The 114,586-nt window shown below is 64.7% G+C and carries 104 protein-coding genes and 1 tRNA gene (1 of these 105 cut by a window edge); 61 read left to right on the forward strand and 44 right to left on the reverse strand.

Annotation, left to right across the window (positions count from 1 at the left end):
* From CAL18_RS09225 to flhD, 8 genes are all read right to left on the reverse strand, one after another.
* On the reverse strand, positions 1-877 hold an 877-nt coding region (locus CAL18_RS09225), incomplete at its 3' end, for a Tar ligand binding domain-containing protein (RefSeq protein WP_141217755.1).
* A gap of 69 nt (positions 878-946) precedes the next feature.
* Complete coding sequence (gene cheW / locus CAL18_RS09230) at positions 947-1,447, reverse strand: chemotaxis protein CheW (RefSeq protein ID WP_026639854.1); 501 nt, start codon at positions 1,445-1,447, stop codon at positions 947-949.
* 13 nt (positions 1,448-1,460) lie between these two features.
* On the reverse strand, positions 1,461-3,569 hold the full coding sequence (gene cheA, locus CAL18_RS09235) for a chemotaxis protein CheA (RefSeq protein ID WP_094796771.1): 2,109 nt from the start codon (positions 3,567-3,569) through the stop codon (positions 1,461-1,463).
* A gap of 28 nt (positions 3,570-3,597) precedes the next feature.
* On the reverse strand, positions 3,598-3,978 hold the full coding sequence (locus CAL18_RS09240; protein WP_094817723.1) for a response regulator: 381 nt from the start codon (positions 3,976-3,978) through the stop codon (positions 3,598-3,600).
* A 2-nt stretch (positions 3,979-3,980) separates the two neighbouring features.
* Complete coding sequence (motB, locus tag CAL18_RS09245; protein ID WP_026639857.1) at positions 3,981-4,934, reverse strand: flagellar motor protein MotB; 954 nt, start codon at positions 4,932-4,934, stop codon at positions 3,981-3,983.
* A 12-nt stretch (positions 4,935-4,946) separates the two neighbouring features.
* A complete protein-coding gene (gene motA, locus CAL18_RS09250; RefSeq protein ID WP_026639858.1) occupies positions 4,947-5,822 on the reverse strand; it encodes a flagellar motor stator protein MotA in 876 nt (291 codons plus the stop codon).
* Between the two features lie 117 nt (positions 5,823-5,939).
* Positions 5,940-6,518, reverse strand: a complete 579-nt coding sequence (gene flhC / locus CAL18_RS09255; RefSeq protein WP_026639859.1) for a flagellar transcriptional regulator FlhC — start codon at positions 6,516-6,518, stop codon at positions 5,940-5,942.
* Between the two features lie 13 nt (positions 6,519-6,531).
* Complete coding sequence (gene flhD, locus CAL18_RS09260) at positions 6,532-6,855, reverse strand: flagellar transcriptional regulator FlhD (protein WP_094796772.1); 324 nt, start codon at positions 6,853-6,855, stop codon at positions 6,532-6,534.
* A 331-nt stretch (positions 6,856-7,186) separates the two neighbouring features.
* On the opposite strand from flhD, the gene CAL18_RS09265 reads away from it, so the two are divergent.
* From CAL18_RS09265 to CAL18_RS09295, 7 genes are all read left to right on the forward strand, one after another.
* A complete protein-coding gene (locus CAL18_RS09265) occupies positions 7,187-7,927 on the forward strand; it encodes an RNA polymerase sigma factor FliA (protein ID WP_026639861.1) in 741 nt (246 codons plus the stop codon).
* A gap of 153 nt (positions 7,928-8,080) precedes the next feature.
* Entirely contained in the window at positions 8,081-9,217 is a 1,137-nt protein-coding gene (locus CAL18_RS09270) for a FliC/FljB family flagellin (protein WP_094817830.1), read from the forward strand.
* Positions 9,218-9,403: 186 nt separating this feature from the next.
* Positions 9,404-13,312: a TDP-N-acetylfucosamine:lipid II N-acetylfucosaminyltransferase gene (locus CAL18_RS09275; protein ID WP_094817724.1), complete on the forward strand. Its 3,909-nt coding sequence runs from the start codon at positions 9,404-9,406 to the stop codon at positions 13,310-13,312.
* 4 nt (positions 13,313-13,316) lie between these two features.
* Entirely contained in the window at positions 13,317-14,066 is a 750-nt protein-coding gene (locus tag CAL18_RS09280; RefSeq protein ID WP_170940310.1) for a WbqC family protein, read from the forward strand.
* A complete protein-coding gene (locus CAL18_RS09285) occupies positions 14,066-14,746 on the forward strand; it encodes a formyltransferase family protein (protein WP_094817726.1) in 681 nt (226 codons plus the stop codon). The genes CAL18_RS09280 and CAL18_RS09285 overlap by 1 nt, the downstream gene beginning before the upstream one ends.
* Before the next feature lie 17 nt (positions 14,747-14,763).
* Positions 14,764-15,594, forward strand: a complete 831-nt coding sequence (locus CAL18_RS09290) for a hypothetical protein (RefSeq protein WP_094817727.1) — start codon at positions 14,764-14,766, stop codon at positions 15,592-15,594.
* Between the two features lie 9 nt (positions 15,595-15,603).
* Positions 15,604-16,386, forward strand: a complete 783-nt coding sequence (locus CAL18_RS09295) for a hypothetical protein (RefSeq protein WP_026639866.1) — start codon at positions 15,604-15,606, stop codon at positions 16,384-16,386.
* A gap of 25 nt (positions 16,387-16,411) precedes the next feature.
* Here CAL18_RS09295 and CAL18_RS09300 read toward each other — a convergent pair whose 3' ends face one another.
* Positions 16,412-17,524, reverse strand: coding sequence for a DegT/DnrJ/EryC1/StrS family aminotransferase (locus tag CAL18_RS09300; RefSeq protein WP_094817728.1), 1,113 nt, complete (start codon positions 17,522-17,524; stop codon positions 16,412-16,414).
* 222 nt (positions 17,525-17,746) lie between these two features.
* On the opposite strand from CAL18_RS09300, the gene rfbA reads away from it, so the two are divergent.
* Together rfbA and rfbB are read left to right on the forward strand one after the other, a co-directional pair.
* Entirely contained in the window at positions 17,747-18,640 is an 894-nt protein-coding gene (gene rfbA, locus CAL18_RS09305) for a glucose-1-phosphate thymidylyltransferase RfbA (protein WP_094796777.1), read from the forward strand.
* Positions 18,641-18,655: 15 nt separating this feature from the next.
* Entirely contained in the window at positions 18,656-19,759 is a 1,104-nt protein-coding gene (rfbB, locus tag CAL18_RS09310; RefSeq protein ID WP_094817729.1) for a dTDP-glucose 4,6-dehydratase, read from the forward strand.
* A 79-nt stretch (positions 19,760-19,838) separates the two neighbouring features.
* On the opposite strand, the gene lpdA is transcribed toward rfbB, so the two are convergent.
* Genes lpdA through aceE form a run of 3 tightly spaced genes read right to left on the reverse strand, consistent with a single transcriptional unit; the run spans position 19,839 to position 26,095 of the window.
* Positions 19,839-21,662, reverse strand: coding sequence for a dihydrolipoyl dehydrogenase (gene lpdA / locus CAL18_RS09315; protein WP_094817730.1), 1,824 nt, complete (start codon positions 21,660-21,662; stop codon positions 19,839-19,841).
* 11 nt (positions 21,663-21,673) lie between these two features.
* Positions 21,674-23,374 (reverse strand): dihydrolipoyllysine-residue acetyltransferase, encoded by a 1,701-nt coding sequence (gene aceF, locus CAL18_RS09320; protein ID WP_094817731.1) that lies wholly within the window; start codon positions 23,372-23,374, stop codon positions 21,674-21,676.
* Positions 23,375-23,386: 12 nt separating this feature from the next.
* The gene (gene aceE / locus CAL18_RS09325) at positions 23,387-26,095 is read right to left on the reverse strand and encodes a pyruvate dehydrogenase (acetyl-transferring), homodimeric type (RefSeq protein ID WP_026639694.1); all 2,709 of its coding nucleotides are present in this window, start codon (positions 26,093-26,095) and stop codon (positions 23,387-23,389) included.
* 304 nt (positions 26,096-26,399) lie between these two features.
* Between aceE and CAL18_RS09330 the strand changes: the two genes are divergently transcribed.
* The 6 genes from CAL18_RS09330 (at position 26,400) to CAL18_RS09355 (ending at position 33,300) form a co-directional block, all read left to right on the forward strand.
* The gene (locus CAL18_RS09330) at positions 26,400-28,154 is read left to right on the forward strand and encodes a PAS domain-containing sensor histidine kinase (RefSeq protein WP_026639695.1); all 1,755 of its coding nucleotides are present in this window, start codon (positions 26,400-26,402) and stop codon (positions 28,152-28,154) included.
* Positions 28,151-28,777, forward strand: coding sequence for a response regulator transcription factor (locus CAL18_RS09335; RefSeq protein ID WP_026639696.1), 627 nt, complete (start codon positions 28,151-28,153; stop codon positions 28,775-28,777). The genes CAL18_RS09330 and CAL18_RS09335 overlap by 4 nt, the downstream gene beginning before the upstream one ends.
* Positions 28,774-29,658 (forward strand): bifunctional methylenetetrahydrofolate dehydrogenase/methenyltetrahydrofolate cyclohydrolase FolD, encoded by an 885-nt coding sequence (gene folD, locus CAL18_RS09340; RefSeq protein ID WP_051423761.1) that lies wholly within the window; start codon positions 28,774-28,776, stop codon positions 29,656-29,658. Before CAL18_RS09335 ends, folD begins: the two co-directional genes overlap by 4 nt.
* A 457-nt stretch (positions 29,659-30,115) precedes the next feature.
* On the forward strand, positions 30,116-32,173 hold the full coding sequence (locus tag CAL18_RS09345; protein WP_094817732.1) for a M3 family metallopeptidase: 2,058 nt from the start codon (positions 30,116-30,118) through the stop codon (positions 32,171-32,173).
* A gap of 122 nt (positions 32,174-32,295) precedes the next feature.
* A complete protein-coding gene (locus CAL18_RS09350; protein ID WP_026639699.1) occupies positions 32,296-32,910 on the forward strand; it encodes an SCO family protein in 615 nt (204 codons plus the stop codon).
* Between the two features lie 138 nt (positions 32,911-33,048).
* Positions 33,049-33,300, forward strand: coding sequence for a GlsB/YeaQ/YmgE family stress response membrane protein (locus CAL18_RS09355; protein WP_026639700.1), 252 nt, complete (start codon positions 33,049-33,051; stop codon positions 33,298-33,300).
* A gap of 90 nt (positions 33,301-33,390) precedes the next feature.
* Here the strand turns inward: CAL18_RS09355 and adeC are convergent, their stop codons facing one another.
* Genes adeC through CAL18_RS09370 form a run of 3 tightly spaced genes read right to left on the reverse strand, consistent with a single transcriptional unit; the run spans position 33,391 to position 39,260 of the window.
* Complete coding sequence (gene adeC, locus CAL18_RS09360) at positions 33,391-34,857, reverse strand: AdeC/AdeK/OprM family multidrug efflux complex outer membrane factor (RefSeq protein WP_094817733.1); 1,467 nt, start codon at positions 34,855-34,857, stop codon at positions 33,391-33,393.
* Positions 34,854-38,063, reverse strand: coding sequence for an efflux RND transporter permease subunit (locus CAL18_RS09365; protein ID WP_249278395.1), 3,210 nt, complete (start codon positions 38,061-38,063; stop codon positions 34,854-34,856). Before CAL18_RS09365 ends, adeC begins: the two co-directional genes overlap by 4 nt.
* 9 nt (positions 38,064-38,072) lie before the next feature.
* On the reverse strand, positions 38,073-39,260 hold the full coding sequence (locus CAL18_RS09370) for an efflux RND transporter periplasmic adaptor subunit (RefSeq protein ID WP_094817734.1): 1,188 nt from the start codon (positions 39,258-39,260) through the stop codon (positions 38,073-38,075).
* Positions 39,261-39,478: 218 nt separating this feature from the next.
* Here CAL18_RS09370 and CAL18_RS09375 point away from each other — a divergent pair, with 218 nt between their 5' ends.
* Positions 39,479-40,408 (forward strand): LysR family transcriptional regulator, encoded by a 930-nt coding sequence (locus CAL18_RS09375; RefSeq protein ID WP_026639704.1) that lies wholly within the window; start codon positions 39,479-39,481, stop codon positions 40,406-40,408.
* Between the two features lie 38 nt (positions 40,409-40,446).
* On the opposite strand, the gene CAL18_RS09380 is transcribed toward CAL18_RS09375, so the two are convergent.
* On the reverse strand, positions 40,447-41,178 hold the full coding sequence (locus CAL18_RS09380) for a pseudouridine synthase (RefSeq protein WP_026639705.1): 732 nt from the start codon (positions 41,176-41,178) through the stop codon (positions 40,447-40,449).
* Positions 41,179-41,264: 86 nt separating this feature from the next.
* Here CAL18_RS09380 and CAL18_RS09385 point away from each other — a divergent pair, with 86 nt between their 5' ends.
* A complete protein-coding gene (locus CAL18_RS09385; protein WP_094817735.1) occupies positions 41,265-41,828 on the forward strand; it encodes a chorismate--pyruvate lyase family protein in 564 nt (187 codons plus the stop codon).
* Here CAL18_RS09385 and CAL18_RS09390 read toward each other — a convergent pair.
* The 6 genes from CAL18_RS09390 to ggt form a co-directional block, all read right to left on the reverse strand.
* Positions 41,825-42,361, reverse strand: coding sequence for a YaeQ family protein (locus CAL18_RS09390; protein ID WP_026639707.1), 537 nt, complete (start codon positions 42,359-42,361; stop codon positions 41,825-41,827). The genes CAL18_RS09385 and CAL18_RS09390 overlap by 4 nt on opposite strands.
* Before the next feature lie 74 nt (positions 42,362-42,435).
* Positions 42,436-44,295, reverse strand: coding sequence for a dipeptide ABC transporter ATP-binding protein (locus CAL18_RS09395; RefSeq protein WP_026639708.1), 1,860 nt, complete (start codon positions 44,293-44,295; stop codon positions 42,436-42,438).
* 14 nt (positions 44,296-44,309) lie between these two features.
* Positions 44,310-45,191, reverse strand: a complete 882-nt coding sequence (locus CAL18_RS09400) for an ABC transporter permease (protein WP_026639709.1) — start codon at positions 45,189-45,191, stop codon at positions 44,310-44,312.
* Complete coding sequence (locus CAL18_RS09405; protein ID WP_026639710.1) at positions 45,188-46,132, reverse strand: ABC transporter permease; 945 nt, start codon at positions 46,130-46,132, stop codon at positions 45,188-45,190. The genes CAL18_RS09400 and CAL18_RS09405 overlap by 4 nt, the downstream gene beginning before the upstream one ends.
* Before the next feature lie 97 nt (positions 46,133-46,229).
* Positions 46,230-47,744 carry an ABC transporter substrate-binding protein gene (locus CAL18_RS09410; RefSeq protein WP_026639711.1) on the reverse strand — a complete coding sequence of 505 codons (1,515 nt, stop codon included), beginning with the start codon at positions 47,742-47,744 and terminating at the stop codon, positions 46,230-46,232.
* A 79-nt stretch (positions 47,745-47,823) separates the two neighbouring features.
* On the reverse strand, positions 47,824-49,452 hold the full coding sequence (gene ggt / locus CAL18_RS09415) for a gamma-glutamyltransferase (protein WP_026639712.1): 1,629 nt from the start codon (positions 49,450-49,452) through the stop codon (positions 47,824-47,826).
* A gap of 102 nt (positions 49,453-49,554) precedes the next feature.
* On the opposite strand from ggt, the gene CAL18_RS09420 reads away from it, so the two are divergent.
* Positions 49,555-50,457 (forward strand): LysR family transcriptional regulator, encoded by a 903-nt coding sequence (locus CAL18_RS09420; RefSeq protein WP_026639713.1) that lies wholly within the window; start codon positions 49,555-49,557, stop codon positions 50,455-50,457.
* Positions 50,458-50,490: 33 nt separating this feature from the next.
* On the opposite strand, the gene CAL18_RS09425 is transcribed toward CAL18_RS09420, so the two are convergent.
* Genes CAL18_RS09425 through CAL18_RS09435 form a run of 3 tightly spaced genes read right to left on the reverse strand, consistent with a single transcriptional unit; the run spans position 50,491 to position 53,858 of the window.
* Complete coding sequence (locus tag CAL18_RS09425) at positions 50,491-50,829, reverse strand: P-II family nitrogen regulator (RefSeq protein WP_026639714.1); 339 nt, start codon at positions 50,827-50,829, stop codon at positions 50,491-50,493.
* A gap of 39 nt (positions 50,830-50,868) precedes the next feature.
* Positions 50,869-52,503, reverse strand: coding sequence for an NAD+ synthase (locus tag CAL18_RS09430; RefSeq protein ID WP_094817736.1), 1,635 nt, complete (start codon positions 52,501-52,503; stop codon positions 50,869-50,871).
* Between the two features lie 38 nt (positions 52,504-52,541).
* A complete protein-coding gene (locus CAL18_RS09435) occupies positions 52,542-53,858 on the reverse strand; it encodes a mechanosensitive ion channel family protein (RefSeq protein WP_094796371.1) in 1,317 nt (438 codons plus the stop codon).
* Between the two features lie 124 nt (positions 53,859-53,982).
* Between CAL18_RS09435 and argH the strand changes: the two genes are divergently transcribed.
* A complete protein-coding gene (gene argH / locus CAL18_RS09440) occupies positions 53,983-55,398 on the forward strand; it encodes an argininosuccinate lyase (protein ID WP_026639717.1) in 1,416 nt (471 codons plus the stop codon).
* A gap of 225 nt (positions 55,399-55,623) precedes the next feature.
* Here argH and CAL18_RS09445 read toward each other — a convergent pair whose 3' ends face one another.
* Together CAL18_RS09445 and cadR are read right to left on the reverse strand one after the other, a co-directional pair.
* Positions 55,624-56,202, reverse strand: a complete 579-nt coding sequence (locus CAL18_RS09445; protein ID WP_026638139.1) for a nitroreductase family protein — start codon at positions 56,200-56,202, stop codon at positions 55,624-55,626.
* A 127-nt stretch (positions 56,203-56,329) separates the two neighbouring features.
* Positions 56,330-56,764, reverse strand: a complete 435-nt coding sequence (cadR, locus tag CAL18_RS09450) for a Cd(II)/Pb(II)-responsive transcriptional regulator (RefSeq protein WP_026638140.1) — start codon at positions 56,762-56,764, stop codon at positions 56,330-56,332.
* Between the two features lie 112 nt (positions 56,765-56,876).
* On the opposite strand from cadR, the gene CAL18_RS09455 reads away from it, so the two are divergent.
* From CAL18_RS09455 to CAL18_RS09470, 4 genes are all read left to right on the forward strand, one after another.
* Positions 56,877-59,132, forward strand: coding sequence for a heavy metal translocating P-type ATPase (locus CAL18_RS09455; protein ID WP_094817737.1), 2,256 nt, complete (start codon positions 56,877-56,879; stop codon positions 59,130-59,132).
* A gap of 177 nt (positions 59,133-59,309) precedes the next feature.
* Entirely contained in the window at positions 59,310-60,092 is a 783-nt protein-coding gene (locus CAL18_RS09460; RefSeq protein WP_094796369.1) for an amino acid ABC transporter substrate-binding protein, read from the forward strand.
* Between the two features lie 50 nt (positions 60,093-60,142).
* A complete protein-coding gene (locus tag CAL18_RS09465; RefSeq protein WP_026638143.1) occupies positions 60,143-60,823 on the forward strand; it encodes an amino acid ABC transporter permease in 681 nt (226 codons plus the stop codon).
* On the forward strand, positions 60,820-61,560 hold the full coding sequence (locus CAL18_RS09470; RefSeq protein ID WP_026638144.1) for an amino acid ABC transporter ATP-binding protein: 741 nt from the start codon (positions 60,820-60,822) through the stop codon (positions 61,558-61,560). The genes CAL18_RS09465 and CAL18_RS09470 overlap by 4 nt, the downstream gene beginning before the upstream one ends.
* Positions 61,561-61,724: 164 nt before the next feature.
* On the opposite strand, the gene CAL18_RS09475 is transcribed toward CAL18_RS09470, so the two are convergent.
* From CAL18_RS09475 to CAL18_RS09485, 3 genes are read right to left on the reverse strand one after another with little or no spacing between them, the layout of a single operon-like run.
* Positions 61,725-62,729, reverse strand: coding sequence for a Bug family tripartite tricarboxylate transporter substrate binding protein (locus tag CAL18_RS09475; protein WP_038851886.1), 1,005 nt, complete (start codon positions 62,727-62,729; stop codon positions 61,725-61,727).
* A gap of 48 nt (positions 62,730-62,777) precedes the next feature.
* Positions 62,778-63,587, reverse strand: a complete 810-nt coding sequence (locus tag CAL18_RS09480) for a citryl-CoA lyase (protein ID WP_094817738.1) — start codon at positions 63,585-63,587, stop codon at positions 62,778-62,780.
* 12 nt (positions 63,588-63,599) lie between these two features.
* On the reverse strand, positions 63,600-64,763 hold the full coding sequence (locus CAL18_RS09485; protein WP_094817739.1) for a CaiB/BaiF CoA transferase family protein: 1,164 nt from the start codon (positions 64,761-64,763) through the stop codon (positions 63,600-63,602).
* Positions 64,764-64,876: 113 nt separating this feature from the next.
* Here CAL18_RS09485 and CAL18_RS09490 point away from each other — a divergent pair, with 113 nt between their 5' ends.
* The 12 genes from CAL18_RS09490 to CAL18_RS09545 all read left to right on the forward strand — a co-directional run bounded on the left by CAL18_RS09490 (position 64,877) and on the right by CAL18_RS09545 (position 75,247).
* Positions 64,877-65,827 (forward strand): LysR substrate-binding domain-containing protein, encoded by a 951-nt coding sequence (locus CAL18_RS09490; RefSeq protein WP_094817740.1) that lies wholly within the window; start codon positions 64,877-64,879, stop codon positions 65,825-65,827.
* Positions 65,824-66,609, forward strand: a complete 786-nt coding sequence (gene xth / locus CAL18_RS09495; protein ID WP_026638148.1) for an exodeoxyribonuclease III — start codon at positions 65,824-65,826, stop codon at positions 66,607-66,609. Before CAL18_RS09490 ends, xth begins: the two co-directional genes overlap by 4 nt.
* Positions 66,610-66,694: 85 nt before the next feature.
* Positions 66,695-66,770, forward strand: a tRNA-Ala gene (locus tag CAL18_RS09500).
* 303 nt (positions 66,771-67,073) lie between these two features.
* Entirely contained in the window at positions 67,074-68,255 is a 1,182-nt protein-coding gene (locus CAL18_RS09505) for an ABC transporter substrate-binding protein (protein ID WP_094817741.1), read from the forward strand.
* A 123-nt stretch (positions 68,256-68,378) separates the two neighbouring features.
* On the forward strand, positions 68,379-69,260 hold the full coding sequence (locus tag CAL18_RS09510) for a branched-chain amino acid ABC transporter permease (RefSeq protein ID WP_026638150.1): 882 nt from the start codon (positions 68,379-68,381) through the stop codon (positions 69,258-69,260).
* On the forward strand, positions 69,257-70,210 hold the full coding sequence (locus CAL18_RS09515) for a branched-chain amino acid ABC transporter permease (RefSeq protein WP_094817742.1): 954 nt from the start codon (positions 69,257-69,259) through the stop codon (positions 70,208-70,210). Before CAL18_RS09510 ends, CAL18_RS09515 begins: the two co-directional genes overlap by 4 nt.
* A complete protein-coding gene (locus CAL18_RS09520) occupies positions 70,188-70,904 on the forward strand; it encodes an ABC transporter ATP-binding protein (protein ID WP_026638152.1) in 717 nt (238 codons plus the stop codon). The genes CAL18_RS09515 and CAL18_RS09520 overlap by 23 nt, the downstream gene beginning before the upstream one ends.
* A gap of 6 nt (positions 70,905-70,910) precedes the next feature.
* Complete coding sequence (locus CAL18_RS09525) at positions 70,911-71,633, forward strand: ABC transporter ATP-binding protein (protein WP_026638153.1); 723 nt, start codon at positions 70,911-70,913, stop codon at positions 71,631-71,633.
* 47 nt (positions 71,634-71,680) lie between these two features.
* Complete coding sequence (locus tag CAL18_RS09530) at positions 71,681-73,066, forward strand: amidase (RefSeq protein WP_094796363.1); 1,386 nt, start codon at positions 71,681-71,683, stop codon at positions 73,064-73,066.
* Between the two features lie 182 nt (positions 73,067-73,248).
* Positions 73,249-73,938, forward strand: coding sequence for a DUF3313 domain-containing protein (locus CAL18_RS09535; RefSeq protein WP_094817743.1), 690 nt, complete (start codon positions 73,249-73,251; stop codon positions 73,936-73,938).
* Positions 73,939-73,989: 51 nt separating this feature from the next.
* Positions 73,990-74,469: a VOC family protein gene (locus tag CAL18_RS09540; protein WP_026638155.1), complete on the forward strand. Its 480-nt coding sequence runs from the start codon at positions 73,990-73,992 to the stop codon at positions 74,467-74,469.
* A gap of 46 nt (positions 74,470-74,515) precedes the next feature.
* A complete protein-coding gene (locus CAL18_RS09545; RefSeq protein ID WP_026638156.1) occupies positions 74,516-75,247 on the forward strand; it encodes an endonuclease in 732 nt (243 codons plus the stop codon).
* 45 nt (positions 75,248-75,292) lie between these two features.
* Here CAL18_RS09545 and CAL18_RS19680 read toward each other — a convergent pair whose 3' ends face one another.
* The 3 genes from CAL18_RS19680 to CAL18_RS09555 all read right to left on the reverse strand — a co-directional run bounded on the left by CAL18_RS19680 (position 75,293) and on the right by CAL18_RS09555 (position 77,625).
* Positions 75,293-75,463, reverse strand: coding sequence for a hypothetical protein (locus CAL18_RS19680; protein ID WP_170940311.1), 171 nt, complete (start codon positions 75,461-75,463; stop codon positions 75,293-75,295).
* 14 nt (positions 75,464-75,477) lie between these two features.
* Positions 75,478-76,563: a YeeE/YedE family protein gene (locus CAL18_RS09550; protein ID WP_094817744.1), complete on the reverse strand. Its 1,086-nt coding sequence runs from the start codon at positions 76,561-76,563 to the stop codon at positions 75,478-75,480.
* A 120-nt stretch (positions 76,564-76,683) separates the two neighbouring features.
* Positions 76,684-77,625, reverse strand: coding sequence for a sulfurtransferase (locus CAL18_RS09555; RefSeq protein ID WP_094817745.1), 942 nt, complete (start codon positions 77,623-77,625; stop codon positions 76,684-76,686).
* 250 nt (positions 77,626-77,875) lie between these two features.
* Here CAL18_RS09555 and CAL18_RS09560 point away from each other — a divergent pair, with 250 nt between their 5' ends.
* Together CAL18_RS09560 and pdxK are read left to right on the forward strand one after the other, a co-directional pair.
* Positions 77,876-78,664 carry a YggS family pyridoxal phosphate-dependent enzyme gene (locus tag CAL18_RS09560; RefSeq protein WP_026638159.1) on the forward strand — a complete coding sequence of 263 codons (789 nt, stop codon included), beginning with the start codon at positions 77,876-77,878 and terminating at the stop codon, positions 78,662-78,664.
* Positions 78,661-79,497 (forward strand): pyridoxine/pyridoxal/pyridoxamine kinase, encoded by an 837-nt coding sequence (gene pdxK / locus CAL18_RS09565; protein WP_038851888.1) that lies wholly within the window; start codon positions 78,661-78,663, stop codon positions 79,495-79,497. The genes CAL18_RS09560 and pdxK overlap by 4 nt, the downstream gene beginning before the upstream one ends.
* Positions 79,498-79,533: 36 nt before the next feature.
* Here pdxK and CAL18_RS09570 read toward each other — a convergent pair whose 3' ends face one another.
* Positions 79,534-79,734, reverse strand: coding sequence for a hypothetical protein (locus tag CAL18_RS09570; RefSeq protein WP_026638160.1), 201 nt, complete (start codon positions 79,732-79,734; stop codon positions 79,534-79,536).
* A 509-nt stretch (positions 79,735-80,243) separates the two neighbouring features.
* Here CAL18_RS09570 and CAL18_RS09575 point away from each other — a divergent pair.
* The 3 genes from CAL18_RS09575 (at position 80,244) to CAL18_RS09585 (ending at position 83,020) form a co-directional block, all read left to right on the forward strand.
* Positions 80,244-82,118: an ABC transporter ATP-binding protein gene (locus tag CAL18_RS09575; protein ID WP_038851889.1), complete on the forward strand. Its 1,875-nt coding sequence runs from the start codon at positions 80,244-80,246 to the stop codon at positions 82,116-82,118.
* 74 nt (positions 82,119-82,192) lie between these two features.
* Positions 82,193-82,561, forward strand: a complete 369-nt coding sequence (locus tag CAL18_RS09580) for a VOC family protein (RefSeq protein ID WP_026638161.1) — start codon at positions 82,193-82,195, stop codon at positions 82,559-82,561.
* Positions 82,562-82,687: 126 nt separating this feature from the next.
* Complete coding sequence (locus tag CAL18_RS09585; RefSeq protein WP_026638162.1) at positions 82,688-83,020, forward strand: YegP family protein; 333 nt, start codon at positions 82,688-82,690, stop codon at positions 83,018-83,020.
* Between the two features lie 55 nt (positions 83,021-83,075).
* On the opposite strand, the gene CAL18_RS09590 is transcribed toward CAL18_RS09585, so the two are convergent.
* A complete protein-coding gene (locus CAL18_RS09590) occupies positions 83,076-84,224 on the reverse strand; it encodes a mandelate racemase/muconate lactonizing enzyme family protein (RefSeq protein ID WP_094796356.1) in 1,149 nt (382 codons plus the stop codon).
* 10 nt (positions 84,225-84,234) lie between these two features.
* The gene (locus tag CAL18_RS09595) at positions 84,235-84,960 is read right to left on the reverse strand and encodes a GntR family transcriptional regulator (protein WP_026638164.1); all 726 of its coding nucleotides are present in this window, start codon (positions 84,958-84,960) and stop codon (positions 84,235-84,237) included.
* Between the two features lie 92 nt (positions 84,961-85,052).
* Here CAL18_RS09595 and CAL18_RS09600 point away from each other — a divergent pair, with 92 nt between their 5' ends.
* The 3 genes from CAL18_RS09600 to CAL18_RS09610 are packed head-to-tail and all read left to right on the forward strand — an operon-like array spanning position 85,053 to position 87,680.
* Positions 85,053-85,823 carry an ABC transporter permease gene (locus tag CAL18_RS09600; protein WP_026638165.1) on the forward strand — a complete coding sequence of 257 codons (771 nt, stop codon included), beginning with the start codon at positions 85,053-85,055 and terminating at the stop codon, positions 85,821-85,823.
* Positions 85,823-86,638: an ABC transporter ATP-binding protein gene (locus CAL18_RS09605; RefSeq protein WP_026638166.1), complete on the forward strand. Its 816-nt coding sequence runs from the start codon at positions 85,823-85,825 to the stop codon at positions 86,636-86,638. The genes CAL18_RS09600 and CAL18_RS09605 overlap by 1 nt, the downstream gene beginning before the upstream one ends.
* Before the next feature lie 37 nt (positions 86,639-86,675).
* Entirely contained in the window at positions 86,676-87,680 is a 1,005-nt protein-coding gene (locus CAL18_RS09610) for an ABC transporter substrate-binding protein (RefSeq protein ID WP_026638167.1), read from the forward strand.
* Between the two features lie 81 nt (positions 87,681-87,761).
* Here CAL18_RS09610 and CAL18_RS09615 read toward each other — a convergent pair whose 3' ends face one another.
* The gene (locus CAL18_RS09615) at positions 87,762-88,766 is read right to left on the reverse strand and encodes a Bug family tripartite tricarboxylate transporter substrate binding protein (RefSeq protein ID WP_094817746.1); all 1,005 of its coding nucleotides are present in this window, start codon (positions 88,764-88,766) and stop codon (positions 87,762-87,764) included.
* A 237-nt stretch (positions 88,767-89,003) separates the two neighbouring features.
* Between CAL18_RS09615 and CAL18_RS09620 the strand changes: the two genes are divergently transcribed.
* Positions 89,004-90,758: an IlvD/Edd family dehydratase gene (locus CAL18_RS09620; protein WP_026638169.1), complete on the forward strand. Its 1,755-nt coding sequence runs from the start codon at positions 89,004-89,006 to the stop codon at positions 90,756-90,758.
* A 446-nt stretch (positions 90,759-91,204) separates the two neighbouring features.
* On the opposite strand, the gene CAL18_RS09625 is transcribed toward CAL18_RS09620, so the two are convergent.
* A complete protein-coding gene (locus tag CAL18_RS09625) occupies positions 91,205-92,110 on the reverse strand; it encodes a LysR family transcriptional regulator (protein ID WP_094817747.1) in 906 nt (301 codons plus the stop codon).
* 103 nt (positions 92,111-92,213) lie between these two features.
* Between CAL18_RS09625 and CAL18_RS09630 the strand changes: the two genes are divergently transcribed.
* Positions 92,214-93,179 (forward strand): 3-hydroxyacyl-CoA dehydrogenase family protein, encoded by a 966-nt coding sequence (locus CAL18_RS09630; RefSeq protein ID WP_094817748.1) that lies wholly within the window; start codon positions 92,214-92,216, stop codon positions 93,177-93,179.
* Here the strand turns inward: CAL18_RS09630 and CAL18_RS09635 are convergent.
* The 3 genes from CAL18_RS09635 to CAL18_RS09645 all read right to left on the reverse strand — a co-directional run bounded on the left by CAL18_RS09635 (position 93,170) and on the right by CAL18_RS09645 (position 96,377).
* A complete protein-coding gene (locus CAL18_RS09635) occupies positions 93,170-93,730 on the reverse strand; it encodes a DNA-deoxyinosine glycosylase (protein ID WP_081745597.1) in 561 nt (186 codons plus the stop codon). The genes CAL18_RS09630 and CAL18_RS09635 overlap by 10 nt on opposite strands.
* Positions 93,712-94,341 carry a class I SAM-dependent DNA methyltransferase gene (locus CAL18_RS09640; protein WP_026638173.1) on the reverse strand — a complete coding sequence of 210 codons (630 nt, stop codon included), beginning with the start codon at positions 94,339-94,341 and terminating at the stop codon, positions 93,712-93,714. Before CAL18_RS09640 ends, CAL18_RS09635 begins: the two co-directional genes overlap by 19 nt.
* 179 nt (positions 94,342-94,520) lie before the next feature.
* The gene (locus CAL18_RS09645; protein WP_026638174.1) at positions 94,521-96,377 is read right to left on the reverse strand and encodes a phosphoenolpyruvate carboxykinase (GTP); all 1,857 of its coding nucleotides are present in this window, start codon (positions 96,375-96,377) and stop codon (positions 94,521-94,523) included.
* Between the two features lie 219 nt (positions 96,378-96,596).
* On the opposite strand from CAL18_RS09645, the gene CAL18_RS09650 reads away from it, so the two are divergent.
* The 3 genes from CAL18_RS09650 to CAL18_RS09660 all read left to right on the forward strand — a co-directional run bounded on the left by CAL18_RS09650 (position 96,597) and on the right by CAL18_RS09660 (position 99,749).
* The gene (locus CAL18_RS09650) at positions 96,597-98,018 is read left to right on the forward strand and encodes an MATE family efflux transporter (RefSeq protein WP_094817749.1); all 1,422 of its coding nucleotides are present in this window, start codon (positions 96,597-96,599) and stop codon (positions 98,016-98,018) included.
* Positions 98,019-98,075: 57 nt separating this feature from the next.
* Positions 98,076-99,338, forward strand: a complete 1,263-nt coding sequence (locus CAL18_RS09655; RefSeq protein ID WP_094817750.1) for a Zn-dependent hydrolase — start codon at positions 98,076-98,078, stop codon at positions 99,336-99,338.
* Between the two features lie 75 nt (positions 99,339-99,413).
* On the forward strand, positions 99,414-99,749 hold the full coding sequence (locus CAL18_RS09660) for a thioredoxin family protein (RefSeq protein ID WP_094796349.1): 336 nt from the start codon (positions 99,414-99,416) through the stop codon (positions 99,747-99,749).
* A 165-nt stretch (positions 99,750-99,914) separates the two neighbouring features.
* Here the strand turns inward: CAL18_RS09660 and CAL18_RS09665 are convergent, their stop codons facing one another.
* Positions 99,915-100,625 carry a GNAT family N-acetyltransferase gene (locus tag CAL18_RS09665; protein WP_094817751.1) on the reverse strand — a complete coding sequence of 237 codons (711 nt, stop codon included), beginning with the start codon at positions 100,623-100,625 and terminating at the stop codon, positions 99,915-99,917.
* A gap of 60 nt (positions 100,626-100,685) precedes the next feature.
* Between CAL18_RS09665 and CAL18_RS19685 the strand changes: the two genes are divergently transcribed.
* Entirely contained in the window at positions 100,686-100,841 is a 156-nt protein-coding gene (locus CAL18_RS19685) for a hypothetical protein (RefSeq protein WP_170940312.1), read from the forward strand.
* On the opposite strand, the gene CAL18_RS09670 is transcribed toward CAL18_RS19685, so the two are convergent.
* The gene (locus CAL18_RS09670; RefSeq protein ID WP_094796348.1) at positions 100,834-101,130 is read right to left on the reverse strand and encodes a hypothetical protein; all 297 of its coding nucleotides are present in this window, start codon (positions 101,128-101,130) and stop codon (positions 100,834-100,836) included. The two genes, CAL18_RS19685 and CAL18_RS09670, sit on opposite strands and share 8 nt — an antisense overlap.
* A 192-nt stretch (positions 101,131-101,322) precedes the next feature.
* Here CAL18_RS09670 and gorA point away from each other — a divergent pair, with 192 nt between their 5' ends.
* The 12 genes from gorA to CAL18_RS09730 all read left to right on the forward strand — a co-directional run bounded on the left by gorA (position 101,323) and on the right by CAL18_RS09730 (position 113,958).
* Positions 101,323-102,681 carry a glutathione-disulfide reductase gene (gene gorA / locus CAL18_RS09675; protein ID WP_094817752.1) on the forward strand — a complete coding sequence of 453 codons (1,359 nt, stop codon included), beginning with the start codon at positions 101,323-101,325 and terminating at the stop codon, positions 102,679-102,681.
* A 69-nt stretch (positions 102,682-102,750) separates the two neighbouring features.
* Entirely contained in the window at positions 102,751-103,383 is a 633-nt protein-coding gene (locus tag CAL18_RS09680) for a LysE family translocator (RefSeq protein WP_094817753.1), read from the forward strand.
* A gap of 74 nt (positions 103,384-103,457) precedes the next feature.
* Positions 103,458-104,585: a 3-deoxy-7-phosphoheptulonate synthase gene (locus CAL18_RS09685; RefSeq protein WP_094796346.1), complete on the forward strand. Its 1,128-nt coding sequence runs from the start codon at positions 103,458-103,460 to the stop codon at positions 104,583-104,585.
* A gap of 129 nt (positions 104,586-104,714) precedes the next feature.
* Positions 104,715-105,173: a (2Fe-2S)-binding protein gene (locus CAL18_RS09690; RefSeq protein ID WP_094817754.1), complete on the forward strand. Its 459-nt coding sequence runs from the start codon at positions 104,715-104,717 to the stop codon at positions 105,171-105,173.
* A gap of 14 nt (positions 105,174-105,187) precedes the next feature.
* Positions 105,188-107,452: a xanthine dehydrogenase family protein molybdopterin-binding subunit gene (locus tag CAL18_RS09695; protein ID WP_094817755.1), complete on the forward strand. Its 2,265-nt coding sequence runs from the start codon at positions 105,188-105,190 to the stop codon at positions 107,450-107,452.
* Positions 107,453-107,482: 30 nt separating this feature from the next.
* Positions 107,483-108,460 (forward strand): AraC family transcriptional regulator, encoded by a 978-nt coding sequence (locus CAL18_RS09700; protein WP_249276261.1) that lies wholly within the window; start codon positions 107,483-107,485, stop codon positions 108,458-108,460.
* A 93-nt stretch (positions 108,461-108,553) separates the two neighbouring features.
* Complete coding sequence (locus tag CAL18_RS09705) at positions 108,554-108,880, forward strand: I78 family peptidase inhibitor (protein WP_026638184.1); 327 nt, start codon at positions 108,554-108,556, stop codon at positions 108,878-108,880.
* A 68-nt stretch (positions 108,881-108,948) separates the two neighbouring features.
* Positions 108,949-109,671, forward strand: coding sequence for a 2OG-Fe(II) oxygenase (locus CAL18_RS09710; protein WP_026638185.1), 723 nt, complete (start codon positions 108,949-108,951; stop codon positions 109,669-109,671).
* A gap of 10 nt (positions 109,672-109,681) precedes the next feature.
* A complete protein-coding gene (gene alkB, locus CAL18_RS09715) occupies positions 109,682-110,335 on the forward strand; it encodes a DNA oxidative demethylase AlkB (RefSeq protein WP_094817756.1) in 654 nt (217 codons plus the stop codon).
* A 130-nt stretch (positions 110,336-110,465) separates the two neighbouring features.
* Positions 110,466-111,644 (forward strand): acyl-CoA dehydrogenase family protein, encoded by a 1,179-nt coding sequence (locus CAL18_RS09720; protein ID WP_094817831.1) that lies wholly within the window; start codon positions 110,466-110,468, stop codon positions 111,642-111,644.
* Positions 111,641-112,861: a CaiB/BaiF CoA transferase family protein gene (locus CAL18_RS09725; protein ID WP_094817757.1), complete on the forward strand. Its 1,221-nt coding sequence runs from the start codon at positions 111,641-111,643 to the stop codon at positions 112,859-112,861. The genes CAL18_RS09720 and CAL18_RS09725 overlap by 4 nt, the downstream gene beginning before the upstream one ends.
* A complete protein-coding gene (locus CAL18_RS09730; RefSeq protein WP_026638189.1) occupies positions 112,858-113,958 on the forward strand; it encodes a CaiB/BaiF CoA transferase family protein in 1,101 nt (366 codons plus the stop codon). The genes CAL18_RS09725 and CAL18_RS09730 overlap by 4 nt, the downstream gene beginning before the upstream one ends.
* 25 nt (positions 113,959-113,983) lie before the next feature.
* On the opposite strand, the gene CAL18_RS09735 is transcribed toward CAL18_RS09730, so the two are convergent.
* Positions 113,984-114,586 carry the 3' portion of an amidohydrolase family protein gene (locus CAL18_RS09735; protein ID WP_094796338.1) on the reverse strand. Its footprint extends 303 nt past the window's final position, so 603 of the gene's 906 nt are visible here — the last part of the coding sequence; its start codon lies off the right edge, out of view; it ends in the stop codon at positions 113,984-113,986.

The raw sequence follows: 114,586 nt of genomic DNA on the forward strand, positions 1-114,586 counted from the left end.
TGATCTCGTCAACCCCGCGACGAACCTGCGACACCGTGCGCGCCAGGTTCTCCTGCATCCGCTTGAGCGCCGCAAACAACTGGCCTATCTCGTTGCTGTTGCGAACCTCTACCCGCGCCGTCAGGTCGCCGCCCGCCATGCGGTCGAAATGCGTGCCGGCCTCGCGCAGCGGCAGCAGCACCCGGCGCCGCAGGAAAACATAAGTTGCAAACACCAGCAGGGCCGCCATGGCGCTGCCCAGCCCCACCGCCGCCAATACGCCCTGGTAGCGCTGGGTTGCGAGCACGTGCGCATCCTGCAACATGGCGGCACGCCAGAAGTCGAAACCTTCCACCGCTCGCGCAAAGCGCGCCTCCATGGCGTCGTGCATGACTTGCGCACCCTTCTGGTAGGCCGCCATGTCGCCGCGTTCGAGCATGCCGAACAAAGGCGCGATGCCTTGGCGCAGCAGCGCGCCATGGGCCTGGTCGATCTCCTCGAGGCTGTCCTGCGATCCGGCCGGACGCGGCAGGCCCTTGAAATACTGATATTCGGTTTCGGCGCGATTCATGGACGCGCTGGCGCGCTGCAAGAGGCCCTGGGCTTCGGCGCCCAGGCGGCCCGATGCCGCCGCCTGTTGTCCCCCGCCGGACACAATGCCCGCATAGTGCGCATTGGCTGCGCGCGACAAGCCGGTAACCACGTCTTTATAGCTATTCACCACGCGGGTCAGCGCGTCGCTGACTTCCTGGGCCTGGCGGATGTCCGCCAGCGTGCCATTGCTGATACGCAGCGACAACACGCCCAGCACCGCGCCAATCACCAGCATCAGAGAGAAAAAGCCCAGTACGCCCAGCAGGCTGGTGCGTATCGTTATATTGGCCAGGAACTTGCGCATGATTGATTAGAACCCCCGACTCTACGTCACACGGCGGCAGCCCGCGGCGCCCCTGCAGGGCCGCCGCGCTTAAGAGGCCACCTTCTCCACCAGCGCCATTTCGTCGCTGGTCATCAGTTTCTCGATATCCACCAGGATCAGCATCCGGTCATCCAGCGTACCCAGCCCCGTCAGGTACTCGGTAGACAGCGTTGCGCCGAACTCGGGTGCGGCCCGTACCTGACCCGCGTTGAGCATCAGCACATCCGAAACGCCGTCGACCACGATCCCCACTACGCGATGGTCGAGGTTCAGGATGATGACCACGGTCTGTTCGTTGTATTCGACGCGGCCCAGGTTGAACTTGATGCGCAGGTCCACGATGGGCACGATGATGCCGCGCAGGTTGGTCACTCCCTTGATAAAGGAGGGCACATTCGCAATACGGGTCACCGCATCCGCGTCGTAGCCGCGGATCTCCTGCACTTTCAGGATATCGATGCCGTACTCTTCGTCTCCCAGCGTGAACACCAGGAATTCACTGCCGACGTCTTCGACGCGCGCGGCCTGCGTTTGCGGTTTGGCTGCCATTAAAGGTTCTCCGTCAATTCAGTACGGCGTCGGGTTGCGCCCATTTCTCGCGATTGGCCCGCGCCAGCGCGAACACATCCACAATCAGCGCCACGCTGCCGTCACCCAGGATGGTGGCTGCCGATATCCCCGGCACTTTGCGGTAGTTCGATTCCAGGTTCTTCACCACGACTTGATGCTGGCCCACCAGATGGTCCACCAGCAGCGCAAAGCGGCGGTCCTGCGCCTGCATGATGACCGCGATGGCCTGGGTGGGATCGGCCTGCGCGCCGGCCACGCCGAACACGCGATGCAGCTCTACCAGCGGCAGGTATTCCCCCCGCACCTGCATCACCTGCTCCTCGCCAGCCACCGAGTACATCTGGTCCCTGGTGGGCTGCAACGATTCGGTGACATGGTTCAGCGGCAGGATGAAGGTTTCGTCGCCCACCCGCACCGACATGCCGTCCAGGATGGCCAATGTCAACGGCAATACGATGCGTGTCGTGGTGCCCTTGCCGGGCACGCACGACAATTGCACGTGGCCACCCATGTCCTGGATATTGCGGCGCACCACATCCATGCCCACGCCCCGGCCCGAAATATCAGTGATCTGTTCGGCGGTGGAAAACCCGGGCGCGAAGATCAACTGCCAGACCTCTTCGTCCGGCGTGTTTTCACTGACGGGCAAGCCCTGGGCGATCGCCTTGGCCAGGATTCTCTCGCGGTTCAGGCCCGCACCGTCGTCGCTGACCTCGATCACGATATTGCCCCCATTGTGCTCGGCCGACAGTATCAGCTGCCCTATCGCCGACTTGCCCGCCGCAACGCGCTTCTCCGGGGTCTCGATGCCGTGGTCCAGGCTGTTGCGCACCAGATGGGTCAACGGGTCGATGATGCGCTCGATCAGGCTCTTGTCCAGTTCGGTGGCGCGGCCAAAGGTCTGCAGCTCGATCTGCTTGCCCATCTTGTGGGCGATGTCGCGCACCAGCCGCGGAAACCGACTGAACACGTAATCCATGGGCATCATGCGGATCGACATCACCGCCTCTTGCAGATCGCGCGCGTTGCGCTCGAGCTGCTCCATGCCGTTGAGCAGCCGATCGTGCAGTACCGGGTCCAGGGACGAGGCCGTCTGCGCCAGCATGGCTTGCGTAATGACGAGCTCACCCACCAGGTTGATGATCTGGTCGACCTTCTCCACCCCCACGCGAATGGACGTAGATTCCTTGTCGGCGGGTCCCGCCGCCTGCCCGCGCGCGGGCCTGCTCCCGGCTGCCTGCTGCGGTGCGCCCGCCTCGGGCGACGCCGGCGGCGGCGCCGCGGCAGCCGCGGGCGCCGGCACCGGCGCTGCCGGCTCGGGCACGCCGGGCTTCGATGCCGCAGGCGGGGCTTCGCGGCGCACGTCGAGCTGGTCGGCATTCACGATGAAGCAGCAGACAACCTCGATATCGTCCGGACCGCAGGTCGTCTCCACCCAGACCGTCAGGCCATCATCGTCGCGCTCGTGGGCCAGCACCGTACCCAGATTGCCCATCTCGTGCAGCAGCGATTGCCCATCCTTATCCGAAACGCCGGTAATGCGAACCCGCAACGGCATAGCCTCGCCATCTGCCGCATCGGCCTGCGGCGCAGCCGCGGCAACGGCCGGCGCCTCGGGCGCGCAGACGGGCGGCGGCCCGGCCTGGCCGGCGGCTGCCGCAACCGCCTGGTCCCGCGCGTCGCCATGCTCCTGCCCATCGTCCTGCTCTTGCGCCAGACGCCGCAACACCGCGCAGATCCGTTCGTATACCGCTTCTTCCGGCTCTTCCGAGGCGCGGTAGGCGTCCAGTTGGCTCTTGAGCACGTCTTTCGTTTCCAGAAAAATGTCCACCATGTCTGCGCGCAGCGCCATTTCCCCCCGCCGGATCGCATCCAGCAGGTTCTCAAGCAAATGGGTCGTGCCGGCCAGGTGCTGGAAGCAGCCGAAGGTGGCCGCGCCGCCCTTGATCGAATGCGCAGCCCTGAATATCGCGTTCAACTGTTCGATATCCGGGTTGTCGACATCCAGCATCAACAACAACTGCTCCATCTCGGCAAGCAGCTCATCCGCTTCGTCGAAGAATGTCTCGTAGAACTGACTGAGATCCAGACCGCTGCTCATAGACCGTACGCCTTCCGTTCGAACCCGCTCATGCGCCTGATTGCGCGCCAAGCAGTTCAGATGCCCATTCCACCAGCACGCCGGGGTCCAGCGGCTTGTTCAGCCAGCCGTTGACGCCCAAGTCGCGTGCCGCGCGCTTGCTTTGCCCATCGTCTTCGGTTGTCAGGATCAGCACAGGCAGATCGCGGTAACCCGGATCTGCTCGCAATTCGCGGATCAGTGACAAACCGTCCATTACCGGCATATTCCAGTCGCTGACCAGCATGTCGACACGATGGCTGCGCGCCAGATCCAGGGCCTGCCGGCCGTTGCCGGCCGCAATCACCTGCCAGCCGGCGTCGCTCAATGCGGCCTGGACGATCATGCGCATCGTCGCCGAGTCGTCCGCCACCAGGATTGTTGCTGTCATCACTACCTTGCCGTATCGCCTGCAGGGATACGCGGCGCCAGGGACGAAACGACTTCCCCGGGCCCGCGCAGGCTCAAATCAGCGGCCGCCGCGTCGGCCGCGGCCGCATTTTCCCGCTCAATCTGCTGCTGGGTGCGCCGGTTCAGCACCACCAGGCTGATACGACGGTTAACGGCCGCATACGGGTCATCTTTAACGAGGCTCATGCTGGACGACAGGCCCTGAATGCGCATGAGCTTTCCTTCGGCCATGCCGCCGGCCACCAGCTCCTGGCGCGACGCATTCGCGCGATCGGCCGACAGCTCCCAGTTGCTGTATGCCCGCTCGCCTCGCGCGTACTGGGTCGCGTCCGTATGGCCGGCGATACTTATCTTGTTGGGCAATTCGTTCAACACCGGCCCCAGCTCGCGCAGGATATCGCGCATATACGGCTGCACCTCGGCGCTGCCCGTGGCGAACATCGGGCGGTTCTGATTGTCCACAATCTGGATGCGCAGGCCCTCTGTCGTCATGTCGATCAACAACTGCGGGCGGAAGTTCTTCAGTACGGGGTTCTCTTCCAGCATGGCATCCAGACGGCGCTTCAGGCGTTCCAGCGCGTGCCGGTCCCGCCTCTCGCTATCGGGCAGCACCTGTGACTGGACACGGTCTCCTTCGGCCCTGCGCACATCGCCCTCGTCGCGCAGCGGATCGTGTCCGCCTCCCGGGATCGCACTGGTCTGCGCCGACTGGCTGGGGCCTCCCGTCAACGCTACCCGCAACGGCATGCGGAAATACTCCGCCAGTCCCTTCAGCTCTTCTTTGGGGACGATGGCGATCAGCCACATCACCAGGAAGAAAGCCATCATCGCCGTGATGAAGTCGGCGTACGCGATCTTCCAGCTGCCGCCATGGTGCACGGCCTGTGTCGCACGCTTGCGACGGACCACCACCCGGTGATTGTTCAGCGAACTCATCGGGGCTTCCCGTCAGGCGCGGCCTGTAGCGGCGGTTTTCGCCTGCCGCACATGCTCTTCCAGCTCACCGAACGACGGACGCACCGAAGAGAACAGCACCTTGCGCCCGAACTCCACGGCCAACTGCGGCGGATAGCCGTTCATGCTTGCCAGCAGCGTGACCTTGATGCATTCGAGCACCTTGACCGATTCCGACGTGCGCTGCGCCAGGCGCGCGGCCAGCGGGGCCACGAAACCGTACGCCAGCAACACCCCCAGGAAAGTGCCCACCATGGCTTTCGAGATCAGGTCGCCCAGTACCGCCGGGGGCTGGTCCACCGAGCCCAGCGCCTTGATGACGCCCAGCACCGCCGCCACAATCCCGAATGCCGGCAAAGCATCTGCCACCTGCTGCAGCGAATGGCAAGGCACGTCGCGCTCATGCCGGTAGGTCTCGATTTCCTCGTCCATCAGCGTCTCGATCTCGAACGAGCTCATGTTGCCGCTGATCATGATGCGCAGGTAATCGGTAATGAACTCCATCAGCCGCGCGTCCTGCAGAATGCGGGGATATTCATTGAAAATCGGGCTGGCGTCCGGGTCCTCGATGTGCGACTCGATCGCCATCAGGCCTTCCCGGCGAGCCTTGTTGAGCAACACGTACAGCAGCGCCATCAGCTCCATGTACACCTCTTTGCTGTACGGAGCCCCCTTTATCGCCTGCGGCAGCGACTGCCCTATCAGCGAGAGCGATTTGCGGGTGTTGCCCGCCAGAAAGGCGCCCAGCGCGGCGCCTGCGATCAGGGTCAATTCAAACGGTTGGTACAGGGCCCCCAAGTGCCCACCCAGCGCGACGAAGCTGCCGACCACCGCGACGAGCACCACCGTATAACCAATAACAATCAACACATCGGGCCTCTGCCATCGAGTCTAGAGTTGGCGACAATGATCTCCCGCGCAACCGCGTGCAAAAGCACGGGTTACGGGGAATTTTCGGGGGCTTTTGGACTTATTGAGGCGGCCCGCTCAGGAACGCGGGGCCGCCGCCATGGGCGCGCCTGCGCCCAGCGCGGCGCGGGCCTTTGCGGCAGCCCGGGTCTTGCCGGCCCGCGGCGGCGGGCGGCAGATCGCGCACACGAAGTCCCCCTGGGGATCATGGGCGTGGGCGATGAAATGCCCGCCGCACTGCCGGCAGGCAGAAAGCTGCAGCATGCCGCTATCAAAAAACCTGACCAGCATCCATGCCCGGGTGAAGCTGAGCAACGGTTCGTCGCCCTGCCCGACTCCGGCGTGCTCCAGGTACAGGCGGTAGGCGTCGATGGTGGCGCGGATGCCGCGGCTGGCCGTACGTGCATTCAGGAACGAGTACACGTTGTAGAACAAGGACGAATGGATGTTGGGCAACCAGGTCATGAACCAGTCGACCGAAAACGGCAACATCCCCTTGGGCGGAGAACAACCGCGGATTTCCCGGTACAGGCGCGACAGGCGGTCGTGGCTCAGGCGCGTTTCGGCCTCGAGAACCTGCAGGCGCGCACCCAGCGAGATCATCGCGCTGGCAAGGAGAATGTCGTCCGCTTCCTGCGCAACACTTTTGATAGACATGGCGGCAGACGGCTCAGGAGAGCTGCTCGACCGGCTGCTGGGCCAACAGAATCGTGGCATGGGCCTGTTGCAGCGCCCCGCCCAGCACGTCCTGGGTCAACGCCGACAGCAAGCTGTAGTCGTCGAACCGGAAGCGGCACAGCAAAGAGCTCGAACTGGCCAGCTTGACCAGCTGGGCGGGCGACAGACGCATCAGAATATCGGCCACTTCGTTGCTGAAACCCAGGCGGAACAGTGCTGCCGCATAGTCGTCACGCAGCATCCGCTGAGCCAGCAGCAGGTACGACAAGTTGACTTCCCGGATGTCGGCGAGCAAAGAACTATCTGCTGTGTTCACGCTATGGGCTCCTAGTTAAACAATGGTGTCATTACAAGCAACCGCAACTGGCGTCGGTGTTCCGCAGCCTTGTCACTAACGATACTGAATGTATCTATTGCTACCAATATGCGTGCAATTTATCATGCATATTGTCAATATTTATGACATTTCTCACAAATAAGGCCGTTTAGCTCGAATTTTGCTAAAAAAACACAGTTTAGTTACATTCGCACACGTTGTGTGTTAGTGAAACCTGTAAACAACCCGTCAAAACATTTCTTTTTTGTACAAATGGATCTGCCGGCGTTGCCGACAATCGTCGCTTGGCCTTCGATGTCGACCTATACGCATGCCTTACGCCGATGACAGCCTGGTGCGCTATGCGCCACTGGTACGCAAGCTTGCGCTGCAGATGCTCGCGCGGCTGCCGGCCAGCGTGCAGCTCGACGACCTCATCCAGGCGGGGATGATCGGACTCCTGGACGCGACGCGACGCTACCAGGAAACACCGGACGCCCAATTCGAAACGTACGCCACCGCGCGCATCCGTGGCGCCATGCTGGACGAGCTGCGCAGCCAGGACTGGCTGCCCCGCAGCGTGCGTACCAAAAGCAAGCGCATCGAGGCGGCGATCCAGCGCAAAGAACAAGAACTGATGCGCCCGCCCTCCGAAGGCGAGATTGCCGAGGAACTGGACATTTCGCTGTCCGACTACCAGGCGATGCTCAACGACGCGCGCGGCATCCAGATCATGCATTACGACGAGCTCGGCGCCGGCGATGGCGAGGAACGAGGGTGGCATGAATCCGCCTGCGATCCGTCCACGGACCCGTTGCAGGCCCTGCTTGCGGGCGACTTGCGCCGAGCACTCATCCAGGCGATCGACGCGCTGCCAGAGCGCGAGAAACTCGTGCTGTCGCTGTGCTACGAGCAAGGCCTGAACCTGAAAGAGATAGGCGCGGTGCTGGAAGTCACCGAGGCGCGCGTATGCCAGCTGCGCAGCCAGGCTACCGCCCGCATCCGCGCGCATCTGAAAGCGGGTGCGTGGCAAGCGCTGCCGGCCGAGGCGGGCCTGGCTCAGGTTCTATAGCGTCCGTCAAAAAGCACAGAAAAAAATAGCCGAAGGCCTCGCTTAAGTTGCCGGCAAGCGCGCCGTTACCCAGAGCAGCGGGGCATGCTGCCTCGCGAAGTGGGCGGCCTGGCTGCCCGGTTTGAAGAAGCCTTTCTCTCTTGGGAGCTATTCATGGCTGCTGTTATCAACACCAATTACCTGTCTCTGGTTGCGCAAAACAACCTGACGAAGTCTCAATCGGCCCTGGGTTCGGCCATCGAGCGCCTGTCCTCGGGCCTGCGCATCAACAGCGCCAAGGACGACGCTGCCGGCCTGGCAATCGCCAACCGCTTCACGTCCAACGTCCGCGGCCTGACGCAAGCGGCCCGCAACGCCAACGACGGCATTTCGATCGCTCAAACGACCGAAGGCGCCACCGCCGAAATCACGACCCACCTGCAGCGCATCCGCGAACTGTCGGTGCAAGCCGCCAACGGCACGTACTCGTCGACCGACCTGGCCTCGATGCAAGACGAAGTCGAGCAACGCCTGGCCGACATCGACCGCATCAGCCAGCAAACCGATTTCAACGGCGTGAAGGTCCTGTCCGCCGATCGCAGCCTGACGCTGCAAGTCGGCGCCCGCGACGGCGAAACCATCACCGTCGACCTGAAAGAAATCAGCTCCAGCACGCTGAGCCTGGCCGACTTCAGCATCGCCGGCCCGACCGGCACCGCTTTGCCCTACACGGGCGGCACCGCAGCCGGCGACGTGACGCTGAAATCCACCGATGGCTCGGGCGATCCCGCCGCGGTCAGCGCCGCTGCCGTCACGCTGAAGGACGTGAGCACCGGCACGCTGCAACCTGGCCTCACGGGCGCTCTGGACCTGGTCCAGGACGAGCGCGGCAACTGGTACGTGACCGAAGGCTCGGGCGCGACCCAGGTTTACTACGCTGCCAGCGTGAGCGTAACGGGCGGCACCGGCACCGGCGCATCCGCCGCCCCCACCGCCACGGTGACCTACGATTCGACCAAGGCCCTGGGCACCGCCAGCGACGATCCGATGGCCAAGCTGGACACGGCCCTGAACACGGTCGACACCCTGCGCAGCAACCTGGGCGCGGTGCAGAACCGCCTGGAGTCCACGGTGTCGAACCTGAACAACATCGTGAACAACCTGTCGGCTTCGCGCTCGCGCATCGAAGATGCCGACTACGCGGTCGAAGTGTCCAACATGACGCGTGCCCAGATCCTGCAACAGGCAGGCACCTCGGTCCTGGCCCAGGCCAACCAAGTGCCGCAGACGGTTCTGTCGCTGCTGCGTTAATCGCGAAAGCGGGCCGGTCCGCCAGGCCGGCCTGCCGGATACTCCCGTATCCCCTGGAAAGCCCCTTTTAGAAGGGGCTTTTTTATTCGCGCCCCAAATAGACGGTTTTTTTGTTCGCTCTCCGGCATATTGCCGGCATCGGCCCGGCGGTACCCTGACGCCCTACTTCATTTTGCAAGCCGGCCCATGCCCAGAACCGTCCGCCCGCCCCGCAAGCCTTCCGCCTCCGGCAAAGTCCTTACCATCATGGGGCTGTCCGAACAGCAGGCCATGTCGCGTACGCGCAGCCACCCAGGTGATGTCAACGCCTGGAAAAGCCTGGGCGCGCATTGTGTAGAATCGGGCCGCCTGGCCCAAGGGCGCACCGCCCTTGAACGGGCCCTGGCCATGGCGCCCCGCGATGCGGAAGCCCTGCGCGTGATGGCGGACCTGGAAGTCAAGGCCGGCGCGCTCGAAAATGCCCGTGCGCGGCTCGAAGCCGCCCTGGAAATCGAGCCCGGGCATCAACTCGGACGCATCAAGCTAGCTGAAATCCTGCACCGGCTGGGACGCCACGATGACGCGCTGCAGTGCCTGGATCAGATGGGCAACCCTGATCCGCATCGCGTAGCCTGGCTGTCATGGCGCGGGGTGATCCTGCTCGCGATGCAGCGCTATGACGACGCGCGCAAGGACTTCGAGGCCCAGCTTCAGCTTGCGCCCACCGACTATTCCGCCTGGAATAACCTGGGAAACGTCCACCGGGACACCGGCAACCTGGACGAAGCTGCGCACTGCTATGGCAAAGCGGCGTCTTACAACCAGACAGATCCGCTGCCGCGTTCGAACCGGCTGACTGCCATGCATTACCAGCCGGATGCGACGGTCGAAGACATCCTGCAGGCGTGCAGGGACTGGGGAGCGGTGTTCATGCCGGCCGTGCGCCCCGAGCGGCCGGTGCCGGCAGACCGCACGCCGTCCAGAGTGCTGCGGGTAGGCATGTTCTCGGACGGATTCCGCCAGCATCCTGTCGGCACCATGACGGTTTCCGCGCTTGAGCACCTGGCGGCGCACGGAATCGAGATCTACGCCTACACGACGAACAACTCCGTCGATGCGATTACGCGCCGCTTCATGGCGCTCGCACGCCAGTGGGCGCCGATATATCACCTGGACGACACACAGTTCGCTGCACGTATCCGCGAAGACCAGATCGATATCCTGATCGACCTGAGCGGACACAACGCGGGTTCGCGCATCCGGGCGATGACCATGGAGCCGGCCCCCCTGCTGGTCAAGTGGGTGGGCGGGCTCATCAATACGACGGGCGTCGAGGCCATCGACTACCTGATCAGCGACCGCATCGAATCGCCGGCCGGCAGCGACCACCTGTACACCGAAAAGCTCATCCGCATGCCGGATGACTATATATGCTTTGTGCCGCCGCCCAGCCCACCGGCAGTGGGTCCACTGCCGGCATTGCGCAATGGCTACATCACTTTCGGGTGCTTCAACAACCCGACCAAGGTCAACCGGGCTTTGTTGGCACGCTGGGCGGAGTTGATGCACGCGGTGCCGCACTCGCAACTGTTCCTCAAGGGCGCGGCCTATGCCACTGCCGAAATGCGCCAACGCGTCGTCGACACCCTGGCGGGGCATGGCATTGCCGAAAGCCGGCTGCGGATCGAGGGGCGTTCGCCCCATCTGGAGCTGCTGTCCCGATATAACGAAGTCGACATTGCACTGGACCCCTGGCCGTACTCTGGCGGCCTGACCACATGCGAAGCCCTGCTCATGGGGGTTCCCGTGGTCACCCTGCCAGGGCCCACGTTCGCGGGCCGGCATTCGGCCACACACCTGGTTAACGCAGGCATGCCAGAACTGGTCGCCCGCGACTGGGCTGAATACCAGGCACGCGCAGTCGAACTGGCCAGCGACCTGCAAAGTCTCGCCGCCATACGCACCCATCTCCGTGACGTCCTGCTGAACTCGCCAGTCTGCGACGCTCGGCGATTCGCGCGGCACCTGGCCGTCGCCCTGAGGGCCATCTGGTGCCGCTACTGCGACGGCAAGGCCCCCGCGGCCGTCGTGTTGACCGATGATGGCCGACCCTGGTTCGAGGACGAACCTGACGCACGCGCCCTGCCCGGTCCGGCCGAAACAGGTCATGGCGGCTTCAGCTTCTCTTTCCAAGGCAAGGTAGTCACCGTCGACCACGGAGGCGGGCTGGCGAGCAGCCGCCGCATCAGCGAGCTGAACCGCCTGGGGACATTCACCTTCCTTGCGATCGACCCGGCGGGACGCGTACACGGCGCAGACGCGCTGCAACGCGAAGGCGACCTGCAGCATCATCCGCATATCGCGCTGGGCGACGGACAGGATGCAACGCTGTATGCGTGCCTGGACGCCGCATTCAGCGGCACCCTGGAACCACTACCCAAGGCAAGTATCTTCCCTCTGGCGCGCAACGGCAGTGAAGTACTGGCGAGACTGCCAATTCCCACGATACGTCTTGACGACGTGCAAGGCCTGCCACGCGCCGAATGGCTGATATTGGACAGCGCCCACGACAACCTGAAGGTCCTGGCCGGGGCGCATCGCGCACTGGCAACGACGCTGGTGGCACAGGTCGCCGTCGACATGGTTGCGCTACGCGCAGGCCAGCCCCACCTGGACGACATCAGCCGCGCGCTGCGCCAGCATGGGCTGCGCCTGTTGCGCCTTGCCAATATGCAGTACCAGAGCTACCTGGACTGCCCCCCGGCGAATACCGACGGCGTGGCATCGCAACTCGTACGCGCCGACGCGGTATACGTTCCGGACGAGGCCCGCATGGCGGCCTTGACTGACGATGAACGGCGCAAACTGGCGTTCATTCTGCATACCTGCTATGGCGCCACCGATATGGCAAGCGCGGTGCTGGACGGCGCGCGAGACGATGCGGGCTCCCGCTACCGCGCCACCATGGGTTGGACGCCACCCGCCGAACAACGCCCCCATCCTGACTCGGTTAACGCGGCAGACACCGGCCCGCGGCGATTCGTGCATATTTTCTATAACAATATGCACAACCAACAATTCATCTCGATACTGGCCGATCCCGAGGTCAACCGGACATTCCGCCATGACGTATTTGTAGAGCGGTCTGCGTCTATCCCCGGATACAGCAACGACCTGAGCTGCCACCCCAGGGCGTCATTCTTCGACCACGCGGCGGACCTGCAGCGGATCGCGCAGGCCGCCAGCGCCAGCGACGTGGCGGCAGTTATTTTTCACGGCATGTTCTTCGCGTGGCAGAAGAAGCTGGTAGAACTCGTGTCACCCGACAAGAAAAAGGTGTGGGTGGCATGGGGAGGCGATCTCTATGGGCCTATACAACGGCAGGCGCTCATCACGGATACGGTCCGCAGGCTCGATGCCGTGGCGACGCTCACTCAAGGAGACTACGAGGTCTTCACGCGCCACTACGGCCCCAAGCCGCACATTCCGTTCTCTTACGCGAGCGCCTCGCGCTTTGCCGATATCCGGATTCCCGTAAAGAAAGACAACACCATCTTTATCGGCAACAGTGGCGACCCTACGAACAACCATGTCGAGATCATCGAGGCCCTGGCAAGCAAGCAGGACATCAAAGATTACGATCTGGTCATTCCCTTTTCTTACAACGCCCCGCCGGGCTACGAGCCCGTGCTGATCGAGGCGCTGAAGAAACATGGGCTGATGGCCCGGGCGAACATTCTGCGCCAACTGATAGACCGGGCGGAATACCTTGAGATGCTCGCCCGCGCGCGTCTTTTTATATCGGCCCATCATCGCCAGCAGGCCATGGGCAACATGCTTGCCTCCATCTATTTCGGGGCCGGCACAGTCTTGCGCAGACGGATCTCGGTAGGCGGAGACATCATCGCCAATCCCGCCTGGGAGCGCATGGTTAATGAGTTTTCGGCAGCGCCCGTGGACTTCGCCGATCTGCCGCGGTATTGCACCATTGCAGAGCTTCCGGCGCTCGATGGCGCAGCACTGCAGGCTGCGCGGTCCCGAATTGATGCGCTACAGGATATGCAGCGATTCAAGCAGAACGTGGCGGCGACTTTCAGCGCAATCGCGGATCTGTAGAGCCATGACGGACACCGCCTCTGCCTGCCAGCAATGGCCGCCTCATGCGAATACCGTCGCGATCATGCAGCCCTATGCGTTTCCGTACCTGGGCTATTTCAACCTGGTACAGGCATGCGGAGTTTTTGTCTTCTACGACGACGTGAACTTCATCACGCGCGGGTGGATCAACCGGAACCGGGTTCTGGTCAACGGGCAGGCGCATCAATTCTCCATCCCCTTGTCGGGCGCCAGTCAGAACAAGCGGATCCTCGATGTCGGGCTGCATGACTTCGGCGCTTTCAGAAACAAGTTCCTGAAACAACTTAACCATGCGTACTGCCGTGCGCCCTTCTACGAGTACGGCCTGGCCTATGCCGAAGAGGTGCTGTCAAGCGATTACGATCGGATCGCCGACCTGGCCATCGCGTCAGTCACTCTGCTGTTCAGGAAGCTGGGGATCGATCGACGCTTCCTGCGATCTTCGGAAGCGTTCCCGGCATCCGTCGGCACCGGCCGCAGCGGCCGGCTGATCGATATCACCAAGGCATTGGGCGCATCCCGCTACGTGAACCCCGCAAGCGGCGCCTCGCTTTACGACAAGCCGCATTTCGAGGACAACGGCGTGGCCCTTTCGTTCCTGCAACCGCTCTTGCCTGAATATCGGCAGGTCGGTCCGGCAGAATTCGTGCCGGGGCTGTCCATCATTGACGTGCTGATGCACAACGACCACGACAGCGTCCGGCAGATGCTATCCAGTTATAGATTGCAGTGATGACCGACACAGCCATGTATAGAGTCGTCTTTCTGGGCAGTACCGGTGGCGCCGTACTATCGCGACTGGTCTCGCACGAATTCGTGCGGGAGTTGACGCACGAAGTCGTGGCCGATCGTCCATGCGGATTTCTCCAGATCGCGGAGCAATCCGGCATGGCGACGGCAATGTTGCCTGCCAATAACGGCCACGAGTTTTCCATGGCGTTGCATCGCCGCTATGACGGCATGTCGAATCTCATCTTCCTGAGCTTCTATACACGCCTGCTCACAAATCCGCTGCTCGATGGCCACAAGGGACGACTGTTCAACTGCCACCCTTCCGTGCTGCCGTCCTTCAAGGGCATGCATGGGTTCGACGACACGTATGCATCCAGCAGCCTGTTCATGGGTTGCTCCCTGCACCAGATCGACGCCGGCATCGATACGGGCCCCTGCGTGCTGCAGGCGGCCCTTCCCATTGATCGCCGCCTGCCCAAGGCGCAGTTAAGGCATGGCGTATTCCTGGCGCAATACTATTCGGCGCTGCAATTCTTCCTGTGGCTGAAACAGGGCCGCCTGGTTATCGATGCCACGGGCCATGCCTCTGTCCGTGACCTGCAGTTCCGTACTTCGCCGTTTTCGCCGAATCTGGATGCGGATTTCTTCGCCCAGTGCGGAATCCCGAACGAACTTATATAGCAACCGTACCGACCGACATGCCGCCGGCCAGCCGCCCCCCCGTAGACCTGCGCAATGACGCCAACCATCCGCTCGTGCTGCGATACGCCGAAATACACGAATCGGCGCTTCTGGACGGCTGCCTGGCGCACGGCAGGGCGCAGCCCTCGCTTTGCATGAATACCTCGACGCCCTTCTACAGAGCGGCCCGCCGCGCCGTAGAGCACGGAATCGACCGTCCGGACGCCGTCGATCTGGTCCGCGAGGCCCTGCGCGCCTACTACGACCAGGTCCAACCCTCCAGCGCGGCCGAATGGCTGGGATTGGGCGCAGATGCCGCCGTGGCATTGCAGACCGCTCCGCCATGGGCTGCAGTGTTTCCGTGGCGCGCCCGCACGCTGGATTCTTACCGCATGGCGTATGAGAAAGCCGCTTACGAAGAAAATCGCGCCACCGGGCGCGACAGGGGCATAGAAGATGGCTGGCTCTTCTGTGGCCCGGTCAGCGGCGAAAAAATGCAGATAGAGGCCGAACGTATCGTCTATGTACTGCGCCGCATCGCGCACACCGGCTATCAGCGGTCAGACGATCCCGATGGCGATGTCAAGGCCACGGCACTGGTAAACGAAAACATGGAATGGCGCTGGCTGATCACCGCCGGCAACCATCGTGCCAGCGCGGCGGCTGCCCTTGGCTACGCGTCCATTCCGATACGCGTGAACCTGGTTATCAGCCGCGCCGACGCGCCGTTCTGGCGGCATGTGCGGGAGCGCCTGTTCAGCCTTTCCCAGGCTCTCTCGATCTTTGACAACATCTTCAATGGCCGGCCCACGCCGCTCGCCGATGCGTGGCTGCGCAATCCCGCATAAGGAATCTACATGAGTATCTCGACCCAAGACGCGCTGCACCTGCGCGATATCCTGCTGAACCAGGCGCAGAACGAAAAGCACCGCGGGTATCACATCCTGCCTGAGCGATTTCTTCAGGCATTGGCCGGATCTCATGAAAACACCTATACCTTCTACGAACGCGAGCGATTCCGCTATTTTTGCCAGCATGTCGATTTCCAGGGAAAGAGCGTCATCGATATTGGCTGCAATATCGGATACTTCCTGTTCAGCGCACTGGACCGGGGCGCGTCCAGGGTGACGGGATACGAAGGCAAAGCATCATGCGGCGCATTTTTGCATGCCGCCATCGAAGCAGCCGCGGCAGGCGACCGGTTCAGCTTTTTCAATGAATACTACAGATTCAACACGCCCGCCGAGCCGCACGATATCGGCATACTGCTCAATGTGCTTCATCACCTGGGCGATGACTATGGCAACGCCACTGACATGGCATCGGCCAGGCAACAGATGCTGCAGCAGCTTAACGGCTTGTCCGCGTCGGTAAGCACGCTTATTTTCCAGATGGGTTTCAACTGGAAGGGCGATCGGAACGCCTGCCTGTTCGACCGCGGCACGAAAGCCGAAATGATCGACTTTGTGCAAACGGGCACCCGGGGCCGATGGGCCGTGCGCTCGATTGGCATCGCCCAGAGAGATGCCGGCGGTGTGCAGTATCGGCCGGTGGACGAATCGAACATTGCGCGCGATGACAGCCTGGGCGAGTTTCTGAACCGCCCCATCTTCATTCTGGACTCAATGGCCAGGCCCTGACCCGCCTGCGCCGTAGCGGGCCGCGCTATCGGCCCGCGTTTCGGATCAGGCCCGCAACGCGCTGCACATCATGCAGCGTCAGCGACGGATGCAACGGCAGGCAGATCACGCTTTCGGACAGCCGGCGAGCGTGTGGCAGGCTGGCCGGAGCGGCCGAGGCAACGCCGCGATACATGGGTATGTCGCTGATCAACGGATAAAAGTATCGACGGGCATAGATCTGCCCCTCGCGCAGCCTGTCGTAAAGCGCATCCCGTTCGAGCGGATATGCGTCACCGACCAATATCGGGAAGTACGCATAGTTGGCACGCCCGGCGTGGAATTTCGGGCAGCGGATGCCCTCGATACCATCCAGCTCCTGCAGGTACGCATCCCAGAGCATGCCCCGCCGGGCAATCGCGGCGTCGACGTGGCGCAGTTGCAGCAGGCCGAAGCCCGCCTGCACCTCGTTCATCTTCCCGTTCAGGCCCGGCCCGATAATCGTCGTTTCACCCGCAATACCAAAGTTCTTCAGGGTGTTCAGCTGCTGCTTGGTTTGTGGGTCAGGGCAGACGACCGCCCCGCCTTCGAACGTATTGAAGACCTTGGTAGCGTGAAAACTCAGTACGCTCAGATCGCCGTGGCGCAATACACTGCCGCCGGCATCACGGACGCCGAAGGCATGCGCGGCGTCATACACCACTTTCAGGCCATGCCGCCGTGCGATCGCCTCGATCGCATCGACGTCACAAGGGTTGCCGTAGCAATGCACTGGAAGAATGGCGGTCGTCGCCGGCGTAATGGCAGCCTCGATAGCAGCCGGATCGATATTGAAAGTGTCCGGGTCCACATCAACGAAAACGGGCTTCAACCCATTCCATACCAACGCGTGTGCGGTCGCGACGAACGAGTACGGCGTCGTGATGACTTCGCCCTGTACGCCCATCGCCTGCAGGGCCGTTACCAGCGCCTGGGTGCCATTGGAAAACAGCGCGATGTCGGGCACCTCCAGGTAGGCGCACAATTCGCGCTCCAGCTGTTGGTGAAACGGCCCGCCGTTGGTCAGTATCTTGCTTTGCCAGATACTTTCCAGGCACGGCAGGAATTCTTCGAGCGGAGGAAGAAAGGGCTGTGTGACGTGAATGGCGTTGATGCTCATGATCGGATAGCCACCAACCCCGCGGCTGGCACGATTAGATTGGCGCACGCAGCGCCTGCAGTATCGCAACGCAGTCTAGCAGCGCCCCGCCGCCACCAAAACGTCAAACTGGCGGCCATTTGCCGCTTGATCTTCCTGCTGGCCCTGGGCCGAACGCCGCATACTTGCGCGCAACGCAGCTTCAGGGCGTCCCGCTCATCGATCCCCGGGGCGTTTGTCCGCATGTCTATCCAACGCAAAGCCATCATTCTTGCCGGCGGCAACGGTACGCGTCTGCACCCCATGACGTGCTGTGCGAGCAAACAGCTATTGCCGGTATACGACAAGCCGATGGTGTATTACCCCTTGTCAGTACTGATGCTTGCGGGCATACGCGACATTCTGATTATCTCGACCCCGCAGGATCTTCCGCGTTTCGAATCGCTGCTGGGCAGCGGTTCCGACATCGGACTCAACCTTTCCTACAAATGCCAGACGGCACCCAGGGGGCTGGCCGATGCATTTATCGTAGGCGCTGATTTCATCGGCGACTCTGACGTCGCGATGATCCTCGGCGACAACGTGTTCTACGGCATGGGGCTATCCACCATGCTGCGCAAAGCCAACGCCCGCACCGAGGGCGCCACGGTGTTCAGCTACCAGGTGCTGGATGCGCGCCCCTTCGGCGTCATTGAAGTGGACGCGCACGGCAAGGCCGTCAGTATCGAGGAAAAGCCCGCCACGCCGCGCTCCAACCATGCGGTAACGGGCTTGTACTTCTACGACAATCAGGTGGTGGACATTGCCCGGCGGCTCGCGCCATCCCCTCGGGGCGAGCTGGAGATCACCGACATCAACCGCCAGTACATGCGGATGGGTATGCTGCACGTGCAGCCGCTGGGACGCGGCTTCGCGTGGCTGGACACCGGCACGCCGGACGGCTTGCTCGATGCGGCGAACTTCGTCGCCACGGTGGAGCGCCGCCAAGGGATGAAGATTGCGTGCATTGAAGAGATTGCCTGGCGCCAGGGTTGGCTGGACCAGGACGGCCTGCTTGCGCAAAGCGACCGGTATGGAAAAAGCTCCTACGGGGCGTATCTGAAACGCATAGCCCAGGATTCCCTGGCGCACGCCTGACCATCCCCCTTTTCCATGCCAGATCCCGATCGCACCGAAGGCTTGCCCGGCCCTTTGCTCGTCACCGGCGGCGCCGGCTTTATTGGGTCTGCCGTTATACGGCATGCTGTCGACCACACTCTGTATGATGTAGTCAATGTCGACAAGCTCACCTATGCCGGTAACTTGCGAGCGCTATCATGCGTTGCAGGCCGGCCCGGGCGGTATGTGCTCGAACAGGAAGACATCTGCAACGCCGACGCATTGCGGCGCATCTTCAAGCATTACCGGCCGTGCGCAGTCATGCACCTGGCTGCCGAATCCCATGTAGACCGATCCATCAGTGGGCCTGCGGCATTCATACAGACCAATATCGTCGGCACCTACATGTTGCTGGAGGCGGCCCGCGAATACTGGTCGCAGCTATCCCCGTGCGCACGGCAACGCTTTCGCTTTCACCACGTTTCCACGGACGAGGTCTACGGCGACCTGGATGACAGCGGCACGCTGTTCACAGAAACCACGCCTTACGCCCCCAGCTCGCCCTATTCGGCCAGCAAAGCGGCATCGGACCACCTGGTGCGCGCCTGGCACCGCACTTATGGATTACCGGTTGTACTGAGCAACTGCAGCAACAACTACGGCCCGTACCAGCATCCGGAAAAGCTTATTCCGCTGATAATCACCCGTGCGCTGGCCGGACAGCCGTTGCCCATATATGGGCAAGGACAGCAGATCCGCGACTGGCTCTATGTCGAAGATCACGCGCGCGCCCTGTTCACCGTGCTCGAACATGGCGCGACCGGCGCCACGTATAACATCGGCGGCCACAATGAGATGCGCAACATCGACGTGGTTCACCTGCTGTGCGGCCTACTGGAGGAAATGGCGCCCGAGAAGCCTCGCGGGGTTGCACGCTACACCGACCTGATCACCTTCATCGCCGATCGCCCGGGCCACGATTTCCGCTACGCGATCGACGCCGGCAAGATCCAGCGCGAACTGGGCTGGACGCCTGCCGAGACCTTCGTCTCGGGCCTGCGCCGCACCGTCGCCTGGTTTCTGGCGCATCGGGACGAATGGGCAGGCGGGACGCTTGCAAGTACCGAAAGCCTGCCGGCGGCAGCCCGGGCGGCGTGATACTGGCCGCACCGACCCTGCCAAAAAACAGAAGCCGCCCCAAAAGGGCGGCTTCTGCTTCTTATGCCGTCGAGGCGTTTTACTTCTTGCGCATCGGAGGCAGGTCGGTGCACACGCCTTCGGCGACTTCCGCGGCCATGCCCACCGATTCTCCCAGCGTGGGATGCGGGTGGATGGTCTTGCCGATGTCCACCATGTCTGCGCCCATTTCGATCGCGAGCGCGATCTCGCTGATCAGATCGCCCGCATGTGTGCCGACGATGCCGCCTCCGACGATGCGGTGCGTTTCGGCATCGAACAACAGCTTGGTGAAGCCTTCGTCGCGGCCATTGGCAATGGCCCGCCCGGATGCCGCCCAGGGGAACAGGCCTTTTTCGACCTTGATTCCCTGCTTCTTGGCATCGTCTTCGGTCAGGCCGACCCAGGCCACTTCCGGATCGGTGTAGGCCACCGAGGGAATGACGCGGGCGTCGAAGAACGACTTCTGGCCCGCGGCGGCCTCGGCCGCCACGTGGCCCTCATGCACGGCCTTGTGCGCCAGCATGGGCTGGCCCACGATATCGCCGATGGCGTAGATGTGCGCGACGTTGGTGCGCATCTGGCGGTCGACCTCGATGAACCCGCGCTCGGTAACCGCAACCCCCGCCTTGTCGGCCCCGATATTCTTGCCGTTGGGGCTGCGCCCCACTGCCTGCAGGACCAGGTCGTAGCGCTGCGGTTCCTTGGGCGCGGCGTCGCCCTCGAACGTGACATACACACCGTCTTTCTTCGCCTCGGCGGCCACGGTCTTGGTCTTGAGCATGATGTTGTCGAAGCGCCCGGCGTTCATCTTCTGCCACACCTTGACCAGGTCGCGATCGGCTCCCTGCATCAGGCCGTCGAGCATTTCGACCACATCCAGGCGCGCGCCCAGCGTGGAGTACACCGTGCCCATTTCCAGGCCGATGATGCCGCCGCCGATGATCAGCATCTTCTTGGGAATGGAGCGCAACTGCAGCGCGCCGGTGGAATCGACGATACGCTCGTCTTCGGGCAGGAACGGCAGCTTCACCGACTGGCTGCCCGCGGCGATGATGGCGTTCTTGAAGCGGATTGTCTGGCTCTTGCCGTCGGCGCCCTTGACCGTCATGTGGTGCGGATCGGCGAACTCGCCTGCGCCCGTCACCACCTTGACCTTGCGCGCGCGGGCCATGCCGGCCAGGCCACCGGTCAGCTTGGCGACGACGCTGTCTTTGTAGCCGCGCAGCTTGTCCAGGTCGATCGTGGGTTCGCCGAAGCTGATGCCGTGCGCGGCGAGCGCACGCGCCTCGTCGATGACCGCCGCGTTATGCAGCAAGGCTTTCGACGGAATGCAGCCCACGTTCAGGCATACCCCGCCCAGGGTGACGTAGCGTTCGACCAACACCGTGGACAGCCCCAGGTCGGCGGCGCGGAAGGCCGCGGAATAGCCACCGGGGCCGGCGCCCAGCACCAGGACATCGCATTCGACATCGGCAGAGCCGCTATATTGAGCCGCGGCGGGGGCGACGGATCCGGGGTCGCTGGACGCGCTCTTGGCGGGGGCTTGCGACTTGGGTTCGGTGCCTGACGCCTGCTGGGAGTCAGACACCTGTGTCTTGCCTTCGCCTTCGCTGTTTGATTCCTGAGCGGAACCCTTCGATTCGCCGGCCTCGACTTCAAGGATGACGGCGCCTTCGGCCACCTTGTCGCCCACCTTCACCTTCACCGACTTCACCACACCGCCGGCCGAGGCGGGAATTTCCATCGACGCCTTGTCCGACTCCACCGTGATCAGGCTCTGCTCGGCCTTGATCGTGTCGCCCTCGGACACCAGCACTTCGATGACTTCCACTTCCTTGAAGTCGCCTATGTCCGGAACCTTGATTTCCACGAGTTTGCTCATAAGACCCCCGGTTACAGCGCAATGCGACGGAAGTCGGCCAGCAATTGGCCCAGGTACGCGTTAAAGCGCGCAGCGGCCGCGCCGTCGATGACGCGATGGTCGTACGACAGCGACAGCGGCAGGATCAGGCGCGGCACGAACTGCTTGCCGTCCCATACCGGTTTGTGCGCCGAGCGCGACACGCCCAGGATGGCCACTTCGGGCGCATTGATGATGGGCGTGAAGTGCGTGCCGCCGATGCCGCCCAGCGACGAGATCGAAAAGCAGCCGCCCTGCATTTCCGCCGGGGAAATCTTGCCCTCGCGAGCCTTTTTCGACAGTTCGCCCATTTCCTTGGCGATGTCGAGTATGCCCTTCTTGTCGGCGTCGCGGATCACCGGCACCACCAGCCCGTTGGGCGTATCGGCGGCAAAGCCGATGTGGTAGTACTGCTTGTAGACAAGCTGATCGCCATCGAGCGACGCGTTGAACTCCGGAAACTTCTTCAGGGCTGCAACCACGGCCTTGATCAGGAAGGCCAGCATGGTGATCTTTACGCCGGACTTCTCGTTTTCTTTGTTCAGGGTGACGCGCAGCGCCTCCAGGTCGGTGATGTCCGCCTCGTCATTGTTGGTGACGTGCGGGATCATGACCCAGTTGCGGTGCAGGTTGGCGCCCGAAATCTTCTTGATGCGCGACAGCGGCTTGGCTTCGATCGGACCGAACTTGGTGAAGTCGACCTGCGGCCAGGGCAGCAGGCCCAGCGCGGCGCCATCCGGGCTCGCGCCGCCAGCCGCCGGCGCGGCCAGCGCCTGCTTGACGAAGCCACGCACATCGTCGGCGGTAATGCGGCCCTTGCGGCCCGACCCCTGTACCTTGCTCAGGTTCACGCCCAGTTCGCGGGCAAACTTGCGCACCGAAGGCGACGCGTACGGCAGCTTGCCGGGCGGCAGGCCCGGGTCTTCGAGCGCAGCGGTGGGAGGAGCCTTGGCGGCTGGCGCGGGCGCCGCCCGGGCGGCGGTGGCGTCCTTGGCGGCGGCAGGCTGTTCCTGCGCCTGGCCCTGCGCCGGGCTGGCCGGCTGGGCGGCCTGTTGCGGCTGGGCGTCGCCGCCCTGGCCTTCTGCCACCACGATAACGGTACCCTTGGCGACCTTGTCGCCCACTTTCACCCTGACTTCCTTGACCACGCCGCCGGCCGAGGCCGGGATTTCCATCGAGGCCTTGTCGGACTCGACGGTGATGAGGCTTTGCTCGGGTTCGATGGTGTCGCCCACCGCCACCATGACTTCAATGACTTCGACCTCTTTGAAATCACCGATGTCCGGCACCGCGATTTCAGTGACGCCGCCCGGCCGGGCCTTGCCCGCCGCCGGTTCTACGTCGGGCGCTTCCACGGTCTGGCCCTGGGTGCGGGGAGCGTCGTCCGCGGCTTGTTGTTTGCCGGCTGTGTCCGACGCCTTTTGGGAATCGGATGAGTCGGACTCCGACGCTTCGCCGGCCTCGATTTCAAGGATGACGGCGCCTTCGGCCACCTTGTCGCCCACCTTCACCTTCACCGACTTCACCACACCGCCGGCCGAGGCGGGAATCTCCATCGACGCCTTGTCCGACTCCACCGTGATCAGGCTCTGCTCGGCCTTGATCGTGTCGCCCTCGGACACCAGCACTTCGATGACTTCCACTTCCTTGAAGTCGCCTATGTCCGGAACCTTGATTTCCACGAGTTTGCTCATGTCTGTTTACCTTCAGGCGTGATGCGGGTTGGCTTTCTCGGGATTGATGCCGTATTTCTTGATGGCCTCGGCAACCTTGGATACGGGCACCTTGCCCTCGTCGGCCAGGGACCGCAAGGCGGCCAGCACCACGAAATGACGGTCGACCTCGAAGTGCTCGCGCAGCTTGTAGCGGAAGTCGGACCGCCCGAACCCATCGGCGCCCAGCACGCGGTAGGTGCGGTCGGCGGGCACGAAGGGCCGGATCTGGTCGGCAAACAACTTCATGTAGTCGGTGGACGCGATGATCGGGCCCTCGGTCTTGGCGAGCTGGGCGGTCACGTACGGCACTTGCGGCTGCTTCTGCTCCGGGTGGAGCAGGTTGTGGCGGTCGGCGTCCAGGCCGTCGCGGCGCAGCTCGGTAAAGCTGGTCACGCTCCAGACATCCGAAGCGACGCCCCAGTCGGCTTCCAGCAGATCCTGCGCGGCGATGACTTCGCGCAGGATGGTGCCCGAACCCAGCAATTGCACGCGCAGTTTGCCCTTGCCGTGCGACTTCAGCTTGTACATCCCCTTGATGATGCCTTCCTCGTCGCCCTTGTTCAGGCCGGGCTGCGGGTAGTTTTCGTTCATCACCGTCAGGTAGTAGTACACGTTCTCCTGGTCTTCGACCATGCGCTTGAGGCCGTGCTGGATGATGACGGCCACTTCGTGCGCGAAGGTCGGGTCGTACGACACGCAGTTCGGAATGGTCGAGGCCAGGATGTGGCTGTGGCCGTCCTGGTGCTGCAGGCCTTCGCCGTTGAGCGTGGTGCGCCCGGCGGTGCCGCCCAACAGGAAGCCGCGCGCCTGCATGTCGCCGGCGGCCCAGGTCAGGTCGCCCACGCGCTGGAAGCCGAACATCGAGTAATAGATGAAGAACGGGATCATGATCCGGTTGTTCGTGGAGTACGACGTGGCCGCCGCGATCCACGAGCTCATGGCGCCCGCTTCGTTGATGCCTTCCTGCAGCAGTTGGCCGTCGGCCGACTCCTTGTAGTACATGACCTGGTCTTTATCCACCGGCGTGTACTTCTGCCCTTCCGGCGCATAGATGCCGATCTGGCGGAACAGCCCTTCCATGCCGAAGGTGCGCGATTCGTCGGCCAGGATGGGCACCACGCGCGGGCCGAGTTCCTTGTCGCGCAACAGCTGGTTCAACACGCGCACGAACGCCTGGGTCGTGGAAATCTCACGGCCTTCCGCGGTGGGTTCGAGCACCGCCTTGAACGCGTCCAGGGCGGGCGCCTTCAGGTGCTCGTCGGCCTTGACGCGGCGCTTGGGCAGGTACCCGCCCAGCGCCCGGCGCCGCTCATGCAGGTATTGCATTTCCGGCGAATCTTCGGCCGGCTTGAAGTACGGCAGTTTTTCCAGCTGATCGTCGGGAATGGGGATGGCGAAGCGGTCGCGGAATTCGCGGATCGCATCCAGTTCGAGCTTTTTCTGCTGGTGAGTGGGGTTCTTGGCCTGGCCGACATGGCCCATGCCGTAACCCTTGATGGTCTTGGCCAGGATGACGGTGGGCTGGCCCTGGTGGGTGGTGGCGGCCTTGAACGCGGCATACACCTTGTGCGGGTCATGGCCGCCGCGGTTCAGGCGCCAGATGTCTTCGTCGCTCATGCGCGATACCGCCTCGAGCAGCTTGGGATGCTTGCCGAAGAAGTGTTCGCGCACGAATTTGCCGTCATTGGCCTTGTACGCCTGGTATTCGCCGTCCACGGTGTCTTCCATGATCTGGCGCAGAATGCCTTCCTTGTCGTGCGCCAGCAGCGGATCCCAATAGCCGCCCCAGATCAGCTTGATGACGTTCCAGCCCGAGCCGCGGAAGTCGCCTTCGAGTTCCTGGATGATCTTGCCATTGCCGCGTACCGGGCCGTCCAGCCGCTGCAGGTTGCAGTTGATGACGAAGATCAGGTTGTCGAGCTTCTCGCGTGCCGCCAGCGAGATGGCGCCCAGCGACTCGGGCTCGTCCATTTCGCCGTCGCCGCAGAACACCCAGACCTTGCGCTTGCTGGTGTCGGCAATGCCGCGCGCATGCAGGTATTTCAGGAACCGCGCCTGGTAAATGGCCATCAGGGGGCCCAGGCCCATCGACACCGTGGGAAACTGCCAGAAATCCGGCATCAGCTTCGGGTGCGGGTACGATGACAGGCCCTTGCCATCGACTTCCTGGCGGAAATGGTTAAGCTGTTCTTCTGTCAGGCGGCCTTCGAGATAGGCGCGGCCATACATGCCGGGCGACGTGTGGCCCTGGAAATACACCAGGTCGCCGCCGTGGTCTTCGGTCTCGGCGTGCCAGAAGTGGTTCTGCCCGCAGCCGATCATGGTGGCCAGCGAAGCAAACGAGGCGATATGCCCCCCAAGGTCGCCGCCGTCCGGCGGGTTGTGTTTGTTGGCCTTGACCACCATCGCCATGGCGTTCCAGCGCACGTACGAGCGGATACGCGACTCCAGCTCGAGATTGCCGGGATGCCCGGGCTCCAGCCCGGGCGGAATGGTGTTGACGTATGCGGTGTTCGGCGAAAATGGGATATGCGCCCCGGAACGACGCGCCGCATCGATCAGGCGCTCGAGCAGGTAATGGGCGCGCTCGGGACCTTCGCGATCGAGCACGGCGGCCAGGGCTTCGAGCCACTCCTGGGTTTCCAGGGTGTCTTCGTCATTGGCGGCAGATAGCGCGCGAGCCTGGGCGTTAGAGGACATCGTGTGTCTCCTGTGAATTCGAGCACGCCCTTCCCGGATGACGGGCTGGGCAGACCAGTAGTCCGGCACGTGCCGGGGTTATCCATTGCCATGCCGATCGACTCAATAGGGTACGGCAAGGGACGCTAAAGGCGAAGAGTAACCCGTCCCACAGAAAATTTCATGTTGCGGTACGGCATTTCGTAATGTGGAATGTTGACAAGGAGCTGAATATATACGGGCCCCACACCCGGGCCCGATAGCCTCAATCGCGCAAGCGATTGCAACAGGCTCTAAAATGCCCGCACTAAACGGCCCGAACGTTATGTCCAGCCCGCCCAAATCCAACATACCGAATTCGTTCCACGACCACGCCCGCCAGCGCAGGCGCGGCGTGTATTGGATTACGCCGGCGGTGGTGCTGATTCTGTATTTATGCGTGATGGGCGCCTTCTTCTGGCTGCAGCGCCTGCATGACGACAGCGTCATGTTTGTCACCATCGACCAGGAAGTCCGCCAGCAGCGTCTGCTGTGGGTGGTGATCGCCCTGTCGTGCGTGATCATCATCAGCCTGTTGATGCTGTGGCGCTATACGCGCTTCCGGTCCGAGGCAGAAGCCGCGCTGATCGCCGAAACGGGTTTTCGCCGCGCGATGGAAAACTCCATGTCCACCGGCATGCGCGTGCTGGACATGGAAGGCCGCATTGCCTATGTGAATCCCGCTTTCTGCCGGATGATAGGCTGGAACGAAGCCGACCTTATCGGCCGCAGCCCGCCTTTCCCGTATTGGGTGCCCGGCCGCTACGAGCAGCACCAGCATACGCTGGACGTGCTGACCTCGGGCAAGACGCCCAGCAGCGGCCTGGAAGTCGAGGCGCAGCGCCGCGACGGTTCGCGCTTTACCGCGCGCATGTATGTATCGCCCCTGCTCGATCCCAACGGCACGCAGATCGGCTGGATGACCTCGATGACGGACATCACCGAGCCCAAGCGCATCCGCGAAGCCCTTACGGCGGCGCACGAGCGTTTCATGACCGTGCTGGAAGGCCTGGACGACGCCATTTCGGTTACCGCCGACACGCACGACGGGCTCGAGCTGCTGTTTGCCAACCGCACTTACCGCCGCGTGTTCGGCGCCCAGACTGGCGGCCACGATGAACTGCTGGCCGGACGCCGCGGCCGCTTTACCGACGAATCGGTGGAAGTGTTCGCGCCATCGGTGCAGCGCTGGTTCGAAGTGCACCATCGCATGCTGGCCTGGACCGATGGCCGCCGGGTGCGCATGCAGGTGGCGCGCGATATCACCGAGCGCCGCCAGCACGAAGAGGCTTCGCGGCTGCAACAAGAAAAAATCCAGCTGACCAGCCGGCTGACCACCATGGGCGAAATGGCATCGTCGCTGGCTCATGAACTGAACCAGCCGCTGACGGCCATCGCCAACTACAGCATGGGAGCGGTGGCGCTGGTCAAGGCCGGGCACACCAGCCCGACCATGCTGCTGCCTGCCCTGGAAAAAGCGGCCGCGCAGGCCGAGCGGGCCGGCAAGATCATCAGCCGCATCCGCGAGTTCGTCAAGCGCAGCGAGCCGCGCCGCCAGCGCGCGCCCATCGGCCGCATCGTCGACAACGCCATCGGCTTTGCCGAAATCGACGCCCGCAAGCGCCGCATCCGCATCGAACCGTTCGTGCCTTCGAACGTGCCCGATGTGCTGGCCGACCCCATTCTTATCGAGCAGGTCCTGCTCAATCTGTTGAAAAATGGCCTTGAGGCCATGGAAAACAGCGATTCCGACGTGCTCAAGGTCGCCGTGATCCAGCATGAACAGCAGATCGAGGTGGCCGTCGTCGACCGAGGCCATGGCCTGGCCGAACCGGAACGCCTGTTCGAACCTTTTTTCAGCACCAAGTCGCAAGGCCTGGGCATGGGGCTGAACATCTGCCGTACGATTATCGAGTCGCATCACGGCCGCCTGTGGGCCGACCCCAACCCCAGCGGCGGTACTATTTTCCGCTTTACCCTGCCCTGCGCCACGCCCGACAAGGCGGCGCAGAGTGATCAGCCCGAGGAGTTGCACGCATGAACACCCCCCCCCAGTCGAGCACGGTATTCATTGTCGACGACGACGAAGCGGTACGCGATTCGCTGCGCTGGCTGCTCGAGGCCAACGGCTACCGCGTACGCTCGTTCGCCAGCGGCGAGACCTTTCTTGAAGAGTATGACCCGGCACAGGTGGGCGTGCTGATCGCCGACGTGCGCATGCCCGGCATGAGCGGCCTGGAGCTGCAGGAACAGATTCTTGCGCGCAACGCGCCGCTGCCCATCGTGTTCATCACGGGGCACGGCGACGTCCCCATGGCCGTTTCGACCATGAAGAAAGGCGCCGTGGACTTCCTGGAAAAGCCCTTCAACGAATCCGACCTGCGCGAAATCGTGGCGCGCATGCTGGAACAGGCCACGCAGCGTGTCAGCCAGTTCCAGGCCCAGAAAGACCACGAGGCCATGCTGGCGCGCCTGACCGCGCGCGAACAACAGGTACTGGAACGCATCGTCGCCGGACGCCTGAACAAGCAGATTGCCGATGACCTGGGCATCAGCATCAAGACGGTAGAGGCGCATCGCGCCAACATCATGGAAAAACTGGAAGTCACCACGGTGGCCGACCTGATGAAGGTCGCGCTGGCCAAACCCGAGGCACATGCATGACCCGGCAGGATCTCTCTCCCACGGCGCACACGGGCGCCCGCATCATCGACGGCGCGGCTCTGGCGCAGCGTATCCGCGAAGACGTCGCCCGGCGCGTGCAGGCCTTGGCGGCCCGGGGCGCGCGGCCCGGCCTGGCCGTGGTGCTGGTGGGCGACGACCCTGCCTCGCAGGTGTATGTGCGCAATAAAGTGGCCGCCTGCGAAAAAGCGGGCCTGTACTCGATCAAAGAGCAATATCCGGCCAGCATGTCAGAGGCCGAACTGCTCGAGCGCATCGATGCCCTGAATCGCGACCCGGCCATCCACGGCATTCTCGTGCAATTGCCGTTGCCGGCCCACATGAGCAGCCACAAGGTCATTGAAGCGATTGCCGCCGAAAAGGACGTGGACGGCTTCCACGTCAGCAATGCGGGCTTGCTGATGACGGGGCAGCCGCTGTTCCGGCCGTGCACGCCGTACGGCGTGATGAAGATGCTTGAAGCCGAAGGCGTGCCGCTGCGCGGCGCCGAGGCAGTCATCGTGGGCGCAAGCAATATCGTGGGCAAGCCCATGGCCATGCTGCTGCTGCAGGCCGGCGCCACGATCACTATCTGTAACTCCAAGACGCGCGACCTGGCCGCTCAGACGCGCCGGGCCGATGTGCTGGTGGTAGCCACCGGCAAGCCCGGCATGATCACCGGCGACATGATCAAGCCGGGCGCGGTCGTCATCGACGTCGGCATCAATCGCGGCGCCGACGGCAAATTGTGCGGCGACGTGGATTTCGCCTCGGCACGCGAGGTGGCGGGCGCCATCACTCCCGTGCCCGGCGGCGTGGGCCCCATGACCATCGCGATGTTGCTGGTCAATACCGTCGAAGCCGCCGAAAGGGCCGCGGGCTGAATCTTTGCGGCTTCGCCGGCGCCTGCCGCGCTTCGTGCGGCTAATGCCGGTGTATGACGCTTTGTGCGGCTATGCCGGTGTGTGACGTTTTGTGCGGCTATGCCGGTGTCTGACACCCTTTGGGAGTCAGACACCACTCCGCCCCGCCCCCGACCCAACCCACCCGGTGTCTGACTCCCGCAGGATGTCAGACACCCCACGACGTCACCGACACCGGTGTCTGACTCCCCAAGGGTGTCAGACACCCCACGGCGTCACCGATACCGGTGTCTGACTCCCCAAGGGTGTCAGACACCTCACGACTTCACCCATACCGGTGTCTGACTCCCGCAGGGTGTCAGACACCCCACCGACGCCCGCCAGGTCGCAGCGTTTCCGGGCCACGACGGCGCTTGATTTCCCGCGCCCTGCCCTCACCTGTTGTAATACTTCTTTTATTTCCCGCTACCGCTCGTCCATGACCCAGAATCCCTTGCTTGCCCCCATGTCCGGCCTGATCGACTATGCGGCGGTTACGCCAGCGCACATCGTCCCGGCGATCCAGGAACTGCTCGATGTCGCGCGGCGGGCGGTCGAGGCGGCCGCGGATCCGGCGCTGCCGGCCGAATGGGAAACCGTGGCGCAGCCGCTGGATACGGCCACCGAACGCCTGTGGCGCGCCTGGTCGGTCGCAGGCCACCTGAACGCCGTCGTCAACACCCCCGAACTGCGCGAAGCCTACAACGCCGCGCTGCCGCTGGTGACCGAGTTCTCGACCTGGGTGGGCCTGCACGAGGGCCTGTACAAGCAATACCAGCGCCTGCGCGCCTCGGCAGGCTTTGACAACTGGGACCCGGTGCGCCGCCGCATCGTCGACCTGGCGTTGCGCGATTTCCGCCTGAGCGGAGTCGAGCTGCAAGGCCAGGCGCGCGAACGCTATGCCGCCATTTCCGAGCGTGAAGCCCAGGTCACCCAGAAATTCTCGGAAAACGTCCTGGACGCGCGAGATGCGTGGTCGATGTTCATCGACGACGAAAGCCGGCTTGACGGCCTGCCCGCCGACGCGCGCCAGGCGGCGCGCCAGGCCGCGCAAGACGATGGCAAACCCGGCTGGAAGCTCACCTTGAAAATGCCGTGCTATCTGCCGGTGATGCAGTACGCCCGCGACCGGGCGCTGCGCGAAGAAATGTACCGCGCCTATGGCACCGTTGCCTCCGAACAGGGTGACGCGCAGTTCGACAACTCACCGCTGATCGAAGAGCTGCTTGCGCTGCGTGCGGAGGAATCCCGCCTGCTGGGTTACCAGACCTTCGCCGAACTGCGCCTGCAGACACGCATGGCGCGCGACGCCGACGAGGTCGTGCGCTTTCTGCGAGACCTGGCCGCCCGCGCGCGGCCCCACGCCGAACGCGACCTGGCCGAACTGCAGGCGTACGCGTCTGCCGAACTGGGCCTGGACACGCTGCAGCCCTGGGATATTGCGTATGCATCCGAACGGCTGCGCGAATCGCGCTACGCGTATTCCGAGGACGAGATCAAGCAGTACTTTACCGAGCCCCGCGTGCTGCAGGGCCTGTTCCAGGTGGCCGAGACTTTATTCAATGTGCGCCTGCGTGAAACCGAGGTGTCGCGTTGGCACGAAGACGTGCGCGGCGTGCGCGTCGAAACGCCGGACGGCGAACTCGTGGGCCATCTGTATCTGGACCTGTATGCCCGGTCGGGCAAGCAGAGCGGCGCCTGGGTAGACAGCGAGCGCAACCGCCGGCGCCTGGGCCAGGAGCTGCAGACGCCCGTCGTATACCTGACGTGCAATTTCGCGCGGCCGGGCGACGGCAAGCCGGCGTTGCTGACGCACGACGATGTCATCACCCTGTTCCATGAAGCTGGCCATGCGCTGCATGCGCTGCTGTCCGAAGTCGACGAACCGGCCGCGGCGGCGTTTGCCAGCGTCGAATGGGACGCCATTGAGCTGCCTTCGCAGTTCATGGAAAACTTCTGCTGGGAATGGCCCGTAGTGCAGCGCCTGTCGGCGCACGTCGAACACGGCGAGCCCCTGCCTCGCGCATTGTTCGACAAGCTGCTGGCGGCGCGCAATTTCCAGAGCGGCATGCAGACGGTGCGGCAGATCGAGTTCGCGCTCTTCGACATGCTGCTGCACGATCGGGCTCAGGGCGCGTCAATTACCGAAACGCTCGACCTGCTGCAACATGTGCGAAGCGAGGTCGCGGTATTGTTCCCGCCCCAGTGGCATCGCCTGCCGCACAGTTTTTCGCATTTGTTCGCAGGCGGCTACGGCGCGGGCTACTACAGCTACAAATGGGCCGAAGTATTGTCTGCCGATGCCTATGAAGCATTCGAAGAAGCGGCCCAGGCCGGCGCGGACGGCACGCTCGACCCCGACACCGGAGCCCGGTTCCGCAAAGAAATCCTGGCGGTGGGCGGCGCGCGGCCCGCGGCGGAATCGTTCAAGGCTTTTCGCGGCCGCGAACCGCGCATCGACGCGTTGCTGCGCCACAGCGGCATGGCCGCCGCCTGATACTGGGCGTCGGCATTGTGCGGCCTGGGCCGGGCACCCGCGCCCGGGCCAGACCACCCGACGCGCTAGAATCAACTTATTGTCGTCCTGAACTTGCGGCGCACATAGCGCCAGACCCCGATATGTTTGCTCTGTTTTCCGGCCGCGCCGTGCGAGCCTTGCTGTTGGCTGCCTGCACTCTGCTGGCCGCCTGCGGTGAAAAGACCGCCAACTGGACTCTCTACGACATCAAGGGGCATCTGCCGGACCTGCGCTTCGAGCTCAACGGCGCCCATGGCAAGACCGTCTCCTCGGATGAGCTCAAAGGCGAAACGGTGCTGCTCTTTTTCGGCTATGCAAGCTGCCCGGACGTCTGCCCCACCACCATGGCGCAACTGACGGCGGTGCTGCAGCAATTGGGCGAACAGGCCAAGAACGTGCGCATTGTGTTCGTCAGCGTAGACCCGCATCGCGACACGCCGGACGTATTGCAGGCATACGTCGACGCGTTCAACAACCAGGCCATCGGCGTAACGGGCAGCGAAAAACAAATCGCCGATCTGGCGCGCCGCTATCGCGTGGCCTACCAGATCGAAAAGCCCCGCCCCGGGGACTCGGCCGAGATCTACGATGTGACCCACAGCCGCGGCGTGTATATCTTCGACAATGCGGGGAAAGCCAGGTTGCTGGCTTCCGATACGGACAGTATCGATGCAATGGTCAAGGATCTGCGCCAACTGATAGCGCTTACCAGTTGATCGCACGGGCGCGCAACGTCGCAAGCGGCGGCCGAGGTGTTGCGGATATGCCCCAAATACGTGTTGTTACAGTGCCGGAGCCCCCCCGATGGGTATCATGGCCAGGTTGACCCCTACACTTGGAAGAGGAGCACGCGTATGAGCATCATCATTATGATCATCGTCGGCTTTGTCGTGGGGCTGATCGCCCGCGCCATCATGCCCGGCGACCAGAACATGGGCATCATCATGACTACCATCCTGGGCATCATCGGCGCGGTTGTGGCCGGGTTCCTCGGCCAATCGCTGGGGTGGTACGCTCCGGGTGAGCCGGCGGGCTGGATCGGCTCCGTGGTCGGCGCCATCATAGTGTTGTTTGTCGTAGGGATGATCGCCAAGAAACGCGCGTAAGCGTCCTGCATGACCAAAGGGCGGCCCCAGGGCCGCCCTTTTTGCGCCTCGCCGGCCGCGCCTCGCCGGCCGCACCTCGCCGGCCGCACCTTAGCCGGCCGTGACGGTGTGCTCCGTCCAGCCGCCGCCCAGCGCCCGGTACAGGCTAACCAGATTGGTCAGCCTGGCCAGCCGCATTTCCACCAGCGCCTGTTGCGACGAATACAGCGAGCGCTGCGCATCCAGCACGCTCAGGTAGTTGTCGACCCCCAGGTCGAAGCGTTGCTGAGCCAGCGTGTAGGCGCGCTGGCTGGCGTCCACCAGTTGCCGTTGCGCGGCGATCTGCGTCTGCAGAGTGCCACGGCCGGCCAGCGCGTCCGACACTTCGCGAAACGCCGTCTGGATGGATTTTTCGTATTGGGCAACCCGGATATCCTTGCGTACGGTGGCGGCGTCCAGGCTGGCACGCAACGCGCCCCCGGCAAAAATCGGCACCGTAATGCTGGGCATGAAGCTCCAGGCGCCCGACCCCGCATCGAATAGCCCGTCCAGGCTGGAACTTGCGCTGCCGGCGCTTCCGGTCAGGCTGATGCGGGGAAAGAACGCCGCCCGCGCGGCGCCGATATTGGCATTGGCTGCCTGCAACTGATGCTCGGCCGCGCGTATGTCGGGCCGGCGGGCCAACAGATCCGAAGGCAAGCCCACCGGCAACGTGTGCGGCATCACATCGTCGGACAGGGTCGTGGCTCGCGCGAGCCGGGCTGCGACGTCGTCGGCCAGGGGCTGGCCCACCAGCAGCGTCAGCGCATTGCGATCCTGCGCCACCCGTCGCGTGTACTCCGACAGATTGCGCTCGGCAGTGCGCAGGGCGATTTCGGCCTGGCTGAGGTCCAGTTCGGTGGCCACGCCCACTTCGTAGCTCTGGCGGGTAAGGCTGTACGAATCCTGCTGCGCCGCCAGTGTGGAACGCGTCAGCTCGAGCAGTTCCTGGTCGGCGCGCAGCGTCAGGTACGCGCTGGCGGTCTCGGCGATCAGCGACAGCTGGGTTGCCGTGCGGGTCTCGTCCTGCGCCAGGTACAGTTGCAGCGCCTGGTCGCTCAGGCTGCGGATGCGGCCGAACAAGTCCAGTTCCCAGGCCGGGATCGAGCCGCCCACCTGGTATGTGCGGCTGATGCCCGATTGGCCGCTCTGCGTCAGGTCGCCAGGCAGACGCTGCACAGTGCCCTGCCCCCCGATGCCGACACCGGGCAGCAGGCTGGCCCGCTCGATGCGGTATTGCGCACGCGCCTCCTGGACGTTCAGCGCCGCCACGCGCAGGTCGCGGTTGGCTTGCAGGGCCGTTGAAATCAGGCGCTGCAACAGCGGATCGGCGAAGAAGTCGCGCCATCCCATATCGGCAGCCGCCACACCGGAACGAGCGCCCTGCCCGTTTTCGCCATAGGCCGGGCCGGATGGATACGCACGGTCTACAGGCGCGGCCGGGCGCTCGTACTCGGGCGCGAGCGTACATCCGGCCAGCGCCAACGCCAACGCCAGGCCAAGACTACGAAGCACGGGTCGGTTCATGCCTGGTTTCATTGTGTGGCACCTCCAGACTGTGGCGCGGGATCGAGCGGCGGTGCGCCGTGACCCGGCGCCGGAACGCCGCCCTCGTCGTCATCGTCGTGGCGTTCGCTGCGGCGCCTGACCTTGAACAGGCGCAGCATCACCACAAAAAACGCGGGCACGAAGAAGATGGCCAGGAAGGTGCCGGCCAGCATGCCGCCGATCACGCCGGTGCCGATGGCGTGCTGGCTGCCCGACCCCGCGCCGGAGGAAATCGCCAGCGGCACGACGCCCAGGATGAAAGCCAATGAGGTCATCAGGATGGGGCGCAACCTCTGCCGCGCGGCGTGCACCGCAGACTCCACCAGGCCGGCGCCCGCCTCATAGTGCAACTTGGCGAACTCCACGATCAGAATCGCGTTCTTGGCGCTCAGGCCCACTGTGGTCAGCAGCCCCACCTGGAAATACACATCGTTGGACAGGCCGCGCAGCAATGTGGCCGCCAGCACGCCGATCACGCCCAGCGGCACCACCAGCATGACCGCGGTGGGTATGGCCCAGCTTTCGTACAGCGCCGCCAGGCACAGGAACACCACCAGGATCGATATCGCATACAAGGCCGGCGCCTGCGCCCCCGACAGGCGCTCTTCGTACGAAAGCCCAGTCCATTCGAAGCCCACGCCAGTCGGCATGGTGGCGGCAATGCGCTCCATCTCGGCCATGGCCTCGCCGGAGCTGTAGCCGGGCGCGGCCTGCCCCTGGATATTGAACGACGGCACACCGTTGTAGCGGTCCAGGCGCTGCGGTCCGTAGGTCCAGTGCGCCGAGGCGAACGCCGAAAACGGCACCATGTCGCCCGCATGGTTGCGCACATACCATTTGTCGAGATCCTGCGGCAGCATGCGGGATGCGGGCTCGCCCTGCACATACACCTTCTTCACGCGCCCGCGGTCGAGGAAGTCGTTCGCATACGAACCGCCCCAGGCAATCGACAGCGTACTGTTGATGTCGGCGATGGACACGCCAAGGGCGCGGGCTTTCTCGCGGTCAATGTCCAGCTGATACTGCGGCGCGTCCTGCATGCCGTTCAGGCGCACGCCGGCCAGCTTGGGACTTTTCGCCGCTTCGGCAAGGAACTGGTCGCGAGCCTGAACCAGCCGATCATGGCCTAGGCCGGCCTGGTCCATGAGCTGGAAGTCGAAGCCCAACGCATTGCCCAATTCCATCACCGCCGGCGGTGCGAACCCCATGACGCGTGCGTCATGCAGATTGGCGGCGAAATAGGCGTTGGCGCGCTCGGCCACCGCATCGACCTTGAGCGCCGCGTCGCCACGCTCTGACCAATCGCGCAACTTGATGAACAGAATGGCCGAGTTCTGCCCTCGCCCGCCGAAACTGAAACCGTGCACGGCGAACACCGACGCGACCGCGTCTTTCTCGTCTTCGAGCAGATAACGCGTGGCCTGCGTGACCGTCTGCGCGGTGCGCTCGGCGGTGGCGCCGGCAGGCGCCTGTACCTGCGCAAACAGAATGCCCTGGTCTTCATTGGGCAGGAATGACGTGGGGATGCGCGTGTACATCCACCCCATGACCAGCAGCAGCCCCAGGTAAATCAGCATCAACCGCTTGGTGCGGCCCAGGCCGCGCGCCACCGAATTGGCATAGCCGTGCGTGGATCGGTCGAAGAAGCGGTTGAACCACCCGAAAAACCCCGTCCTGGCGCCGTGCTGGCCTTGGGGAATGCGCTTGAGCAGCGTCGCGCACAGCGCCGGGGTGAATACGATGGCCACCACCACCGACAACACCATGGACGAAACGATGGTGATGGAAAATTGCCGGTAGATTACGCCGGTCGAGCCGCCGAAAAATGCCATGGGCACGAAAACGGCCGACAGCACCAACGCAATGCCGACCAGCGCGCCGGTGATCTGCTCCATCGATTTGCGCGTGGCCTGGCGCGGCGACAGCCCTTCTTCGGCCATGACGCGCTCGACGTTCTCGACAACCACGATCGCGTCGTCGACCAGCAGGCCGATCGCCAGCACCATGCCGAACATGGTCAGCGTGTTGATCGAATAGCCGAAGGCCGCCAGCACCGCGAACGCGCCCAACAGCACCACCGGCACCGCCAGGGTGGGAATGAGCGTGGCCCGGATGTTCTGCAGGAACAGGTACATCACCAGGAAAACCAGGATGATGGCCTCGATCAGTGTATGAACCACGCTTTCGATCGACAGCGACACGAACGGCGAGGTGTCGTATGGGTAGACGACGTCCATGCCGGGCGGGAAGAACGGCTTCAGCCGGTCGATCGTTGCGCGCACGGCATCGACCGTATCCAGAGCATTGGCGCCGGGGGCCAGCTTGATCGCCAGCCCCGAGGCCGGCTTGCCGTTGTAGAAGCTGTCGATGGAATAGCTTTGCGCGCCCAGTGCGATGCTCGCCACGTCGTCCAGGCGCACCTGCGAGCCGTCGGGGTTCACCTTCAACAGGATGCGGCCGAACTCCTCGGGCGTCTGCAGGCGCGACGGCCCGATGATGGTGGCGTTGAGCTGCTGGCCGCGCACTGCCGGCAGGCCGCCCAGTTCTCCGGAGGAGACCTGCACGTTCTGCTCCCGCACCGCGTTCATCACGTCGATGGCCGTCAGGTTGTACGACAACAGCTTGCCGGGGTCGAGCCAGATGCGCATGGCGTACTGCGACCCGAAGAGCTGAAAATCGCCCACGCCGGGCGTACGGCTGACGGGGTCCTGTACGTTGGCCGCAACGTAGTTGGCCAGGTCTTCCTTGGTCATGGTGCCGTCGGTGGAGACAAAACCCGCCACGACCAGGAAGTTCTTGGTGGCCTTGCTGACGCGAATGCCCTGTTGCTGCACTTCGAGCGGCAACAGCGGCTGGGCCACTGCCAGCTTGTTCTGCACCTGCACCTGCGCCGTGTCGGGGTCGGTGCCCTGCGCGAAGGTCAGCGTAATCGACATGCTGCCATCGGAGTTGCTTTCCGAGGCAATGTAGTTCAGGTTGTCGATGCCGTTCATCTGTTGTTCGATGACCTGCACCACGCTGTCCTGCACGGTCTGGGCCGACGCGCCGGGGTAATTGACACGGATACTGATGGCCGGCGAAGCAATGTTGGGATACTGCGCCACGGGCAGCTGCAGGATCGCCAGTACGCCGGCCATCATCAGCACGATGGCGATCACCCAGGCGAACACCGGGCGGTCGATAAAGAACTTTGCCATGCGGTTTCCTTAGCTGGCCGTGCCGGGCGTGGCGGCGGGCGCCGCGCCCGAAGCGTCGAACTCCCGGGCCTGCACGTCGACGCCCGGCCGCACGTTCTGCACGCCCTCTACGATGACCCTGTCGCCGGCCTGCAGGCCGCTGGTCACCAGCCATTGGTCGCCTATGGCGCGATCTACCGTCAACAGGCGCAGCTCTGCCTTGTTTTCCGCATTGACCACCAGCGCCGTCGGCCGGCCGCGCTGGTCGCGCGTGATGCCGCGCTGCGGCGCCAGCACCCCCTGGGGCACCGTGCCCTCGATAATGCGCGCGCGCACGAACATGCCCGGCAGCAGCTTGTTGTCCGGATTGGGGAACACGGCGCGCAACGTGACCGACCCCGTGCCCTCGTCTACCGTGACTTCCGAGAATTGCAGAGTGCCTTCGTGGCCGTACTGCGACCCGTCAGCCAGAGTGAGGGTGGCGCGGGCGGAGTCCTTGTCCGCCTGGCGCTGCAGCAGCCCGCTTTCAAGCGCGGACTTCAGCCGCAGCAGGTCGACGCTGGATTGCGTCACGTCGACGTAGATCGGGTCGATCTGCTGCACCGAGGCCAGCGGCGCGGCCTGGTTGGCCGTAACCAGCGCTCCTTCGGTGATTGATGATCGGCCGATGATGCCGTCGATGGGCGACAGGACCTTCGTGTACACCAGGCTGATGCGCGCGGTTTCAAGCGCCGCCTTGGCCGCCTGCACATCGGCGGCGGCCTGGTCCCGCGCGGCCACGGCATCGTCATAGGCCTGGCGGCTCACGGCGCGGCTCTCGGCCAGCGGCTTATAGCGCTGCACCAGCAGGCCGGCGGTTTTCAGCTGGGCCTGGGCGCGCGCCAATGCGGCCTGCTGGCTGTTGTAGCTGGCCTGGTACAGCGCGGGGTCGATCTGGTAGAGCTGCTGGCCCGCGCGCACCTGTCCGCCTTCGGTAAACAGCCGCTTGGTCACGATGCCGCTGACCTGCGGGCGGACTTCCGCCACCCGGAAGGCCGCTGTGCGGCCCGGCAGCTCGGTGGTCAGCTGCACGGGTCGGGTCGTCAGCGTCACGACGCCCACTTGCGGTTTGCCAGCAGCTGGCGGGTCGGCATCCTTGCCGCATCCGGCCACCGCCAGCGCAGCGGCCACGGCCGCGATCAACGCGGCGCCACGCCGCATTCTCTTGTTGTTCTTCATATGATTTTCCAACTGTGCATTGCCGGCAGCGCCGATGCATGGCCGGCGCCGTCCCAATGATTGATATGCGCGGCGCGCCATGAAAAGCGTGTCGGCGGCCGCGAAAGCTGGGATTTTGCTTTATCCCAATTCAGAAACAAAGAGGCCAGGCGCGAAATCTTCATCCCATTTATGGGATAATAGGCCGTCACTGTTGTTGCGCAGGGGAGCCACCCGCCATGAAGCGGCTGCAAGGTATGGAGTTCTTTGTCGAAGTGGCCAAAACCTGCAATTTCGGGCGGGCGGCGGCCAACCTGGGGGTGCCCAAATCGACCGTCTCGCGCCAGGTGGCCGAACTGGAACGCTCGCTGGGCCTGCGGTTGCTCAGCCGCACGACCCGCCGCGTCGAACTCACCGATGCCGGCCTGCTTTACTTCGAGCGATGCCAGCGCATCGTGTCCGAGGCGCAAGTTGCCCACGAAGAATTGCAAAAGCTGGTTGAAACGCCATCGGGCCCATTGCGGGTGAATATGCCGGCCGACTTTGGCACCGACTTCCTGGCCGAAGTTTTTATGGAATTCTCTCAACGCTATCCCGAAGTGACGTTCTACCTTGATCTGGCCAGCCCGGAGCACGCCGGGCGGGTATTCCAGCGCTGCGATATCTCGATCGAAATCGGCGAATTGCCCGATTCGAGCCAGATCGCCCGGCTGCTGGGCCTGCTGCCGGCCTACCTGTATGCGTCGCCCGAATATCTGCAACGACATGGCGCGCCGCGCCACCCGGATGACCTGACCCGCCACGAGTGCCTGGAGTTCCGCGCCCATGACGGCAAAGTCACCCGGTGGCCGCTGTCGCGCGGCGACGAGCGCCTGGAAATCACCCCCGGCAAGCGGTTTTCGGCCAACAGCGTGCCCATGGTGCGCAGCCTGGCATCGCTGGGCGCCGGCATCGCGGTTCTGGCGCCGGCGCGCAGCGTGCGCCAGGATGTGGAGCAGCGCCGCCTGCAACGCGTGCTGCCCGGCTGGCAGGCCGGGCCCTTTCCGGTGTATGCGGTCACCGACACGCGGCTCTTGCCCGCCAAGACCCGGATATTCATCGAGTTCCTGGTGGAGCGGCTGCGCGACGGCGGGCTGGCGCCCCAGCATAACGCCCCGCTGCTGCAGTAGGCAGCCGCCCGAAATCGACTGAAACAGCTCGCAGGCTGCTAGAAGCGCTCGTCTTCGCGCAGATAACGCCATTGGCCCGGCGGCAGGTCACCCAGTTTCACCCGGCCGATACGCACCCGCTTGAGCCCCACGACTTTCAGGCCGACCAGTTCGCACATGCGCCTGATCTGCCGTTTTTTGCCTTCGCGCAGCACAAAGCGAAGCTGGTCGGCATTCTGCCAGTCCACCTGCGCGGGCCGCAGCGGCTTGCCATCCAGGCTCAGCCCATGATTAAGCAAGGCAAGGCCGCGTTCGTCCAGCCGTCCGGTGACGCGGACCAGATATTCCTTGTCGATATCGGAATCTTCGCCGATGAGCTGCCGTGCGACGCGGCCGTCCTGGGTCAGCACCAGCAGGCCCTGCGAATCGATGTCCAGCCGCCCGGCAACGGCCAGGCCCTGCAGGTGGGAGCGGCTGAACCGCAGCGGCGAGCGATCGCGCGCATAGCGCGACGAGGCATCGACCAGGGCGATGGCGGGCAGGTAGCCTTTTTCTGCCTGGCCGGACACGTAGCCCACGGGCTTATTGATCAGAACGGTGACCCGCGACGTCTGCTGTGCCCGGGCGGCACGCTCCAGGGTGATGTTCTGGCCGGGATACGCACGCGCGCCGAGTTCCGACACAACCACGCCATCGACCTTGACCCAGCCGCGCTCGATATAGCTGTCGGCCTCGCGGCGGGAACACATGCCCCGCTCGGCCATCAACTTTGAAATTCGTACTTTTTCCATATATTGCATTATCGCCGTGAGCGCAGCCCCGGATTATTTCACGGCACGGGCCATGCGCCATGCCGGCTCTTGGCATAATTAGCGCCATGAGAGCTTTTGCACCCCTGGCCCCCGGCTGGCTGCCGGCCGTTCCTCCTTCACTGTCTCCCGCCCACAAATACTGGCTGATGCGCCCCGGCGCGCTTACCGCCGGCTTGCGCAAGCTGGGCAAGGTGCACCTGCGCGTGCTGCGCGAGTACGCCCAGGGCGCGCCCGCGGACGAAGCCCGCGGAATGGGCATGGCGCCGGCCAGCCCTGTCTGGGTGCGCGAAATACTGATGTCGGTCGATGGCGTCGACAGCGTGGTGGCGCGCAGCCTGACGCCGCTGGCGGCCTCGCATGGCACCTGGCAGGGCATGCGACGCCTGAGCACCCGGCCTCTGGCGGATATGCTGTACCACGACCGCACCATCGAGCGCTCGCCCTTTGTGTGCCGCCGCCTGGCCTGGCCAGTGCCCTTCTATGCCACGGCGCGCGGCGTACAGGCCGATCCACGGTCGGGCGCTTTATGGGCGCGCCGCTCGGCCTTCTGGAGACTGGGTCAACCACTGCTGGTGGCCGAATGCTTTCTGCCGGCGTTCTGGACGGCAGTGGAACACCATCCGGCCTAGCGCCAGACCTGCGGCTCGACCGTTACCTCGCCCCGAGGCGCCGTGACGAACGCGGCGCCATCCTGCACGTTGACGTGCAGGTCCATGGATCGTTCTGCCAGCAATCCCAGGTCGCGCGTCTGATCCCCCGGCAGATTCACCACGCGCAGATTCCGGGCCCGCGCCACTTTGTTGCGCACGCCCTCCCACCACACCGTGCTGGCATGCCCGCCGTAGCAGTACACCACAACCTGCCCGGCGCGTCCGCATGCCTTGAGAATGCGGCGTTCGTCGGGCTGGCCTACCTCTACCCACAAATCGATCGCGCCGGTCAGGTCTTTGAGCCATATGTCGGGCTCGTCGGTGTCGCTCAGTCCCTTGGTGAATGCCAGGCCGTCGTGGGCATGCAGCGCATAGGCAAGCAACCGCACCATCATGCGTTCGTCGGTTTCGGACGGATGGCGAGCCACGGTCAGGCCATGCGTGCCGTAGTAGTGACGGTCGCCGTCAGCGACATGCAGTTCGGCTTTATAAATGGTTGCGCGCAAGGCCATGGAAAATCCGGCGGGGACGACCGCGAAAAAGGGCTAATGATACCCGTGCCGGCCGCCTCCCGCCGTCGCATGCCTCAGGTGTATACGCCCACCGGATGCCGCGCGACGTAGTGGCCTTGCGCTACCTGCACCAGCGGCGCCACGGCGGGTTCGTCGCCCACCTTGCGCACCGGGCTGGGAATCTCGTCGACCAATAGCGACCGCGCGCGGTGGCGGCGCCGGGGATCGGCGATGGGCACCGCATCCATCAGCTTGCGCGTGTACGGGTGTTGCGGGTTTTCGAAGATGCAACGGCGCGGGCCGATTTCGACGATCTGCCCCAGGTACATGACCGCGACCCGATGGCTGACCCGTTCGACCACCGCCATATCGTGCGAGATGAACAGCAGCGACACGCCCAGCTCGCGCTGCAGGTCGAGCAGCAGGTTGACGATTTGCGCCTGGATCGAGACATCCAGCGCGGACACCGATTCGTCCGCCACGATCACCTTGGGGTTCAAGGCGAGCGCGCGTGCGATGGCAATGCGCTGGCGCTGCCCGCCGGAGAACTCGTGCGGGTAGCGGTCGATCATGTCGGGCGACAAGCCGCATTTTTCCATGAGCCCGCGCACCCGGTCCTGGGCTTCGCGGCCCTTGGCCACCCCGTGAATCAGCAACGGTTCCATGATGGAATGCCCCACGGTCATGCGCGGGTCGAGCGACGCGAACGGATCCTGGAAAATGAACTGGATATGGCGGCGCAAGTGTTGCATGGCAGAGCCGCGCAGCGCGCCGATATCCTGCCCGTCGAACTCTATGCGCCCGCCCTGGCTCTTTACCAGTTGCAGCAATGACCGGCCGGTGGTGGTCTTGCCGCAGCCCGATTCGCCCACCAGCGCCAGCGTTTCGCCGGGGTACAGGTCGAAACTGACGCGTTCGACGGCATGCACCCGCTTGTGCACGCGCCCAAGAACGCCACCGGTGATATCAAAGCGGGTGATGAGGTCTTTCACGCGCAGCACCGGCCCCTGGTCGCGGCGCACCGTATCAACCGGCGCCGGCCCGCTATCCGGCGCGGCGCCTGCCTGCGCGTCTTCTACGCGCAGCAGCGGAAATGGCGCGGGATGATCGGTGCCGCGCATGGCGCCCAGCCGTGGCACGGCCGATAGCAACGCGCGCGTATAAGCGTGACGGGGTTGCGCAAAAATCTCGTCCGAACCACCCTCTTCGACTTTGTCGCCGCGGTACATGACCAGCACGCGGTCGGCCACTTCGGCCACGACGCCCATGTCGTGCGTGATGAAGATCACGCCCATATCCATTTCTTCCTGCAGCTGGCGGATCAACTGCAGGATCTGCGCCTGGATAGTGACGTCCAGCGCAGTGGTGGGCTCGTCGGCGATCAGCAGTTGCGGCTTGCACGACAGCGCCATGGCGATCATCACGCGCTGGCGCATGCCGCCCGACAGTTGGTGAGGGTAGCGGTCGAGAATGGCGCGCGCCTCGGGAATGCGCACGCGTTCCAGCATGCGCAGGGTTTCCGCACGGGCTGCCGTGGCGTCCATTGCCTGATGCAGCCGCAGCGCCTCGGCGATCTGATCCCCGGCAGTAAAGCTGGGGTTCAGCGAGGTCATGGGCTCCTGGAAGATCATGGCGACGTCGGCGCCTCGCACACGCTGCAGCGCGCTCTCGTCGGCGCGGCCCAGGTCGAGCACTTCGCCGTTGCGCCGCCGCAGCCGCATTTCGCCGCCGACAATGCGCCCGCCCCCATACTCCACCAGTCGCATCAGCGCCAGCGAGGTCACCGACTTGCCCGAGCCCGACTCGCCCACGATGGCCAGCGTTTCACCCCGGTCGACATGAAAAGACACGTCACGCACGGCTTCGACCACGCGTTCGGGGGTGTTGAAGCGTACTGTCAGGCCCTGTACCTGCACGACTTTGTTGGCATCCATGCTAGTCATCGCGTTCACTTGTCTTGCCTCGGATCGAGCGCGTCCCGCAACCCGTCACCCAACAGGTTGAAACCCAGCACGGCCAGGAAAATCGCCGACCCCGGAAAAATGGACATCCACGGCGCCTGGGTCATGAAGTTCTTGGCCGTATTCAGCATCGAGCCCCATGATGGATTGGGCGGCTGCAGGCCCAGGCCCAAAAATGACAGGCTGGCTTCGGCAATGATGGCCGTGGCGATCGTGATAGTGGCCTGCACGATCAGCGGCGGCATGATGTTGGGCAGGATGTGGCGCAGGACGATGCGCGCATCCGACGCCCCCAGGGCCCGCGAGCTCTGTACATAGTCTTCATTCTTGACGGCCAGTACCTGTCCGCGCGCCAGGCGGATGAACTTGGGCGCTGCCGAGACGCCGATGGCGATCATGGCGTTGGTCAGGCTGGGGCCCAGGAAAGCGGCAAGCGCGATGGCCAGGATCAGAAAGGGAATTGCCAGCAGCGCCTCGGTGCAGCGCGACACCACACTGTCGATCCAGCCGCCGAAATAGCCCGACACCAGGCCGAAGGGCACGCCCACCACCATGGCGATCAGCACCGACACCAGGCCCGCCATCAGCGAGGCGCGCGCCCCGTACAGCATGCGGCTGTAGATGTCGCGGCCAAGCTCGTCGGACCCCAGCCAGAACGCCGCCGACGGCGGCTTGCGGATGGACATGAAGCTGGTTTGCAGGGGGTCGTGCGTGGCCAGCCAGGGCGCGAACACAGCCAGCACCACCACCGCAAGAACGATGGCGGCGCCCAGCAACGCCACGCGATTGCGTTTGAATTTGCCCCAGGCGCGGTTGCGGCTGCGGGGCGGCATGGCGGGCGTCGCCGCCGTAACAGTATGTGCGCTCATGCGTGCCTCAAGCGGGGGTTCACCAGGATATACAGGATGTCGGCCAGCAGGTTCATGATGATAAAGCCCACCGCCACGCACAACACCACGCCCTGCACGACCGCGTAGTCGCGGGTGAAGACGGCGTCGACAATAAGCTTGCCGAAGCCTGGAATGGTGAACACCTGTTCGGTAAGCACGGCGCCCGCCAGAAGTTCACCGAACAATAAGGTGACCAGGGTGACGATGGGCATCAGCGCGTTGCGCAATGCATGGCGCAATACCACGCTGCGCGGCGACGCTCCCTTGGCCCGCGCGGTTCGCACATAATCGGCGCTGAGCGCCTCCAGCATGGCCGAGCGGGTATGCCGCATCAGATACGCCGCAATGGCCGTAGACAGTACCAGTGCCGGCATCAACATGGTTTTCATCGACATCCAGAAATCTTCAAAGGGCGAGACGTAGCCCGACGCGGGCAACAACCGCCATTTCACGGACACCAGCATGATGAGCAGGATGCCCAGCCAGAAGTTGGGAATCGACATCCCGGACAGGGCCGCCACGTTGGCACCCATTTCGGTGACGGTACCCTTGCGGACGGCGGCCAGGATGCCCATGGGTATGCCGATGATCAGGGCAAAGAACATGGCCATGGCGGCCAGCTGCAGCGTCACGGGCAGTTTCTGGGCGATCAGCTGGGTAACCGGCACATCGGTGCGCAGGGATTTGCCCAGGTCGCCCTGCAGCACCTGCATGACCCACGCGCCATACTGCACCGGCAAGGGATCATTGAGCCGGTATTTATCGCGCAGATAGTCGAGGACGGCCGGGTCGCGCTCTTCGCCCGCCATGGTGAGCACCGGGTCGCCCGGCAGGATTTTCTGCAGCATGAAAACAATCAGCGATACCAGGATCAACGTCGGTATCGCGACCAGCACGCGGCGCAAGATGATTTTGAACATAGGCAGGACCTGGAAATCCGGTAACAGGCGGCCGGCGCCAAACGCAATGGGCCGTGCTCGACGGCACGGCCCCTGGCGCGCGCGCGACCGCCCCGGCTTACTGGGCGAACGACACGCCCCTGAGGCGGATCATGCCATCGGGGTACGGCTTGAAACCCTGGACCTTCTTGGCCAGAACGAAAGGCCATGGCTGGTAATAGATATACACGGCCTGGGCGTCGGCCTGCAGGATTTCCTGGACTTTATCGTAGATGGCCTTGCGCTTGCCTTCGTCCGGAACGGTGCGGGCTTCGTTCAGCAGTTTGTCGACCTCGGGGTTGCAATAGCGGCCGTCGTTCAGCGCGCCCTTGCAGGTCACGAACTGGTAGATGTTGCCGTCCGGGTCCACCCGGCCGGACCAGCCGCGCATCAGCAGTTCGAAGTTGCCGCTTTGCGCTTCGTTGAGCAGGGCCGCGTACTCGGTGGGGCGCAGCCTGAGCTGGAAGCCGCCTTCAGCGGCCATGGCCTGCACCATCTCGGCGATGGCCGACGTCGTGGTGTTGTTGCCGAACGCCAGCTCGGCCTGCACCTGTTCCTTGCCGGCTTCTTTCAGCAGTGCGCGGGCCTTGGCGACATCGCGCGCGGGAATCGGGAACTTGTCGCTATGGTACGGGCTGGCCGGGGGAAATGGCTGGTTGGCCGGATCGAAAATGCCGCCGCCCACCACTTCGTTGATGATGTTGCGGTCCAGCGTGAGCTCGAAGGCGCGCCGCACGCGCTCGTCGGCGAACGGATTGGTCTTGGCGCGTTCGCCATTGGCCACGTTGAAGTAGAACTGCTGGTAGCCCAGCCCCGATACGCTGGCGAACTGCAGGCTGGAGTCGGCCTTGACCTGCTGGGCGTCGGACGGGTTCATGCGCTCAAGAATGTCCAGGCCGCCCGCGCGCAGGTTGGACAGGCGCACGGTGCTGTCGGGAATCGGCAGGAAAGTCACGCGCTTGAAAGCGTAGTCTTGCGCGTTGTAGTACTTGTCGAACTTCTCGAGCACGATACGGTCGTTCTGCACGCGCTCGACAAACTGGTACGGGCCCGAGCACACAGGCTTGCGGCCTACGGCGCCCACGTCGTCGGAGAAGATGGCCGGCGACAGCATCATGCCCGCACGGTCCGACAGCGAGGCCAGCAGCGTGGCGTCGGGCTGCTTGAGCGTCAGCACCAGGGTTTGCGCGTCGGGCGCGTCGATCTTGGCCACCGACGCCAGCTCGCCTTTGCGCATGCTTTCTTTCAGCGTCATGGCGCGCTCGAGGTTGGCCTTGGCCGCGGCGGCATCGAACTTCGTGCCGTCGTGGAACTGCGCGTCGGCGCGCAGCTTGAACGTCAGCACGGTGTTGTCGTCGTTCCAGGACCACGATTCGGCCAGCTGCGGCACGAACTGCAGCTTCTCGTTCACATCGACCAGCTTGTCGCACAGCGAGGTAAAAACAATGCGCCCGACATAAGTGCGGGCGCGATGAGGGTCGAGAACATCGGGGTCTTCTTGCAAGCCGATGCGGATGTGCTGGGCATAGGTGGCGGTAGACGCTGCCGCGAGCAGAGCAGCGCACACCCCCAGCTTGAAGTACCTGAGCTTCATGTGCTTTTTCCCTTGTGAATGTTATGGGCAAGAGGCCGGCGCCATGGCGCGGCGCCGGTCCAGCATGCCATGGTACTGCTTAGAAACCAACTGCCTGGCCGTCACGGCGGCTGTCGCTGGCCGCGACATATCCGAGTTCGTTATCGCTTTCGTGCATGCGCCAGATGAACTGGCCGGCGCCGAAATCCATATAAGGATCGTCCACCGACTTCATGGCGTGGCCCAGCGCGCGCAGGCCCTCGACCGTCTCGCGATTCATCGACGACTCGATGTCCAGCGAGAAATCGCGGTTGACCTTCCAGCGCGGCGCGCAGCACGCCGCCTGCGGCTGCTGGTGGTAGTCGAGCATGCGGATCACGGTCTGCAGGTGGCCCTGCGGCTGCATGTCGCCGCCCATGACGCCAAAGCTCATCACCGGCTGCCCGCCGCGGGTCAGGAAGCCCGGGATAATGGTGTGGAAGGGCCGCTTGCCCCCTTGGACCACGTTGGGCGATTTGGGGTCCATCGAGAACCCGACCCCGCGGTTCTGCAGGCTGATGCCGGTACCCGGCACGACCACGCCCGAACCGAAACCCATGTAGTTGGACTGGATGAACGAGATCATCATGCCGTTTTCGTCCGCGGCGGTCAGATAGATCGTGCCGCCGGCGTGCGGGCGCCCCGCCTCGAACTGCGTGGCGCCGTCCAGGCGGATGAGCTTGGCTCGGCTGGCAAGGTAGTCGTCCGACAGCATCTGTTGCGGCGTGACATCCATGGTGCGCGGATCGGACACGTACTTGTACAGGTCGGCAAAGGCCAGTTTCATGGCCTCGATCTGCACATGCTGCGACTGTACCGAATCGACGCCCATGCCCTGCAGGTCGAAATGTTCGCAGATGCCCAGCGCCATCAGGGCGGCAATGCCTTGCCCGTTGGGCGGGATTTCATGCAGTTCATAGCCGCGGTACGACTTCGAGATGGGCTTGACCCAGTCGGGGCGATAGCCGCGCAGGTCGTCCAGCGTCATGGCGCCGCCGCATTCTTTGCTGAACGCGGCGATTTTCTCGGCGATCTCGCCTTCGTAGAAATCGCGCCCCTTGCTGGCGGCGATGCGACGCAGGGTATAGGCCGCATCCGGGATACGGAAGTGCTCGCCCGGCTTGGGCGCACGGCCATTGGGCAGGAACGCCTGCGCATAGCCCGGCTGGTCGCGCAGCTCGTCGGCGGCGGCGGCCCACTTGTGCGCCACCACCGGCGGCACGGCGTAGCCGCGCTCGGCGATCTCGATGGCGGGTTCGAACAGGTCGGCAAACGGCAGTTTGCCCAGTTTTTCGTGCAGGGCGGCCCAGCCGGCTACCACGCCGGGCACGGTGGCGGCATCCCAGCCGCGCTTGGGCTGTTTGGCCAGGCCGTCGGGGCCCACGCCATATTTGCGCTTGAAGTACTCGACGTTCCAGGCGGCGGGCGCCACGCCCGAGGAATTCAGCCCATGCAGTTCCTTGCCGTCCCAGACGATGGCGAAACAATCGCCGCCCAGGCCGCAAGAAACGGGTTCGACCAGCACAATGGTCGCGGCTGCAGCAATTGCCGCGTCTACAGCGTTGCCGCCCTTGAGCAGCATGCGCAGGCCGGCCTGCGCCGCCAGCGGGTGGGACGTGGACACGACATTGCGCGCAAACAGCGGGATCCGGAACGAAGGATAGGGGTTGTTCCAGTCAAAAGTCTTCATGGCGGTGGGCTCAGTTAGAAATACAAGCAAAGACCAACGAACTTACTCTTGTGGTCTAATTAAATCAATTTGATTATTTGATTTAACATACAAAATACTTTTATGGGAAACATACGCTACCTGCGTAGCTTCCTGGCGGTGGCGCACCACGGCTCGTTTTCCGAGGCGGCCGAGCAGGTGGCGCTGACCCAGGCAGCCATCAGTTTCCAGATGCGCTCGCTCGAAGCCGAACTGGGGCGCGAGCTGTTCGACCGCAGCGGGCGGCTGGCCATCCTGAACGCCGCCGGGCGCGAACTGCTGCCCGACATCAAGCACCTGGTGGATATGTACGACCGCCTGAAGCTGCCGCGCGGCTCGCCGGGCGAACTGGCCGGCGCGGTGTCGATAGGCGCCGTAGTGTCGTGCATGGGGCCGCTGGCCAAGGTGGTGTCCAGCATGAAACGCCAGCACCCCGGCCTGGACGTGCGGGTGCTGTCGGGCAAGGCCAGCGAACTGGCCGGCAAGGTCGAGGCGGGCGACCTGGACGCGGCATTCGTCGTGGAAAGCCGGCGCAAAATGGCCAGCACGCACTGGACGCCTTTATATGAAGAACCCCTGGTGGTCGTGGCCTCGCCTGCCGCGGCTGGCGACGACGCGCTGGCCGTGCTGGCCGGCAACCCGTTCCTGCGGTTCGATCGCACGCAGCGCACCGGCCGGCAGATCGACCGGGTATTGCGTCGCCTGGGGGTGGTGGTCAACGACTTCCTGGAGCTCAACGCCATCGAGACTCTGGTGGAGCTGGTGCGGCAAGAGGTGGGCGTGACGCTGCTGCCCCTGCTCAATGGCGCGAATTGGCCGGCCAGCGCAGACCTGCGTGTGTTGCCGCTGCCCGACGAGGCCGGCCACCCCGCCCGCAGCCTGGGCATGCTTGAACGCCGCGATCATGCGCGCCAGGACATCACGCGCGAAATCTGCTCCCAAAGCCTGGCGATGTTCCGCCAGCGCATGCAGCCGCTGCCCGCCTGACGCCAACGCTGGCCCGGCGCTGGCCTGCCAGCGTTACAGCGCCTGCTCGCCGGTTTCGCCGGTACGGATGCGAATGGCCTGCTCGACGGGCGTGACGAAGATCTTGCCATCGCCGATCTTGCCCGTGCGGGCCGCCTTGATCACTGCCTCGATGGCCGGCTCGACCATGTCGTCGGCCAGCACCACCTCGACCCGGATCTTGGGCAGGAAATCGACCACGTACTCGGCGCCGCGATACAGTTCGGTGTGCCCTTTCTGGCGGCCGAACCCCTTGACTTCGGTGACCGTCAGGCCGCTTACGCCGACCTCGGCCAACGCTTCGCGCACTTCGTCGAGCTTGAACGGTTTGATGATGGCAGTGACTTGTTTCACGTTATGTGATCCTGGTGTAAATCGAAGGGCGGCGAGCGGTCAGGGTTTTTCGCGGAAACCGTTGGTGACAGGATAGCGCCAATCCCGCCCGAACGCGCGCGGCGTGATGCGCGGGCCCGGAGGCGCCTGGCGGCGCTTGTATTCGTTGATTCGGATAAGCCGCACCACTTGCTCGACCGCGGCCTCGGGAAAGCCCGCGGCAACGATGTCGGCGGCCGACTGGTTGCGTTCCATGTAGCGTTCCATGATGCCGTCGAGGATATCGTACGGCGGCAGGCTGTCCTGGTCGGTCTGGTCGGGGCGCAATTCGGCCGACGGCGGCCGCGTGATGATGCGGCGCGGTATGACTTCGCGGTCGCGATTGCGCCATTCGGCAAGCCGGTACACCAGGGTCTTGGGCACGTCTTTGATTACGGCGTACCCGCCCGCCATGTCGCCGTACAAGGTGCAGTAGCCGGTGGTGAGTTCGGACTTGTTGCCGGTGGTCAGCACCAGATGCCCCATTTTGTTGGACATCGCCATCAATAGCGTGCCGCGCACGCGGGCCTGGATGTTTTCTTCGGTGGCATCAACGGGCAGCCCCTGGAACTGCGGCGCCAGCATGGCATCGAAGGCGTCCACCGCGGGCCCGATGGCAATGACGTCGTGCCGCACGCCCAGGCGCTGGGCCATATCGGTGGCATCGGACTGCGAGATGTCGGCCGTATAGCGCGACGGCATCATCACGGTGCGCACGTTGGCCGCGCCCAGCGCGTCGACGGCCACCGCCAGGACCACGGCCGAATCGATGCCGCCCGACAAGCCGATGATGGCGCCCGGAAAGCCGTTCTTGCCCAGGTAGTCGCGCACGCCCAGCACCAGGGCGTTCCAGACTTGTTCTTCGAGGCAGTACGGGGCGACGTCCGCGTGGCGCGACACGGGCCGTATGGCGCCGCTGGCGTCGGCCTCGACCACATTGACCCCTTCGGCGTAATCGGGCAGGCGCGCGGCCGGCTGGCCTTGCGCATCGAGCGCGAACGACGCGCCGTCGAACACCAGTTCGTCCTGCCCGCCCACCATGTTGGCGTAGATGACAGCGCAGCCGGTGTCTTGCGCGCAGCGCTGCGCAACGGCAAGGCGTTCGTCTTGCTTGCCGACGTTGTAGGGCGACGCGTTGGGCACCAGCAGCACCTGCGCGCCCGCCTGGGCGGCAGCGCGGGGCGCGCGGTCGAACCAGATGTCTTCGCAGATGTTGACCCCGAACCGCACGCCCTTGACCTGGAACACCAGCGGCTGGTCGGCCGTCGCGAAATACCGCTGCTCGTCGAACACCGAGTAATTGGGCAGCTCGCGCTTGCAGTACACCCCCACGACGCGGCCCTCGCACAGCACCGTGGCGGCGTTGTAGAGCCGGCCTTCGCGCGCCGCCACGTGGCCCACCAGCAGGTGTAGCCCCGCCATGCCGGCGGTGTCCTGGCGCAGCTGGTCCAGCGCGGCTTGCTGGGTTTCGACAAAGTGCGGCCGCAGGAGCAGGTCTTCGGGGGGGTAGCCGGTCAGCACCAGCTCTGGCGTGACCAGCACATCGGCCTGCTGTGCGTGGGCCGCCTGCGCGGCCTTGAACACACGGGCCATGTTGCCCTTGATATCGCCCACATAGGCGTTGATTTGCGCGATTGCTACCCGGGCGGCGCTCATGGAAGAAGGTTCCAGATCGGTTGGATTCAGACAGAAAATTATCGCATGCCTGCGTCGGGGCCGGCGGCCAGCGCGCGTTCGCGCGCCAGGTCGTGGCGCAGCGCCTGGCCCAGGCCCTGCCCCACCGCACCGATGTCGGCCCCCGAGGGCTGCTGATACAGGCGCAGGCCCAGTTCCGGCAGGATCGCCAGCAGGTGGTCGAACACGTCGCCCTGGATACGTTCATATTCGACCCAGGCCGTCAGCGCGGTAAAGCAATACACCTCTATCGGTATGCCATCTGATTGCGGTTCCATCATCCGCACCATCATCGACATGTCCTGGCGTATTTCGGGATGCCGCTTCAGATAAGCCAGCGCGTAGGCGCGGAACGTGCCGATGTTGGTCAGGCGGCGGCGGTTGGCCGGCAATTGCGCCAGTTCGGCCTCGAGCGCGCTGTTGGCCTGCCGCAGGTCGGTCTGCTTGGCAGCGAGATAGTCGTGCAGCAGGCGAAAGCGCATCAGCCGCTCGGCTTCATCATCGTTCAGGAAGCGCACGCTGGTGGCGTCCACGCGCAGGGTGCGCTTGATGCGCCGCCCGCCCGATTCGAACATGTGCCGGTAGTTGCGGTAGCTTTCGGAAAACAGCTTGTACGTGGGCACCGTGGTGACGGTGTTGTCCCAGTTCTGCACCTTGACGGTATGCAACGCGATATCGCGCACAAAGCCGTCGGCGTTGGATTGCGGCATCTCGATCCAGTCGCCGATGCGCAGCATGTCGTTGGATGTGAGCTGGGTGCTGGCCACGAGCGACAGCAGCGTGTCCTTGAACACGAGCAACAGCACCGCCGACAGGGCGCCCAGCCCGGAAATCATCCACAGCGGCGAGCGATCGAGCAGGATGGACAGCACCAGCACGGTGCAGATCGCCACCAGGATCAGCTTGCTGATCTGGATATACCCCTTGATGGACCGCGTCTGCGCGCGCGTGGTGGCGGAATACGTGTCCTGCCAGGCGCTCAGCACGCCGCTGACGGCCATGAAGATACATATCCATGCGCCGGCCTGGGCCAGCCGCCCCACGGTGGCCACCGCCCGCTCGGCGTGCGGCACCAGTCCGATACCCAGCGACACCACGGCAAAGGGCACCGCGTACCAGAAATTCTGGTACGCGCGGCGCCGGCGCAAGGCCTTGTCCCAGTCTTCGCGCCCCGTAAGCACCAGCAGCCGGTGTGCGCAGGCCAGCACGATGCGCGCGCCCACCCATTGCGCAATCAGCGCAGCCAGGATCAGGGCGCCGATTCCGACCAGGGTCTGCGCCCACGGCTGGGTGGGCACGTATTCCCCCAGCCGGACCACCAACTTTTCCCAATGCATTGCCACGAGCCGGCTCCCTGTATATGGCGTCGCCCGAATTATCCAACATGTGGCCGCGACAGCAGCGGACAGGCGCCCATTGTTGCGGACACGCCGGCTGCACGCCCTCTATAATCGCGCCATCATGGCAAAAACACCCCAACCTGATCAAAACCAGTTCGCCAACAAGGCGCAAGCCTGGTCCGCCCGGTTCTCCGAGCCGGTTTCCGAACTCGTCAAGCGCTATACCGCTTCGGTGGATTTCGACAAGCGCCTGGCCCGCTACGACATCCAGGGCTCGCTGGCGCACGCGGACATGCTGGCCGCGCAGGGCATCATCCCCGCCCAGGACCTGGCCGACATCCAGCGCGGCATGGCCCAGATCCTGGACGAGATCGAGGCCGGCAGCTTCCAGTGGCTGCTGGACCTTGAAGACGTGCACCTGAATATCGAGAAACGGCTGGTGGAACTGGTGGGCGACGCCGGCAAGCGGCTGCACACCGGTCGCTCGCGCAACGACCAGGTGGCCACCGACATCCGCCTGTGGCTGCGCGCAGAGATCGACAACCTGCTCGACCTGCTGCGCCAGTTGCGCCATGCATTGGCCACCGTGGCGCTCGAGAACGCCGCCACCATCATGCCGGGCTTTACGCATTTGCAGGTTGCCCAGCCAGTAACCTTCGGCCACCACCTGTTGGCCTACGCCGAGATGTTCGGCCGCGACGCCGAGCGCCTGGCCGATTGCCGCAAGCGGGTCAACCGCCTGCCGTTGGGGGCTGCGGCGCTGGCGGGCACCACCTTCCCCATCGACCGCGAGCGGGTGGCCCGCACGCTGGGTTTCGACGGCGTGTGCCGCAACTCGCTGGACGCCGTTTCCGACCGCGATTTCGCCATTGAGTTCTGCGCCGCCGCCGCGCTGATCATGACGCATATCTCGCGCCTGTCGGAAGAGCTGGTGCTGTGGATCAGCCCGCGCGTGGGCTTCATCGACCTGGCCGACCGCTTCTGCACCGGCAGCTCGATCATGCCCCAGAAAAAGAACCCCGACGTGCCGGAACTGGCCCGCGGCAAGACCGGCCGCGTCACAGGCCACCTGATGGCGCTCCTGACCCTGATGAAAGGCCAGCCCCTGGCCTATAACAAAGACAACCAGGAAGACAAGGAAGGCCTCTTCGACACCGTGGACACGCTGCGCGACACGCTGACCATCTTTGCCGACATGGCCTCGGGAATCAAAGTCAAGCCCGACAACATGCGGGCCGCCGCCCTGCAGGGCTTCGCCACCGCGACCGACCTGGCAGACTACCTGGTCAAGCAAGGCGTGCCGTTTCGCGATGCGCACGAAGTCGTGGCGCATGCCGTGCGCGACTGCGAGCAGCGCGGCTGCGACCTGGCCGACCTGCCGCTGGCCGATCTCAAGGCTTACCATCCCGGCATCGGCGACGATGTGCATTCGGTGCTGACGCTGGAAGGCTCCGTGGCCGCGCGCAAGCACATCGGCGGCACCGCACCGGACCGCGTGCGCGAAGAAGCGGAACGCATCCTGCGCGAAACCGCCTGAAGCTCCACCTCGGTGTCTGACACCTAAAGGTGTCAGACACCTGCCGCACCCGTCCGCGCCAGCACACACCGGTGCCTGACTCCCAAAGGGCGTCAGACACCTGCCGCAGACACCTGCCGCAGACACCCGCCGCACCCATCTACGCCAGCACACACCGGTGTCTGACTCCCGAAGGGTGTCAGACACCTTCCCGCGCCTATGCAGCCCTACGACTTCCGGTCGGGCTCAGGCCCCCGTCCACTCCGTCACGAATTCGCGATAATCCGGGCGCTCGACCTGGGGCACGGCGCACGCCGGGGTGCCTATCGCCAGAAAGCCCAGGAAGCGGTATTCCAGGGAATCCAATCCCAGGGCTTCCTGCACTTCTTCCAGGTAAGTGCCCATGCCGGTGCTCCAGAACGCGCCGTAGCCCAGCATGTGCGTGGCATTCAGGATGTTCATCACCGAAGCGCCGGTGGCCAGCAACTGCTCCTGCTCGGGCACTTTGGGATTGTCGTGGTGGATCTGGTGCGCAAGGCCAATAAACAGGGGCACCTCGCTCATCCACTGCCGCACCGACTTTTCTTTTTCGGGCGTCATGCGCGGGTCGCCGCTGCGCTTGACGGCGTCCAGGGCAATATCGGCCAGGCGCGCGATGGCCTCGCCGCGGATCAGCACGAAACGCCAGGGGCGCAACCTGCCGTGGTCGGGCGCGCTCATGGCGGCTTGCAGGATCTGGTCCAGCTCTTCTTGTTTGGGCGCCGGTGCGCGCAAGAACTTCATGGACCTGCGGGAAGTCAAGGCATGCAAAGGAGTTGCTGTCATGGAAAGCACTATTCTTATCTAGTCGAGAAACATTCTCATCATACGCGGGCGGGCCCGCTCTGGCCCGTATCCCCCCGCACCGTTCAAGGTCATCGTCTCGCCCGCGTGGCCGGGGCGGTGGCGCCATTCAACCCAGATGGGTGTGGCGTTCGGGCCGCTCGTCCACCTGCATTTCGGACAGGCCATGCAGGATGCCGCAATCATCGGTATCGGGGCGCGCCGACAGGCAGCGCCGGCGCAGGTCGATCAGCTGCGCCTTCAATTGCGTCAGCTCGGCAATACGCGCGTCCACGTGGGAGATATGTTCATCGAACAGTTCGTTGATGGGTCCGCACCCCGCGCCGTGATTGTCGGCCAGCTGCAGAATGGCGCGAATCTCCTCGTGCGTCATGTCCAGCGCGCGGCAGTTGCGTATCAACCGCAACCGCTCCGCATGCGCGTCGCTGTAGGTGCGATAGTTGTTCAGGCCCCGGCCCGGCGCCGGCAACAAGCCTTCCTTTTCGTAATAGCGCACGGTTTCCACCGTCGTACCGGCCGCTTTGGCGAGTTCACCGATTTTCATGGCTTACCTCCATAAAACGCCGCGCGCCCCGCGAAAAACCGGACGCGCTTGACCCTATAGTAACTCCAGGGTGTGGAATGTGGGTTCATCCGACCAAGGCCCGACTCCACCGATGCCGTCCTCTTCTTCCGATAAGGCTGCCTGCTGCGTGCATGACCACGCGCAAGAACACCACGGCCACGATGCCTCGCACGGGCACGACCACTGCCACGCATCGCCGCCCGCGGGCCCCGCGCTCCTGCGCGCGGGGCCTGGGCAGCGACTGGCGCGGCTGCGCATCGGACAGATGGACTGCCCCACCGAAGAAACGTTGATCCGCAAAAAACTGGCGCAGCTTCCGGGCGTGGAAGACATGCACTTCAACCTGATGCAGCGGGTGCTGACCGTAGTGCATGGCGAAGGCACGCTCGATGCGGTACTGCAAGCCATCCGGTCGCTGGACATGACGCCTGAAGTCATGGCCGAAGACGCAGACGCCGCCCTTCCCCCGCCCGCCACGGCCCCCAGGCGGGCGCGCTACATGCTGGCCGCGGCCGGTGTGCTGGCCGCGCTGTCCGAGGCTGCCCATTTCGCGGCGCTGCCCTGGGCATTGCCGGCCATCCTGGCCATCGCGTCCATCCTGGCGTGCGGGCTGGGCACATACCGCAAGGGCTGGATCGCGCTGCGCAACGGCAACCTCAACATCAATGCCCTGATGAGCATCGCCGTCACGGGCGCAGTGCTGATCGGCCAGTGGCCCGAGGCGGCGATGGTGATGTTCCTGTTCAACGTGGCCGAGCTTATCGAAGCCCGCGCGCTGGACCGCGCGCGCAACGCGGTGCGCAGCCTGCTGGATCTGGCGCCCCAAGTGGCCACGGCGCGCCAGGCCGACGGCTCCTGGGCCGAAGTGCCGGTAACCGAGCTGGGGCATGGCGATTGGGTGCGGGTCAGGCCCGGCGAACGCATTGCCGCGGATGGCACTATCGCCGCAGGCAGCTCGGCCGTAGACCAGTCGGCCATTACCGGCGAAAGCCTGCCCGTGGACAAGACCGTGGGCGACGCCGTGTACGCCGGCACTGTGAATGCGCACGGATCGTTCGACTACCGAGTGACCGCCGCGGCCGGTGAAACCACCCTGGCGCGCATCATCCATGCCGTCGAGCAGGCCCAGGGCGCCCGTGCGCCCACACAGCGCTTCATCGACCGCTTCTCGCGCATCTACACGCCCATTGTGGTCGTGCTGGCATTGCTGGTGGCCGTGGCGCCGCCCCTGCTGTGGGGCCAGCCCTGGCTGGACGCGGTGTATCGCGCCCTGGCGCTGTTGATCATCGCCTGCCCCTGCGCATTGGTCATTTCTACGCCCGTCAGCATCGTCAGCGGCCTGACCGCCGCGGCGCGCCGCGGCATCTTGATCAAGGGCGGCGTGTACCTGGAAGACGGCCGCAAGCTCGACTGGCTGGCGCTGGACAAGACCGGCACGCTGACGCATGGCAAACCGGTATGCACCGAGCTACAGGTTCTTGGCGAACACGCGCAACACCCGGCCGCCCTGATGGCGGCGAGCCTGGCTTCCCGTTCGGACCACCCGGTATCCAGGGCCGTGGCGCAGGCCCATGCGGCGGCGGCCACTCCTCAACCGCTGCTCGACGTGCAGGACTTCGCTGCCTTGCCCGGGCGCGGCGTGCGCGGCCGCATCGGCCCCACCACACTGCACTTGGGCAACCTGCGGCTGATGCGCGAGCTGGGCGTGGCAACCAGTGACCTTCAGGCCCGCATGCAGGCGTACGAAGAACAGGGCCAGACCGCCATTGCCCTGACCGACGGCACGCGGGTGCTTGCCGTGGCGGCAGTGGCCGACACGCTCAAGCCCGGCAGCGCCGAGGCCGTGGCCGCTCTGCACCAGCTCGGTGTGCGCACCATGATGCTGACCGGCGACAACGCGCGCACGGCCGAGGCCATCGCTGCGCAGGCCGGCATCGACGAAGCGCATGGCGAGCTGCTGCCCGAGGACAAACTGCAAGCGGTGCAGGCAAAGCTGGGCAAGAGCGGCAAAGTCGGCATGGTGGGCGATGGCATCAACGACGCCCCCGCGCTGGCGCGCGCCGACATCGGCTTTGCCATGGGCGCCGCGGGCACCGGCGCCGCGATCGAAACCGCCGACGTAGCGCTCATGGACGACGACCTGCGCAAGATCGCGCACTTTGTACGGCTGTCGCGGGCCACGCACCGCATCCTGACCCAGAACATCGCGCTCGCGCTGGGCATCAAGGCAGTGTTCCTGGCGCTGGCCGTAACCGGCCACGCCACCCTGTGGATGGCCGTGTTTGCCGACGTGGGCGCCAGCCTGCTCGTGGTGGCCAACGGCTTGCGGCTGCTGCGCGCGCGTTGAAGGCAGGCGCCTGCGGCGCGCGGCTTGCCTCTGTCTGCCATATTTCCAAAAGCAATATTCTTAAGATTCTTCATGCTTTGTGGAAAAATAGGCGGCTTGTTACAGTGCTTTCTCAATAGCGTGGGCAGCTCACAAGGCCGCCCCCGCTCGAATGACGACACTCACTGGAGCACCCACATGAAACCGCTACGTTCCATCCTGCTGGCCGGCCTGCTGCAACTCAGCGTCGCCGTCGGCGCCCAGGCCGCGGACGATCTGGCCGCCATCAAGTCCGCCGGCGTCATCAAGATCGGCACCGAAGGCACCTACGCCCCTTTCACCTACCACGATGCTTCCGGCGCGCTGACCGGTTTCGACGTCGAGATCGGCCGCGCCATCGCCGAGCGCCTGGGCGTGAAAGCCGAATTCGTAGAGGGCAAGTGGGACGGCCTGATCGCGGGCCTGGACGTCAAGCGCTACGACGCCGTCATCAACCAGGTCGGCATTACCGAAGCGCGTAAAGCCAAGTACGATTTTTCGGATCCGTACATTGCTTCGCAAGCGGTGCTGATCGTGCGCGAAGACAACAACGACATCAAGAGCTTCAACGACCTGAAGGGCAAGCGTTCGGCCAATACGCTGACGAGCAACTTCGGCAAGCTGGCCCAGAAATACGGCGCCCAGGTGGTTGCGGTGCAGGGTTTCAATGAAAGCATCGACCTGCTGACTTCCGGACGCGTTGACGCCACCATCAACGACAATCTGTCATTCCTGGACTTCAAGAAGCACAAGCCGGGCGCCAAGGTCAAAGTAGTTGATAGCGACAAAAGCGCCGAATTCAGCGAATCGGGCGTACTGATCCGCCAGGGCAACCCGGAACTGCGGGCCGCCATCAACAAGGCGCTGGCCGACATCAAGGCCGACGGCACGTACAAGAATATATCGGTCAAGTATTTCGGCACCGACCTGTCGGCGCAGTAATCGCCGCCCGCACCAGTCCTTCGACTCGATAACAAGGAAACATCGCCACCGTGCCCGCCTGGCTGCAGTTGATGCTCGATTCATTCTGGCCCTTGCTGCAGGCGGGGCTGAAGTTCACGGTTCCGCTGACCTTGTTGTCGTTTGCCGGCGGCCTGGTGCTGGCTTTCGTGGTCGCCCTGATCCGGCTGTTCGGGCCGGCGCCGTTGGTGGCGCTGGTGCGCTTTTATGTGTGGCTGATACGGGGCACGCCGCTGCTGGTGCAGCTGTTCGTGATTTTCTACGGCCTGCCCAGTGTCGGCATCGTGCTGGACCCGCTGCCGGCGGCGCTGATCGGCTTTACGCTGAATGTGGGCGCGTATAACTCCGAGGTGATACGCGGCGCCATCGAGTCGATTTCCAAAGGCCAGTGGGAAGCCGCCTACTCGCTGAGCATGACTCGCGGGCAGGCGCTGCGGCGCACCGTGCTGCCGCAGGCGGCCCGGGTGGCGGTGCCGCCGCTGTCGAATTCGTTCATCTCGCTGGTCAAAGACACATCGCTGGCCGCCGTACTGACCGTGCCCGAGATATTCCAGGCGGCGCAGCGCATCGCCGCGGTGACGTACGAGCCGCTGATCCTGTACACCGAAGCCGCGCTGATCTACCTGGTGTTCTGCTCGGTGCTGTCGGCTGCGCAAACGCGACTCGAGCGCCGCTTCGGCCAGCACGCGGTATTTTCCGAGAGAAACCGATGATCGCGCTGACGCAGATCGACAAATTCTTCGGCAGCCACCAGGTTCTGGACAAAGTCGACGTCACCATTGCCGAAGGCACGGTGACGGCGTTGATAGGGCCTTCGGGCAGCGGCAAGAGCACGCTGCTGCGCTGCGTGAACCTGCTTGAAACGCCCGATGCGGGCACCTTGCGGCTGGGCGATGAAACGGTGCGCTTCGATGCACGCCATAAGCTGTCGCGCGACGCGGTGCAGCGCGTACGCATGCAGACGGGCATGGTGTTCCAGAACTTCCAGCTGTTTCCGCACCAGACGGTTGTCGATAACGTAATGGAAGGCCTGGTCACTGTGCAGAAGTGGCCCAGAGCACGGGCACGCGAGCGTGCGCTCGAGCTGCTGGCCAAGGTGGGCATGCAGGCCAAGGCCGACGCATGGCCGCTGAATCTGTCTGGCGGGCAGCAGCAGCGCGTGGCCATCGCACGCGCACTGGCGCCGTCGCCGCGCGTACTGCTGTGCGACGAGCCGACTTCGGCGCTCGACCCCGGCCTGGCAGCCGAGGTCGTTGATGTGCTCAAGCAGCTGGCCAGCGAAGGCATGACGATGCTGATGGCCACGCACGACCTGCGCCTGGCCGCCGCGATATCGCGCGAAGCGGTGTTCCTGCAGGACGGGCGCGTCGTCGAGTCCGGTCCGTCGGCCGACCTCTTCAGCCACCCGCGCGACCCGCGCACGGAAGCGTTCATCTCCACGCTGAAATAGGCGGCGCTGTGCGTACGCGGCATGGTGTCTGACACCCTACGGGAGTCAGACACCTTCACAACCGCCCCCGTACAGCCGAACCACGCGAACCAGGTGTCTGACTCCCGCAGGGTGTCAGACACCTTCATCACGGCAAGGCGCGAGCACGCGCCTGATTCACCGCATCAGTTAACCATCGCTCCCGAGCGGCGCACCAGGTCTGACCACTTGCCCATTTCTGCCTGCTGGAAGCTGGCGAGATTGCGGGTGGATTCGCCGCCCTGCTCCACGCCCTGGCTGGCCAGTCGCTTGAGCACGGCGGGATCGCCCAGCGCATCCTGCGCCGCCTTGCGCAGGGTCGCCAGCACCGGCTCGGGCGTGGCGGAAGGGGCATAGAGCATGAACCAGGCCACCAGGTCAAAATCGCTGCCGGTTTGCTCGGCGATGCTGGGCACGTCCGGCGCCGCGGCGCTGCGCCGCACGCTGGACACGCCCAGGGCGCGCAACTTGCCGGCCTGGATGTGCGGCATGACCGCCGCCGGATGGTAAAACATGAACTGCACCTGGCCCGACATCACATCCGACACGGCCATGCCGCCTTCTTTGTAAGGCACGTGCAGCATTTCGCCGCCCAGCCGGGCCTTGAGCAGTTCACCGGCCAGATGGCCCGACGTGCCGCTGCCGGCCGATGCGAACGCGACGCCGGGCGACTTGGCCGAGGCGGCAGCCAGCTCTTTCAGCGTCTGGATTCCCGACCCCGTGCCCGTCACCAGGAAAGTGGGCGTCTGGCCCACGAAGGCCACCGGCGCAAAATCCTTCACAGGGTCGTATCCGGGGTTCTTGTACAGCGCCTGGTTGATGGCATGCGTGCCTACCGTGCCCATTACCAGCGTATAGCCATCCGGAGCGGCCCGCGCCACCTGCGCCGTGCCGATGGTGCCGCCGCCCCCGGCCTTGTTCTCGACCACCACTTGCTGGCCCAGGGGCTTGGCCAGAGCCTCGGCGATGATGCGGCTGATGGTGTCGGTGGTCGTGCCGGGGCCGAACGGCACCACCATGCGCACCGGGCGGTCCGGGTAAGCGGCCGCCTGCGCCGGCAGGCCTGCCACGCCCAGCGCCGCGGCCAGCATGGCGCCGAGCAGGCCACGGCGCAACCGCGCCTGCGGGTACTGCGGGGTAACTGTTGTCATGGTCTCTCCTCCTGTTGTTGGTATGTATAAGCGCGCCGGCTGGCGTCGCTATGGCCGCGCCTGCCCGAAACCCGGGGGTACTTCGCCTTGGTACTGCACTTGCCGCGTAGCCTGGTACGACAGGGCAAACCCGATGGGAGCTTCCTGTTCTTCGGTCAGGTGGGCGATCAGCCCGGCGGCGCGCGCCAGAATCGGCACGCCCTTCAAAGCCTGCAATGGAAAGCCCACCCCCAGCAGCACGGCCGGAATCGCTGCAGACACATTCAGCCTCAGGTCTTTGCCCACGATGCCGGGAATCACGTGTTCCACCGCCTCGGCAATGGCCACGTACTGCATGCCGGCCCCGCTTTCGCGGGCGACTTCGAACAGACGGGCCACACGCGGATCGCGCGTCTTGTGCAAGGGGTGGCCATAACCGGGAATCGCGCGCCCTGCACGGCGGTATTCGGTAACCACCGCGCGCGCGGCGGCGACCATGTCGCCGCCCTGCCCGGCGCGCGTCTCGATCGCGCGGAACAGCTGGCCGGCGGTTTCCGCCGCGCCCAGGATCACCGAGCCGCAGCCCAGAATGCCGGCTGCGACTGCCCCTTGCAGGGCATCGGGCGCAGCCGCCAGCGTCATGCGGCTGGCTTGCACGCTGGGCACCAGACCATGCTCGGCAATGGCCACCAAGGTGGCGTTCAACACCGCGCTGGCCGGCGCGTCGGCACGCCGCCCCGTCACCAGCAGGTAGAAGTAATCCCCGAACGCCATCTTGCCGATCAGGTCCTGGCACAGATCCGCGCCGCGCACCACGATCGTGTGTTCGTCGGACGTGCAGATCGATGTGCGGGGTACGGTTTCCTTGCCGATTTTCATGATGCGTCCTTGTCAGAGTGAGGCGCCCGGCTGCCGCGTCCGGCCAGCCTGCAATGTCGCCCGGATTTCATCGTTATGCTCGCCCAGTTCGGGTGGCGGCATCACCTGTGTGGGCAGCAGGCCGTCGAACGACACGGGAGAGCGCACTGTCTTCCATGGCCCGCGCTTCGGATGCACGCCCTCTATCTCGATCTGCAGGTGCCGCGCCTGCGGGTCCTGCAGCGCTTCGCGGGTGTCGTACATCGGCGCATGCGGCACGTCCAGTGCCGCCAGGCGCTGGCACCAGGCCTGGCGCGTGCGGTTCGCGAAAATTCCGCCCAGCAATTCGATAAGCGCTTCCTGGTGTGCAATACGGCCCTCGCGGGTGGCAAAACGCGGATCCTTGAAAATATCCGGCTGCTCTATCGCTTCGGCCAGCGCCCGCCAGAACTTTTCGGGCGAAGACATGTGCAGCGCGATCCATTTTCCATCGGCGCACCGCAACGTGTACGACTGCGACACGCTGGGACGGCTATAGGGACCCATCACATCGCCCTCCGAGAATAAGTGCGTGAAAGCGTCCAGGTTGAAATGGCACATGGCTTCAAGCATGGACACATCCACCCGCTTGCCCAGGCCCGTGCGGGCGCGCTCCACCAGCGCGCCCAGCACGCCGTATGCGGCATAGAAGCCGGTAAGCGCATCGGCAATGGCAGGCCCGACCACGCGCGGGTTGGCCGGATTGACCAGCAGGTTGAGAAACCCGCTGGCCGCCTGCGCCACCGTGTCGTAGGCCGGCCGTCCGGCGGCCGGGCCGCTTTGCCCGAAGCCGCTGATGGCGCAGTACACCAGACGGGGGTTCAATTCCCGCAGCCGCGCTTCACCGGCGCCCAGGCGCTCGGCCGTGCCGGGCCGGAAGTTCTGGATATACACATCGGCGCGCCGGATCAGCGCATCGAACACCCCGGCGTCGTCGGGATCGCGCGCATCCAGTTCTATGCTGCGCTTGTTGCGGTTGTAAGTCTGAAAATGCGGGCTGTACAGGCCGCCCTTGAAGGCACGGAACGGATCGCCGGTGCCGGGCTGTTCCACCTTGATCACGTCAGCGCCCAGGTCCGCCAGCAACATGCCGGCGGCGGGCCCCGTAATGAAAGTGCCCTGCTCCACGACCACGATGCCTTCCAGTACCTTGCCCATGCCCGCTCCCCCGCAGATTCGATATAGCTGCAAGACTAGCCAGCACTGACAAATGATGGAAATGATTAATTTCTTCACATATCATTGATGCCATCGATCATTTGGGGCGGGCAATGGAACTCCGGCACCTGCGGTACTTCATCGCCCTGGCGGGGTCGCTGAACTTCACGCGCGCCGCCGAACGCGTGCACGTCACGCAGTCCACCCTGTCGCACCAGATCCGCCAGCTCGAAGAAGAAATCGGCCAGCGCCTGTTCGACCGCGTCGGCAAACGGGTGGTGATCACGGCCGCCGGCGAGATCTTCCTGGACTACGCCACGCGCGCCCTGCGCGAAATCGACCAGGGCCTGGGGCAGCTCAAGCAAAGCGCCGCCTCGATCACCGGCGAATTGCGCGTCGGCACCACCCACACCTTCAACCAGAGCTTCATTCCCGAGTGCATGGCGACGCTTCTGCGGCACCATCCCACCGTGCAGCTCGTCATCGAAGAACTGGCCGCCGACACCATTGCCGCGCGGCTCGAGGCGCGCGAACTCGACCTGGGCGTGGCCTACCGGCCCGAATCCAACAGCACGCTGCGGTTCGAGCCGCTGTTCAATGAAGAACTGGTGCTGGTGGTGTCCGATGCGCATCCCCTGGCCAACCGCAAGCGCATCCGCATGATCGAACTGCATCGCGAACCCATGGTGCTGCTGCCGGCCAGTTTCTCGACGCGCAGGCTGCTCAACGAGTGCTTTGCGGCCTCGGGCGCCGAACCCAGCGTCGTGGCCGAAACCAACACCATCGCGGCCATGCTGGGCATGGTGGCCCGCGTGCCCGTTGCCGCCATCGTCGCGCCCAGCGCCATCACGCCCAATGCCGCGTTGCGAGTCATCCCCATGGAAAACCCCACGCCCATGCGCACGCCGGGCCTGCTCCTGAACCCCGCCGTGCCGCAAAACCGGGCGGGCCGCGCATTTGCCGGCCTGCTGCGCAAACAGGCCATCGGGGCCGGCGTGGCCGGCGCTACGCGGTATCATCGGGGCCACACTGAAGACGCCGGCCATACCCCCACAAACGCATGAAACTTGCCACCTGGAACATCAATTCGCTCAAAGTACGCCTGCCCCAAGTACTGGACTGGCTCGCCGCCAATCCCGTGGATGCGCTGTGCCTGCAAGAGCTGAAACTCACCGACGAGAACTTCCCGCTCGACGCTTTCACGCAGATGGGTTACCACGCCGCCTGGGCCGGCCAGAAAACCTATAACGGCGTCGCCATCCTGACGCGCGAACCGGGCTCGGCCATGGTGCGCAACATCCCGGGAATGGACGACCCGCAACAACGCCTGCTGGCCATTACCCTGCCCTCGCCGGCCGGCGACGTGCGCATCGTCTGCGTGTACTGCCCCAACGGCCAGGCGGTCGGCAGCGACAAATACGCCTACAAGCTCGACTGGTTCCAGCATTTGCATCGCTGGCTGGGCGAAGAGCTGCAGGCGTATCCGCGCCTGGCCATACTGGGCGACTACAACGTGGCGCCGGCCGACGAAGATGTGCACAACCCGGCCAAGTGGGAAGGCCAGGTACTCGTGTCCGAACCCGAACGCGCGGCGTTTCGCGCCCTGCTCGACCTGGGGCTCACCGATTCGTTCCGGATGTTCGAGCAGCCCGAAAAATCGTTCAGCTGGTGGGACTACCGCCAGTTTGCGTTCCGCCGCAACGCGGGCTTGCGCATCGACCACATCCTGTTGTCCGCCCCCCTTGCCCAGCGCTGCGTATCGTGCGTCATCGACAAGGCTCCGCGATCGAACGAGCAGCCATCGGACCATACTCCGGTGGTGGCTACCCTGGACCTGGCGGGCTGAACCGGGCACATCCGGCGCGCGGCCGGTTTGCGCCATATTCGTTTGCGGGGCTTTTGCAGAATATGCTATAGTTCCGCGCTCGATTGGGGCGGTAGCTCAGCTGGGAGAGCGTCGCGTTCGCAATGCGAAGGTCGGGAGTTCGATCCTCCTCCGCTCCACCAAAATTCCCAAGAAAAAGCCCGCTGGATTTGTCATCCAGCGGGCTTTTCTGTTTCGTGCGGTTGACATCTGGCCGAGCCACCACATGCGTATGGTTCGAGCTGTCCGCATTGTGAACACGATGCCGAATTCTGTATACGCTTCCGCATACAACTGTCTATATACTGGTTGCCCTAGCTACGACCCTGACAATCGCCAGGGTGCTTTCCGTACCGCCACCGCTTGCGCGCCATCGGAAGCCGAAGAAAGTGAATTGCCGCTCCACGCAGTGTTTGTGCAGTTGAAATTTTCTTTAGGGGAAAACCATGAAAGCTCACAACAGATTCATAAAAGGCAGTCTGGCGGCCGTCGTGTGCGCGTCCGCGCTTTCGATGCCCGCGCTTGCGCAGGTCAAGGTTGGCGTCATTAATAGTTTGTCAGGCAACTTCGCGGCTTTCGGGCAGCGGTACAACACGGGCATGCAGGTGGCCCTGGAAGAAATCAATGCCAACGGCGGCATCAACGGCCAAAAGCTCGAACTGATCGTCCAGGACGACCGCTCCGACGCACAGAGCGCCCTGGCGGCGGTGGAATCGCTGAACAAGCAAGGCGTGCCGCTGATCATAGGGTCGTATGCCTCGGGGATCACCGGCCCCATGTCCAAGCTGGCCTCACGCCAGAAGATCCCGCTGATCGTGCTGGGCAGCGCCGACGATTCGATCACCAAGCCCGGGTCGCCCTGGGTGTTCCGGGCCAAGCACAATTCCACCATCGTGGCGAATGTGTATTTCGATTACTTCGACTATTTGCGCAAGAGTAACGGCGACCTGAAGAAGATCGCCATCATGCACGACAATGGGGCGTGGCCCACTTCGGTCAGCGAAGAAGGCGCGCGCCAGGCGGAAAAGCGGGGCTATGAAATCGTGGGCAAGCAGGCCTATGACCAGGGCACGACGGACTTCCGGCCGATACTGAACAAGTTTCGCGCCGACGAGCCCGACATTCTGCTGACGAGCTCGTATGCCGATGACGGCATCGCCATTGCCCGGCAAATCAAGGAAGTGGGCCTGAATGCCCAGGTGGTGGCCATCGATACGGCCTCGTCCATGATCAGCTTCATCCAGCAGGTGGGCCCGCAATCGGAAAACATCGTGTCGGCCGTAAGCTGGAGCCCGGACGTCAAGTACGAAGGCACGCCCGAACTCTATGAGCGCCTGAAGGCCAAGGCCAAGGAAGAACCTTCTTTCTACGAGGCCGAGGGTTACCTGGCGCTGACGGTCGCGGCCGACGCCCTGCGCCGCGCCAAATCGACCGACCGCGAAAAAGTGCGCGATGCTCTTGCCGGCACCGACCTCAAGACGCCCGTCACCGACGTGACGTTCAAGGATTACGACGGCTTCAAGGGCCAGAATCCGATCAAGAGCGTCATCATCCAGATCCAGGACGGCAAGCACGTCACGGTGTACCCCGACAACCTGGCTTCGCAGAAAGCCAAACTGTCGAACTGAAGGCGGGCTATTCCGCAGCCATGGCCACCTGCCGCGTTGCGGCCGCATGTGGCCATGGCTGCCGATGCTCTATCGCATTCAACACGGCGGCCGGCGGCAGCCGGCCGGCGCAAGGGCCGCTAGATGGATTATGTTTCGTTTGTTCAGAACCTCTCTAACGGGGTGCTGATCGGGGCCGTGTACGCCCTGATAGGCGTGGGCCTGACCCTGGTGTTCGGCGTCATGCGCACGATCAACTTTGCCCACGGCGATTTTGTGGTGCTGGGCATGTATTTCGCGGTGCTGCTCAACGGCCTGTTCGGGTGGGACCCCTACCTGACGCTGGTCCCGGCCATTCCCTTGGGGTTCATCGTGGGCGCGCTGATGCAGAAACTGGTGCTGACCCGCGTGATCGACGCCAAGCCCGAAACCATGATGCTGGCCACCCTGGGCATTTCCCTGGTGATTGCCAACCTGCTGCTGCTGACGTTCGGCGGCGAGCCGAAATCGGTCAACGTTGCGTACGCCGCAAGTACGCTGGCACTGGGCAATATCCGCATTTCCATCGTGCTGTTGTTGGCTGGCCTGGCCACCGTCGCGGTTATCGCCAGCCTGTATCTGCTGCTGAACCGTACCGAGATCGGACGCGCCATCAAGGCCACCGCCGAAAACCGGCTCGGCGCGGAGCTGGTTGGCATCAATACCAAGCGCATGCAGGCCATCGTGTTCGGCCTGGGCATGGCGCTCGCCGTCACCGCGGGTGTGGCGCTGATCCCTCTGCTGTTCGCCTCGCCGGTCACCACGGGCGCGCTGTTCACCCTCAAGGCTTTCGTGGTCACCGTGCTGGGCGGGCTCGGCAACATTGGCGCCGCCATCATCGGCGGCCTGCTGCTGGGCGTGGTCGAGGTGCTGGGGGCCTCTTACCTGGATTCGGCATATCGCGACGCCTACGGGCTGGTGGCGTTCCTGGTGGTGCTGCTGGTCAAGCCCGAAGGTCTCTTTGGCAAAACGGTGAAACGGGTATGAGCAAGCAAGTATTGATTCTGGCCGCGCTGATCGTCGCGGCAGCCTGCTACCCCGCGACGGGCTCGGCCTACATCACGGTCGGGATCTCTGTGTTGCTGTTCACCGGGTGGGCAACGTCGTGGAATATTCTTGGCGGCTGGGCGGGCCAGCTCAGCCTGGGACATGCCAGCTTTGTGGGCCTGGGCGCCTATTTCGTGGCGATCGGGGCATCGCAGTTCGGCTGGGCGCCCTGGTGGTCCGTTCTGCTGGCCATGGGCGTGGCCGCAGTCATGGCGCTTGTATGGGGTGGACTGACGTTCGGGCTGCGCGGCCCCTACTTCGCGCTGTCCACTATCGCCATTGCCGAAATTCTGCGGCTGGTCGCCATCAACGAAGGCTGGCTTACCGGTGGAGCCTCGGGCGTGTTCATTGACACCTTGCCCGAACCTTTCGGCGTGGACCTGTTCGACAAGACCACGCAGTATTACCTGGCCCTGGCCTACGCCGCGATCACGCTGGCCGTGGTGGTGTTCATTTCCCGGCGCAGGTTCGGCTTCCAGCTCAAGGCCGTGCGCGACAACGAAGAGGCCGCGATGGCCGCCGGCATCAATCCCACCGCAGTCAAGCTGAAAGCCTTCGTGCTGTCGGGCATGCTGACCGCGCTGGGCGGCGGCGTCTACGGGATATTCCTGTCGTTTATCGAGCCGCACATCATATTCAACCTGTTGTTATCCGTGCAGATTGCGCTGACGGTCATCATCGGCGGACGCGGCACGATCTGGGGGCCGGCCGTGGGCGCCGCGCTGTTGGTGATATCGGGAGAAGTCTTTCGCACGGCCTTTGCGCAAGCCAATATGCTGGTCTATGGGGTGCTGATACTGGTGGTGATCCTGCTGCTGCCGCGCGGCATCATGGGCGAGTATGTGTACAAGCTGACCAGGAAGAAATATGCAAACCGTGCTCAGGGCTGACAACATCAAGGTGCAGTTCGGCGGGCTGGTGGCAGTCAACGATGTTTCGTTGGCCTTGAACCAGGGGCAGATACTGGGCCTGATCGGCCCGAATGGCGCCGGCAAATCTACGCTGTTCAACGCCATTACCGGGTTTGCCCCGGTAGCCGCGGGCACGGTCACTTTCATGGAACACGATGTGACGCGCCTGCCGCCCTACGTGCGCACGCGCCTGGGTATGGGCCGCACGTTCCAGACCGAGCGGCCCTATGAAGAAATGACCGTGCTGGAAAATGTACTGGTCGCGGCGTTCCTGAAGCACCCGCGGCGCAAAGACGCCGAAGGCGTGGCGCGGGCTGCGCTGCAACGCGTGGGGTTGGCGGATCGGGCCGACCAGCTCACCACCGACCTGAACCTGGCCCGCCTGCGTCGCCTGGAACTGGCCAAGGCGTTGGCACTGGAGCCGCGCATTCTCTTCCTGGACGAGATCATGGCGGGGTTGAACCCTCCGGCCCTGAAAGAAATGATTGCGCTGCTGCGCACCCTGACGGCCACGGGGGTTTCCATCGTGATGGTCGAGCACATCATGGAAGCCATCATTCAGCTGGCCGATCACGTCATTGTGCTGGCCAGCGGAAACAAGATTGCGGAAGGCGCGGCCACCGATGTCATCCATGACGAGAATGTCATCGAAGCTTACCTGGGCACGGACTGAAAGCACATGATCGATGAAGACATCATATTGACGGTCGAAGATATCGACCTGGGTTATGGCGCGTTACAGGTGGTCTTTGGCGTATCGCTCGTCATCAGGAAAAACGAGCTGGTTGGCCTGGTGGGCGGCAACGGCAGCGGCAAGTCGACCATCCTGCGCGCCGTGTCCGGCATGATCCGGCCCTGGAAGGGGCGGATCATGTTCAAGGGCGAAGACATCGCCGGCCTGGCGCCGCACCAGATGGCCGAGCGCGGCCTGGCGCACGTGCCCATGGGCCGGCAGTTGTTTCCCAACCTCAGCGTCAAAGACAACATCCTGCTGGGGGCATACCTGCCGCGCCTGCGCGCCAACAGAAAGGCCAGCCTGGACCGCGTGTTCTCGCTGTTTCCGGACGTCGAAAAATTCGCCAGTTCGCCGGCCGGGTCGCTATCGGGCGGCCAGCAGCAAATGGTGGCCATCGGCCGCGCGCTGATGCTGGAGCCCCGCCTGCTGATCATGGATGAACCCAGCCTGGGCCTGTCGCCGCTGTATGTGAAACAAGTCATGCAGACCATTAGACGCGTCGCGGACCTGGGGTTTCCGGTATTGCTGGTCGAACAGAATATCAAGCAGGTGCTGCAATGCAGCGACCGCGCCTATGTGCTGGAGAACGGGCGCCTGGTGCTGGACGGCCCGTCGAAGATGCTGGAAGGCCACCCCATGATCAGAAAGGCCTATCTGGGCCTCTAGGCCCTGCGGCCGGCAAGTATGGAAGGTTATTTTCGGAGAATGACATCATGAGCGATTTACCGGTGGATCCTTTCGCGGCGGGGGGCCTGGAGGCGTTTGCGGCGGAATTCCGTGCGGGGCGGGTGACTTCGGAAGCGGTTACGCGGGCGTATCTCGAACGCATCGAAAAACTGGATGCCCGGCTGGGCGCGTTCGAATCGGTGGCCGCCGACAGCGCCATCGCCACCGCGCGAGCCATGGACGCCTTGATCAAGACGGGCGCCGACCTGGGGCCGCTGATGGGCGTGCCCATCGCCATCAAGGATGTGTTCGTGATTTCCGGCATGCCCGCGCCGCGCGTGGGCTCCAACATGGAGCTGCCCGATATCCTGGGCGCTTCGGAAGCGATATTCATCCAGGCGCTGCGCCGCGCCGGCTGCGTGTTCCTGGGGCAGACCAAGGCAGTCGAACTATGCCTGGGCATCACCGGCCATTCCAGCCCGCGCGGCACGCCCTGGAACCCTGCGGACATGCAGCAACAGCGCGCCCCGGGCGGATCGAGCTCGGGCTCGGGCGTGGCGATGGGCGCCGGCCTGTGTGCGTTGGCCATCGGCACGGATTCGGGCGGTTCGGTGCGCGTGCCGGCCGCCTTCAACGGTATGTTCGGCATCAAGACTACGGTGGGCCTGTGGCCCACGGACGGCGCATTTCCGCTGGACCCGCGTGTCGATTCCATCGGATTGATCACGCGCACAGCCAAAGACGCCCTGCTGGCCTTCGACACGATTTCGTCAATACTGTTCGGATACCAATACGACACCCGGCCTTCCATGCCCCGCCTGGATCGGCTTTGCCTGGGCGTGCCCACCAACCATTTCGGCGACAACCTTGATGTGCAGATAGGCGACGCATTCCATCGCGCCAATGAGCGTCTGCGCAAAAACGGCTGCCTGCTGCAAGACATCGTGGTTCCCGAGGCGCCCGAACGCGCCGGCTACTTTCCGGTATCCATGCCGGCGTCATTGTTGTCCATACTGGGCAAAGACCGCTACCTGGCGCAGAAAGACCTGATGGATCCGGTGATCGCCCGGCGCGTCGAATCCGGGCTGGAAGCCAAGGCGTACGAGTTCCTGGCGCTGGAAGACAAGCGCACCAAGAGCCGCGCGTCAGCCGCGCGGCGATTCGCAGGCTACGACGCCTGGGTCAGCCCCACCACCGCCGATTTTCCGCCACTCTTGTCCGACCTGGCCGACCCCGACAAAGGCCTGCGCCTGGCCTTGGGCATGACGCAGAACACCCAGCCCGCCAACTACCTTGGCCTGTGCGCGGCGTCGCTACCCCTGCCGGTGGACGGATTGCCCATCGGCTATCAGTTGATGGGCGCGCCGAACAATGACCGGCGACTGCTGGAAATCGCCGTTGAAGTAGAAAAAGCCCTTGCGGCGCCGCTGTAATAGAACTGTCGGTACGCACGCACTGCCGCTTGCGTGGCCGGCTTGCCCGGCGTAGCCGCCGGCAACCGCGGCGGCCATTGCTGACCGGCGGCGGACGCAGTACGCTCTTTGCCTGCGCTGCCCGCGCCACAGGCGCGGGTAGCGATGCCGCAATTCATTTCCGCCCACCCTAGGAGCAATCGATGAAGAAAATCAACAAGACACTGCGCACGCTCGGCCTTGCCGTATGCGCCTCGGCCCTGCTGGCGGCCTGCAGCACGCCGGCGCCCGAGCAATCGGGCTTCTTGTCGGATTACTCCCAGCTGCGCAAGGCTCCGGCTCCCGGTGGTGGCACCCGCCTGGCTTACCTGAACCCCAACTTCACGGCAGACCGCTACCAGGCGGTGTGGCTGGACCGGGTGGTGTTCTACCCGCAGCCGCAGCCCACGCAGGACGTATCCGCCCAGACGCTGGAACAGATCCGCGCGAACGTGGAGCAAGCGTTGCGCCAGAAAATCGGCGAGCAGGTGCGGCTGGCCGACCATGCCGGGGCGGGCGTGGCGCGCGTCAGCGTCGCGATCACCGCCGTAGGCGCCGAGACCGAATCGCTCAAGGCCTATCAGTACATTCCCGTCGCACTGGTGCTTACGGGCGCCAAGGCCGCGCTTGAAGGCGGCCGCCCGCGCGAAGCGTCCATTGCTATAGAGACACGCGTGGTCGACAGCGTGACCAACGAACTGCTGTATGCCGCGGTGCGCGGGGGCACCGGCGAACAGGTGGCCAACGCGGCGCAGGGGCAAGCGGGCGTGCAGCCATCCAGCCTGCAGCCCCTGATCGACGAATGGACCACCGGGGCCGCCGGCGAAATTCACAAATATGTGAAAGCAAAGTAAACGCGCACCTGGGGGAAGCGGCGCGTTCATCCACACGTACTGGAGATCACCATGCCCAGCAAAAACACGATCTGCCTGTGGTACGACGGCGCGGCGCTGGACGCCGCGACCTTCTACGCCGCGACCTTTCCCCACAGCAGCGTAGACGCGGTCCTGCATGCGCCGGCCGACTATCCGGCCGGACGCGAAGGCGACGTGCTGACCGTCGAGTTCACGGTCATGGGTACGCCATGCCTGGGGTTGAACGGTGGGCCGGGCGTCAGCCATAACGAAGCGTTCTCGTTCCTGGTGTCTACCGAAGACCAGGCCGAGACCGATCGTCTGTGGAACGCCATAGTGGGCAATGGCGGACGCGAGAACGCCTGCGGGTGGTGTCAGGACAAATGGGGCATATCGTGGCAGATTGCGCCCCGCGTGCTGCTGGACGCCATCAAAGACCCCGACCGCGCGGCCGCCCGGCGCGCGTTCCTGGCCATGATGGACATGACCAAGATCGACATCGCCGCCATCGAGGCCGCTCGGCGCGGCTGACGCGGCAAGGCGGCGCGCGCGGGCGCGTCCGGTACACTGCCGGCCTATGAAGTTGGCCGTACTATTGTTTTCCGCAACGTTTGCCGCATTCCCGCCGCCCAGCCAAGCCGCCGCCGAACTGGTAACCCGCGCTTCGGCAACGGGTCATCGCGACTATCAGCATGCCAAGCAAGTCCTGCCGCGCGTCCATGGCTCATCCGGCTCGACGTTCTATTGCGGCTGCCCCTATCGCGGCAAATCTATCGACCTGCGCGCGTGCGGCTACACCATACGCAAAGATGCCAGCCGCGCGCGGCGCGTGGAATGGGAGCACATCGTTCCGGCCTGGGCCATCGGCCACCAGCGGCAATGCTGGCAGCGCGGGGGACGCAAGCACTGCAGCGCCACCGATGCGGCCTTTCGCAAGGCCGAAGGCGATCTGCACAACCTGGTCCCGGCCATCGGCGAACTCAACAACGACCGCAGCAACTTCCGCTACACCGTGTGGGACAACCAGCCGCGTATGTACGGGCAATGCCAGATGGTGGTGGACTTCAAGGGGCGCCGGGCGCAGCCGCCGCAGCGCGCACGCGGCGCAATTGCGCGCGCGACCTTCTACATGGTGGAAACCTACCGCCTGAATCTCAGCGCACAGGAACGGCGCCTGTATTGCGTGTGGGCGCGCACCTACCCCGTTACCGAGCAAGAGCGCGTGCGCGACCGCAAGATCCAAGCGATACAGGGCAACAGCAACCGCTACGTGAGCGACCCGGGTGCCATAGCGGCGCAGTGCGGATAACGGCCGCGCGGGGCCCGTTGCAGGTACCCCGGGCCGCGCACGGCGCTAGAACGTCGAGGCGCAGTGTCCGCCTACGGGCGCCTGGCCCGATCCCGCCGCGATCAGCGGCGGCTCGTGGCGCACATTCACGGGGTCGGACACGGCCCAGTCCCAACTGAAGAAGGCGGCCAGCGCCAGCCAGAACCCCACGGCCAGCCACGATACTTTTTTCGTCATGATGCAGGCTCCGGTCAAAATGCGTAATGGCGGCGGATGCGCACACCGATCAGGGACCCGCAGAACGCCACCGGCACCCAGATCCAGCCGTGCAGGCTGCCGGTGGAAATGCCACTGACCATCGCGCCGATATTGCAGCCGAATGCAAGGCGCGAGCTGTATCCCAGCAGAAAGCCCGCGATGATGCCGACTACCCATTGCCGGGTTGTCAGCGGTGTGCGCTCGTCCGGCGAGGCTGACTTCCTGGCGGTAATGAACAGCGCGCCCGCGAGAATCCCGATATTTGTGATGGAAGTCACGTCCAGGAACACGGACTGCGACAGGTTCGACATGTTGACCGGCTGGCTCCAGAAGGGATTGGCGCCCGCGTCGAACAGACCCGCCGCGGTCGCGACCTTCGCGGCCCATAAACCGAAGCCGTAAACCACGCCCCACGGCTGGCCGGCGATCAGCAGATTCAGCATCGCCAGCACGGCCAGCAGGATGGCGCCGATGAGCAGGCGGCGGCTGAACCACTTGGCGCCCTTGCCTGCCCAGGCGCGGGCGGCGAGCCCCAGCAACAATAGTCCGGCCAGCGTCAGGCCAAAGGCCTGCCACGGACCGAAACTGGCCACCAGGCCCACCGGGCGCGTCGCGCCCAGCTGCAGCCACAGGTCAAGTTGGGCCGAACCCAGGAAACTGCCGATCGCGAAGACGGGCAGTATCACCATGTTCAACGGCACACCCATGCCGGCCTTGTACAGAGTGCCCGACCCGCAGCCGTCGGCCACTTGCATGGCTGCGCCGAATACAAAGGCGCCGATCAACAGGCTGACGCTGGGCGGCCCTAGCGCAGCGCCCAGGTCGGTGGGAAACATGGCCAGCAGGGGCATGGACATTGCCGCGGCAAGCGCCAGCAACAGCAGCTGCGCCATGACGCCGCTGGGGTCGCGCTGCTCGATCAGGCGGCGCCAGCCGGTGGTGAAGCCGAAGCGCGCGCCGGCAAGCACGGCGCCCATGCCGATGCCAACCAGAAAAAGCACCGCCTGCCGCAGCGATACGAACCAGGCCAGGGCCAGAAAAAAGGCGGCCAACAGGGCCGCTAGCGGGAATCGGGTCATGAAAGAGTGCTGCGTCGTCGCGTATTGGAATAATGGATAGGATTCAAGACGCCCCGGGCCGCAGGCGCGAGGCGCACGGCGCGGGGCGGGGCGCAATGCGCGCCCGCCATCGTCAGCGGATCAGCTGACCAGGTCTTTCAGGCTTTTCAGGATCTGCTGCCCACGGCTGGGCACGTTGTCCATGGGCAGCGCCTCCGGCGCCTGCGTCCATTCGGCCAGCGACGCAGGATAAAGCGTCACGTTCTTCTGCCCCACCACTTCCGACAGGGCAAACCAGTCGGTCGCGGCCCAATGCCCGGTGTTGCAGAACGAAATGGTCTCGTCGGCCGGATCGGGCAGCGATTGCGCGGCGATGGCCTTGGCTTCTTCCGCGGAAACGAAGATAGCGGTGCCGGGCTTGAACCATTTGCTGTGTTCAAGGTTGAGCGCCGAACGAATCGTGCCAGGCACCTTGGCTGTAGGCGCCTTCACTTCGCCGCGGAAGAAATTGGACGGCCGAGCGTCCACCAGTTGTACCCGCGGGTTGTCGATCTGGGCCAGCACATGTTCTTGCGTAGCGATCAACGATGTGTTGAGCGCCGGCTGGAAGCTGGTGGCGGCGACCGAGGGAACCGCCTGGTCCTGCGGCAGCCCGGCATCGGCCCAGGCCTTGGCGCCGCCGTTCAGGATCGACAGCTCGGACAGCCCCAGATATTTCAGGGTCCAGTACACCCGCGCGGCAGCGCCGAAATCGGTCTGGTCGGCCCCGGTGGACACGACGACCGTATGCACGTTCTTGTCGATGCCCAGATTGCGGACCAGATCGGCCAGCTTGTCGGTGGGGGGCAATTGGCCGGGACTATCGGCCGGCCCGCGCCACTGCGCGTACGGGGCGGAGACTGCCCCCGGGATGTGGTTGGCCGAATAGTCAGCCGCCGAGCGGATGTCGACAATACGCACGGTCGGCGACGTGCGCAGATCGTTCAGCTCTGCTGGTGTGAGCAAGGGTGCCGCGGCCTGGGCGCCAAAGGCGGCGCCGGCAGCCAGCGCAGCGGCGGCGAAGAGTCGGAAAAAGGGCTTCATAGGGGTCGCACCACGAAAGAAACTAGCCTGGACTGGATTCTTTCATTATTCATATATATAAGAAAATAATATTTAATCATTTTTATATATATAAAAGTACGTACCCCGGCGCCCTGGAAGGTGCCCACCTTTCAGCGGCGGGGCGGTGGCGCAATGCCGGCCTTCCTTGATGGAGCCGGCTCGACGGGCTGCCGCAACTGGGGCATGCTGATATCTCTTTGCGCCAGCCGCGCAACAATCGACCCACGCCATGAACCTGCATCACACTTCCGCTTATCCGAGCGCCGTCTCGCTGGCCGATTTCCGTCGCAACCTTGCGCGGGTACGCGACAACATCGCGGCCGCCTGCCAGCGCGCCGGGCGCGATCCGGCCGACGTGCGCCTGCTGCCCGTCAGTAAAACCGTGGACGAGGCGCGTATCCGCCTGGCCTACGCCGCGGGCTGCCACGAACTCGGCGAAAACAAGGTCCAGGAAGCGCACGCCAAATGGGAAGCCATGGCCGACCTGCCAGACCTGCGCTGGGCCGTCATCGGCCACCTGCAGACCAACAAGGCAAAGCTCGTGGCGCGTTTTGCCAGCGAGTTCCAGGCACTGGACAGCCTGCGCGTGGCCGAAGCGCTGGATCGCCGGCTCCAGGCCGAAGGGCGCGCGCTCGATGTCTACGTGCAGATCAATACATCGGGTGAAGCCAGCAAGTTCGGCCTGGCCCCCCAGGACGCCGCCGCGTTCGTGCGGCAATTGCCCGCCTACGCCAGCCTGCGGGTGCGCGGCTTGATGACCCTGGCCCTGTTCTCGCCCGACCCCGCCCTGGTTCGACCCTGCTTCGTGCGCCTGCGCGAACTGCGCGACCGGCTGCGCCAGGAGGCGCCCGCCGGCATCGACCTTGGCCAGCTGTCCATGGGCATGTCGGGCGACTACGAGCTGGCCATCGAAGAAGGCGCCACCACGGTGCGCGTCGGCCAGGCCATCTTCGGCGCGCGCGCCCTGCCCGACAGCCACTATTGGCCCGGTTTCGCAACGCCCGGCGCACAGCCATGAACCCCGCTGCGCCGCTGCGTCCGCTGCCCGTCGATGTGGTATCGATACAGTCGCAGGTCGTCTACGGTCACGTCGGCAATAACGCGGCGGTACCCACCCTGCAGGCCATGGGCATGCGCGTGGCGGCCGTGCCCACGGTCATCCTGAGCAACACGCCGCACTATCCCACCCTGCACGGCGGCGCGGTACCTGCCGACTGGTTCGCGGGGTACCTGCAAGACCTGCTCGCGCGCGACGTCCTGGCCCACGTTCGCGCAGTGCTGGTGGGCTTCCTGGGCGCCGCCGAGCAGACCGCCGTGCTCGCCGAATGGCTGGGGCAGGCGCTGCGTACCCGCCCCGCCCTGCGCGTGCATATCGACCCCGTCATGGGCGACTTCGACCACGGCGCATACACCGACCCCGCGCTTGCGCAGGCCTGGCGCTCGCTGCTGCCGCATGCCCACGGCCTGACGCCCAACCACTTCGAACTCGAGCAATTGGCTGGAGGCCCCCTGCACACGATGGACGACGTGCACAATGCCGCGTCCGGATTGCTGGGCCCGACCACGCAGTGGGTAGTGGTAACCAGCGCGGCGCCGCGCCAATGGCCGTCGGGCCAGATGCACGTGGCGCTGGTTACACGCGCCCAGCGGCGCGTGTACAGCCATGCACAGATTCCCTGCGCCGCAAAGGGTGTGGGCGACCTGTTCGCCGCGCGCCTGGCCGGACACCTGCTGACGGGCATGCCCGTCGAAACAGCCGTCGACCACGCATGCCGGCATGTCGTTGCAGTACTGCGCGACACGGCAGCCCGCGGCTGGCAAGAACTGGCATTGCCGCTCGGGCGGGCCTGACCGCACCCGTCTGTCGGCCGCGCAACACGGCTCTTGCTACGCAGGCAATTCGCTGCGAGCACGCTCGATCAGGATATCGGCCTGGCGCCGCACGTCGTCTTCCACGCGACGCAGCACCATCCATTCTTCATACCGCGCGGGCTCCAGCACGTTGTGCGCTTCGTAGAAGTCCATTACCGCGGTATGAGCCTCGTGCCACAGACGCATGGCGGCTTGCACATCGTTAATGTCGGTCATGGCGCACTCCTTATGTGGGCAACGAAGCCGCGGCTTCGCAAGTTGTGTACCCATGCTGCCGGCATTCAGCGTACAACGGTGGCGCGCCGCCGGCGCACAGAAAATTGCAACATCGTCGGCCGGACGTCATACACGACGGCATACAGGCTGCACGCGCGCGGACGCATCTACGGGATATTGCCAATGGCAATTCTGCCCTGATAAGATTCGCGCTCGGGCCGCATCCGGCTCACCTTTTTTCCGTTGTCTTTCCTTTCTTCCACCGGGAGGCGTTCGATGTCCGCAGTTCGTACCGCATCCCCCAGCGTGGCCGCGCAACGACACCATTAAGTCGTTGCTGGCGCTGGGCCGCCTGCTAGTCCTACCTGGCACGTAAGCCGCGCTTACGGCTGGCCCTCGCCTATCCCTCAGTCACTTCGTTCGTGCGCGCCGGCAATGCCGGCGCCGAACGGCCTGTTTCCTACGCTTTCCACCGGAGTCCTGGCGCCTGCGCGCCGGGCGCATGACAAATGGTTCGAAGAAAAATCGACTTTCGAGGACAAGCCTTCAAGGATGTCCTGGGCTTTACGTTCCGTCACTGGCGCGAGCAGCCGTGGCGCATCACGCTGACTATCCTGCTGGTGTTGCTTTCGGCGGTCGCCGACGTCCTGACCCCCATGTATGCCGGACGGTTGATCGATGCGGTCGCCTCGGGCGGCGGCGCGGGCGCGGCCTGGGATCGCGCCGCCACGGCGTTCTGGATATTGGCCGGGCTGGGGCTGGGCACTACGGTGTTATTGCAGCTGGTTTACTTCAACGTCATCGGCCTGACGCTGAAGATGATGAGCGCCGTGGCAGCGCGGGCATTTCATCGCGTGCAACGCCTGTCTACCGACTGGCATGCCAACAGCTTCGCAGGATCGACGGTGCGCAAGGTCACGCGCGGCATGTGGGCGCTGGACCTGCTCAACGACACGATACTGATCGCCTTGCTGCCATCCGTGGCCATGCTGGCGGGCGCCACGTTGGTGCTGGGCTGGCACTGGCCGGTGATGGGGGCGGTGGTCGGCCTGGGCTCGCTGACATATGTACTGGTCACTGCGGCCCTTTCTCTGGGTTTCGTCGCCCCGGCCGCGCGGCTGGGCAACGCATGGGACACGCGGCTGGGCGGAGCGTTGGCCGACGCCATTACGTGCAACGCAGTGGTCAAGGCCTTTGGCGCCGAGCATCGCGAAGAAGCGCGGCTGGGCACGGTGCTTGGCAAATGGCGCAACCGTACGCGCCGCGGCTGGGTGCGCGGATCCGTCAACGGCGGCGTGCAGGGCCTGATGCTGGCGGCCCTGCTGGTGGCCATCCTGGGCTCGTCGCTGCTGTTGTGGCGCCAGGGCCGGGCCAGCGTGGGCGACATTACGTTCGCGCTGACCATGTTCTTCATCCTGCAGGGATACCTGCGCGACATCGGCATGCACATCCGCAACTTGCAGCGGTCGGTAAACGACATGGAAGAACTGGTATGGCTTCATGCCCAGCCCCTGGGGGTGGCCGACGCGCCCGGCGCGCGGCCCATCGTCATTGAACGCGGCGACATCCGCTTCGAACACGTGGACTTTCGCTACGGCTCGCACCTGACCCCGCTATACGAAGGCCTGACGGCGCATATCGCGGCGGGCGAGCGCGTAGGGCTGGTGGGGCATTCGGGCTCGGGCAAGACCACTTTCATCAAGCTTCTTCAGCGGCTGTACGACATCAATGGCGGACGGATCATGATTGACGGCCAGAACATCGCGCAGGTCCAGCAGGCCTCGTTGCGCAGCCAGATCGCCATCGTGCAGCAGGAGCCGGTGCTGTTTCACCGCACGCTGGCCGAAAACATCGCCTACGCGCGGCCCGGCGCCACTCGTGCGGAAATCGAACGCGCGGCGCGCCTGGCCAGCGCGCACGACTTCATCATGGCGCTGCCCAAGGGCTACGAAACGCTGGTGGGCGAACGTGGCGTGAAATTGTCGGGCGGCGAACGCCAGCGCGTGGCGCTGGCGCGCGCCTTCCTGGCGGATGCGCCCATACTGATCCTGGATGAAGCAACCTCCAGCCTGGACAGCGAAAGCGAGCGCCTGATCCAGCAAGCCATGGAGCGCCTGATGGCCGGACGCACCACGCTGGTGGTCGCGCACCGCCTGTCTACCGTACGGGCAATGGACCGCCTGCTGGTATTCGATAAAGGCCGCATCGCCGAAACCGGCAGTCACGCAGAGTTGCTGCAGCGCGATGGCGGGCTCTACCGCCGCCTGCTGGAACTGCAGGCGCTGGACTACCGCGCCAGCGAAATCACTGATGACGCCACGCCGCCGCCAGCGGCCGCCGGCTGGGACGCCCCGCGCAATGCGGCCATGCCGGCCACCGGCTGAATAAATGGATATCCGAGTCGACGAATTCCCGGGGCTGCACGCCGATGCGGCGGCCCACTATTGCGGAGAAACGCATGATCGATCCCAACCTGATTATCTTGTATGTCGATAGCCCTGACCGCAGCGCGCGGTTCTACACCGAACTGCTGCACAAGCAGCCAGTGCTGGCCACCCCCAGCTTTGCGAAATTCAAACTCGACTCCGGCTTGATGCTGGGGCTATGGGCCCGCCAGACCGTCACGCCGCGCTCGATTTCCGCCGGTCGCGCGGGCGAACTGGCCATACCGGTGGCCGATCGCGAAGCCGTATTCGCATTGCATGCGGACTGGACCCGACGCGGCATTCCCATCGCCCTGCCACCTACGGAACTGGACATCGGCCACACCTTCGTGGGCCTGGACCCGGACGGCCATCGCCTGCGTGTCATCGCCCGAAAAGAATGACCTGCCGCCCCGCCGCACGTCCGCCAGCTAGGCAAAACCTGCCGCTTTACCTATGATCGGAAAGCTCGGCACGTCCGTGCCGGCGCGGCAGTTCCGTCGACAGGTTCAAATCCAAGGAGACCGATCATGGCAGGTTGGTTTGAATTAAAAAAAGCAAGCAACGGACAATTCCACTTCGTACTCAAGGCCGGCAACGGTGAACCCGTACTGTCCAGCGAGATGTACAACGCAAAGGCTTCGGCCGAAAACGGCATCGCTTCCGTACAGAAAAATAGCGGCGACGCGTCTCGCTATTCCCTGTCCACCGCATCAAACGGCAAGTTCTACTTCACGCTGCGCGCGGCCAATAACCAGGTCATCGGCAGCAGCCAGATGTACAGCTCCGAAGCCGCCCGCAGCGGCGGCATCGAGTCCGTGAAACAGAACGGCGCCACGCAAACCATCCGCGACCAGGCCTGATTCCCGGGCCGCCACGAGGCGGCCCGCCGATTGCCCTGCGCAACGAAGCGCGCCATCACCGTGCGCCGCAAATCGCCCGCAACTCCCGCAGATTTGGCTCCACCCCGATCCCCGCGGCCAGCCCCAGCCGCGCCACGCCATCTTCTAATTGCAATAACGGCGCACTGAGCAAACTGCGCAGCGGATTGTCATTGGAGTCGATCTCCAGCAGCCCGCCATGCCCCATGCCATCGACCGCCGCCAGCACGTGCGCCGACGCCATCAGCCCGATTCCCGCGCCCAGGTAATGCGGGCAATAGCGCAACCCGGCGGCGCGCACCGCACGTATCACCGGCAGGCAACCCGAAATGCCGCCCCATTTCGCCAGGTCGGGCTGCACCACACCCAGGAACCCGGCATCGATGGCGGCCTGGAACGTTCGCAGACCCTGATAATTTTCGCCAGCCGCCAGGGGCACCGGCGACACCCGCGCCAGCTCGCTCCACTGCTGCATGGGAGCATCCGCCCGCAAGGGCTCTTCCAGCCAGCCGATATCGAACTCGGCCAGCGCCGCCGCCATGTCCACGGCCTGTTGCGCATCCCATCCCTGATTGGCATCCACCATCAGGGGCACATCAGGCCCCAGCACCCGCCTGGCCTGCCGCACATTGCGCAGGTCGCGATCCTTGCCGAAGCCCAGCTTCAACTTGAATGCGCGAAACCCTTCGTCGAACTTCTGCTGCACCACGCGCTCCGGCTCGTCCGGGTTGATGCCGCTGGCGTAGACACTGACGCGGTCGCCCGTGCCGCCCAGGTATGCCCAGAGCGGCTGGCCGGCCCGGCGCGCGCACAAATCCCATAGGGCAAGGTCCACGCCGGCGATTACCTGCGCCATGGGACCGGGCTCGCCGGATTGCAGCGCCAGCACCTCGGTGGCCGCCGTCAGGTGGGCATAGGCATCTGCCGGCCCGGCGTATTCGCGGCCCAGCAGCAGTGGCCGCATCACCGTTTCGGCCAGGCGGGCGCGATGTTCGGCGCCGCACGCCGGGAAATTGCACCAGATCTCGCCCCAGCCGTGCGCTCCATCGCGGTCGCGCACGCGCACGAACACCGCGGGGCGGTCGTGCATCACGCCAAACGAAGTGCGCACGGGGTGTTCCACTGGATAGCGCAGCACATGCACGCTGAGATCGACCGGAAACAAGCTGGCGGTGGCGTCGCCCATGGCGCATCCTTCAGGGAATCAGGTTCATTTCAAGATGGATGAAGTCGCCCCGATAAGACACTTCGCTCAGGTAGACGACTTCGCCATGTATGTCGACAAATACGCGGCGCACTTCGGCAATGGGCGTGTTGACCGCCACTTGCAAGTGATGGGCAAGTTCGGCATCGGCCGTGCCTATGGTCAGCGACTGGCGCGCCTGGGCAATGTGCACGCCGGGCATGGATACCAGCAGCGGAATTACGGTTTCGTTGCGAAACCGCGCCGCGTCGCGCCGGAAGATGTGTTCCGCCAGGTAGATATTGATCACGCAATACGGCTGCCCACCCCGCTCGTGCAGGCGACGCATGTATACGTACTGCTCGGCCGCCGTGCCGTCTTGCGGCGTCAGCGGCGCGGAATGAATGGCTTCATCGATATTGATGATGAGCGGTTTGGTGTCGCGGTACACCTTGGCCAGCTCGGCCAGCGTGGTCTGCACGCGCAGCCAGCGGTCATTGGGCGGCAGGCCCGTGACGAACGTGCCCCGCCCCTGCTGGGGCGACACCAGCCGTTCGCGGGTCAGCACGTCGATGGCCTGGCGCACAGTGACCCGCGCCACGCCAAACTCGGCCACCAGCTCTTCCAGCGACGGCACCTTCTTGCCTTGTTCCCACACGCCCCGGGCGATGCGCTGACGCATCAGATCGGCCAACTGCAGATAGCGTGGAATGGGGCTTTCGTGGAAGTTGATAGCCATAAACAAATAGCCATATATTGTTTGCTGAACGTATGGTCTACAGTACGATTTGACCATTAAAAGGTCAAGCGCCATCGCCAGATGGAGGAGAGATGCCCCGAACCCGTTCGCTACCCAGACGCGCGGCGCTTATCGCCGCCCCATGGGTGTTGATTGTGCTTGCCTGGTACGGCGTACGCCTGAGCGGCCTGGTCAGCCCCGCGCTGGTGCCCAGCCCGCTGGACGTGCTGGACAATTTCGCCAACCTGATGCAAACGCGCCTGCCGCACGACATTCTGATGTCGACCCAGCGCGTGGTGCTGGGCGTCTTTCTCGGCATTGTGCTGGCCGTGCCGGTAGGGTTTCTGCTGGGGTGGTACAAAAGTGTGCGCAGCTTTGTCGACCCGGTCATCAACTTCTTCCGCGCCCTGCCCCCGATCGCGCTGATTCCTCTGGTGATCGTGTACTTCGGCATCGGCGAATCGGCAAAGATTGCCATCCTGTTCTATGCATCGTTTTTCGCCGGCGTCATCGTCATGTATGAAGGCATCGCGCAGATCAATCCGATATTCGTGCGCGTGTCGCGCACGCTGGGCGCAAGCGACGCCGAGATATTCCGCAGGGTCATCGTGCCGCTTACGGTGCCGCACATGCTGACGGCTCTTCGCGTTGCGCTCGGCGTTGCATGGGCCACGCTGGTGGCCTCGGAACTGATCGCCGCGCAACAGGGGCTCGGCGCATTGATCCAGGATGCGTCGTCATTCTTCCAGCTTGAAATCATCTACGTGGGCATCATCTGCATCGGCCTCATTGCGCTGATCATGGACCTGACACTGCGCGCGCTGACGCGCCGCCTGCTGGCCTGGCAGGAGCGTATTGCGTAATGACACGATCATCGAACGCCCGTATCAGTTTCCGCAACGTCTCGGTGGATTTCTCCACGGCCGATGGCCCGATGCGTGTCATCGATGGCATCGACTATGAAATCCGGCAAGGCGAGTTCGTGTCCGTCATAGGCCCCTCGGGCTGCGGCAAGACCACGCTGATGAATATCGTGGCGGGCTTTGTACAGCCCACGCACGGCGAAGTGCTGCTCGACGGCAAGCCCATTACGGGGCCGGGGCCCGACCGCGGCGTGATTTTCCAGGAATACGGCGTATTCCCGTGGCTGACCGTCAAAGAGAACATCGCCTTCGGACTGACGTTGCGCGCCAACCGGGTCGGTCGCGACGAACGCGAAGAAATCTGCCAGCGCTACATGGCGCTCATGGGGCTCGCCGACTTCGCCCAGCATTACCCGAAGCACCTGTCCGGCGGCATGCGGCAACGCCTGGCATTGGCGCGCGCCTACGCAGTGAAGCCCCAGTTCCTGCTGATGGACGAGCCGTTTGGCGCACTGGATGCGCAGACACGCTCGGCCATGCAGGACCTGCTCTTGCAGGTGTTGCTGGCCGAAGACAAGACGGTCCTGCTGATCACCCATTCGGTCGAGGAAGCCATTTATCTGTCATCGCGCATCGTCGTGGTGACGGCGCGGCCGGCGCGTATCCGCGCCGTGATAGACGTGCCCTTTGGCTATCCACGCGCCGAGAACGTGCATGAAGACCCGCGTTTCAGCGAACTGCGTTCGCAGATACGCAGCCTGGTCATGGAGGAATATGCCAGGCAGGCCAGCCAGGTCGTGCGCCTGGCTGATTAGATCGTCATCGCCTCATATCGAGGAAAGGAGCCCCACCATGAATCCGCAGCGCAGAACCCTATTGAAGACCAGCGCCCTGGCGGCGGCCATGACGGGCATAGGCATGCCTTTGCTGGCGCGGGCCGCAGAGAAGGTCAAGGTCGGCTATCTGCACACGCCCGCCGTGGACGGCCAGATCTGGACCGGCCTGGAAACCGGCGCATTCGCCGAACAGGGGCTGGACCTGCAGATGATCAAGTTCACGACTGGCCTGGAATTGTTCCAGGCCATGATAGGCGGCAGCCTGGATGTGCTGTCGACCGGCGCCGTGGTATCGAACTTTCCTGCGCGCGGCCAGGGCAAGGTGTTTCTGGTCAACAACGTCGAGTATGCCACCGCGCAACTGTGGGTGCGTGGCGATGCCGGCATCAGCAGCGCCGCCGACCTCAAGGGCCACAAGATATCCACGACTGCCGGCACCACCGCCCATGTGTTCCTGGACCGCGTCCTGCACGGAGCCGGGCTGCAGGAAGGCAAGGACGTGCAGATCGTCAACCAGCGCATGACAGAGGCCGTGACGTCGTTTATATCGGGCGCGGTGCCCGCGGTGGCACTGTGGGTGCCGTTTGATGTCACGGTGCGCCAGAAGGTCGAGGGCGCGCGCATGCTGGTCGATGCGTCGGCGTTCTATCCGCAGGCGGCCATCGTGGGCGGATGGGCGGCGCGCAATGACTACTACGACAAGAATCCCAAGCTGATCCAGGCGCTCATCAAGGGCTGGGTAAGCGCCAACGATTATCTGCTGTCCAATACCGACACGGCGGTTGCGACGCTGCAGAAGAAACACTATCCCGAAGTGCCGCTGCCCGAACTGCAGAACCAGTTCAAGGCTTCAAAGTACTTTACATCGGCAGAATGGCGCGCCAAGTACGCTGATGGCACGGTCACCAAATGGCTGCAGCAGGTAACGGATTTCTTCGTGCAGACCGCGAAAATCGCCAACCCCGTGCCCGCCAGCACCTATTTCGACCCCAAGCCCTATCTGGACATCGTCAAGGCCTGACGCCCGCAGCGGCGAGCCGGTGGGTCTCGCCTTGCGACAACGCGCGCGGCGCGGCGGCCTGCGGGCCGCCGCAAGGCCGCTTCACTCGGCCTGCACCTGCGCGTCGGCGATCACCTTGGACCACTTGGCGCGTTCGGCGGCGATGCGCGCCGCGGCATCTGCAGGCGATGTCCAGGTCGCCACCGCGCCCTGGTTCAACAATGCGGCCCTGACCTCCGGCTTGGCCACGATGGTCTTCAGGGCGCCGTTCAAGCGCTCGATTACCGGGGCAGGCGTGCCGGCGGGCGCAACAATTCCGAACATCGAGCTGACCTGGAAGTTCGCCAGGCCCGCCTCTGCGGTGGTGGGCACTTCGGGCAACGCTTCGGCGCGCTGTTGCGAAGCCACGGCCAAAGCGCGCAGCTTGCCCGCCTTGACGTGACCTTGCGATGCGGGCGCGGTCTCGATCATGCTCAGCACCTGCCCGCCCATCAGGTCGGTCATGGCCGGGCCGCTGCCCTTGTAGGGGACATGCAGCACGTCGACGTCGGCGATGCTCTTGAACATCTCGGCGGCCAGGTGCTGCGGCGAGCCGTTGCCGGCCGAGGCCATCGTCAGGTACCCGGGGCGCGCCTTGGCCAGGGCAACGAAATCCTGCAGCGACTGGGCCTGGACCGAAGGATGCACCACAAACACCAGCGGTACGGTGCCCACGATCGATACCGGCGCGAAACTCTTCTCGATGTCGTAGGGCACCTTGCTTTTGTAGAGCTCGGCGTTGATGGAGTGGCTCGTCAGGGCACCCATCAGCAGCGTGTAGCCGTCCGGGTCTGCCTTGGCCACCTGATCGGCGCCGATGTTGCCCGCCGCGCCGGCGCGGTTTTCAACGACGAACTGCTGGCCCAGCGCGGTCGAAAGCTCTTGCGCCAGCACTCGACCGATAACGTCGGTGGCGCCGCCGGGAGGGTAAGGAACAACCAGCCGCACGGCGCGGTCGGGGTATGCGGCTGCCGCAGGCGCGGCCTGGCAGGCCAGGCCCGCGCACACGGCCAAGGCCGACAACAAAATGGCGCGACGCGCGGGGGCGGGCTTGCTGAAACGGAACATGCAGGTCTCCTGGCCGGGATGGTTATTCGAGGTGAGCGTGCGCCCGGCTTGCGGTGCCAGTTTAGGGTGGCCGTCCTGATTGATGAATCAGAACTTTTCTATTGAGTGATCGCCATAGTCGATCAATAGACAGCCTCTGGCAGGTCGCGCGGCGCCTGGCTATCCGGCGCTTGCGCGGGATCTGCTGTGCGCCCTATGATGCTGCGATCAGATTATCAATAATATTATTGGAATGCCATGAGCACGAAAACCCCGCCCTCTTCTCTTCCGGGCCTGGCCAGGGGCCTGACCAACTATGGCGACTCCGGCTTTTCGCTGTTCTTGCGCAAAGCCTTCATCAAGGGCGCCGGCTACACCGACGACGCGTTATCGCGGCCCGTGATCGGCATCGTCAATACGGGCAGCAGCTATAACCCCTGCCACGGCAACGCCCCGCAACTGGTCGAGGCGGTCAAGCGTGGCGTGATGCTGGCCGGCGGCCTGCCGGTCGACTTCCCGACCATCTCGGTGCACGAGAGCTTTTCGCAGCCTACCAGCATGTACCTGCGCAATCTGATGTCGATGGACACCGAAGAGATGATCCGCGCACAGCCCATGGATGCGGTGGTGCTGATCGGCGGCTGCGACAAGACCGTGCCGGCGCAGCTGATGGGCGCGGCCTCGGCCGGCGTGCCGGCCATACAGTTGGTGACGGGCGCCATGCTGACCGGCGCGCACCGAGGCGAGCGCGTGGGCGCCTGTACCGACTGCCGCCGCTATTGGGGTCGCTACCGTGCCGACGAGATCGACGCCGACGAGATCGCGGACGTCAACAACCAGTTGGTGGCCAGTGTGGGCACGTGTTCCGTCATGGGCACGGCCAGCACCATGGCGTGCCTGGCAGAAGCGCTGGGCATCATGGTGTTCGGCGGCGCTTCTGCGCCCGCGGTCACGGCCGACCGCATACGCGTGGCCGAGCGCACGGGCGCCACGGCGGTTGCCATGGCCGCCAGCCGCATCACGCCCGATCTTATCCTGACGGGCAAGGCGTTCGAGAACGCGCTGCGCGTATTGCTGGCCATCGGCGGATCGACCAACGGCATCGTGCACCTGACGGCCATGGCGGGCCGGCTGGGCATCGACATCGACCTGGCCGGGCTGGATCGCCTGAGCCGCGAGACGCCTGTGCTGGTGGACCTGAAGCCGTCGGGCCAGCATTACATGGAAGACTTCCACAAGGCGGGCGGCATGCCGGCCCTGTTGCGCGAACTGCGGCCACTGTTGCACCTGGACGCGCTGACCGTGTCGGGGCGCAGCCTGGGCGAAGAGCTCGATGCGGCGCCGCCGCGTTTTGCGCAGGCCGTCATCCGGCCGTTCGACTCGCCCATTTATCCGGCGGGCGGACTGGCGGTGTTGCGCGGGAACCTGGCGCCCGGGGGCGCCATCATCAAGCAGTCGGCCGCCGACCCGCAATTAATGGAGCATGAAGGCCGCGCCGTCGTGTTTGAAGACGCACAGGACATGGCGCTGCGCATCGACGACGAAGCCCTGGATGTCAGGGCGGACGACATCCTGGTGCTCAAGCGCATCGGCCCCACGGGCGGCCCCGGCATGCCCGAAGCGGGCTACATGCCCATTCCCCGCAAGCTGGCGCGGGCCGGCATCAAGGATATGGTGCGCATTTCCGACGGCCGCATGAGCGGCACCGCGGCGGGCACCATCGTGCTGCACGTCACCCCGGAAGCCGCTGTGGGCGGGCCCCTGGCATATGTGCACAACGGCGACCGTATCCGGCTGTCGGTGCAGCGCCGCGAAGTTTCCCTGCTGGTCAGCGACGAAGAGCTGGCGCGCCGCGCCGCGGCGCAGCCGATAGAACGCCCCCAAGCGCAACGCGGCTACCAGAAGCTTTATCTGCAATCCGTCACCCAGGCAGACCAGGGCGTGGACTTCGACTTCCTGCGCGCGCCGCAGGTGCGCGAAAGCGTGCCCGACAAGGCTGCAGACGACCGGTAACGCCGACCGAGCCTCCCGCGAGCCGGCAAACAGGCAGGCAAAGTTGCCTGACACCACGGGCCACGCCCCATAGCCGCATCAGCCCAGATACGCCAGGTGTCAGACACCCAAAGGGTGTCAGACACCAACCATGCCACGCCCCACAGCCACATCAGTCCGGATACTTCAGGTGTCAGACACCCAAAGGGTGTCAGACACCAACCATGCCACGCCCCACAGCCACATCAGTCCGGATGCTTCAGGTGTCTGACACCCAAAGAGTGTCTGACACCAGCCGCGCCACGCCCCACAGCCACACCAGTCCGGATGCTTCAGGTGTCTGACACCCAAAGGGTGTCTGACACCAACCGTGCCACGCCCCACAGCCACATCAGTCCGGATGCTTCAGGTGTCTGACACCCAAAGGGTGTCTGACACCGAACCGCAAGCCGCACAATGCGGACTATCTACTGCTGTTTGGCCAGATCCGCGCGCAACATCTGCAATAACGCCAGGGCGGCCGGCGACAGGCTGCGGTGGCGCGCTGTAACGACGCCTATGGACCGCTCGGCTACCGGACCGACCAGCGCGCGGCTCATGATCCCGTCATGCGCTACGGCGCCGGCGGCGATGGCGGGCAGCGCCGCTACGCCGAACCCGCACTCGACCATGGCCACGATCGTGGTCAGGTGCTCGGCCTCGAAAGCGGGCTGAAACCGGATGCGATTCTGTAGAAAGGCCCATTCGGCGTATTGCCGAACGCTGCTGGGCTGCACCATGGTCACATGCGCGGCCTTGACCGTATCGGCCCAGCGCAATGGCCCCTTGCTGCGCGCCAACGCGTGGCCCGGGGGAATCAGCAACAGAAAACTGTCGGACAGCATGGGTTCATAGTGCAGATCCACCTGCTGCGGATCGGCAGCCGTAATGGCGAAATCCACGTCGCCGGCACGCACCAGGTCAAACGCGGGCCCCGACAGGGTGTCATGCACCTTCAGCGCCACATGCGGATGCGCCTGGCGATACGCCATGAGCACGCGCGGCAACATGCGCGCGGCCACGGACGGCAGCGCCGCCACGGCCACGCAGCCCTGCTGGGCGTTGGCGATGCCGCCCACGGCGTCCAGTGCCTCGCGAAACGCCACTTGCAGATTGGCCGCCTGTTGCATGAACACCTGCCCCGCCGCCGTCAGGCGCACGGTGCGGGTGGTGCGGTCGAACAAGCGCACGCCCAGCGCCTCTTCAATACGGAGGATCTGCGTGGACAGCGCGGATTGCGACAAGTGCAGTTGCGCGGCGGCCTGCCGGAAGTTGAGCGCACGGCCCAGCACCAGCACGGTATCGACATCGCGCATCGACAAATTGATTTTCATCTTATTGATCTCGTTTATTGATCATTCTATCCAGAAAATCTGATTCATCAATCAAAGCACATTCCCTAAACTGGCATGCACTCCATCTGAAAAGGACGATGCAATGAATGCCAGCCTTCCGGCTCGCCTGGCCAACCCCGCCGCCACACACGCGGTGATCGTGGGTGGCGGCACCATGGGCGCCGATGTGGCGGTGGTACTTGCACGCGCCCAATGCCGCACCACGGTCATAGAGCCCGACGCAGGCCGTGCCGCCGCCCTGCCCGCGCGCGTTGCGGACAACCTGGCTGCGGCCGGCCATGCGGACGCCGCGGACAAAGTGCAGGTCGTCGCCAGCCTGCAAGCATGTGACTGGCGCGATGTGGCGCTGGTCATCGAATGCATTCCGGAACGCCTGGACCTGAAGCAGGCGCTATTTGCCGAACTCGAGCGGCATGCGCCGGCCGACGCCATTCTGGCCAGCAACAGTTCCAGCTTTCCGATAGGCGAAATCGGCAAGGGCCTGGACACGCGCGCGCGCATGCTGGGGCTGCATTTCTTCATGCCCGCCCATTTGGTGCCGCTGGTCGAAGTCGTGCTGTGCGATGCCAGCGACGTGCAGCATGCGGACGCGCTGGTCGCCTTCATGCGCCGTTGCGGCATGGTGCCCGTCAAGGTGCTCAAGGATCTGCCGGGCTTCCTGGCCAACCGCCTGCAGCATGCGCTGTCGCGCGAAGCCTTCGACCTCATCGATCGCGGCATCGCTTCGCCCGAAGATGTGGATGCGGCCGTGCGGTTTGGGTTCGGGTTCCGGTTCCTGGCCGCCGGCCCCGTGCTGCAACGGGACCATGCCGGCATCGACGTCCATGCGGCAGCTGGCGCCACCATGTACCCGACGTTCTGCAACAGCGACACACCCGCGCGGTGCCTGACCGAGCGTGCCGCGGATGGCCGCCACGGCATGAAGACCGGCCAGGGGTTCTACGCCTGGACGCCCGAGGCCATCGCCGCAGAACGCGCCCGCTATGACCGCCTGCTGCGCGCCGGCCTTGACCTGATCGCCGACGAACTGCCGCCCGTTCAGCCCTGACCGGGCAAGCCGGGCAGCGCCAGCGCGCTACGCCATATCAACAGCTTGTCCGCCTGGCTCATGGCGGCGTGGGCGGGGCTGGTGGATGGCAAGGCGAGGGTTTGCAGCCCCTGCGCGCCGGTCACCCGCGGCATGACGCGGCGTCGGTACAGGGCAGCGGCCGCCGCGCCGTTGAGGCACACCTTCATAATGCCGGGATGGGCGCTGAAAAACGCGCCGAAGTCGTTGATCTCGGCGGTGGCCGGGTCGATGTCGGCGTCCAGGCTGCCATCGCGATCACACGCCTGCAAGACGTCCCACAACGCCACGCCGGCCGCCTTGAGCGCCGCGACGCGCCGTTCGTATGCGGCCGTCGCATCGAAACCGAAAGCCGCGGCCGCTATCGGCCAGAACGCGTTGCGGGGGTGGGCGTAGTACTGTTGCAGCCGCAGGGATGCCACGCCCGGCATAGAACCCAGCACCAGCACGCGCGCGTCCGGCCCCGCCACAGGTGGCAAGCCATGGACGCGGGGGGCGGTCGGCCCGCGCCGCGCTATGCGCGGGGCCGCCATACGCTGGCCAACCAGGGTTGCTGCTCGCGTGGCAGCCCCGCGGGCCGGTAGTAGTGTTCCAGTTCGTCGAATCCCGCCGCGTTCATCAGGGCGCGCCAGCGGTCCAGGTCGTGATAGGCGCCATAGCGGCCGCGATTCCAGCCCTCTTCGTTGGCGCCGCGCGGGTTGGAACTGAACAGTGCTCCGCCGGGCCGCAGCGTTGCACGCAATTGTTGCAGTACGCGCGGCAGCTGCGCAGTGGGCACATGGAAGAGCACGGCATTGGCGAATATTCCGTCAAAACGCTGCGCAGGCAGGTCCAGCGCCAACAGGTCCTGGTGCCAGACTTCGCAGTCCGACGCCTGGCGGGCCATGGCGACAAAGCGTTCCGCGCCATCAAGCCCCACGGGCCGGTGGCCCAACGCGCGAAAGGCCTGCAGGTCGCGTCCGGGGCCGCATCCCAGATCCAGGATGTCGAATGGCGGCGTACCCGCCAGGTGGCGCAACAAGGCATCGATGTTCTGGCGCACATCGTGATCGCGCGTGCCAGCCTCGAAACTCTCGGCATGCGCGTTGTAGTAATCAAGGGTCTGTTCGGCGATGTGCCGCAGGTCGTCCGGGGTCATGGGCATGGCATCGTACGCAATGGCGGGCGCGCAACACGGGCGCCGCGCGCCGGGATGAAAGGTGTCAGGCACGCTGCGCGAGCCTGACACCCATATATACCACTGCCATGCCCGTACACCACCGCCGCAGATGCAGCCTCTTTGGTGTCAGGCTCGCGCAGCGTGCCTGACACCTGCGTGCGAGTTCAGGCCGCCAGGCGGTCTTGGATCGAGGCTTTTACCTCGGGCAGTTCCTCGGGCAGCCGGCTGGCCAGCTGCTTGAACAGGCCTTCGTGCAGCGTCAGTTCTTCGCGCCATGCAGCCGGGTCCACCGAGATCACTTGCTCGAAGTTGTCCGGGCTGAACTCCAGGCCAGTCCAGTCGATATCCTGGTAGGTCGGAGACACCCCGAATACCTGCTCGACACCTCCGGCGGTTCCATCGATGCGGCCCAGCATCCACTTCAGCACGCGCATGTTCTCGCCAAACCCGGGCCACACGAACTTGCCGTCGGGGCCCTTGCGGAACCAGTTCACGCAATAAATGCGCGGCAATACGGCGCCCGCATCCTGCAGGCGCTTGCCAAGCTGCAGCCAATGACCGAAATAGTCGCTCATGTTGTAGCCGCAGAACGGTAGCATGGCGAACGGATCGCGGCGCACCACGCCCTGCTGTCCCGCCGCCGCCGCCGTGGTTTCGGAACCCATGGTGGCGGCCATGTACACGCCTTCCACCCAGTTGCGGGCCTCGGTCACCAGGGGCACCGTGGTGGAACGGCGTCCGCCGAAGATGAACGCGTCGATGACCACGCCCTGGGGGTTTTCCCATTCGGGATCGATGGACGGGCATTGCGACGCGGGTGCGGTGAAGCGCGCATTCGGATGCGCCGCCTTGCGGCCGGTTTCCTTTGCGATCTGCGGCGTCCAGTCCTGGCCTTGCCAATCGATCAGGTGATCGGGCGGCGTGTCGGTCATGCCTTCCCACCATACGTCGCCGTCATCGGTGAGCGCCACGTTGGTGAAAATGACATTGGCCTTGAGAGTGGCCATGGCGTTGAAGTTGGTTTTTTCGCTGGTGCCCGGCGCCACGCCAAAGTAACCCGCCTCGGGGTTGATGGCGCGCAGGCGGCCATCGGCGTCGGGCTTGATCCAGGCGATGTCATCGCCAATGGTGGTCACTTTCCAGCCGTCCATGCCTTGGGGCGGAATCAGCATGGCGAAATTGGTCTTGCCGCAGGCGGACGGGAACGCCGCGGCAACGTGGTACTTGCGGCCCTTGGGCGAGGTCACGCCCAGGATCAGCATGTGCTCGGCCAGCCAGCCCTGGTCGCGCCCCATGGTGGACGCAATGCGCAGCGCAAAGCACTTCTTGCCCAGCAGCGCGTTGCCGCCATAGCCGGAGCCAAAGCTCCAGATTTCGCGGGTTTCGGGGTAATGAACAATGTACTTGGTGGGGTTGCACGGCCACGGCACATCGGCCTCGCCCTGCGCCAGCGGCTTGCCCACGCTGTGCACGCACGGCACAAACTCGCCTTCGGCGCCCAGCACGTCGAACACCGCGCGGCCCATGCGGGTCATGATGCGCATGTTCACCGCCACATATGGGCTGTCGGACAGCTCGACGCCGATATGCGCAATATCGGAGCCCAGCGGCCCCATCGAGAAAGGCACCACATACATGGTGCGTCCCCGCATCGAACCATCGAACAGCCCGTCGAGCGTGGCGCGCATTTCGGCGGGGTCGGCCCAATTGTTGGTGGGGCCCGCATCTTCGGCGCGCGCGGAGCAGATGAAGGTGCGGTCTTCGACGCGCGCCACATCGGATGGGTCGGAGCAAGCCAGATAGGAGTTGGGGCGCTTGGCCGGGTTCAGGCGACGCAGCGTGCCCGACTGGACCATCTGTTCGCACAGACGGTCGTATTCTTCCTGGGATCCGTCGCACCAGACTACGTGATCGGGTTTGGTCAGCGCGGCGATCTTCGCGACCCACTCGATCAGCCCTTGGTGCTTGACGTACGCGGGAACATTGAGCGAAGCGATCCCGCCGTCGAACGGTTTATTCATCGGGCCCATCTCCTGTAAAAGACCATGCGGGCCCGCAAGGACCCGCATCGATAGGTAAAGCAGTGCCGCAATATTACTTGCATGCACGCGCCCCTTGCCACATTGCGGCGCAATGAATGCAACATCGTATGTCAACTGCGTCCCTAAAATTTTCCAGTTTGTGCCTGCCCCCCCATGCGCGCGCGGCGTATCATTCGGCGTTGAAGCTTTGACTGACACATGCCGTTCCCGCACATCGCCGCATCGTCGTGGACACGCGAAATCCGCGCCACGCTCGCACTCAGCCTGCCCCTTGTACTGACCAGCCTGGCCCAGATGGCCATGACCACCACCGATGTGATTTTCATCGGGCGGCTCGGATCAGAGGCCCTGGCCGCCAGCGCTTTGGGTGCAAATCTTTACGCCGCCATTGCATTTTTCTCGCTCGGGCTGGTCACCGCCACGGCGCCCATGGTGGCGCGCGAAGTGGGCGCGCGGTGCCATTCCGTGCGCGACGTGCGCCGCACGGTGGCGCAAGGCCTGTGGTCCGCCGTCATCATCTCGGTGCCCGGCTGCCTTGCGCTATGGCACGGCGAGGCCATATTGCTGGCCATCCGGCAGCCGCCCGCGCTGGCGGCCGAGGCCGGGGTGTATTTGCGCGCGCTGCTATGGGGGCTGCCGCCATTCCTGGGGTTCCTCGTGCTGCGTTCATTTGTCGCCGCACTGCAGCGGCCCCGCGCTGCACTGTGGGTGGCGCTGGCGGGCATCGTCTTCAACGCGGTAGCGGATTGGGCGCTGGTGTTCGGCAAACTCGGCTTTCCGGAGATGGGCCTGATCGGCGCGGGCATCGCCAGCGCCACGGCGAGCCTGTTCTTGTTCGCGGGCATGGCAGTGGTGGTGCAGTGTGACCGCCGTTTCCGGCGTTATCACTTGTTCGGGCGTCTGTGGCGTCCAGACTGGCACCGCCTGGCCGCTTTGTGGAAGCTGGGCCTGCCCATCGCGGCTGCCACGGCGTTCGAAGTCACGATCTTCAACGCAGCTGCGTTCCTCATGGGCTGGCTCGGCGAAGCCGAACTGGCCGCTCATGCGGTGGCCATCCAGATCGCCGGCATCAGCTTCATGGTGCCCTACGGAATTGCGCAGGCCGCCACGGTGCGCGTGGGCCTGGCCTACGGCGCGCGCGACCCGGCCGCCATCCGCCGGGCAGGCTGGACCGCCTACGCGCTGGGCGTGGGCAGCATGGTAATGGCTGCAGTATTGATGGTTGTCGTGCCGCACTGGCTGCTGGCCGCATTCTTCGATGTGCAGGATCCCGCCAACGCGGGCCTGCTGGCGCTGGCGTCTTCATATCTGGCGGTTGCCGCAATCTTCCAGATTGTCGACGGCGCCCAGGTCATGGGGGCCGGCATGCTGCGCGGCCTGCACGACACGCGCGTGCCCATGATCTATGCCGCGATCGGCTATTGGGGTCTGGGCCTGCCCGCCGGCGCCGCCCTGGCGTTCTGGGCCGGATGGCGCGGCGAAGGTATCTGGAGCGGCCTGGCCATCGGCCTGGGCGTGGTGGCGGTACTGGTCACGCGGCGCTGGCTGCGGCGCGAGCGCTTGGGGCTGGCCCCCGCGCAAGGGTGTGCGGCCAGGGCTGCGCGCGCCGTCATGCCATAATCGATCGGCGCCACGTACCTGAAGACAAGGCGCGCCAATTCGTTTGCCAGGATGTCTATGCCCCCCGCTTTTCCCCCGCTGAATGCCGACCGCCTGTGGTCGCGCGTCGAAACACTTTCCCGCTATACCCTGCCCGACCTGCCCTGGACACGGCGCGCCTTTACACCATTATTTGAACAGGCACGCACCTGGCTGGCGCAAGAGTTCGCCGACGCCGGCCTGGACGTGCACCTGGACGCAGGCGGAAACCTGGTGGGGCGCCGCGCGGGGCGCGACCCGACGCGCAAACCCATCGTCACCGGTTCGCATTGCGATACGGTCATGAGCGGCGGCCGCTTCGACGGCATCATTGGCGTGCTTGCCGGCATTGAAGTGGCGCGCACGCTGCACGAGAACGAGATTGAACTGGACCACCCCTTCGAGGTCATCGACTTTCTGTCCGAGGAACCCAGCGACTACGGCATTTCGTGCGTGGGCAGCCGGGCCTTGTGCGGCCAACTCGATGCCGCCATGCTGCAGGCCCGCAACCCGCAAGGCGAGACGCTGGCCGACGGCCTGCGCCGCATTGGCGGCGACCCTTCCGCATTGACGGCGCCGCTGCGCCAGGCCGGCGACACCGCGGCGTTCGTTGAACTGCACATCGAGCAGGGCCCTGTGCTGGAAAGCCGGCAGTTGCCCATCGGCGTGGTGACCCACATCGTGGGCATACGCCGCGTGCTCATCACCGTCCAGGGCCAGCCGGACCACGCCGGCACCACGCCCATGGATATCCGTCGCGACGCATTGGTAGGCGCGGCGCGGCTGATCGACGCGGCGCACCGGCAGGCCAGCCGCCTCAGCGGCAATCCCCATTACGTCGTTGCCACCGTCGGACGCATCGAAATCACGCCCAACGCCGCCAATGCCGTGCCCGGCCGCGCCGAACTGATGCTGGAAGTGCGCAGCGACAGCGACGATGTACTCGACAGTTTTCCCGAAACCTTGCTGGCCGGCCTGAACGATGACATGGCCGCGCTGAAGCTCGATGTCGCCATGGCGCCGGTAAGCCGCGCCCATCCCACCGCTTGCTCTTCCGACGTCATGCAGGCTATCGAGACGGCCGCGGGCCGGCTGGGCTACGCCTCGATGCGGCTGCCCAGCGGCGCGGGGCACGACGCGGTCTATATGGCGCCCACGGGTCCCATCGGCATGGTGTTCATCCCATGCCTGGGCGGCCGCAGCCATTGCCCCGAAGAATGGATAGATCCCTCGCAGTTGCTCGACGGCACGCGCGTGCTCTACGAAACCGTGCGGGAACTGGACCGCGCGCTCAGGCGCTGAAGCATCCCGGCCGGCGCGCAGTCCGCGCGCGCCGTGCGCTATCGTCCTCAATCCAACACCTACCGGGCCTGCCACATGCAGCAGATCGAACTGACCGACAGCACTGCCGACCGCTATCTGCTCGACGCGCCGGGCCTTTCGCTGCTGGCCTTCTACAGCCGCACGTGCGGGGCCTGCAAGATGGCCCGCGAACAGTTGCCGCAGCTGGATCTGCCCGTCGAACGGTTGTGCTGGATCGACGCGGGCGACAACGGCGGGCTGGTGGCGCGCTACGAAGTCTTTCATCTGCCCGCGTTGTTCCTGGTGCGCGACGGCGCTTTCTATGGGCCAGTGAACGCGTCGCTGGCGCAATGGGACCTGCGCCAGCAGATCGGGCTGGCGCTCGACAGCTATCCGGCCGAGCTGCCATGAGAGGAACATCGCCTGTCTAGCCTCGCGGGATGGACGGATAGGTGTCTGACACCCTACGGGAGTCAGACACCGGGCGGTGCCGGGCGGCGCGTGGGGCATCACACGGCAGATCGGTGTCTGACTCCCGTAGGGTGTCAGACACCAATGGGTGCGTGACCCGGGCCGTCAGCGCGCGGCGGCGATGAGGTCGGCCAGCCGGCGCCGCTGCCTGCCCTGCGCATCGAAATTGCCCGTGTCCAGCCACTGTTCGAGCCCGGCGCGCACGGCGGGCCATTCGCTGTCGATGATGGAGAACCACGCCGTGTCCCGGTTGCGGCCCTTGTAGACCACCGCCTGCCGGAAAATTCCTTCGAACTGGAATCCCAGCCGCAATGCGGCCGCGCGCGACGGCGCATTCAGGCTGTCGCACTTCCATTCATAGCGGCGGTAGCCCAATTGATCGAAGGCGCGCCGCATCAGCAGGTATTGCGCCTCGGTGGCGGCGGGTGTGCGCTTGAGCAGCGGCGAATACGAAACGCTGCCCACTTCGATCACGCCGTTGGCCGGATCGATGCGCATCGCCGCCAGCGTGCCTGTAGCCTGGCCTGTCGCCAGGTCGATGACCGCATAGTGCTGGGGATCGTCCAGGCCCTGTATGCCGCGCGCGTATGCCAGGTAACCGGCCTCGTCGTCGAACGGCCCGGCATAGGTATACGTCCAGTCGCTGCCGTCCGGCGCCTGGCTGAACGCGGCATAAAGGTCCTTGCCATGCCGGTCGGCGTCGAGCGGCTCCAGCCGGCAATAGGCGCCCGACATAGGCGCTCGTGGCGGTGTCGGGCGGGTGGCCCAGCCCGGCAGAGCCCGGCCTACGGGCTGTTGCGGCGTAGCAGTGGTCATGCGCGTCCTTTTCGGGTGACGCCCGGTCGCGGGCAATACGTACGCTAGCGGATCGGTGGCATGCTGAACAGTTCCGCAACGGTGCAATGCCATGGCGCCGCGATGCTGCCCGACATTCTGCTGGACATGCCCGAAGGCCGCAATACATTGCAAGGGCAACCGTTGCGGCGCCGGCAGCAGGCGATGGCGGATGGGCGCCGCCGCCCCGCTAGCTGATCAGCCCGCCCAGCAGCAGCATCGCCAGCACGAGCCAGAATATCCCGGCCACGATGGCGCGGCGCATGAACGCCTTGACGGCGGCCCATAGCAGCACCAGCCCCAATACCAGCAAGGCAAAGTTGAATATCGACGGGCTCATCCCCAGCGTGCTGGCCAGCCCCCCGAAAAAGTCGCCCAGCGCAGAGCCCAGGCCGCCGAACACATAACGCAGTCCGGACACGATGGCGCGGATGACCTCGCCCAGCATCGCGCCGGCCGAGCCAAAAAAACTGTCTTCAGTCTGCATGCGTTTCCAAACCGGGGAATACCCCGTGTAATGCCGGCGTCCGAGCCGGCCATGCCCAGAATGTATCCGATACGCCCCGCGCGCGCCCAGCCGCCGCGCTCTCCTGCAGGGCAGGGCCGATTAGCGGTTTAATACGGGTCTGGTCAGATAGTGTGGGCCGCGCAAGCCGGCCCCGTACCCTGAAGGAACACAATGGCTTTCGATTTTGATCTCTTTGTAATTGGCGCCGGCTCGGGCGGCGTGCGCGCGGCCCGCTTCGCCGCGGGATTCGGCGCGCGCGTGGCCGTGGCCGAAAGCCGCTATCTGGGCGGCACATGCGTCAATGTGGGCTGCGTGCCCAAAAAGCTGCTGGTGTACGGCGCGCATTACCGCGAAGACTTCGAACATGCCGGCGGCTACGGGTGGACGGTGGGCACGCCCGGATTCGACTGGCCCGCCCTGATCGCCAACAAAAACCGCGAAATCGAACGCCTGAACGGCATCTACCGCAACCTGCTGGTGGGCAGCGGCGTGACGCTGTACGAGGGCCACGCCCGCCTGGCCGACCCGCATACCGTAGAGGTCGACGGGCAGCGCTACACGGCGCGGCATATCCTGGTGGCCACCGGCGGCTGGCCCCAGGTGCCCGACATCCCCGGCAAAGAGCACGCCATCACCTCGAACGAAGCCTTCTATCTCAAAAGCCTGCCGCGCCGGGTCCTGGTGGTGGGCGGCGGCTATATCGCGGTTGAATTCGCCTCAATCTTCAATGGCATGGGCGCCCAGACGGTACAGGTCTACCGGCGCGACCTGTTCCTGCGCGGATTCGACGACAGTGTCCGCACCCATCTGCGCGACGAGCTCGTCAAAAAGGGGCTGGACCTGCGCTTTAACGCCGACGTGGCGCGCATCGACCGGCGCGACGACGGCAGCCTGGCAGCCACCCTGAAAGGCGGCGAGGTCATCGAAACCGACTGCGTGTTCTACGCAACGGGGCGTCGACCCATGCTGGACAACCTGGGGCTGGAAAACACCGGCGTCAAGCTCAACGACGAAGGATTCATCGCTGTCGACGATGAATATTGCAGCAGCGAGCCGTCCATCCTCGCAGTGGGCGATGTCATCGGACGCGTGCCGCTTACGCCGGTAGCGCTGGCCGAGGGAATGGCCGTCGCTCGACGCCTGTTCCGCCCCAGCGAGTACCGCAAGGTCGACTACAACCTGATTCCCACCGCCGTGTTCAGCCTGCCCAATATCGGCACGGTGGGAATGACCACCGAGCAGGCGCTGGCGGCGGGGCATCGCGTCAAGCGCTACGAAAGCCGGTTCCGCCCCATGAAGCTGACCTTGACGGGCGACCAGGAAAAGACCCTGATGAAGCTGGTGGTGGATGCCGACACCGACCGGGTGCTGGGTTGCCATATGGTGGGCCCGGACGCAGGCGAAATTGTGCAAGGGCTGGCCGTGGCGTTGAAGGCCGGCGCCACCAAGCAGGTATTCGACGAAACCATCGGCATCCATCCGACAGCCGCCGAAGAGTTCGTCACGATGCGCACGCCCGTGGCCGAATAGCTGGCTGTTACGGTACAGATTCGCGGTACGCTTTGCGGCACGCCCTTCACTTTCGCCCCAAGGTGTTTCATGCCCGAGCTTTCCAACCTGGCCGCATTCGCTCTTGTCTCGCTCGGCATGGTGCTCACGCCCGGGCCCAACATGGTTTACCTGATCTCGCGCTCGATCTCGCAAGGATCGCGCGCGGGACTGGTATCCCTGGGCGGCGTGGCGGCGGGTTTTGTTTTCTACCTGTTATGCGCGGTGCTGGGCATTACCGCGCTGCTGATGGCAGTGCCCTATGCGCACGATGCCCTGCGCCTGGCCGGCGCCCTGTATCTGGCCTATCTCGCATGGCAAACGTTGCGCCCGGGCGGGCGATCGCCCTTCCAGGTGCGGCAGCTGCCGCAAAGCAGCTCCCGGCAGCTGTTCGCCATGGGGCTGGTCACCAACTTGCTCAACCCCAAGATCGCCATCCTGTACTTGTCTTTGCTGCCGCAGTTCATCCAGCCGGGCCACGGCAGCATCCTGCTGCAATCGTTGACGCTCGGCATGACGCAGGTGCTGATCAGCCTGGCCGTCAATGCCATGATCGTCCTGGCCGCCGGAACCATCGCCGGCTTTCTGGGCGCGCGGCCGTTGTGGCTGGCCATCCAGCGCTGGCTGATGGGCACCGTACTGGCCGGGCTGGCCGTGCACATGGCCCTGGATGCGCGTCGTTGACCGTAGCCCCGGAGCGTCGGCGCGCCAGGGTGCGATAATGCGGCAGCTTTGAATTCCGCCATACCGAGATTGCCATGACCCGCATCGATGACCCCCGCCACGACCGCGAAGTCGGCACCGCCGACTCCACCCAGGACACTACGCGCATCGACGACGTGCGCATCGGCGCGGTACGCCCGTTGATTTCGCCCGCCCTGCTGCAAGACGAACTGCCGATTCCGCAAGCCACGCAGGCGCTGGTCGAGCACGCCCGCGCCGGCATTGCCGACGTGCTGCACGGCCGCGACGACCGGCTGGTGGTGGTAGTAGGCCCCTGTTCTATCCACGATCATGCCCAGGCTATCGAATACGCAAACCGCCTGAAATCCGCGGCCGACGCCCTTAAAGACGACCTGCTGGTGGTCATGCGGGTGTACTTTGAAAAGCCGCGCACCACGGTGGGCTGGAAAGGCTATATCAACGACCCGCGCCTGGACGGCAGCTTTCGCATCAACGAAGGGCTGCGCCGCGCCCGCGAACTGCTGCTTGAAATCGGCGGGCTGGGCCTGCCCGTGGGCACCGAGTTCCTGGATCTGCTCAGCCCGCAGTACATCGCCGATCTGGTGGCATGGGGCGCAATCGGCGCCCGTACGACCGAAAGCCCGAGCCATCGCCAGCTGGCCTCGGGGCTGAGCTGCCCGCTGGGCTTCAAGAACGGCACCGACGGCGGCGTCCAGGTCGCGGCCGACGCGATCGTCGCGGCTCGGGCCCGCCACGCGTTCATGGGCATGACCAAAATGGGCATGGCCGCCATTTTCGAAACGCGCGGCAACGATGATACGCACGTCATCCTGCGCGGCGGCAAGCAAGGGCCCAATTTCGACGCCGACAGCGTGCAAGCCTGCTGCGCGGCCCTGAAAGCGGCCGGCCAGCGCGAACAAGTCATGATCGACTGTTCGCACGCCAACTCGAACAAAGCCCACGAGCGCCAGGTCGACGTGGCGCACGATGTGGCCCGCCAGCTTGCCCAGGGCGAATCGCGCATCATCGGCGTCATGATCGAAAGCCATCTCGAGGCCGGACGCCAGGACCTGAAACCCGGTGTACCCCTGCGCCATGGCGTGTCCATTACCGATGCCTGCCTGGGCTGGCAGCAAACCGCCCCCGTCCTGGACCACCTGGCCCAGGCAGTGCAACAGCGCCGCGCGCGCCTGCGCGGCTAGCGGCCGGCCTGCGCAGGTTCGCAGGATCAGGCAAGAATGACAGAGAAATCGGCATTGCTGTAGGCGGGGCGAATTTCTTATTCTGCTCGTCTGCGGGGCGCGGGCCCCGCCGTTCAGAAGGAACTCGCCATGCCCGCCTTGAACATCAACGGCAACGATACTGCCCTGGATGCGCCCGATGAAATGCCGCTGCTGTGGGCGCTGCGCGATGTCGCGAACCTGACCGGCACCAAATACGGCTGCGGCATGGCGCTGTGCGGAGCCTGTACCGTGCAAGCCGACGGGGTTGCGATCCGCTCGTGCGTCACGCCCCTGGCTGCCGTGGCCGGCAAGAAGATCACCACGATCGAAGGCGTGGACGCCGACAGAGTCGGGCAAGCCGTGCAGGCGGCCTGGCGCAAGCTCGACGTGGCCCAGTGCGGCTACTGCCAGTCGGGACAGATCATGTCCGCCGCGGCCCTGCTCGCGCAAAACCCCCAGCCCACCGACGCCGACATCGACGACGCGATGAGCGGCAACGTATGCCGCTGCGCCACGTATGTGCGCATCCGCGCCGCCATCCACGAAGCCGCGCGCGCGCTGGCCTGACACAGGAGACACTCATGCATCCCATCGTGCGATCCCACGTCGCGGCGGTCATGCCGGTGCGCAATGTCAGCCGCCGCCGTTTCATGCAGGGTGCGGGCGGGCTGGTGCTCGGCTTCACGCTGGGCCCCGCCGCAGTCCGGTCCGCCACCGGGCCCGCGGGCGCGGCCGACCATTCGGCGGCCTTCGCGCCGAACGCCTTCGTGCGAATCGGCAGCGACGGCACCGTTACGGTATTGTCCAAGCACCTGGAAATGGGGCAAGGCGCGTACACGGGCCTGGCCACCCTGGTAGCCGAAGAACTCGATGCCGACTGGTCGCGCGTGCGCGTCGAAGGCGCGCCCGCCAACACCGAGCTGTACAAGAACCTGGCGTTGGGCCTGCAGGGCACGGGCGGCAGCACGGCCATTTCGAATTCCTTCGAGCAGATGCGGCGCGCCGGCGCAACCGCACGCGCCATGCTGGTGGCCGCTGCCGCACAGCGCTGGCAAGTCAGTCCGGCCGAGATCACGGTGTCCGAAGGCGTGGTGCGCCACGCCGCTACGCAGCGGCAGGCCACCTTCGGCGAACTGGCCGATGCCGCAGCCCGTCAGCCCGTTCCCGAATCGGTACAACTGAAGACGCCTGCCGACTTCAAGCTCATCGGCCAGGAAGCGCCGCGCCGGGTCGACGCTCATGCCAAGACCAACGGTGCCGCCGTTTTCACGCAAGACATCAAGCTGCCCGGCATGCTGGTCGCCATGGCGGCGCACCCGCCGCGCTTCGGCGGCAAGGTTGCCGGCTTCGATGCCAGCAAGGCGCTGGCCGTGCCGGGCGTGCGCCACGTCGTGCAATTCGCGGGCACCGGCCACAATTTCGAAGGGGTCGCGGTACTGGCCGACAACACCTGGGCCGCGCGCACCGGCCGTGATGCGCTGCAGGTCCAATGGGACGACAGCCGCGCCTACAGGCAAGGCTCCGAAGACATCCGCGCGCAATTTCGGGCCGCGCTTGACCGCCCCGGCGCCGTCGCCGGCAGCCATGGCGATGCAGAGGCGGCCCTGGCAAAGGCGGCGCACGTCATCGAGGCGGAATACGAATTTCCTTACCTGGCGCACGCCGCCATGGAACCCATGAACTGCCTGGTGCACTTGAGTGACGACCGCTGCGACATCTGGAACGGCGAACAATTCCAGACCGTGGATCAGGGCGTCGTGGCCAAAGTGTTGGGCCTGCCTGCGGAAAAGGTCTTCATCACGCAGTTGTACGCGGGCGGCAGCTTCGGACGGCGCGCCTGTGCGCACGCCGACTACATTGCCGAAGCCGCCCACATCGCCAAGTCGGCGCGTGAACAGGGAGTTGACGCCCCTATCAAGCTGGTATGGACTCGCGAAGACGACATGCGCGGCGGCTATTACCGGCCGTTGAACATCCACCGCGCGCGCATCGGCCTGGATGCGCAGGGCGAGCTGGTTGCCTGGCACGTGCGGCTGGCCGGGCAGTCGATATTCAGGGGCAGCCCGCTTGAAGCGGCCATGCAGAACGGCATCGACCCCTCCTCGGTAGAAGGGCAGGCCGATCTGCGCTATGCCGTGCCCAACCTGCTCGTTGAGTCGTACACACCCGATGACGTGGGCGTGCCTGTGCTGTGGTATCGGTCGGTCGGCCACACGCACACTGCGTTTTCGGCCGAAAGCCTGATGGACGAGGCCTCCGGTGCGGCCGGAAAAGACCCCGTCGCCTATCGGCTCGCCCTGCTCGACCAACATCCCAGGCACCGCAGGGTGCTGGAGCTCGCGGCGGAAAAAGCCGGCTGGTCGCAGCCGCTGGCCGCAGGCGGGCAAGGCGAACGGCGCGGCCGCGGGGTGGCGCTGCACGAGTCGTTCAGCAGCATCGTTGCGCAAGTCGCCGAAGTCACGGTAAAGGACGACGGCAGCTTCAAGGTCGACCGCATCGTCTGTGCCGTGGACTGCGGTCTGGTGATCAACCCCGACGTCGTCAGGGCCCAGATGGAAGGCGGCATCGGCTTTGGCCTGTCCACGGCGCTGTACGGCGCCCTGACTCTGAAAGACGGACAGGTGGAGCAAAGCAATTTTCACGACTACCCCGTTCTGCGCATCAACGAGATGCCGGCCGTCGAAGTGCATACGGTGGCGTCGCAAGAAAAACCCACCGGGGTGGGCGAACCCGGCGTTCCGCCGGTGGCGCCGGCGGTCGCCAACGCCCTGTTTGCCGCCACGGGCCAACGCATCCGTACACTGCCCTTCGAACAGCACACACAACGCCTGGCGCGATCGGCGTAATATTTCGCTGTTGCAGCATTCGCGATCAACATGGTTCCGGCAACCCAGATTTCGGCAAGCGTCCCGCCCGCCCTGGCCAGCGGCCTGGGCGAGCTCGCGGCCCTGATCAACCGTCATGCCCCCGCCGACGGGCTGCACCCCAGCGGCATCGAGGGCCTGTCGTTTTTCCGTTCTTCACGCCCCAGCGAACTCAGCTTCGCCGTGTACCGGCCATCCCTGGCGCTGCTGGTGCAGGGCGCCAAGCGGGTCGAAATCGGCGAAGACGTGTACGAGTACAGCGCGTCGGACTACCTGCTTACCTCGGTCGACCTGCCCGTGGCGACACGGATCACCCTTGCCAGCCCGGATACCCCCTACCTGTGCTTCGTGCTGGACCTGGACCCGCGGGATACCGCCAGCCTGATCGCCGAAACCGAACTGGCGGCCCCGGCAGACACCACGGCGGGGCGCGGCCTGGCAGTGGCCCGCCTGTCGCCCCCCTTGCTCGACGCCGCACTGCGCATGGCGCGGCTGCTGGACACTGCGCAAGACATTCCCGTGCTCGCCCCCCTGCTGCGCCGCGAGATCTCATACAGGCTGCTCACCGGAGAGCTGGGCGGCCGCCTGCGCCATATCTGCCGCAACGAGGGTCCGGCGCACCAGGTCCGGCAGGCCATTGCCTGGCTTCGCACCCACTACGACCAGCCGCTGCGCGTGGAGCAGCTTGCCCAGGCAGTCAACATGAGCACGTCGTCGCTACACCACCATTTCAAGGCGGTCACCGCCCTGAGCCCGCTCCAATACCAGAAGCAGCTCAGATTGCAGGAGGCCCGGCGGCTCTTGCTTGCCGGTCTCGCCGATGCGGGGGCTGCGGCACGCCAGGTGGGCTATGAAAGCGCCTCGCAATTCAGCCGCGAATACAGCCGGCAGTATGGCGCGCCGCCCCTGCGCGACGTGGCGCGGCTGCGCGGCCTGCCGGCCGCGGTAGCGGGTCAGGCACAGCTTGCGGTGGCAGGCGGCAACGACTGACCGCCCAGCGTCCCGGCCGTCCGCGCACGGATGAACAAAACAGCCGGCAAGCTGGTCTATCATGAACGTTCATTGCTGCCTGAAGGAGCCTTCATGATACGCAAGCTGATACCCGTTTTCCTGGTGGCCGGGCTGGCCGCCTGCGCCTCCAGCGGCACCCAGCGCGCCACGCCGGATGGCGCTGCGGACGCCTCTTCCCCCGCTGGCGCGCCCATGTCCGAATGCGACGCCCAGCGCGTGCAAGATCTGGTCGGCCAGAAGTACTCGGATTCCGTGGGCAACGATGCCCGCGAGCGTTCGCAGTCGGCCCACCTGCGGGTCATGCGTCCCGGCCAGGTCATGACGATGGAATACAACCCCACCCGCCTGAACGTCATCCTGGATGCGGGCGACGTGATCACGGCCCTGCGCTGTGGCTGAGCCCGGCGGCGGAGTTTGACCGCAACCGCCCGGATGCGGGGCGGCAGGGGCCGCCCTACACTGGGGCCATGAACGCCACCGAATCTGCCCGCCCGGATGGCCTGGCAAGGCTGGACTGGCCGGCCATCCTAAGCGCCCTCGACCAGGACGGATACGCGGTCCTGCCGGCTTTGCTGGATGCGGCCGAGTGCGCCGCGCTCGTGCGCGCATACGAAGACAACGCACGCTTTCGCAGCCGCATCGTGATGGCGCGGCACGGGTTCGGACGCGGCGAGTACAAATACTTCGACTACCCGTTACCCGACATCGTCGGGCGACTGCGCGAGTCGCTTTACCCGCGCCTGGCTCCCCTGGCCAACCGCTGGAACGCGGCGCTGGGCATCGATGTCAGCTATCCGGCCACCTTGCGCGGGTTCTTGCGACGCTGCCATGCCGCCGGCCAGGGCCGCCCCACGCCTCTGTTGCTGGCCTATGGGCCCGGCGACTACAACTGTCTGCACCAGGATCTTTACGGTCAGCACGTCTTTCCGTTGCAAGTCGCCGTGTTGCTTTCAGAACCCCGGCAAGACTTCACCGGCGGTGAATTTGTATTGACCACGCAGCGCCCCCGCATGCAGTCCCGTGCAGACGTGGTGCCGCTGCGCCGCGGCGACGCCGTCGCGTTTGCCGTCAATTACCGGCCGGTGCAAGGCACGCGCGGCCCGTACCGCGTCGTGCAGCGCCACGGCGTGAGCGTGGTGCGTTCGGGGCAGCGGCATACACTGGGCATCATCTTCCACGACGCCCAATAGCGCCCACTGTATGAACCTGGACCTGTTCTCCACGGGCAGCGAACCGCCCGTTGAACTCGAACCGGGCGCGGTCTTCCTGCGCGGCCATGCGCTGCCCTATGTCGACGCGCTGCTGCCCGCGCTGGAAAGCGTCATGCAGGCAGCGCCGCTGCGCCACATGGAAACCCCGGGCGGCTTTCGCATGTCAGCTGCCCTGACCAATTGCGGCACATGGGGATGGACCAGCGACCGCCACGGGTATCGATACACGCGGCATGACCCGCAAACCGGCCTGCCCTGGCCCGCCATGCCGCCATCATTCCTGCGTCTGGCGCAAGACGCGGCCGCCGCGGCCGGTTATCCCGGCTTCTTGCCGGATGCGTGCCTGGTCAACCGTTATGCGCCCAAGGCGCGCATGAGCCTGCACCAGGACAGGAACGAGCAAGACATGAGTGCGCCCATCGTATCGGTGTCGCTGGGCATAGACGCCATGTTCCTCTGGGGTGGCGGGCAACGCAGCGACCCGGCGCGGCGCGTGCCATTGCAGCACGGCGATGTGGTGGTCTGGGGCGGCCCGGCGCGTCTGCGCTATCACGGCGTACTGCCGGTGCCCCAGAACCATCATCCGCGCCTGGGCGCGGCACGCGTGAACCTGACATTCCGGCGCGCGGCGACCACCACATAAGTTGTACGTATATCTTAAAGAAAAACGCCTCCGCGCCATAAGCAGCCGCATGAATTACTTGATAAATACGACTTGACCGGCACAAGTTACGCTGCAATACTTGTACGTACGTATTTACCAAGAGGCCACCATGACCACTCCAGACGCCGTTCGGTCGATCTCGGCCGGCGATGAAGCCGAACTGCTCGCTGCCGTTGATCGCTGGATCGAGCGATCGCTAAAACCCGAAGTCGTGCGCGAACACGACCATGCCGACCGCTACCCCAGCCATATCGTCGAAGAAATGAAGGAACTGGGCCTGTTCGGCGCCACGGTAAGCACCGAATACGGCGGCCTGGGCCTGCCCGCCACCACGTATGCCAAGATCGTCATGCGCGTGTCATCGGTATGGATGTCTGTCACTGGCATATTCAACTCGCACCTGATGCTTGCGCTGGCCATCGAGAAGTTCGGCACCGCACAGCAGAAGCAGCAATGGCTGCCCCGCCTGGCGTCCGGAGAAGTCCGCGGCGGCCTTGCGCTTACCGAACCCGACGCGGGCACCGACCTGCAAGGCATACGCATGACGGCCCGGCGCGATGGTGACCACTACGTCATCAACGGAACAAAAACATGGATCACCAACGCTGTCGAAGGCTCGTGCTTTGCCCTGCTGGTCAAAACCGATCCCGACGCACAGCCCCGCCACAAGGGCATGAGCCTGTTCATCGCGCCCAAGGGGCCCGGGTTCGACAGCAGCCGCAAGCTCGCCAAGCTGGGGTACAAGTCCATCGATAGCGGAGAGCTCATCGCTGAAGACTATCGTCTGCCGGCCGACCACCTGATCGGCGGCGTCGAAGGCCAGGGCTTTTACCAAGCCACGGGCGGCCTGGAACTGGGCCGCATCAACGTCGCCTCGCGCGGGGTGGGCATTGCCGAAGGCGCGCTGCGCCTGGCCACCGAGTATGCCCAGATACGCAAGACGTTCGGCAAACCTATCTGCGAACACCAGGCAATCGCCCTGAAACTGGGCGAGATGGCCACCAGAGCCCGCGCAGCGCGTCTGCTGACGCTGGACGCCGCTGCCTGCTTCGACCGCGGAGAACGCTGCGACATGGAAGCCGGCATGGCCAAGTACTTTGCATCCGAGGCGGCGCTGGAAAACAGCACCGAATCCATGCGCATCCATGGCGCCTACGGATACTCCAAGGAATACGACATAGAGCGCCTGTACCGCGATGCCCCGCTGACCTGCATCGGCGAGGGAACCAACGAAATGCAGCGCATCATCATTTCCAAGCAGTGGATCAAAAGGAATCCCGCGCAATGACCCCGGGTGCCGGCAAGCCACAGGGCCGTCACGTACCGCGCCCTGCCCATCTTCCGCTGCAGGGCGTACGCATCATCTCGGTAGAACAGTTCGGCGCGGGCCCCTACGGCACCATGTTTCTCGCGCACCTGGGTGCGCAGGTCATCAAGATAGAAAACGCCGCAACCCGCGGCGACCCGTCCCGCCAGACGGGGCCGTTCATGCTCGGCCCGGACGACAGCCAGTATTTCCAGAGCTGGAACACCAATAAGCAAAGCGTCGTTCTGGACATCAAGTCCGACGAAGGCCGCCAGGCCTTTGAAACACTGGCGCGTGAAGCGGACGTCGTGCTGAACAACCTGCGCGGCGACCAGCCGGCCAAGCTGGGGCTGGACTACGCGTCATTGTCACGGCTCAATAAGGCATTGGTATGCGTGCACATTTCCGCGTACGGCCGCGACAACCCCCGTGCTTCATGGCCGGGCTACGACTACCTGATGCAGGCCGAATGCGGGCTGATGCACCTGACCGGCGAACTCGGCACACCGCCCGCACGCTTCGGCGCGCCTTCCATCGTCGACCACATGACCGGCCTTACATCCATGGTCGGCCTGCTATCGGCACTGCTGCGCGCGCGCGAAACCGGCCAGGGCTGCGATGTAGATACCAATCTGTTCGACGTCACGCTCCACCAGCTTGGCTACACCGCCACGTGGCTGCTCAACGAACAGCATGCCGCCCAGCGGCAAAAGCGCAGCGCGCATTATTCTTTGACGCCTGTACAGACATTTCCCACTGCCGACGGCTGGATTTTCATCATGTGCATGACCCAGAAGTTCTGGGAAGCCCTCACCCAGGCGCTGGAGCGCGACGACCTGGCGGCCGACCCGCAATTTCGCACCGCCGAATTGCGCTTCCAACACCGGGCGCGCCTGAGCGGGCTGCTGGATGACGAGTTCTCGCGTCATTGCACCCAACATTGGCTATCGCGGCTGGAAGGGGCGCTGCCGGTCGCTCCGGTGCTGTCGCTGGACCAGGCCCTGCAAAGTGATTTCGTTCGCGACAGCGGCATGCTGACCCGCATCGACCATGCCGCCAGGCCCGACCTGCGCATGCTGTCCAACCCGCTGAAGTTCAATGGGAATCGCCCGCCCCTGCGCCCCTGCTCCGCCTTGGGCGCCGATACCGAAGCGATTCTTTGCCCTCCCGACGTCATTGCTTCGCGAGATCTGTCATGAAACTATCGGGTATCCGCGTACTGGATATGTCCAACTTCCTGCCTGGCCCTTACCTTTCGCTGGAAATGGCCGACCATGGCGCGGAAGTCATCAAGATAGAGCAGCCGGCCGGCGACCCCGGCCGCCACATCGGCCTGTCTGACGGGCCCCACACGGTGTTCTTCCGCAACCTGAACCGGGGCAAGAAAAGTATCGCCCTGGATCTGAAATCCGAGCATGACCGGGCCGCCCTGCACAAGCTCGTCGAAACCGCGGACGTATTCATCGAATCGTTCCGCCCCGGCGTAGCGGCCCGTCTGGGCGTCGACTATGCGACGCTGGCCGGGATCAACCCGCGGCTTGTGTACTGCTCGATCAGCGCCTTCGGCCAGGATGGCCCCTATCGCGACCGCCCCGCGCACGACCTGGCGGTCCAGGCGCTGTGCGGCACTTTGTCTTTGACCGCCGGGGCCGATACGAACCCCGCCATTCCCAACCTGCCGTTTGCCGATCTGCTGAGTGCCTTGCAAGGCCTGTCCGGTGTACTGATGGCGCTGTTGCGTCGGCACGAGACAGGCAAAGGCGATTATCTGGATATCTCCATGTCCGATTGCATGATCGCCGCATTGCGCAACGTGCTGGGCTCGACGTTCGCCCACAACCGCGCGCCCGAGCCCGGCCAGGACCGCACGACCGGCGGCAGCGCCTTCTACCGCATCTACCGGACGCGGGATAACCAGCATGTAGCGCTGGCTGGCCAGGAACCGAAGTTTGTGCACGCGCTATTGAACGAACTCGGCCGGCCCGACCTGGCCGAGGCGTGCCTGCGAGGCCCCGGCCCGCACCAGGCGCCTGTCATGGAGTTCCTGGAACAAGCCTTCGGGCAGGCCACCAGGGCTGAATGGGAAGCCCGGCTCGAGGCGCTCGACATGTGCTTTGGTGGCGTCAACACCCTGCCCCAGGCCCTGCAGGACCCTCACACCCAGGCGCGAGCCATTGTGATGCGCGACGCGGACGGCAGGCCGCATATCGGCAGCCCCATCCGCTTCCTGCACGAACCCGCGACCATCAATCTGGAATCACCGCAGCTGGACCAACACCGCGACCTGCTGCCCTGACCGGCACAGCCCCGGGCGGGTGTCTTCAGTTCGGCGATATGCCGGCGTCTGACCCTGCCCCGGAAAATCCATACAGCCGCTGCGCATTGCCGGCCAGAATAGCGTCGCGCACCGCGGCATCGGGTACGCACTGCCCCAGCAGGTCCAGCAGATCGCCGGTATTGGGCATGGTCTTGCGAAAGCTCACGTGCGGCCAGTCCGATCCCCATACACACCGGGTGGGCGCCGCTTCGGCCAACGCACGCGCGTAGGGAATCACGTCCTGGTAGGGCGGATCGGAAAGCGAAATCCGAAATCCTCCGGACAGCTTCACCCAGGCGCCATCGCGGACCATGTGCAGCAAGGTTTGTCCCGCATCCGTGCCGGCCAGGTCCGGCGACACATAACCCATGTGGTCGAACACGGCCGGAACCCGCAGTTTCGATATCTGCGGCGCAAGAGAAGGCAACTGCGGGGCATTGACCAGGAATTGCAGGTGCCAGCCCATTTCCATGCAGATGGCCTCGTATTCGGCCAGCGCCCCCAGGCCCACGCCGCCGCCCGTCGTCGTATTCAGGCGCAGACCGACCACGCCGGCCTCGTCCAGGCTGCGCAGCCCCGTCTCGCCCAAGTCGTGCGGGATAACCGC

Origin of the sequence: Bordetella genomosp. 7, from assembly GCF_002261415.1 — a bacterium.
Classification (GTDB): Bacteria; Pseudomonadota; Gammaproteobacteria; order Burkholderiales; family Burkholderiaceae_B; genus Bordetella_A.

Coding starts and splice junctions, on each gene's coding strand:
- CAL18_RS09710 (WP_026638185.1), top strand. CDS start 108,949: ATGAACGCCACCGAATCTGCCCGCCCGGATGGCCTGGCAAGGCTGGAC.
- CAL18_RS09445 (WP_026638139.1), bottom strand. CDS start 56,202: ATGACAGCAACTCCTTTGCATGCCTTGACTTCCCGCAGGTCCATGAAG.
- lpdA (WP_094817730.1), bottom strand. CDS start 21,662: ATGAGCAAACTCGTGGAAATCAAGGTTCCGGACATAGGCGACTTCAAG.
- CAL18_RS09705 (WP_026638184.1), top strand. CDS start 108,554: ATGATACGCAAGCTGATACCCGTTTTCCTGGTGGCCGGGCTGGCCGCC.
- CAL18_RS09380 (WP_026639705.1), bottom strand. CDS start 41,178: ATGGAAAAAGTACGAATTTCAAAGTTGATGGCCGAGCGGGGCATGTGT.
- CAL18_RS09270 (WP_094817830.1), top strand. CDS start 8,081: ATGGCTGCTGTTATCAACACCAATTACCTGTCTCTGGTTGCGCAAAAC.
- CAL18_RS09555 (WP_094817745.1), bottom strand. CDS start 77,625: ATGAAGCCCTTTTTCCGACTCTTCGCCGCCGCTGCGCTGGCTGCCGGC.
- CAL18_RS09570 (WP_026638160.1), bottom strand. CDS start 79,734: ATGACCGACATTAACGATGTGCAAGCCGCCATGCGTCTGTGGCACGAG.
- CAL18_RS09485 (WP_094817739.1), bottom strand. CDS start 64,763: ATGGGCAAGGTACTGGAAGGCATCGTGGTCGTGGAGCAGGGCACTTTC.
- CAL18_RS09640 (WP_026638173.1), bottom strand. CDS start 94,341: ATGCCCATGACCCCGGACGACCTGCGGCACATCGCCGAACAGACCCTT.
- CAL18_RS09510 (WP_026638150.1), top strand. CDS start 68,379: ATGGATTATGTTTCGTTTGTTCAGAACCTCTCTAACGGGGTGCTGATC.
- flhC (WP_026639859.1), bottom strand. CDS start 6,518: ATGTCTATCAAAAGTGTTGCGCAGGAAGCGGACGACATTCTCCTTGCC.
- rfbB (WP_094817729.1), top strand. CDS start 18,656: ATGCCAGATCCCGATCGCACCGAAGGCTTGCCCGGCCCTTTGCTCGTC.
- gorA (WP_094817752.1), top strand. CDS start 101,323: ATGGCTTTCGATTTTGATCTCTTTGTAATTGGCGCCGGCTCGGGCGGC.
- CAL18_RS09615 (WP_094817746.1), bottom strand. CDS start 88,766: ATGTTCCGTTTCAGCAAGCCCGCCCCCGCGCGTCGCGCCATTTTGTTG.
- CAL18_RS09645 (WP_026638174.1), bottom strand. CDS start 96,377: ATGAATAAACCGTTCGACGGCGGGATCGCTTCGCTCAATGTTCCCGCG.
- CAL18_RS09625 (WP_094817747.1), bottom strand. CDS start 92,110: ATGAAAATCAATTTGTCGATGCGCGATGTCGATACCGTGCTGGTGCTG.
- CAL18_RS09490 (WP_094817740.1), top strand. CDS start 64,877: ATGGAACTCCGGCACCTGCGGTACTTCATCGCCCTGGCGGGGTCGCTG.
- CAL18_RS09545 (WP_026638156.1), top strand. CDS start 74,516: ATGAAGTTGGCCGTACTATTGTTTTCCGCAACGTTTGCCGCATTCCCG.
- CAL18_RS09605 (WP_026638166.1), top strand. CDS start 85,823: ATGACACGATCATCGAACGCCCGTATCAGTTTCCGCAACGTCTCGGTG.
- CAL18_RS09290 (WP_094817727.1), top strand. CDS start 14,764: ATGCCGCCGGCCAGCCGCCCCCCCGTAGACCTGCGCAATGACGCCAAC.
- CAL18_RS09505 (WP_094817741.1), top strand. CDS start 67,074: ATGAAAGCTCACAACAGATTCATAAAAGGCAGTCTGGCGGCCGTCGTG.
- CAL18_RS09515 (WP_094817742.1), top strand. CDS start 69,257: ATGAGCAAGCAAGTATTGATTCTGGCCGCGCTGATCGTCGCGGCAGCC.
- CAL18_RS09660 (WP_094796349.1), top strand. CDS start 99,414: ATGCAGCAGATCGAACTGACCGACAGCACTGCCGACCGCTATCTGCTC.
- aceE (WP_026639694.1), bottom strand. CDS start 26,095: ATGTCCTCTAACGCCCAGGCTCGCGCGCTATCTGCCGCCAATGACGAA.
- CAL18_RS09430 (WP_094817736.1), bottom strand. CDS start 52,503: ATGAGCGCCGCCCGGGTAGCAATCGCGCAAATCAACGCCTATGTGGGC.
- adeC (WP_094817733.1), bottom strand. CDS start 34,857: ATGAAACCAGGCATGAACCGACCCGTGCTTCGTAGTCTTGGCCTGGCG.
- CAL18_RS09265 (WP_026639861.1), top strand. CDS start 7,187: ATGCCTTACGCCGATGACAGCCTGGTGCGCTATGCGCCACTGGTACGC.
- cheW (WP_026639854.1), bottom strand. CDS start 1,447: ATGGCAGCCAAACCGCAAACGCAGGCCGCGCGCGTCGAAGACGTCGGC.
- CAL18_RS09580 (WP_026638161.1), top strand. CDS start 82,193: ATGATCGATCCCAACCTGATTATCTTGTATGTCGATAGCCCTGACCGC.
- CAL18_RS09685 (WP_094796346.1), top strand. CDS start 103,458: ATGACCCGCATCGATGACCCCCGCCACGACCGCGAAGTCGGCACCGCC.
- CAL18_RS09695 (WP_094817755.1), top strand. CDS start 105,188: ATGCATCCCATCGTGCGATCCCACGTCGCGGCGGTCATGCCGGTGCGC.
- alkB (WP_094817756.1), top strand. CDS start 109,682: ATGAACCTGGACCTGTTCTCCACGGGCAGCGAACCGCCCGTTGAACTC.
- ggt (WP_026639712.1), bottom strand. CDS start 49,452: ATGAAGACTTTTGACTGGAACAACCCCTATCCTTCGTTCCGGATCCCG.
- CAL18_RS09725 (WP_094817757.1), top strand. CDS start 111,641: ATGACCCCGGGTGCCGGCAAGCCACAGGGCCGTCACGTACCGCGCCCT.
- CAL18_RS09475 (WP_038851886.1), bottom strand. CDS start 62,729: ATGACAACAGTTACCCCGCAGTACCCGCAGGCGCGGTTGCGCCGTGGC.
- cadR (WP_026638140.1), bottom strand. CDS start 56,764: ATGAAAATCGGTGAACTCGCCAAAGCGGCCGGTACGACGGTGGAAACC.
- CAL18_RS09370 (WP_094817734.1), bottom strand. CDS start 39,260: ATGAAGAACAACAAGAGAATGCGGCGTGGCGCCGCGTTGATCGCGGCC.
- CAL18_RS09300 (WP_094817728.1), bottom strand. CDS start 17,524: ATGAGCATCAACGCCATTCACGTCACACAGCCCTTTCTTCCTCCGCTC.
- CAL18_RS09525 (WP_026638153.1), top strand. CDS start 70,911: ATGATCGATGAAGACATCATATTGACGGTCGAAGATATCGACCTGGGT.
- CAL18_RS19680 (WP_170940311.1), bottom strand. CDS start 75,463: ATGACGAAAAAAGTATCGTGGCTGGCCGTGGGGTTCTGGCTGGCGCTG.
- aceF (WP_094817731.1), bottom strand. CDS start 23,374: ATGAGCAAACTCGTGGAAATCAAGGTTCCGGACATAGGCGACTTCAAG.
- CAL18_RS09455 (WP_094817737.1), top strand. CDS start 56,877: ATGCCGTCCTCTTCTTCCGATAAGGCTGCCTGCTGCGTGCATGACCAC.
- CAL18_RS09480 (WP_094817738.1), bottom strand. CDS start 63,587: ATGAAAATCGGCAAGGAAACCGTACCCCGCACATCGATCTGCACGTCC.
- CAL18_RS09690 (WP_094817754.1), top strand. CDS start 104,715: ATGCCCGCCTTGAACATCAACGGCAACGATACTGCCCTGGATGCGCCC.
- CAL18_RS09395 (WP_026639708.1), bottom strand. CDS start 44,295: ATGGATGCCAACAAAGTCGTGCAGGTACAGGGCCTGACAGTACGCTTC.
- CAL18_RS09280 (WP_170940310.1), top strand. CDS start 13,317: ATGACGGACACCGCCTCTGCCTGCCAGCAATGGCCGCCTCATGCGAAT.
- CAL18_RS09665 (WP_094817751.1), bottom strand. CDS start 100,625: ATGACCACTGCTACGCCGCAACAGCCCGTAGGCCGGGCTCTGCCGGGC.
- CAL18_RS09390 (WP_026639707.1), bottom strand. CDS start 42,361: ATGGCCTTGCGCGCAACCATTTATAAAGCCGAACTGCATGTCGCTGAC.
- CAL18_RS09345 (WP_094817732.1), top strand. CDS start 30,116: ATGACCCAGAATCCCTTGCTTGCCCCCATGTCCGGCCTGATCGACTAT.
- CAL18_RS09720 (WP_094817831.1), top strand. CDS start 110,466: ATGACCACTCCAGACGCCGTTCGGTCGATCTCGGCCGGCGATGAAGCC.
- CAL18_RS09590 (WP_094796356.1), bottom strand. CDS start 84,224: ATGGGCGACGCCACCGCCAGCTTGTTTCCGGTCGATCTCAGCGTGCAT.
- motB (WP_026639857.1), bottom strand. CDS start 4,934: ATGAGTTCGCTGAACAATCACCGGGTGGTGGTCCGTCGCAAGCGTGCG.
- folD (WP_051423761.1), top strand. CDS start 28,774: ATGACCCGGCAGGATCTCTCTCCCACGGCGCACACGGGCGCCCGCATC.
- CAL18_RS09730 (WP_026638189.1), top strand. CDS start 112,858: ATGAAACTATCGGGTATCCGCGTACTGGATATGTCCAACTTCCTGCCT.
- CAL18_RS09350 (WP_026639699.1), top strand. CDS start 32,296: ATGTTTGCTCTGTTTTCCGGCCGCGCCGTGCGAGCCTTGCTGTTGGCT.
- CAL18_RS09670 (WP_094796348.1), bottom strand. CDS start 101,130: ATGCAGACTGAAGACAGTTTTTTTGGCTCGGCCGGCGCGATGCTGGGC.
- CAL18_RS09330 (WP_026639695.1), top strand. CDS start 26,400: ATGTCCAGCCCGCCCAAATCCAACATACCGAATTCGTTCCACGACCAC.
- CAL18_RS09435 (WP_094796371.1), bottom strand. CDS start 53,858: ATGCATTGGGAAAAGTTGGTGGTCCGGCTGGGGGAATACGTGCCCACC.
- xth (WP_026638148.1), top strand. CDS start 65,824: ATGAAACTTGCCACCTGGAACATCAATTCGCTCAAAGTACGCCTGCCC.
- CAL18_RS09385 (WP_094817735.1), top strand. CDS start 41,265: ATGAGAGCTTTTGCACCCCTGGCCCCCGGCTGGCTGCCGGCCGTTCCT.
- CAL18_RS09460 (WP_094796369.1), top strand. CDS start 59,310: ATGAAACCGCTACGTTCCATCCTGCTGGCCGGCCTGCTGCAACTCAGC.
- CAL18_RS09610 (WP_026638167.1), top strand. CDS start 86,676: ATGAATCCGCAGCGCAGAACCCTATTGAAGACCAGCGCCCTGGCGGCG.
- CAL18_RS09585 (WP_026638162.1), top strand. CDS start 82,688: ATGGCAGGTTGGTTTGAATTAAAAAAAGCAAGCAACGGACAATTCCAC.
- CAL18_RS09410 (WP_026639711.1), bottom strand. CDS start 47,744: ATGAAGCTCAGGTACTTCAAGCTGGGGGTGTGCGCTGCTCTGCTCGCG.
- CAL18_RS09420 (WP_026639713.1), top strand. CDS start 49,555: ATGGGAAACATACGCTACCTGCGTAGCTTCCTGGCGGTGGCGCACCAC.
- CAL18_RS09700 (WP_249276261.1), top strand. CDS start 107,483: ATGGTTCCGGCAACCCAGATTTCGGCAAGCGTCCCGCCCGCCCTGGCC.
- CAL18_RS09240 (WP_094817723.1), bottom strand. CDS start 3,978: ATGACAGCAACAATCCTGGTGGCGGACGACTCGGCGACGATGCGCATG.
- CAL18_RS09530 (WP_094796363.1), top strand. CDS start 71,681: ATGAGCGATTTACCGGTGGATCCTTTCGCGGCGGGGGGCCTGGAGGCG.
- CAL18_RS19685 (WP_170940312.1), top strand. CDS start 100,686: ATGCTGAACAGTTCCGCAACGGTGCAATGCCATGGCGCCGCGATGCTG.
- CAL18_RS09620 (WP_026638169.1), top strand. CDS start 89,004: ATGAGCACGAAAACCCCGCCCTCTTCTCTTCCGGGCCTGGCCAGGGGC.
- CAL18_RS09355 (WP_026639700.1), top strand. CDS start 33,049: ATGAGCATCATCATTATGATCATCGTCGGCTTTGTCGTGGGGCTGATC.
- argH (WP_026639717.1), top strand. CDS start 53,983: ATGGCAAAAACACCCCAACCTGATCAAAACCAGTTCGCCAACAAGGCG.
- rfbA (WP_094796777.1), top strand. CDS start 17,747: ATGTCTATCCAACGCAAAGCCATCATTCTTGCCGGCGGCAACGGTACG.
- CAL18_RS09295 (WP_026639866.1), top strand. CDS start 15,604: ATGAGTATCTCGACCCAAGACGCGCTGCACCTGCGCGATATCCTGCTG.
- CAL18_RS09400 (WP_026639709.1), bottom strand. CDS start 45,191: ATGAGCGCACATACTGTTACGGCGGCGACGCCCGCCATGCCGCCCCGC.
- CAL18_RS09560 (WP_026638159.1), top strand. CDS start 77,876: ATGAACCTGCATCACACTTCCGCTTATCCGAGCGCCGTCTCGCTGGCC.
- cheA (WP_094796771.1), bottom strand. CDS start 3,569: ATGAGCAGCGGTCTGGATCTCAGTCAGTTCTACGAGACATTCTTCGAC.
- CAL18_RS09655 (WP_094817750.1), top strand. CDS start 98,076: ATGCCCCCCGCTTTTCCCCCGCTGAATGCCGACCGCCTGTGGTCGCGC.
- CAL18_RS09405 (WP_026639710.1), bottom strand. CDS start 46,132: ATGTTCAAAATCATCTTGCGCCGCGTGCTGGTCGCGATACCGACGTTG.
- CAL18_RS09650 (WP_094817749.1), top strand. CDS start 96,597: ATGCCGTTCCCGCACATCGCCGCATCGTCGTGGACACGCGAAATCCGC.
- CAL18_RS09680 (WP_094817753.1), top strand. CDS start 102,751: ATGCCCGAGCTTTCCAACCTGGCCGCATTCGCTCTTGTCTCGCTCGGC.
- CAL18_RS09535 (WP_094817743.1), top strand. CDS start 73,249: ATGAAGAAAATCAACAAGACACTGCGCACGCTCGGCCTTGCCGTATGC.
- CAL18_RS09550 (WP_094817744.1), bottom strand. CDS start 76,563: ATGACCCGATTCCCGCTAGCGGCCCTGTTGGCCGCCTTTTTTCTGGCC.
- CAL18_RS09575 (WP_038851889.1), top strand. CDS start 80,244: ATGGTTCGAAGAAAAATCGACTTTCGAGGACAAGCCTTCAAGGATGTC.
- CAL18_RS09595 (WP_026638164.1), bottom strand. CDS start 84,960: ATGGCTATCAACTTCCACGAAAGCCCCATTCCACGCTATCTGCAGTTG.
- CAL18_RS09540 (WP_026638155.1), top strand. CDS start 73,990: ATGCCCAGCAAAAACACGATCTGCCTGTGGTACGACGGCGCGGCGCTG.
- CAL18_RS09635 (WP_081745597.1), bottom strand. CDS start 93,730: ATGGCGGCCCCGCGCATAGCGCGGCGCGGGCCGACCGCCCCCCGCGTC.
- CAL18_RS09375 (WP_026639704.1), top strand. CDS start 39,479: ATGAAGCGGCTGCAAGGTATGGAGTTCTTTGTCGAAGTGGCCAAAACC.
- CAL18_RS09630 (WP_094817748.1), top strand. CDS start 92,214: ATGAATGCCAGCCTTCCGGCTCGCCTGGCCAACCCCGCCGCCACACAC.
- CAL18_RS09335 (WP_026639696.1), top strand. CDS start 28,151: ATGAACACCCCCCCCCAGTCGAGCACGGTATTCATTGTCGACGACGAC.
- CAL18_RS09600 (WP_026638165.1), top strand. CDS start 85,053: ATGCCCCGAACCCGTTCGCTACCCAGACGCGCGGCGCTTATCGCCGCC.
- CAL18_RS09520 (WP_026638152.1), top strand. CDS start 70,188: ATGCAAACCGTGCTCAGGGCTGACAACATCAAGGTGCAGTTCGGCGGG.
- pdxK (WP_038851888.1), top strand. CDS start 78,661: ATGAACCCCGCTGCGCCGCTGCGTCCGCTGCCCGTCGATGTGGTATCG.
- CAL18_RS09365 (WP_249278395.1), bottom strand. CDS start 38,063: ATGGCAAAGTTCTTTATCGACCGCCCGGTGTTCGCCTGGGTGATCGCC.
- CAL18_RS09285 (WP_094817726.1), top strand. CDS start 14,066: ATGACCGACACAGCCATGTATAGAGTCGTCTTTCTGGGCAGTACCGGT.
- CAL18_RS09275 (WP_094817724.1), top strand. CDS start 9,404: ATGCCCAGAACCGTCCGCCCGCCCCGCAAGCCTTCCGCCTCCGGCAAA.
- CAL18_RS09470 (WP_026638144.1), top strand. CDS start 60,820: ATGATCGCGCTGACGCAGATCGACAAATTCTTCGGCAGCCACCAGGTT.